This is a genomic window from Paraburkholderia sp. BR10872 (genome assembly GCF_040965835.1).
GTDB lineage: Bacteria > Pseudomonadota > Gammaproteobacteria > Burkholderiales > Burkholderiaceae > Paraburkholderia > Paraburkholderia nodosa_A.
Genome location: NZ_JBFRCN010000005.1, coordinates 112,570 through 218,733 on the forward strand (window position 1 = coordinate 112,570; position 106,164 = coordinate 218,733).

Here is a 106,164-nt window from a genome sequence, read left to right on the forward strand (position 1 = left end):
GCAATGAGACTGCCGACGAGGCTGGCGACGAGCGCGCCCGTCACGAACGAGCGCAGCCGCGTCGGACGCGCGAAGCGCGGGCCGATCAACGCGAGAATGAGCGCGCCAGCCAGGGCCGGAACGACGGCCAGCCATTGCGCGCTGTGGCCGAACTGGGAGTCCGGTGCCTTATAGTCGAAAGCAAGAGGCACGAGGCACACCCAGAGCCAGAGTGCAGCATGTTTGTTTCGCATCGGCGTTTCTCCCGGTGCGGTGCATAGGGTCGCATACGTTGCGCAAAATACATGCGCGCCGCACGCGTTGGCTCGACTCAATATAAAACGCCGCAAGTGGCTTGCGCATGCGCGTGGCGGGAACCGGCAGGGTTGTGGCGGCAGGAAAAAAATTCTGATTTCAAGTGTGGTTTCGCCCACACACCTGGCCGACAAGGAAGGGAACTTGGCGCACACTGCACGGCGCCTGTGTCCATGATGGGGCCGGCAGGAGTAAATTTTTCATCGTCTGCCTTGCGTAAGAATCCAGCATGGACGTAGCGAGGGAAGGGTCATGAAGCTGCTACACGGAGTGCGACTGTCGACGAAAGGGCGTTCCGTCGAGCTCGACTTCGTGCGTGGCATCGCGATCTTCGTCGTGATGGGCTATCACTTCCATACGGTGCACACGGGCCATCCCTGGGTGAAAGTGCTCGAGTATCCGCTGAAGAGCTTCGGCCACGAAGGCGTCAATCTATTCTTCACACTAAGCGGCTTCCTGGTGGGCGGGCTGTTGTTGCGCCAATATTCGCAAACGGGCCGCATAGGCGCGCGCCGCTTCATCGTGCGACGGATCTTCAAGATCTGGCCCGCGTATTACGCGCTGATTTTCTTTCACCTGCTTGCCGGCCGCCATCGGTCCGATACGTTCCTCTGGCAGAACCTCACCCACATGCAGAATTACTTCGGCACGTCCATCGCGCAAACGTGGAGCCTCGCTGTCGAAGAGCACTTCTATTTGTTCCTGCCCGCGCTCCTGATCCTGCTCGCGCACTTCCGGCTGCGCGCGAATGCGCTGATCGCCGTGATGGCCAGCCTCTGCGTAGTCGTCCTCAGCGCGCGTTGCATTGCGGTATCCCATGGCGACCTCGTTGGGGCGTTCAACTACACGCAGTACCGCATGGACAGCCTGCTCGTCGGCGTCATTCTCGCGACCGTCTACTGGATGAAGCCCGATCTCTGGCGCCTGCTCGTCGCGAAGAAGCGCTGGCTGTTCGGCGTGGTGGGGCTGCTGCTCGCCTGGCTCATCTTCGCGACGCCCGACGTCGCGCTGGACGAGAGCGTGGGCTACACGATACAGGCCGTGGGCTTTTGCGCGCTCATCATGCTCGTGCTCGAACATTCGGGCGGATTGCGCACGACGTGGGTGTATCGCGGGCTCGCGTGGCTCGGCGTGTACTCCTATGGCATCTACCTCTGGCACTCGCTCGCGCTCGCGCCCGGCGACTATCTGATCCACAAGGCAAGCGCGCTCGGTGTGCCGCCGCTCGCCGCCTGGCCAGTCGTGATCGTCGCGCAGTTCTTCATCGCCTCGGTGCTGGGCTATCTCACCACGCGAGCCGTCGAGTTCCCGTTCCTGCGTCTGCGCGACGCGATGTTCCCCGACATGCGCGGAGCCATCCCCGCCGAGCGGCCCGACACGAGCGCGGCCGACAACAAGGTCGAAGGCATTGCGTGACCCTTCGTGACTGGATCGGACTGATTCGGGTTGCTCAATATTTAACGGCGTTCCTGCGAGCGTTCACGCCATCGCGGCCTGAAGCGTGCGCTTGAACTGCTCGAGCGTATTGCACGAAAGGAGGTGTTCGCCGGTGGGCTGCACGGCGTTCGCACCTGCGCGCCAACGCTCGGCGAGTACATCGAGCGCGCGTGCGATCGTGGCCGGCTCGAGGTCGTCGAGCAATGGGCCGAGCGCGCCGTCGCGGCAATACCAGCCGATCAGGCCGTCAGCGCTCGCCACCACGGGCTTGCGGAAGCGGTACGCCTGCACCAGCACGCCGCTCATGCCGTAGTGCTGCTTGTAGCCGAGCCACACGGCGTCGCAGGCGGAAAAGAGTTCGCGCTCCATCTCGTCGGAGATGAACTGGTTGAAGATCACCGGCGCGCTCGCGAGCCGCGGTGCGTGAGCGTCGATGAACGCGCGCGTTTCGTCGTCCTGCTGGCCCGCGATCACGAGGCACGGCGCGTCGGGCTTGTGCTCGAGCGCGAGCATCAGTTCGCGAATGCCCTTGCGTTCGCCGATCGCGCCGTACACGAGCAGATAGCGCGTATGCGCGCCGAGCTTCAGCTGCTCGCGCGCGAACACGGGGTCCATCGCTTCGATTTCGGGAAACGGATCGGCCAGGTAGCTGAGCGGCGCCGCGCGCTGCGGCTTCGTGGTCGCGAACCAGTCGGGCAGCGTCGGGTCGATCGTGAAGAGTTCGCGCAGCCCGCGCGAGCGCATGGCACGGCGAAACAGCGCCGACTTGGCCAGGTCGACGAAGCGTCGGCGCGGCGTGCGCAGGCCGATGCGCGCCTGATGAAACGTCATGCCCATGACGATCGCGATCCACGGCGTCTCGCCGAATGGCGAGTCGAACCCCGCGAGCGTGTAGAAGAAGTAGTCGGCGTAGGGCGCGATGACGAGCCGCACGTGCATCGTTTTGCTCACCTCACGCAACGCGCGCGCATAGAAGTTGCGAAAGCGCATGTACACGCTCGCGGCGAAATGCGGGCCAGGCGGAACCGTATGCAGGTCGAGCAGCACGAGGCGCAGATCGGGCCGCGCTTCGCGCACGATGCGCTGCGCGAGCGGATGGTCCGCGTACTCGTTATCAGTCACGACGAGGCAGCGGTGCCCGGCTTCCACGCACGCCTGCGCGATCCACTCGACGTAGCGCCAGCGGTGGCCCGTGAAGTTCGGCTCGATGACGGCGATCCATTCGCCGCCAACCGACGCACGGGTATCCGCAGGCGCGGACGTCACGAGTGTGTCGGCCTCGACGTCGCACAGTGCGGCGGAGTCCGGGCTGTTAGGGGCGGCATTGCGATATCTGGCGATCGACACGTTTTCCATGCGGGCGGCCCGATGAGCATTATTACGAACAAAATAGCAGCGGTGCGCAAGCGCCATGCGCCAGATTGCGGGGCAGAGTGGCCGAAAAAACCTGGGGATATGCCGATTGCCTGAAAATTCGTGAATTGCTGTCGCGCGCATTGGCTTTCCATGAGAGGCCGCCCCGCGGTTGGCCTCCCCACGGTTGGCCGTCCCACGGTTGGCCGCCCCACGGATGGGCGCCCCGTCTGATTCCACCTGGTAGATGGCGCGTCGTCTACGCCGCCGCACGGTAAGGTCCAGAACGGGTGGCAAAAACGCGTTCCCAAACATGTTTAAAGGAACTGGGAAAAGGGGCGAAAGCTCCGACTCAGAGATCGACAACAGGAGAGGTATTTTGCGCGTAATGCGGCTGCCAGCCATACCGATCAAGGCCGGCTTCGGACCCGGCGCAGCAACCTGGGTGTTGCTGCAGCAGGTCGTCGTGCGCGGCCTCGTGGCCGTCAAGTTCCTCGTGATCGGGCGCATTCTTGGGCCGTCCGCAATCGGTCTCGCGAGCGTCGCGTTGCTCGCGGTCGCGATTGCCGAAGCGCTCTCCGATACCGGCCTCGCGCAGGCCGTCATACAGGGCCAGTCGCCGCCCACGCGCGCGGAGGCCGGCGCCGTCTGGACCACGCTTGCCACGCGGGGCCTGCTGATCGGTTTGCTGCTCGTCGCGAGCGCGCCGCTCATGGACGCGCAGTTCCACCTGGGCGGCGCGATCGGCCTCGTGCAACTCGCCGCGCTGCTCCCGCTCCTGCGCGGACTCGCCTCGCCCGCGTATTTCATCACGCAGCGCGAGCGCCACTTCCAGCATATTGCGGCGATCGAAATTTCCTCCTCGTGTCTCGACTGCGCTTTCGGCATCGGGCTCGCACTCGCGGGGGCGGGTCCGTACTCGCTCTTGCTCGGCATGATGATCGGCGAGGCCTTCAAGAGTGTCGTCACGTGGATCGCGCTCTCGCCGCGTCCGCCGATCCGGCTGCGCTGGTCGGGCATCGGCCATTACGTGGGCTTCAGCCGCTGGATCTGGGCGAGCAGCGTGATCATTCTCATCACCAACCAGTTCGACAAGGTGGTGGTGGGCAAGCTGCTCGGGCCGACGCAGCTGGGCGCCTGGCAGATGTCCTCGAAGCTCGCGCAAATGCTGCTCGCCGACGCCGCGCTCGCTCTGTCGCAGTATCTTTTCCCCACGTTCGCCGCGCATCATCGCGGCGGTCCGCAATCGGCCGCGCGGCTTTTTCGTCTCTATCTCATGGTCGCCGTGGCGGGGCTGGCGTGCGTGGTGATCGTACTGCGCTTCGCCGCCGAGCCGCTCTTTTCGCTCGTGCTCGGCGCCGCGTGGCTGTCGGCCGTGCCGCTCTTTCGCATCTTCGTCATCAACATGGCGATCAGCGCGCTGAACTCGGTGCTCGCTTCGTATCTGCGCGCGGTTGGCGACGCGCGCGCCGTCACGGTGGCGTCGCTGCTCCAGGTCGTGGCGCTTGTCCTGTCCGTGCCGCCTTCGTTGCACCTGTGGGGTGTGACGGGCGTTGCATGGTCGATGACCGTCGGGCTGACCTCGTGTGCGGCATGGATGCTGTATCGCGTCTCGCGGCAGATATAAGCCTGAGCGCAGAGGGACTCAAGCGGGATTCAGGCGCGCAGCGCCGCTTCGACGATCTCGGCGAGCTGATGTCCGAGCGTAGGCGAGTTGAGCTGGCAGTACACCGCGTGCGCGGCGGTCGCGGCTGCGCGCATTTCGTCGGGCGGCATGGACCAGATGCGCCGCAGCGTGGCGGCAAGCGCTCCTTTGCCGCCGTCGCGCGCGAAGAAAAAGCCGCTGCGGCCGTCCTCGACATAACCCGGCTCCGGGCCCATGTGCAGCGGCAGCCGGTCGTGCACGATGGGCGGCAGGCTCAACGCGAACATGTGCACGACGCTCAAGCCCGCCGAGCCGGGATAGCAGCCCACGCGGCAGCGCCGGCTGATGGTCGCGATGGCGTCGTCGTCGAACACCGCGCCATACCAGACCACGTAGCTGCGATCGCGGTACTTGCGTTTCAGGCGCTCGCCGTGTTCGCCGTCGCCGATCACGTGGAGCGTGATGTCGTTGCCATCGGCATGAAGCTGCCCGACCACGTCGATGAGCGGTTCGATCTCCGACCCTTCGCGCAGCCTGCCGATGAAGAGGACGCCGCTCTCGGCGCCCGTCTTGGTGGCAGGCTCCACGCCGCACGAGACCGTGAGGGCATTGTTCGCGACAACGAGCTTGGCGAGCGGGCAGCCGATGGCGACGAGCGAGCGCCGTGAAGCCTCGGTATAGCAGACGTAGCGCACGGCGAGCGCGACCGCGAGGCGGTAGCAGACCGTGCGCACGAGCCCTGCGCTCTCGTGCCGGTAGAGCCCCTGGCCGTGAATGAGCACAGGCACGCGCATGACGCGTCCGGCGAGGAGCGCGAACCACAGCGACAGATAGCGAACGTCTGCAAAGATCAGGACTGCATCGGGACGTTCGAAAACGATGCGGCTCAGCACGCGGCTTTGCACGCGAATCCGCCGCGAGGGCAGGCCCGCGAAACTCGCGATATGCGTTTCGACGAATTCGTCGCACTCGGGCTTCTCACGCGAAAAGCCGTTGGCCTCCACGCCCTCGGAGCACGCGAACACCTTGACGGAGAAAAGACGGTTGAGCGACTCGATGACTTCGATGCGATAGCGCGCGATCAACGGCTGCACGTAGAAGACCACGGGGCGTTTGAGCCGCGCGCCGGATTCGGTTTCGCAAACGGTTGTCCCGGAAGAGATGATCTCGTGTTCCACTGGCTGGCTCTGACGTGTCGACGCAGTCATGTTGAGAGGATCTTTCCGGTGGAGCGGGTTAGTCGGTCATATTTGCGCGGATCTCTTTTAGCAGTTGTAGGCGAGTCTTATCAAAAGAGGAATCCGAAAATTGCTATTGGACGAATTTACCGGGGGGGTGCTGCGCTATGGGTGATGCGTAATCGATAAATGCGCAGAAATAGTGCAATAAATGCGGTTTTTATTAACGGAAAAAAGAAGCGGTAAAACGTTCGCCCGTACGCGGCCATGCAGACACGGCGCACTGCGCCCCGCATGCGTGCTTGTTCACAAACAGTTGGAATCAGTCGTTGAATAGAGCGTTTCGGACAACTTGAATCCGGCCCGACTGGCGGCGCGAGGGCCTCGTGCTAACCTCGGTTCGAGTCGAAACGACCACCGGAATGCGGAGAAACCGATGACAACGCTCGCTACCGATGATCTCGCGTCTTCCGTGGCCGCGAACGGCGCGAAGGCGCGCATGCGCGTCGCGGTGGTGATCGCGACCAAGGGCCGTCCAACCGCCACCGCATGGGTCGTGCGCCTGCTCGCGCGGCAAACCCTGCGGCCGGATCAGATTATCCTTTCGGGCAGCAGCGCAGACGACATCGGACCTTACGATGCCAACGGTCTGCGCGTGGACGAAATCATCGGTACGGCGGGTTCGAGCGTGCAGCGCAATCGCGCGCTCGACGCGCTTGCGCCGGACATCGACATCGTGATTTTCCTCGACGACGACTTCGCGCCCGAGTGTCACTGGATCGAGTTGTGCGTGGAGCTGTTCGAGAGCGACGCGAATCTCGTGGGCGTCTCGGGCCGCACGCTGCGCGACGGCGCGAACACGCAACCGATCGCATGGGAAGAAGCCAGCGCGCTCGTGGATGGCGCGCAAGCCGAAGTGATGCGGCGTCCGCCGCTGCGGCCCTGCGTGGAACTGTATGGCTGCAACATGGCGTGCCGCGCGCAGGCCATCGCCGATCTGCGCTTCGACGAGCGTCTCGTGCTGTACGGCTGGCTGGAAGACAAGGACTTCTCGCGGCGCCTCGCGCGCCGTGGCGGGCTCGTGTACTGCGACTATCTGCTCGGCGTGCACCTCGGGCTGCGAGGCGGGCGCGTTTCGGGTCGCCGTTTCGGCTATTCGCAGGTGGTCAACGCGATGTACCTGTGCAACAAGGGCGTGATGTCGCGCAAGGAAGCGACCAGCAACATCCTGCGTGCGCTCAGCATGAACTGCGTGAAGTCGGTGCGCCCGGAGGCGCATCTCGACCGGCGCGGCAGGCTCATCGGCAACGTGATCGGGATTGCCGATCTGTGCATCGGCGCGGTGCGGCCCGAGCGCGCAGAGCGGCTTTGATTCACGCGCAGCGCGGCATTAAATGACCGCACCGCGCGCTCCGATGCGTGCGGCGCTCAGTTGCCCGAACCGCGCGCAATGCGACGCTGTTTCACCGCTTGCGCGAGCCCTTCGAGCACGCCCACGCTTTCGTCCCAGCCGATGCACGCATCAGTGATGCTCTGGCCATAGGTCAGCTCGCAGCCTTCCTTCAGGTCCTGGCGGCCCGCCACGAGGTGCGACTCCACCATCACGCCGACGATGCGCTCGTCACCCCCCGCCACCTGGCGGCCGATGTCGGCGCACACCGGAATCTGGTTCTCGTGCTTCTTCGAGCTGTTTGCGTGGCTCGCGTCGATCATGAGTCGCGCGGCGAGACCCGCCTTGCCGATATCGCTGCACGCGGCGTTTACGCTATCCGCGTCGTAGTTCGGCGTCTTGCCGCCGCGCAGAATCACATGGCAGTCCTCATTGCCCGCGGTCGAGACGATAGCCGAGTGGCCGCCCTTCGTCACCGAGAGGAAATGGTGCGGCTGCGAGGCGGCCTTGATCGCGTCCACGGCGATCTTCACGTTGCCGTCCGTGCCGTTCTTGAAGCCGACCGGGCACGACAGACCAGAAGCCAGCTCGCGGTGCACCTGCGATTCCGTTGTGCGCGCACCGATCGCGCCCCACGAGATGAGGTCGGCGATGTACTGCGGGCTGATCATGTCGAGGTATTCGGTGCCGGCGGGCAGGCCCAGCTCGTTGATCGAGACGAGCAATTCGCGCGCGGTGCGCAGACCGTCGTTGATCTTGAAGCTGTTGTCGAGGAACGGGTCGTTGATGAGGCCCTTCCAGCCCACCGTCGTGCGCGGCTTCTCGAAGTACACGCGCATCACGATTTCGAGCTCGTTCTTGAAGCGCTTGCGCTCTTCGACGAGCTTCTTCGCGTAGTCGACCGCGGCCTTCGTGTCGTGAATCGAGCACGGCCCGATGATGACGATCAGGCGGTCGTCCATGCCGTGCAGGATGCGGTGCATGGCGCGGCGCGATTCGAAGATCAGCGTGGAGGCCGCTTCCGAGCAGGGGAATTCGCGGATCAGGTGAGCGGGCGGCGTGAGTTCCTTGAGTTCGCGAATGCGGACATCGTCGGTGTTGTGCGGGGGCATGGTCGTTTTCTCCTGATCCTGTGCGTAGCGTGCGTCGTTCGGACGGTGCTTCAAATTCGGTTAGATGAAGGTGCGGCTCGCAACTGTTGTCGAAACTGCGGGGCGAAAAAAAACCGCCAGGCTTGGCTGGCGGTTTCTCGTGTGTTCGGGGTCCTGCGCGTACTATCAACCCTCTCGATCCGCCAGCGGTCTGAGATACCAAAAGAAGTAAAAATAAAACTTCGTGGCGAACATGGCGGTCTTGTCTGAACGTTCGTTACGTCGAAAGGGTGATTGCCTTTATAACCCGGCCTTCTCGGGGCTGGCAAGCAGGGTGAGGTGAAAAAGCGGACTATCTGCGCAAAAAATGATTCATGTGCAGAAAAACCGCACGGCGATGCGGAATTCCCGCATCACCGTGCATGGAATGCGCGCAGGCCAAGCGCTTAAACCGTGCCGCCGACCGTCATGCGGTCGATGCGCAGCGTCGGCTGACCCACGCCCACCGGCACGCTCTGACCCTCCTTGCCGCACACGCCCACGCCCGAATCGAGGCGCATGTCGTTGCCGATCATGCTCACGTACTTGAGCGATTCCGGGCCGCTGCCAATGAGCGTCGCGCCCTTCACGGGGTAGGTGATCTTGCCGTTTTCGATCATGTAGGCTTCGGAGGCCGAGAACACGAACTTGCCGTTCGTGATGTCCACCTGACCGCCGCCGAAATTCACGGCATACAGACCGTTCTTCACCGAGCCGATGATTTCCTGCGGGTCCTTGTCGCCGTTGAGCATGTACGTGTTGGTCATGCGCGGCATGGGCAGCGCGGCGTACGACTCGCGGCGAGCGTTGCCCGTCACGGGCATCTTCATGAGGCGCGCGTTCAGCGAGTCCTGAATGTAGCCCTTGAGAATGCCGTCCTCGATCAGCGTCGTGCACTGCGTGGGGTTGCCTTCGTCGTCGATATTGAGCGAGCCGCGGCGGTTGGGCAGCGTGCCGTCGTCGACCACGGTCACGCCCTTCGCGGCTACCCGCTCGCCAATGCGCCCGGCGAACGCCGACGAGCCCTTGCGGTTGAAGTCGCCTTCGAGGCCGTGGCCGATCGCCTCGTGCAGCAGCACGCCGGGCCAGCCCGGGCCGAGCACGACGGTCATCGCGCCGGCGGGTGCCGGGCGCGCTTCGAGGTTCACGAGCGCAGCATGCACGGCGTCGTCCACGTACTTCGACAGGAGGTCGTCGGTGAAATAGCCATAGTCGTAGCGGCCGCCGCCGCCGCCGTTGCCGATCTCGCGGCGGCCGTTCTGCTCGGCGATCACCGTGACCGAGACACGCACGAGCGGGCGGATGTCGGCGGCGAGCGCACCGTCGCTGCGGGCCACGAGCACCACGTCGTACTCGCCCGCGAGCGCGGCCATGACTTGCGTGATGCGCGGATCGCGCCCGCGCGCCATCTCTTCGATGCGCTCGAGCAGCTTCACTTTTTCGGTCGCGTCGAGCGAGCTCAACGGGTCGGAGGGCAGGTACAGATCGCGGCCCGCAATGCCCGTGAGCGACTTCGCCACCTGGATCTTCTGCTTGCCGCCGCCCGCCTTGGCGATCGAGCGCGTGGCGATGGCGGCCTGGCGGATCGCTTCGGGCGAGAGGTCGTCGGAGTAGGCGAAAGCGGTGCGCTCGCCGGATACGGCGCGCACCCCGACGCCCTGGTCGATGCTGAAGCTGCCCGACTTGACGATGCCTTCCTCGAGGCTCCAGGCCTCGCTGCGCGTGGTCTGGAAGTAGAGATCGGCGTAGTCGATGCGATGCGTGAAGATCTCGCCGAGCGTGCGCGTGAGCACTGCCTCGTCGAGGCCGTAGGGCGTGAGGAGCAGGTCCTTCGCGGTCGCCAGATTGCGGATGCCGGGTTCGATGATGTTCATGCGCTCTGTGGGATCAACGATAAAGTCTGTCAATGGAGATTCGGGCGCGGTGCTGCGAAATCAAGCGCCTTAAACGGAGAACTCGCGTGGAATTCGATGGGGTTCATTCGCGGGGCCAGTCGTCGCGTGCGTTGCATGCGTTACGCGCGTCATGCGCAGTCGAGCACGCGGTGACGCCACGCCGGAAGGCTCGCGCGCACGCTGGCGATGCGCTCGAGGTCGATGTCGCCGGCCACCACGCCCGGGCCTTCGTCGCGCACGTCGACGATCTCGCCCCACGGGTCGACCAGCATGCTGTGGCCCCATGTGCGGCGGCCGTTCTCGTGCGTGCCGCCTTGCGCCGCGGCGAGCACGTAGCACTGGTTCTCGATCGCGCGGGCGCGCAGCAGGAGCTGCCAGTGGGCGCGGCCGGTGGTGTAAGTGAACGCTGAAGGCACGACCATCAGTGCGCAGTCTCCCATGCGCCGGTACAGCTCGGGAAAGCGCAGATCGTAGCAGACCGACAGGCCGACACGGCCAAACGGCGCCTCGAACGTGCGCACCTCGGCGCCGGGCCGGATCGTGCGCGCTTCATCGAACGATTCGGCGCCTTTTTCGAAATTGAAGAGGTGGATCTTGTCGTAACGCGCGCGCTCCTCGCCGCTCGGGTCGAACACGAGCGTGGTATTGAGCACACGGGTTTCCTCGGGCGCATTCAGCGGCAACGTGCCGCCGATCACCCACACGTCATGGCGCCTTGCGGCATCGGCGAGAAAACGCTGAATGGGGCCGTCGCCGTGGGGCTCGCGAATCGCCAGTTTGTCGCTGTCCTTGTGACCCATGAAGCAGAAATATTCGGGCAGCAACACGAGGCGCGCGCCCGCGGCGGCGGCTTCGGCGATCAACTGGTCCGCTTCGGCGAGATTGCGATCGCGCTCGGGCGTGCTGACCATCTGCAGCGCGGCGACGCGAAACGGGTCGAGGGGGGGAGCGCTCATCGGCAGATCTTGATTGGGTTCGGGATGCATGGCGCGCATACCGCGTGCCCACGACGCGGCGCACCTGGCGGCAACTCAGTGCGCAATTCAGTGCACTGCGGCCGGCGCCTGCGCGTCCATCTTACCCTGATCGCCATGCAGCCGCTCGATGTGCGGTTTGGCCCACGGGCCCGTAATCGCGAAGTCCATCGCGAAGGCGTGCTCGAGCGTTTGCGAGAGCACGACGTCGCCGATCAGCGCGCCGAGGCCGAAGAGCGGATTGATGATGGCCGCCGCGACCACGCCCGCGCCCGCGCTGACCGTCGGCACCACGTGCACGTGCAGGTCCTGGGTTTCGTGCGCGAGGTCGACGCTGCCCGCCATCGTCGCGCGCCCGGGGGCGGTGACGAGCTTGAAATCGTGGGTGCTGCCAATGCCGTTCTGGATCTGCGCGGTGGCCGTCGCGCTCGTGAAGGGCAGGCCCTCGCCGATGACGTCGCGGAAGTCCGTCGTGAGGAAGCGCGCGAGGCTTTGCAGGCTCAGCACGCCGAGCAGCCTTGCCACGCCCGGATCGACCTTGAGGATCTGGCCGTGTCGCAGGTCAAGGGTGAGGTTGCCGTTGAGCGACGGGAAGTCGATGCGCGTGGGGCCGCCTTGCCATTCCAGGTTGCCCGCGAGCGTGCCCGAGCCGTTCTTGAGCACATGTGGCCGGCCGGCGCGTTGGAGCAGGGCGCCGGCGTCCTTGATGTCGAGATGGAAATCGAGCGCCGTGCGGCGCGCCGTTTGCATGCCGGCTGCGGCCGAATCCTCGCTGGCTGCCGTGTCGCCCACCGCGCGCCAGTTTTCCGTGGCGGTGAGGTGCGCGTCCGGGTTGCTGATGTCGAGCTGGTCGAGCTGCCAGACCGGCACGCCGTTGTCGTCGAAGTTGTGCGCGTTGACCTGGAGACGGCCGAGGTCGCGATCGCGCACGATGAGCTGGTTCACGACGAGGTCGATCGACGGCATGTTCTGCGCGGGCTGCGACATCGCCTGGCCGAGCAGGTCGTTTTCGGTGGCAGCGGGCACGGTGAGGCGCGCGAGCCGCGCTTCGAGCGTGCCCGGTGCGCCCGGCACGGCGCCCGGCTTCCACGAGACGTGGCCCGAGACCTGGTTGGAGGCGACGTTGGCCTGCCATTCGTTGCCGCGCTCGCCGGTGCGCGATGCGCCGAGCACGACGTTCTCCCAGTGGCGCTTGAGCAGCGTGAGCGTGCCGACGTGGACCGCGAAGCGCGAAGGCAGGAACTGGCCGACCGCGCCGTTGGGGGCGAGCGGTGACGAGGCGGCGGTTGGCGCGGCCGCCGTGGTGGCCGTGGTGGCCGATGCCGGGCTTTGCGGCGCGGCAGCCGCGGCGCTGGGCACGGCAGATTCGGAAGTTGCGCCCGGGGCCGCGTCTTGATTTTGAGCCATCCGCTCGGCCGCTCTTTCTGCGGCGGTTCGCGGCGGGGGAACCGCCGCCCGCGCGCCGCTTGCCGCCGCGCTCGCAGGCGTCGCGCCCTGGGCCTGGGCCGCCGCGGTCCCGCGCAACTGCTGCACCACGGCGCGCCAGGCGTCGGCGTCGAAGGTGGGCAGGTCGACGGCGGCGGCCACGCCTTCCGAGGGTAGATCGGCCGGGCGGTTCATGCCGATCGCGCCGCGCACGACTTCCGGTACGTGACCCGGATGGCGGCGCATCACGTAGCGCGCGGCAAGCGGCCCGAGTGTGAGTTCTGCGTGTTCGAAGGCGGCGTCGTCAGCCCTGGCATCGGCGCCGACGGCGGATTCGGCGGGCGTGCCCGTGCCCGGCTGCAATTCGAAGTTCAGCGGCATCGGTGTGCCGGCGGCCTTGCCGAACGGCGCGGGCAGGTCGAGCGCGAGACCGGTGAGATCGGCGTTCGCCTTCACGTCGGGCAGGCGCCCGCGCTGGCCGGCTACCGAAAGCGAGTAGGGCGCAGCGCCCGACAGGCGCCCGAGCGCCGCCGCCGCCATGCCATGCAGGTTCAGCCCGCGCGCCGCATCGACCGCGACGTCGCCGGCCACGTCCACCTTATAGTGCCCGTCGTCGCGCATACCGCCGCTCGCGCGCAGATCGCCGCCGAGAAAGCGCGCCGTGAGCCGGTCGACATTGGCGCTGTGGTTCGTGAAGCGCACCTGCCCGGTGAGTTTCGAGACCGGCGGCACGTTCTTCGCGGTGAGCGTGTTGTTCTCGAAGCCGATGGCGCCCGCGAGCAGCACCTTCGGCATCGGATGGCGCGGGATCGTGAGCTTGAGTGCGAGCGTGGACTGCCCTTGCGCACGCACCTTGGCGGTGGCGTGCTTCGACATGTAGCCGATCGAGCTGTTGTCCGCGTAGTCGAGCAGGTCCGCGAGCGGCCCGCGCCCGCTGCCCTCGATCACGATATCGGAGCCCTTGATGCCCAGTTCCTCGATGCGCCCGCTCACGTTGCGCAGCACGAAGTTGCGGTAGTGGCCGCGATCGACGTCGAAGCGCAGCTTGTTCTCATGCAGCTTGAACACGCCGTCGATGCCGTCGAACGCCGGCCAGACGTTCGGTGCGCCGTTGCGCATCGTGCGCGGCGGGAACGGCGACGGGTCGAAGCGGCCGCCCGTGAACGGCGCGACGATGCGGAACTGGCCCGCGTCGGGGTCGCGCGAGTAGGGGAATTTGGTGAGGTCGCCGTGGATCTCGATCGTCGCACCCTTCGACAGGCCTGCCTGCAGGCCGTGGCCGAGATAGATGCGCGTCTTCTCGCTGATGGCGGTGGGCAGGTAACGCGGGATGGCCTTGACCCTGGCCTCATCGAAATGCGCGACGAGGTCGAGCGAGCCGCGTCCCTTGCCGGGGTTCGTGTAGTGCGCGGTCATCTTCGCGCGCGCGTCGGCGTTCTCGATGCCCAGGTTCGCGACATCGACGGTGAATGCCTTGAGCCGGTTGCCGGGCTCGCGCTCAGCGGCCACGGTCCATCTGGCCGCGCCCGAGAGCCGGTCGAACGTGAGGCGGGGATTGTCGAACACGCCAGGCAGCGTGATGGCGACGCTGTTCGTGTCGAGGTCGATGGTGCCGTGCGATTCGTCGGCATCGATGTGCCCCCAGAGATTCTCGACCCCCGGCAGGCCCGCGCGCGGGTGGCCGCGCGGCGTGAGGCCCGGCCCCGGCTCCTGCGCATTCATGCTGATGCCCTGCAGGTCGCCCTTGAAGCGATAGTGGGTGACCGGCTCGACGCTGGTGGAGCGCTGCTCGGCAGCCGCTTCACCCGACTCGGGCTTCGCGCGCTCGAGGGATAGGTCGTAGTTCGCCACCAGCCCGCGCGGGTCGAAGCGCACGAGCGCGCCCTGCACGCGACCGGGTAGCGGCAGCGCGCGCATGAACTCGGCGAGGATGCCGAGATCGATGCGGTCGCCGCGCACGCTCATGAGCTGGCCGTGCTGGAGCGTTTGCTGGCGAAAGCGCGCATCGAGCGTCGTGAGCGCGAGCGAGCGCGTGAGCGGCGTGCCGTCGTCGAGCGGCGGCTGGCCCAGTTCCGCGTGCAAGTCGCGCAGCTTGAGCGCGTAGTCGTCGGGCTGGATGCCCAGGCTCCAGTGGAAGCTCGCGACCGGCATGTCGAGCAGCGGCTGCGTGGGCCGCGTGCGCAACGAAACGTTTGCGCCTTCCAGCGCGCCGCTCGCCTCGAGGATGCGTCCGTTCGAGAAGTGCGCCCAGATCGAGTTGTCGATGCGCCCCGCGTAGGTAGCGATCGGGAAGTTGATGTAGCGCGCGAGCGTGGGCAGATCGACGGGGCCGGTCGAGAGATAGGTGTCGCCCGTCCAGCTGATCGGCTTGCCGGCCTGTGCGTAGCGCGCGTGCGTGAAGTGCGCGCGGAAGTCGAGCGGGCCGTGCAGCACGGTGCCCTCGGCCGGCGCCTGGAGCGCGACGCGATGATCGTACCCGTCGTTGAGGATCGCGAGGCGGATGTGCGAGAACGCGAGGTCGGGCACGTCGCGCGTGGCGTCGTGCCAGCGCAGCGTGCCGCCGCGCAGCACGACGGCCTGCTGGCGCATGAGCCACGTCGTGAAGGTGGCGTTGCCCGTGTGTGCGGTGGGCACCGGCACGCCCGCCACGGTGAGCGTGCCGTCGTCCTCGCGCGCGATGTGCACGTCGGGCTGCTCGACCACGATGCTCGAGAGCAGCGGTTCGAACAGCACGACCGAGCGCCACGACACCGAGGCCGTGGCGTGCGGCACGTCGAGCGCGATGTTGCCGTGGCGGTCGCGAATCGTCAGATCAGTGACGTCGATGCCGGGCTGGAAGCCCGACCAGTGCGGCGCGAGCTTGCCGATGCGCAATTCGGCGTGAATCTTCGAGGAGACGAGCTGCTCGATGCGCGGACGCAAGTTGTCCACGTATGGCAGCACGACGTAGCGCAGACCGAGCAGCAGGACAGAGACAAGGAAATACAGGACGAGCGCGATGATCGCCAGCACGCGCAGTGTGTGGCGCAGGACCGGATGATGATGGTGCGGACCCCCTGGCTCGGTAGCCTGGCTGGCATGTCCAGATTGGGGTAGGCCGGCGTGATCGTTTCGCTCGGACATGCTGCGGCGGGTGGGGTATGGTAGCGTTGCGTTCTAACGACGAAATGTATCACAGAGGGCCGTCAGAAGGCCCATCCGGGGAAGCCGGGATGGCCGCTCGGCGCGTGACACGCATGATTTTTTGCACTGCAGTGGCGGCTATGCCGGACGCATCGGCGAGACGGACCGCGAGAGCCGGTGGGCGGTGCGCGCGTGGCGCGGGGCGAACCCTCTCGGTCGAACCGTCGAGATCGGCATCGTCGCATCGACACCGTCATCAACCCAGGCGCGCGCAGCGACACAACAGCGAACAGCGACACAACAGCGAACAGCGACACAACAGCGAACAGCGACACAACAGCGAACAGCGACACAACAGCGAACAGCGACACAACAGCGAACAGCGAGCCTTCCCGGCAAGCAGCACTTCATGACTGACATCCCTCTTCTGAGTTCCAGCTATTCCCGCTATGCAGCACGGGCTTACGCCGCGCGCCCTGGCCTCGCGGCGCAGGTCGAGGCGCTGGCCGTGGCACCGCTCTCGCGCGAACGCATCGTCGCGCGGCTCGACGCGTTGAGCGGGGAACTGCTCGCCGAAGCAAACGCCGCACCTGGCGCAGCGCTCAACGACGAGCAGTTGAAGAAGGTCCTGCGCCAGTTGCGCGTGGAAGTGATCTGCGCGGTGATGGAGCGCGATCTCGGCGGCGTGGCCGACGTCGCCGAAGTGACCGGCAGCATGACCGATCTCGCCGAAGTCACGATCCAGCGCGCGCTCGCCTGCGTGAGCGCCGACCTCGAGACGCTCTTCGGCGAGCCGCGCGGCCCGGGCGGCGAGCGCCTCACGCTCGGCGTGGTGGGGATGGGCAAGCTGGGCGGACGCGAGCTGAACGTTTCGTCCGACATCGACCTGATCTTCGTCTACGAGGACGACGGCGAAACCACGGGAGGCCAGCGCTCGCCCATCGCCACGCAGGACTTCTTCACGCGCGTGGGCAAACGCCTGATCGCCGCGCTCTCCGACGTGACGGCCGATGGCTTCGTGTTTCGCGTGGACATGCGTCTGCGCCCGAACGGCGACTCCGGGCCGCTCGTGTGCAGCCTCGGCATGCTCGAAGAGTACTTCTACGTGCAGGGCCGCGAGTGGGAGCGCTATGCGTGGATCAAGGGGCGGCTCGTTTCCGGGGACGAGAGCGACAGCGCGCTGCGTCTTGCCCGTCAGCTCGATTCGCTCGTGAAGCCATTTGTCTACCGGCGCTACCTGGATTTCGGCGTGATCAGCGCAATCCGCTCGCTGCACTTGCAGATTCGCCAGGAAGCGCAGCGGCGCGCCATGATGCGCCCCGACAAGGCCGACGACATCAAGCTCGGGCGCGGCGGGATTCGTGAGATCGAGTTCAGCGCCCAGGTGTTCCAGCTCATTCGCGGCGGCCAGGATGCGGGTTTCCGCGTGCGCCCGACGCTCGCGGTGCTCGGCTACGCCGCCGCGCGTGGACTGATCGCGCCGGAGGTGTGCGGCGAGCTCGCGCGCGCCTACAACTTTCTGCGCGACCTCGAGCATCGCCTGCAATACCGCGACGACGCGCAAACGCACGCCATGCCTGTCGACGCCGAGGAGCGCGCGGCGCTCGCGAAGTCGATGGGCTTTGCCGACTATGCCGCGCTGATGACGACGCTCGACGGCCACCGCGACAACGTCGAGCGCCAGTTCGTGCAGATTTTCTCCGACAAGATGGGCGGCGAGGGCGGCTGCGGCGCCTCGGAAGACGGCGCGGCGGCATGGGTCTGGAGCGGTGCGCTCATGGAAGAGGGCGCCGAAGACTCGTTGCTCGAACGTCTCACGGAACTGGGTATCGACGACCCGGCGCCGCTGCTCGCGCGCCTGCGCGGACTCTGGCAGTCGGCGCGTTACGCGGGGCTGCCCGAGAAGAGCCGCGAGCGCTTCGACAGCGTCGCGCAGCGCGCGCTCGAAGCTGCACGCACGCTCGAGCCGCGCGAGCGCCGCGGCGACACGCTCGCGCGCATGTTCGACCTGCTCGAAGCCGTGATCCGGCGCGGCGCGTATCTCGCGCTGCTCTGCGAATATCCGGATGCGCTCAGCCGCGTGCTCAAGGTGCTGGGCGGCTCTCGCTGGGCGGCGGGCTATCTGATCCGCCATCCGCAACTGCTCGACGAACTGCTCGACGACGAGGCAGTTGCATCGCCCTTCGACTGGCCTGAATTCTCGCGTCTGTTGCGCGCACGGCTCGCCGCTGCCGCCGACGTCGAACAGCAGATGGACCTGCTGCGTCACGCGCACCAGGCCGAGGTGTTCCGCATCCTGCTCAACGACCTGGCGGGGCGGCTATCGGTGGAGCACGTGAGCGACCGGCTCTCGGAGCTTGCCGACGCCGTGCTCGGCGTGACCATCGAGACCGTCTGGAAGCAGTTCGCCAAACGCCATCGCGAGGTGCCGCGCTTCGCGGCGATCGCCTACGGCAAGCTGGGCGGCAAGGAGCTGGGCTACGCGTCGGACCTCGACATCATCTTTCTGTACGAAGACGAGGACGAGCGCGCCTCGGAGATCTACGCGACCTTCGCGCGCCGCCTCATCACGTGGCTCACCACGGCCACCGGCGCGGGCACGTTGTTCGACGTCGATCTGCGCCTGCGGCCGAACGGCGAGTCCGGGCTGCTCGTGACCGACCTCGATGCGTTCCGCCGCTACCAGCTGCGCGAGGGCGACGCCGCGAACACGGCGTGGGTCTGGGAGCACCAGGCACTCACGCGTGCGCGCTTCTCGGCCGGGGACGTGGCGATCGGCAGCGCCTTCGAGGCGATCCGCGTGCAGGTGCTGACCACGCCGCGCGACGCCGCGCCGCTCGCGAAGGAAATCGTGGAGATGCGCCAGCGCGTGGAAGATGGCCACCCGAACCGCACCGAACTCTTCGACCTGAAGCATGACCGCGGCGGCATGGTGGACATCGAGTTTCTCGTGCAGTACTGGGTGCTGCTGCATGCGGCGCAGGACCCCGAGCTGATCCGCAACACGGGCAACATCGCGTTGCTGCGCGAGGTGTCGCGCTTCGGGCTCATGAGCGAGGAGGAGGCCGAGACGATAGGCTCCGCGTACCGGCTGTATCGCAAGCTGCAGCATCAGTTGCGGCTCGACGGTATGGAGAAGGCGCGTGTCGATCCGGCGCGTGTGGAGCGCGAGCGCGAGGCCGTGCTGGCGTTGTGGAAGCGTGTGTTCGGGAAGCGCGGGGAGGCTTAGGGCCGCAGCAAAAGCCTGGCCAGAACGTCCTTCAGGTCTCTGCGGGTGTCGACGATCAAATGGATATAGATCATCGGATCGTCAATCTCGTAGATGATGCGGTTCATGCCGCTTACTATCTGCCAATAGTTCGTAGAGCCCAGTTCCGCGAGCTCAGGAGGAACGTGCCCATTTCGGGGAAATGCCTCGAGTTGTTCAATATCGTCGCGAATCTTCGCCGATGTTTCATGCCAGGCCTTCGGGCCGAATTTGGCGATCACGTGACGTCGAATGTCTTGCATGTCGGTCCGCGCCGACTGGAGGAAGACGGCCTTCATGCAATACCGTCGTCCTTGTCCATCTGCTCCAGTTCAGTGAAAACATCGCTCGCCGGAATGTAGCGACCGGCTTCGATGTCCTTGCGCCCCAGCGTCAGAATCTTCAGAAGTGCTAACGTTTGTTGCATATCCTCGTAGGATTGTGCGTCCTGTACGACGACCCGGGCTTCACCGTTCTGGGTGATCAGCATCGGCTCGCCACTTTCCGTAATCTCGCGGACGATCTCAGCGGCGTGGCTCTTCAGGTAGCTAATGGGCTTCACCTGGCTGGGCTTCATCTCCGTTCTCGGGCTGGCATGTCATTAGGTCTAAATATAGACCTAAATTCGGACTGATTGGAGGCAATATTTAGGGTTGTATCAACGAGGCAGGGAAGCTCAAGCGGCCAGCATCTCCTTCGCATGCCGCCTGGTCGTCGCGGTAATCTCCAGGCCGCCCAGCATGCGCGCGACTTCCTCCACCCGGCCGCCCCTGTCGAGCGGCGTGACGGCCGAGACCGTGCCGCCGTTGCCGTCGCCGGACTTCGCCACCTGGAAGTGGTGATCGCCGCGCGCCGCGACCTGCGGCAAGTGCGTCACGCACAGCACCTGGCGCGCGCGACCGAGCTGGTGCAGCAAACGTCCCACCACTTCGGCGACTGCACCGCCAATGCCCGTATCCACTTCGTCGAAGATCAGCGTGGGCGTGGGGCTCGCCGCGCTCGCGATCACGGCAAGCGCGAGGCTGATGCGTGCGAGTTCGCCGCCGGAGGCGATTTTCGCGAGCGGGCGCAGCGGCACGCCGGCATGGCCCGCCACGCGGAATTCGATCTGCTCCAGACCGTGCGCGCCGCCGATCGGCTCGCCGGTCGAGCTGCTGCCGAGCGCCACGAGCGCGACTTCGAAGCTACCGCCGGCCATCGACAGTTCCTGCATACCTTGCGTGACCGCCGAGCCGAGCGCCTTCGCCGCCTTGGCGCGCGCCTTCGAGAGCTGGCGTGCCTGCACGAGATAGGCTTCCTGCGCCTTCTGCTCGGCGGCGCGCAGGCCGTCGAGATCGGATGCGGCATCGAGTGCCGCGAGCTGCTGGCGGCGCGACGCGTGTTCCTCAGGTAGCGTTTCGGCCGGCAGGCGGAACTTGCGCGCCGTCGAATGCAGCGCGTCGAGGCGCCGTTCGACCTGCGCGAGATGTTGCGGATCGAGATCGAGGCGTTGCGCGTAGTGCGAGAGCGAGTACGCCGCTTCCTGGATCTGGATCGCGGCCGGTTCGAGCGCGGCGAGGGCGTCGTTGAGTTCGGCGTCGACTTCGGCGAGGGAGCGCAGCTTCGAGACGATCGAGTTCAGCTGCGAGAGCATCGCCTCATCGGATTCCGATAACGCCGCGAGCGCGCCTTGTACGCCTTCGATCAGGTTGGCCGAGTTCGAAAGCCGCACGTGCTCCGCGTTCACGTCTTCCCATTCGCCCGGCTGCGGCGCGAGCTTGTCGAGCTCGGCGAGCTGCCACGCGAGGCGCTCGCGCTCGAGTTGCAGCTCGCGGTCGCGCGACATGGCGCTCTGCAGGGCGAGACGCGCGTCGCGTGCCTCGCGCCACGCGCGCGTGACGGTGGCGGCGAGATCCGTGAGGCCCGCGTGCGTGTCGAACAGTTCGCGCTGCGCATCGGGGCGCATGAGCAGTTGGTGAGCATGCTGGCCGTGGATGTCCACGAGCATTTCGCCCAGCTCGCGCAGTTGCGCGAGCGTGGCGGGCGTCCCGTTGATGAAGGCACGCGAGCGCCCGCCGCTGTCCACCACGCGGCGCATCATGACCGTGTGCTCGCCGTCGCCGTTCGTGAGCGCCTGCTCGTCGAGCCAAAGCGCGGCATGCGCGGGCACGTCGAACTCGGCGGTGATGTCGGCGCGGGCCTCGCCGGTGCGCACGACGCTCGCGTCGGCGCGCGTGCCGAGCGTGAGGGCGAGGGCATCGATCAGGATCGACTTGCCCGCGCCGGTTTCGCCGGAAAACACGGTGAAACCGCTATCGAATTCGAGGTCGAGCGCGGCGACGATCACGAAGTCGCGAATCGAGAGATGGCGAAGCATGGCGTCTGGTTCTGCTTTTTTGGGTTGGCTTTGATTACCGTGGGACTGCTGGCTGCATGGCAACGCACCCGCGCGCTTCACGCCAGGACGCGGGTTTAGTCCTCCGGATCGCCCTGCAGCAAGGGGTGCTCGTTCCAATGCAGCTTCTTGCGCAGCGTGCGGTAGTAGCTATAGCCGACCGGGTGCAGGAAGGGCACCGTGTGGCGCGAGCGGCGCACCTCGATCACGTCGTTCAGTTCCAGCGCCGTGAACGACTGCATGTCGAAGTTCACGTTGACGTCGCGGCCCGCCACGATCTGGATGCTCACCTTGCAGTCGTCGGGCAGCACGATCGGGCGGTTCGAGAGCGCATGCGGCGCGATCGGTACGAGCACGATGCCTTGCAGCTGCGGATGCAGGATCGGCCCCTGCGACGAGAGCGCGTAGGCGGTCGAGCCCGTGGGCGTCGCGACGATCAAGCCGTCGGAGCGCTGGTTGTACATGAAGCGGCCATCGACGTTCACGCGCAGTTCGGCCATGCCCGAAAAGCCGCTACGGTTCACGACCACGTCGTTGAAGGCGAGCGCGTGGTAGATCGGGTCGCCGTCGCGGGTGATGCGCGACTCCAGCAGCGAGCGCTCCTCGCGCTCGAACGAGCCCGCGAGCAGTTGCGGCACGACCTCCTGCATCTCGGAGAACGCGATGTCGGTAATGAAGCCGAGCCGCCCGTGGTTGATGCCGATGAGCGGCGTGCGGTAGGGTGCGAGCTGGCGGCCCATGCCGAGCATCGTGCCGTCGCCGCCGAGCACGACGGCCACGTCCGCGCGCGCGCCGATTTCGGACGGCTGCAGCGCGGGATAGCCTTGCGCGCCGATTTCCTCTGCGGTTTGCGCTTCGAACACGACCTCGAAGCCGCGCTTCGAAATGGTCTGGGCGAGCGCCGTCAGCGGCTCGGCAATGCCTGGCGTATTGCTGCGCCCAACGAGCGCAACCGTCTTGAACTGGCTCTGGATCTTCTGGATCTGCATGCCGGCATTACACCATAGTCAGGTCACGAAAAGAACCTGGCGCAAGCCGGGCGCGGCCCGCCAGGCCTTGCGCGCCGCGCCCTCCCGCCCGAAGCCGGTGACACGGCGATGACAACGCGCGATGTGCCAGACGATGTGCCATGCAACATGCCCGGCGGTAACGGCCGAAACCGGGCCGCCCCGCGCTGCGGGCCTGCCAGTCTGGCCCGACCTGGCGGCGCACTCGCGGCCAACCCGCCATTAGGCTAAAATTTTGAGTCATGCTAGATCCCCGCGCACAAACCCTCCTCAAGACGCTGATCGAGCGCTACATCGCCGAAGGTCAGCCGGTCGGCTCGCGCACGCTGTCGCGCTATTCCGGCCTGGAACTGAGCCCGGCGACGATCCGCAACGTCATGTCGGACCTCGAGGAGCTGGGTCTCGTGTCCAGCCCGCATACCTCGGCCGGGCGTGTGCCCACGCCGCGCGGCTATCGCCTGTTCGTCGACACCATGCTCACCGTCGAGCCCAGTTCGGACGACGACGCGCTCACGCGGGCGGTAAAGACCACGCTGCGCCCCGGCGAGCCGCAGAAAGTGGTGGCGGCGGCGGCCAGCGTGCTCTCGAACCTCTCGCAGTTCGCGGGCGTGGTGCTGACGCCCCGGCGCAGCCACGTGTTCAAGCAGATCGAGTTCATGCGCCTGTCCGACAAGCGCATCCTGCTCATCATCGTGACGCCCGAAGGCGACGTGCAGAACCGCATCATGGCGACGCAGCGCGACTTCACGCCTTCCGAGCTCATCGAAGCCTCGAATTACATCAACGCGCACTTCGCGGGCCTGTCGTTCGACGAGGTGCGCCGCCGCCTGCGCGAGGAAATCGACGCGCTGCGCGGCGACATGACCACGCTCATGCACGCGGCCGTGACCGCGAGCACCGAAGAGCCCGAAAGCGGCGACACCTTGCTCATTTCCGGCGAGCGCAACCTGCTCGAAGTGGCCGACCTTTCCTCGGACATGGCGCGCCTGCGCAAGCTCTTCGACGTATTCGACCAGAAAACCAGCCTGCTGCAGCTGCTCGACGTCTCGAGCCACGCGCAGGGTGTGCAGATTTTCATCGGAGGCGAGTCGCAACTCGTGCCGATCGAGGAAATGAGCGTGGTGACGGCTCCCTACGAGGTGAACGGCAAGATCGTCGGCACGCTCGGCGTGATCGGACCGACGCGCATGGCGTACAACCGCGTGATTCCGATCGTCGACATCACGGCGCGCCTGCTCTCGCTCACGCTCAGCCAGAACTGAGCGCCGCATCGGGCACCGGGCATCGGACCACCCTCTTTCCGACGATCATCCCTCGAAAGGCGTGGCGCGCGCCATCGGCCGAATCGCCAACGTGCGGTGAGTCGCCGCGTCGCGGGTCCGGTTTGGCCCGCCAGGACCGCCCGCTATAATGCTTGTTTCATGCAACCGTTGCTGCGCATTCGCGCGGCGCCACTGATCGCCTATGCGTTTCGACCTGGAGCGGCCTTCGCAGTCCGCCGCGGCGCATCGCGTCGCCGTGCTGCTCATCAACCTGGGCACGCCGGACGCGCCCACGCCGCGCGCCGTGCGCCGCTATCTCGCGCAGTTTCTGTCCGATCCGCGCGTGGTCGAGATTCCGGCGCCGATCTGGCAGGTCATCCTGCGCACGCTGATCCTGCCGTTTCGCGGCCGGTCGTCGGCGAAGAAGTACGCGGCGGTCTGGACGCCCGAGGGTTCCCCGCTGCGCGTGCATACGCAGAAGCAGACCGACGGCCTGCGCCATCTGCTGCAAATCAACGACTACACGGTCCTCGTCGATTACGCGATGCGCTACGGCACGCCCGACATCCCGGCGATGCTGAACCAGCTCAAGCTCGCGGGCGCGGAACGCATCCTGCTCATGCCGATGTATCCGCAGTACTCGGCGTCGACCACGGCCACGGCGTTCGACGCGGCCTTCGCCGCGCTGCGCCGCATGCGCAACCAGCCGGAAATTCGCACGGTGCGCGGCTATCACGACCATCCGGCGTATATCGCGGCGCTCGCGGCCCAGGTGCACCAGTACTGGCACGCGCACGGCAAACCCAATTTCGCGGCGGGCGACCGCCTCGTGCTGAGTTTTCACGGGGTGCCGAGCCGTACGCTCGATCTGGGCGACCCGTACCACGACCAGTGCCAGCAAACGGCCGCGCTCCTTATGCACGCGCTGGAGCTAACGCCGGTCGAATGCCGGGTGACCTTCCAGTCGCGTTTTGGGCGGGCGCAATGGCTCCAGCCATACACGGCGCCCACGCTGCGGGAACTGGGCGCGGGCGGCGTGCACCGTGCGGACGTGTTCTGCCCTGGTTTCACGGCGGATTGCCTGGAAACCATCGAGGAAATCGGCATGGAAGTGCGCGACGAGTTCCTGCACGGCGGCGGCAAGGAGTTTCACCGCATAGCATGCCTGAATGCCTCGCCGGCGTGGATCGCGGCGCTGGGCGAGATTGTTGCGCAGCACCTGCAGGGCTGGCCCGTGCAAGCCGCGGCGCCGGCTGGCGCAGTGGCCTGACCCAGTGAACTGAGCGTGAACTGCGCGGCGCATCCGGAAAGCTTCTGATGAACTACAAGATTTCGACCGAACCTGGCGCGCGGCTGCGCATCGACAAATGGTTATGGGCGGCGCGTTTCTTCAAGACGCGCTCGCTCGCCTCGGACGCCGTGAGCAAGGGGCGCGTGCGCATTGGCGGCGACGCCGTGAAGGCGTCGAAGGACGTGCGCGTGGGCGACCTCGTCGAAATCGAGATCGATCACGTGGTCTGGGAAGTGCAGGTATTGGGCATTTGCGAGATGCGCGGGCCCGCCAGCATCGCGCAGACGCTCTACGCGGAAACTGAAGCCGGGCGCGAGCGACGCGCGGCGGAGCAGGACCGGCGCCGGCTCTTTCGCGAACCGGCTGCCGTGTTGCAGGGCAGGCCGACCAAGCGCGACCGCCGCACTATCGACAAATTTTCGCGTGAGGGTTGAAGAGCGCTTCCATCGTAGCGTGCACGCCCCCGTATTCCGTCGTGTTTTCGTTCACGGCGCCCGACATGCAGATGGTCGTAGTCCCGGCGATGAGTACCAGCGCGACCACCGATATGGCAAAGGTCAGTTTCACGGTACTCCCCTTGGGATCGCAGCAAAACAGCCAGTCTCGAGGCCCGGATAGCGTTTTTATGTGCGGTGATGCTGCTACAAAAGGTGCTGTCCGTGGGCCCATTCGGTGCGGTGCCGGACTCAGGGTAAACGCGTCATGAGCAGCACCTGTTCCTGAGTGTAGGTCAGGGATGTCCCTTACTCAATTTCATTTTTGCGGCGCTGCAGTACTGATTGTTACGGGCGATTTCGCGGCTTGATTTTCTGTATAAAAAAGCCGCAAGCGCCTCTTGAAACAAGCGATCCGGCACCCATGTGCTCTCGCGATGTCCGAAGCCTCTGTCGCGTCGGCGCAACGGCCTAGGCGCAGTAGAGCGGCCGGCGTCATGGCGCCCGAAGCTTTGTTCCCTTTTTCACTATTCAACCACGTTCAGCGACATGGAAAACACGCAAGAGAACCCGACGAGCCAGAACCCCACGCCCGCGGACGAGGCGTCGCAGGCAGCCCAGCCCCAGGCGGCTGAAGCGGCCGAGCAGGCAGCCCAAGGCGGCGTGGACCAGAACGCAGCGGCGCTTGCCGAGGCCGCACTGGCCGAAGCCCAAGCGAAAGTCGCCGAATTGCAGGACGCCTTCGTCCGCGCCAAGGCCGAGACCGAGAACGTACGCCGCCGCGCGCAGGAAGACGTCGCCAAGGCGCACAAGTTTGCGATCGAAAACTTCGCCGAGCATCTGCTGCCGGTGATGGACAGCCTCGAAGCCGCTCTCGCCCATAACTCGGACGACCTCGCCAAGGTCAACGAAGGCGTCGAACTCACGCTCAAGCAGCTCACCGGCGCGCTCGAGAAGGGCAAGGTCCTCGCGATCAACCCCGTGGGCGAGAAGTTCGACCCGCACCGTCACCAGGCCATCTCGATGGTCCCGTCCGAGCAGGAAGCGAACACGGTGGTCAGCGTGCTGCAAAAGGGCTATGTGATCGCCGACCGCGTGCTGCGTCCGGCGCTCGTGACTGTTTCGGCACCGAAGTAAGAAAGATGTAAGTAATGCGGTGGCCTGAAGGAACCCAAAGGAACCCAGAGGCCCTGCGATTAAAAAAAATGATGGAACGCATAGCCCAAACCCCTTGAAATCGCCGTAGCGGCACTTATTTGGGCAGTAGTTCCGTATTGAAGTGGACGCCAGCCGCGCACAAGGGAAAACGCGGCTCGAGCATGTAGTTACCTGCGCAGCGCGAAAGCGGCGTCCGCACAGCGACCAAATTCTGGAGATTTGACAAAAATGGGCAAAATCATTGGTATTGACCTCGGCACCACCAACTCGTGCGTGGCGCTGATGGAAGGCAATCAGGTCAAGGTGATCGAGAACTCGGAAGGCGCCCGTACGACGCCTTCGATCATCGCCTACATGGACGACAACGAAGTGCTGGTCGGCGCACCGGCCAAGCGCCAGTCGGTCACGAACCCGAAGAACACGCTGTACGCAGTCAAGCGCCTGATCGGCCGCCGCTTCGAAGAGAAGGAAGTGCAGAAGGACATCGGCCTGATGCCCTACAAGATCGTCAAGCACGACAACGGCGACGCCTGGGTCGAAGCGCATGGCACGAAGCTCGCGCCGTCGCAGGTATCGGCTGAAGTGCTGCGCAAGATGAAGAAGACCGCTGAAGACTACCTCGGCGAGCCGGTCACCGAAGCCGTGATCACGGTTCCCGCGTACTTCAACGACAGCCAGCGTCAGGCCACCAAGGACGCCGGCCGCATCGCCGGTCTGGAAGTCAAGCGCATCATCAACGAGCCGACGGCAGCCGCACTCGCGTTCGGTCTGGACAAGGCCGAAAAGGGCGACCGCAAGATCGCCGTGTTCGACCTCGGCGGCGGCACGTTCGACATCTCGATCATCGAAATCGCGGATGTCGACGGCGAAATGCAGTTCGAAGTGCTCTCGACCAACGGCGACACGTTCCTCGGCGGTGAAGACTTCGACCAGCGCATCATCGATTACATCATCGGCGAGTTCAAGAAAGAGCAGGGCGTCGACCTCTCGAAGGACGTGCTCGCGCTGCAACGCCTGAAGGAAGCCGCTGAAAAGGCCAAGATCGAACTGTCGTCGGGCCAGCAGACCGACATCAACCTGCCGTACATCACGGCGGACGCCTCGGGTCCGAAGCACCTGAACCTCAAGTTCACGCGCGCCAAGCTGGAAGCGCTGGTCGAGGAACTGATCGAGCGCACCATCGAGCCGTGCCGCATGGCGATCAAGGACGCAGGCGTGAAGGTCGGCGACATCGACGACGTGATTCTCGTCGGCGGCCAGACGCGTATGCCGAAGGTGCAGGAGAAGGTCAAGGAGTTCTTCGGCAAGGACCCGCGCCGTGACGTGAACCCGGACGAAGCCGTGGCCGTTGGCGCCGCGATCCAGGGGCAGGTGCTCTCGGGCGACCGCAAGGACGTGCTGCTCCTCGACGTGACCCCGCTGTCGCTCGGTATCGAGACGCTCGGCGGCGTGATGACGAAGATGATCAACAAGAACACCACGATCCCGACCAAGCACGCACAGGTCTACTCGACGGCGGACGACAGCCAGTCGGCCGTGACGATCAAGGTGTTCCAGGGCGAGCGCGAAATGGCGGCGGGCAACAAGCTGCTCGGCGAGTTCAACCTCGAAGGCATTCCGCCCGCACCGCGCGGCGTGCCGCAGATCGAAGTGACCTTCGACATCGACGCGAACGGCATTCTGCACGTGGGCGCGAAGGACAAGGCCACCGGCAAGGAAAACAAGATCACCATCAAGGCGAACTCGGGTCTGTCGGAAGCCGAAATCGAGAAGATGGTGAAGGACGCCGAAGCGAACGCGGAAGAAGATCACCGTCTGCGCGAGATTGCCGACGCGCGCAACCAGGGCGACGCACTGGTTCACAGCACGAAGAAGGCCGTGGCCGAGTACGGCGACAAGATCGAAGCCAGCGAAAAGGAAACGATCGAAGCCGCGCTGAAGGACCTCGAAGAAACGCTGAAGAGCTCGTCGGCCGACAAGGCGACGATCGAGGCGAAGGTCGAGGCGCTGTCGGCAGCGTCGCAGAAGCTCGGCGAGAAGATGTACGCGGACATGCAGGCGCAGCAGGCAGGCGCGGCCGGTGCCGCCGGCGCGGGTGCCGCAGGTGCCGGTGCGGCCGAGCAGGGCGCGCAGAACGACGCCGACGACGTGGTCGACGCCGAGTTCAAGGAAGTCAAGAAGGACTAAGCCGGTTCGTGGCGGTCATGACCGTTCTGCCTGATCAGCGAACGGTCGTGATCCGATGAAAGCGACTACGAAAGCGGCCGCATCGGTTACGATGCGTGTCAGCATTGCAGCGCCTGGCGAGCCATCCGGCTCTCCGGGCACATTTGTTTTATGGAGGCCGTTCTCTTTCAGGGGCCGCCGCGGCGTGAGAAGCGCCTGTGCGGATGTTCAGGGGAACGGCAAACGGGTCACGAGATCCAGCATTCAAGAGGAGCCGGCGCGCGCCGTGAAGCGCGAGGCCGGCGTTGAACCGATATGGCGAAACGGGATTACTACGAGGTTCTGGGCGTCGCGAAGAACGCGAGCGACGACGAAATCAAGAAGGCGTATCGCAAGCTCGCGATGAAGTACCACCCCGACCGCAATCCGGACAACAAGGATGCGGAAGAGCATTTCAAGGAGGCCAAAGAGGCCTACGAAATGCTGTCGGACTCGCAAAAGCGCGCGGCTTACGACCAGTACGGCCACGCCGGCGTCGATCCCAACATGGGCGGCGCGGGCGCGCAGGGCTTCGGCGGGTTCGCGGACGCTTTCGGCGACATCTTCGGCGATATCTTCGGCCAGGCCGCTGGCGGCGGCCGCGGTGGCCAGCGCAGCGGCCCGCAGGTGTATCGCGGCGCGGACCTGCGCTACAGCATGGAAATCTCGCTGGAGCAGGCGGCGCACGGCTACGAGACGCAGATCCGCGTGCCGGGCTGGACCGGCTGTGAAGTCTGTCACGGCTCTGGCGCGAAGCCCGGCACGAAGCCCGAAACCTGCCCGACCTGCCATGGTTCGGGTTCGGTGCGCATGTCGCAAGGCTTCTTCAGCATCCAGCAGACTTGCCCTAAGTGCCACGGCACGGGCTCGTACATTCCTGAACCCTGCACGAACTGCCACGGCGCAGGCAAGGTCAAGGAAACCAAGACGCTCGAAGTGAAGATTCCGGCGGGCATCGACGACGGCATGCGCATCCGTTCGGCCGGCAACGGCGAGCCTGGCATCAACGGCGGGCCGTCGGGCGATCTGTATGTCGAGATCCACATCAAGCAGCACGCGGTGTTCGAGCGCGACGGCGACGACCTGCACTGCCAGATGCCGATTCCGTTCACCACGGCGGCGCTGGGCGGCGAGATCGAAGTGCCGACGCTGGCGGGCCGCGCCTCGTTCACGGTGCCCGAAGGCACGCAGTCGGGCAAGACGTTCCGTCTGCGTGGCAAGGGCATCAAGGGTCTGCGTTCGAGCATCGCCGGCGATCTGTATGTGCATGTTCAGGTGGAAACGCCGGTCAAGCTCACCGAACACCAGCGCGAGATGCTGCAGCAGTTCGAGAAGTCGCTCGTGGAGGGCGGTTCGCGCCACAGCCCGCAAAGCAAGAGCTGGTTCGACCGCGTGAAGAGCTTCTTCGACTGACGCGCTTTTCCGGCGTCACCATGCAGCAGGTAAGCAGCAGGTAGTGATCGCAATGGCAGTCAATGCTGGCGGCGCGACTTTCGCGCTGCTCGACGATGGCGACTCGACGGCGGTGAGCCGTTCGAGCCGCCTCTATACGGGGTTCGTGCGCGAGCTTGCGTGCCAACGCGCGGCGGATCTCGACGCGGTGTGCGCGCAGGCGAATGCCGAACTGGCCAAGGGCCTTCACGCCCTCGTGATCGGCGACTACGAGTTTGGACGCACGCTCGAATTCGCCAGGCGCGACACGACCTCATCCAACGAAACGCAGCACGGCCACGCCGCGCTGCGTTTTTTATTGTTCGAACGCTGCAAAACGCTCTCGCGCGAGGAAGCCGATGCCTGGCTCGCGGCGAAAGAGGGCGCTGAAGCGCCTGCGTCTGCAGGCGTGGCGGGCGTGACGATCGGTGTCGATCGCGAGCGTTTCGAGCATGACATCGCCGCCGTGCAGGATGCCTTGCGCGCGGGCGACTCGTATCAGATCAACTACACCTACCGGCTCGGCTTCGAGGCGTACGGTTCGCCGCTCGCGCTTTACAGGCGCTTGCGCGAGCGCCAGCGCGTGCGTTACGGCGCGCTGATCGCGTTGCCGGGCGACTGCTGGGTGCTCTCGTGCTCGCCGGAGCTGTTCGTGGAGAAGCGCGGCCAAACGTTGCGCGCGAAACCGATGAAGGGCACGGCCGCGCGCAGCGCCGATGCGCAGCAGGACGCCGCCGCCGCGCGTTTTCTCGCGAACGACCCCAAGAACCGCGCCGAGAACGTGATGATCGTCGACCTGCTGCGCAACGACCTCTCGCGCGTCGCGCAAACCGGCTCGGTGCGCGTCCCGGCGCTCTTCAGTGTCGAGCCCTACGCGTCCGTCTGGCAGATGACTTCGACCGTGGAAGCGACGCTGCGCGAAGGTACGACATTCGCCGGCGTCATGCGCGCGCTTTTCCCGTGCGGCTCGATCACGGGTGCGCCCAAGCACCGGACGATGGAACTGATCGAAGCGCTCGAGCATGCGCCGCGCGGGCTTTACACAGGCACGATAGGCTGGCTCGAAGCGCCCACGGCAGGCGAGGTTTGCGGCGACTTTTGCCTCTCGGTCGTGATCCGCACGTTGACGCTCGATGCGCCGTCCGGGGGCACGGGCGCCACGCGGCGCGGCGAAATGGGCGTCGGTGCGGGCATCGTGCTCGACAGCGTGGCCGCCGACGAATACGAGGAGTGCCGCTTGAAAGCCCGTTTTCTCACCGATGCCGACCCGGGCATCGAATGCTTCGAAACGATGTACGCGACGCGCGCTGAGGGCGTGCGCCACGTGGAGCGCCATCTCACGCGGCTCGCGGCGAGCGCGGCGTGGCTCGGCTTCCCGTGCGACGTTCAAGCGTTGCGAGCGCGCATCGACGAAACCTTGGCCAAACTTGCTGACCAAAACGCGCCACACCGTTTGCGTCTCGCACTCGGCAAGAGCGGGGCACCGACGATTACCAGCGCACCGCTTGCGCCGCTCGCGCAAGACACCGTAGGCGTGCTGCTGGCATCAGACTACTGCTTTGCGCCGGTCGAATCCGCCGACGCGCTGTTGCTGCGCAAGACTACGCGCCGTGCAGAATTCGATCGCGCGTGGCGCGAAGCCGAAGCACAGGGCGGCTTCGACATGCTGTTCTTCAACGAGCGCGGCGAGCTGACAGAAGGGGGCCGCTCGAACGTGTTCGTGAAGCGCGACGGCAAGTGGTTCACGCCACCGCTCGCCTCGGGCGTGCTGCCGGGCGTGATGCGCGGCGTGCTGCTCGACGACGATGCATTCGGCGCACAGGAGCGCGTGCTCAGCCGCGACGATGTGCTCGACGCCGAGGCCTTGATGCTCACGAACGCGCTGCGCGGCGCGGTGCCGGCGCGCTTGATTCGATGAAGCTCGCGTAGCGCACCACAGGCGCACCACAAAAACAAAGCGCGCTCCCAACGGAGCGCGCTTTGTTGATTCTGCGAAGCGAAGCTGCCCAATCAGAACACGTGCTCGGGCCCCGGGAACGTGCCTTCCTTCACGGCCTGCACATACGCGCGCACGGCCGATTCGATATCGGGCTGGCCCGTCATGAAGTCCTTCACGAAGCGCGGCCGCTTGCCGGGGAAAATGCCGAGCATGTCGTGCAGCACGAGCACCTGGCCCGAGCAGTCCACGCCCGCGCCGATGCCGATGGTCGGAATGCGCAGCTGCTTCGTCACTTCCGCGCCGAGCGCCGCGGGCACGGCTTCGATCACCACGAGCTGCGCGCCGGCATCCTGCAGCGCCAGCGCGTCGCGAATCATCTGCGTCGCGGCCGCATCGCTCTTGCCCTGCACCTTGAAGCCACCGAACGCATGCACCGATTGCGGCGTGAGGCCGATGTGCGCGCACACGGGCACGGCGCGCTCCACCAGCATCTTCACCGTGGGCGCGAGCCATTCGCCGCCCTCGATCTTCACCATCTGCGCGCCGGCGCGCATGAGCTTCACCGAGTTCGCAAACGCGTCTTCGGGCGTGCCGAAGGTGCCGAACGGCAGATCGGCGATGATCAGCGCCTTGGTCTGCGCGCGCGCCACGCAGGCCGTGTGATAGGCGATGTCGTCGATGGTGACGGGCAGCGTCGTGGTGTGCCCCTGGAGCACGTTGCCGAGCGAGTCGCCGATCAGCACCGTATCGACGCCCGCGCGCTCGCACAGCGCCGAGAAGCTCGCGTCATAGCACGTCAGCATCGCGATGCGTTCGCCTGCATCGCGCATGGCCTGGAGTTTGGGCACGGTGACCGCGCTGCGGCTCGTTTCCTGCAGGTAAGTCATGGGAAATCCGTTGGGAAAGGGAAAACGGGGAGGGGCTGCGCCGCGCGATCGCGCCGATGAGGCGGTTATAGCGACGTGCCCTTGACGAAGGATTCCTTGCGGCCGCGCATCGTCTCGATACGTTCGGCGACGAGCGCGAGGTCCGCATCGGAACCTGGCAGATCCAGATGCTCCGCGCCGACGGTGAGCACCGGCGCATGATCGTAATGATAGAAAAAATCGTTGTAGCTGTCGCAGAGCGCCCGCAGGAACGCACTCGAAATAGCCAGCTCGCGCGGCAATGCCCGCTTCTGGATGCGCGCGTACAGCGCCTCGGGGCTCGCCTGCAGATAGACGACGAGGTCGGGCGTGGGCGCCGATGAGCTCAGACGCGAGGCGAGCGCGCGGTAGAGCGGCAGTTCGTCTTCGGCGAGTGTGAGACGTGCGAACAGATCGTTGCGTTCGGCAAGGAAATTCGTCACGAGCGGCACGCCCGCTTCGCGGCGCGCGGCGACGTCGCGCGAAAGTTGCTCGCGCTGCAAGGCGATATGCAACTGCGCCGCGAGCGCGTGCGACGAGGGCGCGGTGTCGCGATACACGCGTTCCAGAAACGGATTCTCGGCGTTCGATTCGAACAGCGTCTGCATCGACCAGCGTTCGGCCAGACGCGTCGCGAGCGTCGTCTTGCCCGCGCCGATCGGCCCTTCGATCACGATGTACTGGAGCGCGGCCGGTCGCGTGGCACGCGCGCTGACGACGGGCAGGGGTGTCGTGCTCATCGGCAGTTGCCGGAGCCGGAGGGCGGCGTGTCCGGTGCTGGCGCCACACCCATGCACTGGCACAACGGCTTGACCTTCTCGATGCGCTGGGCGGCCACGGCGGCGAGGAACGCGCTGGCGGGCCCCTGGCCCGGAATCACGAGTTCGGGATCGATCTCGACGAGCGGCACGAGCGCGAATGCGCGGCCCGTCATGCGCGGATGCGGCACGACGAGGTCGGTTTCGTCGATGGTGGCGTCGCCGTAAAGCAGGATATCGATGTCGAGCGTGCGGGGCGCGTTGCGAAAGGGGCGCTCCCGGCCGAAATGATGTTCGACGCGCTGGCACAGGCCGAGCAGCGCGTGAACCTCGAGACTCGTCTCGATCTTCACGACGCAGTTGTAATAGTCGTCGCCGCCCGCGTCGATGGGCGCGGTGCGGTACAGACTCGATTTGGCGACGACGGTGAGGGTGTGCTGTTGTGCAAGGCACACCACCGCGTCTTTGAGGGTTTGGCGCGCATCCCCCAGATTCGCGCCAATTCCCAGCCAGGCAACCGTCATGGCTTCACTTCCTGCGACTTTTGTTGCGGTTCGACGCATGTGCGCCGCGGCAAGCCGCGACGCCGCACGGCGTCAGTCCTCGTGCGGACCGGCGTGGCCGTCATAGTCCGCACTGCTGGCTTCATGCACATCACCGGCAGCGCCGGCTTCCGATACAGCACCTTCGCCCGTTCTGCGGCTCTTCGCGCCGCCGCGGCGGCGGCGTTTGCGCGGCGAGCGCTCCTTGCCGCCCTGCGCGAGAAGCGTCTCGCGCTCGGCGTTGTCGCCGGAAATGAAGTCCGTCCACCATTGGCCGACTTCGGCGTCCAGCTCGCCCGATTCGCAGCGCAGCAGGAGGAAATCATACCCCGCTCTAAATCTTTGGTGTTCCAGCAGCTTGATCGCGCCGCGGCCACGTTTTTCGAGGCGCAGCTGCAGGCCCCAGATCTCGCGCATATCCGACGAAAAACGACGGTGAATCGCCAGTTTTTCCGTTTGCGCGTCGATGACGTCGTCCATCGCGCGATGCAGCGCCGGCACGGGCAATTCGCCTTCGGCCGTATATTGCTGCCAGCGTTGCTGCACGTCGTGCCACAGCAGCGTGGCGAACAGGAAGCCCGGCGAGACCGGCTTGCCTGCACGTACGCGCGCGTCGGTGTTCGACAGCGCGAGCGTGATGAAGCGCTCGCCTTGCGGCTGTTCGAGCACCACGTCGAGCAGCGGCAGCAGGCCGTGATGGAGCCCTTCCTTGCGCAACCACTTGAGGCACTCGAGCGCGTGGCCCGAGAGCAGCAGCTTGAGCATTTCGTCGAAAAGACGCGCGGCCGGTACGTTGTTGATGAGGTCTGCGAGCTTCACGATGGGGTCGCGCGTGTGCTCCTCGATCTCGAAGCCGAGCTTCGCCGCGAAACGCACTACGCGCAGCATGCGCACCGGATCTTCGCGATAACGCGTGGCCGGGTCGCCGATCATGCGCAGCAGGCGCGCGCGCATGTCGGCCATGCCGTTGTGGTAATCCAGCACGGTTTGCGTGGCCGGATCGTAGTACATCGCGTTGATCGTGAAGTCGCGGCGCGTGGCGTCTTCGTGCTGCTCGCCCCAGACGTTGTCGCGCAGCACGCGGCCGCTCGCATCGACGTGGTGTGTCTTGCGGTCGAGCTCGTCGCGGCGCATGCGCTTTGCGGGCGCCGGCGTCGGCGCGGGCGCTTCGGCGTCCGCAGGCGGCGCGTCCACGAGCGCGCGGAACGTCGAGACCTCGATGATTTCCTGGCCGAACTGCACGTGCACGATCTGGAAGCGCCGGCCGATGATGCGCGCGCGGCGGAACAGCTTCTGCACCTGGTCGGGCGTGGCGTCGGTGGCGACGTCGAAGTCCTTGGGCGCCACGCCGAGCAGCAGATCGCGCACCGCGCCGCCCACGATGAACGCGCGGAAGCCCGCCTGCTGCAGACCTTCGGTCACGCGCACGGCGTTGCGCGAGATGAGCGCGGGATTGATGCCGTGGACGTCGGCGGAAAGGATGACGGGCGTGGCCGGATCGGGCGCGCCCTCGCCGGCGCGCGGCTTCGAAGTCTTCTGCGCGCTGGCCGGCTTGCGGCGCGCGCGGGTGCTGCCGGCGAGCGCGGTTGCGCCTTCATGCGAGGCCGTGTCCGGATCTGCGGCGGGGGCTTCGGTGTCTTGCGCCGCTTCGGCGTCGTCCTGGCCGAACAGCTTGCGGATGAGTTTCTTGATCACTGGGCTTGGAACAAATCGAGAATGCGCCAGCCCGCTTGTTGCGCGTGAGCGCGCAGGGTGTCGTCGGGGTTGGTGGCGATCGGGTCGGTGACGTTTTCGAGCAGCGGAATGTCGTTGTGCGAGTCGCTATAGAAGTAGCTGTGCTCGAAGTCCGAAAGGCGCTTGCCGAGCGAGGCGAGCCATTGCTCGACGCGCACGATCTTGCCTTCGCGGTAGCTCGGCGTGCCCGTCGGGCGGCCGGTGAAGGCCGAGGCCGGATGGCCGTCCACGGTTTCGACTTCGCACGCGATCAGCTTGTCCACGCCGAACACCTCGGCGATGGGCGCCGTGATGAATTCGTTGGTGGCCGTGACCACGCAGCAGAGGTCGCCCGCTTCCTTGTGCTTTTTCACGAGCTCGACTGCGCTTGGCAGGATGGTCGGCTTGATCACCTCGTGCATGTACTGGTCGTGCCATTCCTTCAACTGCGCGCGCGAATATTTCGCGAGCGGCGTGAGCATGGCGACGAGGTAAGCGTGGATGTCGAGCTTGCCGGCCTTGTAGTCGGCGTAGAAGCGGTCGTTTTGCTCCGCAAAGCGCTCGCCGTCGACAATGCCGAGCTTCACCATGAAGCGGCCCCATTCGTGGTCGCTGTCGGTGGGGATCAGGGTGTGATCGAGATCAAAAAGTGCAAGGTTAGCCATGGGCGCTCATTTTACTTGAAGCGGGAGACGCCGTTGCCGCCGTCGGCGGGCGGCGTCGGCGCGGCGGGGTCCGCGGGGGATTCGGGGCCTGGAGGCGCGTCGTTCTGGGCGGGCGCCTTGTTCTCTTGCGATCGCGACGTCTCCGACGTCTCCGACGTATCGGGCGTCGACGGTGGCTGTCCCGGCGTCTCGCCCGGGTTTGTCTCGGGTGCAGCGGTGCCGGCGGGCGGATCGAGGTCGCCGCGCAACTCGCCGGTCATCTCGTTGCTCACGTCGGCATCGACTTCGCCCTTGAGTTCAGTGCCCAGTTCCTTGTGGACGACATGACGATATTTGGCCCCCAATTCGCCTTCGACGTTGTCAGTCGGCTTGTCGAAGGGCACGGGCGTTGGCGGGCGCGCCTGCAACGCCGGTGGTTTCGGCGCCTCGTAGGGCTGGGCGTCGTCGGGCCCGGCGGCGGGGGCTTCCGGCTCGCTGGGGAAGAGCGACGGCTCCTCGCCTTCTGCGGATGGCGTGGGGGCCACCGCGTTGCCGCTAGGCTCATCTTCGCGCGCGTCACTCGCGTCGTCCGTTTCTGCCGGCGCTTCGGCGGACAATTCTTCGTCCGTCGGCAATGCGCTCGCGACGCTCACCAGATCGCCCACGCCCTTCGCGAGCATCGCGCGCAACAGCGGCAGCGTCACCGCGCGCTTCTGTTCGAGTGAAAAGCGGTCGAGCGCGTCGAGCAAGCCCATCAGGCTCGGCATGTCGCGCCGGAAATGCGTGAGCAGGTAGGCGGGCACGTCGTCGGCGAGCGCAATGCCGCGCTCGCGCGCCGCGAGCTTGAGGATGGCCGCCTTGCCTTCGTCGGAGAGCGGCGCGAGATGGAACACGAGGCCCCAGCCGAGGCGCGTGCGCAGGTCCTCGCGCACGGCGAGACCCATGGGCGGCGCGTTGCCCGTCGCCACGAGCGCGCAGGCGGGGTAAGAGCGCACCTCGTTGAACAGGTTGAAGAGCGCGATCTGCTGCGCGCCCGAGAGCGAATCGCAGTCGTCCACCGCATAGATCGTCACGCGCGGATCGAACGTGAACGCCGCCAGCGCGCTTTGCGGGCCCAGATACCGCACATGGCCCGGCGGCGCTTCGTCGGCGAGTGCGTGCAGCAGGTGGCTGCGCCCGTTGCCGGGCTCGCCCCAGACATAGAACGTGCGATCGGCGATCGGGCCCGCCATGAGCGCCGCGTCCAGACCGCGCAGGCGCGCGACCAGCTCGGCGTTGGCGCCGATATGGAAGTTGTCGAAGGTCGATGGCGGCGGGGTGCCGAGATCGAGCGTTAACTGTCGCTGCACGGTGTGTCTGGACGGAGTCGGTTCTAGTAAAGCGTGCTCTCGTGAGAACCACGGAGGTCACTGGGCCGCGGCCGCCGCAGCACGATGCCGAAGGCGAGCGCGATCCCGGTCCCGATAACGGCCCGACGCTGGTACGGTGCGTAATACGGTGTGTTGTGCGGCAAAACTCGGTTTCCGGTTGTGGGGCACAGGCGAGGCGCGTTCCAAATCTCGCTCCACCCGCGGCGGCGGGGCGCCGTCAATCGGTTAAAATCGCATTTTACCGACCTTCTGGCGCTTCCCCATGAATCAACCGAAATCCGGCCCCGCTAATCAGGCACAGTCGCAGGACCAAGGCCTCTCCTACGCCGACGCTGGCGTCGACATGGTCGCGGGCGACGCGCTCGTCGATCGCATCAAGCCGTTTGCGAAGAAGACCCTGCGCGAGGGCGTGATGGGCGGCATCGGCGGATTCGGCGCGCTCTTCGAAGTGCCGAAGAGGTACAAGGAGCCCGTGCTCGTGTCGGGCACCGACGGCGTGGGCACCAAGCTGCGCCTCGCGTTTCATCTGAACAAACACGACACGGTCGGCCAGGATCTCGTCGCAATGAGCGTGAACGACATTCTCGTGCAGGGCGCCGAGCCGCTGTTCTTCCTCGACTACTTCGCCTGCGGCAAGCTCGACGTCGATACGGCGGCCACGGTCGTGAAGGGCATCGCGCAAGGCTGCGAGCTGTCGGGCTGCGCGCTGATCGGCGGTGAAACGGCCGAAATGCCGGGCATGTACCCCGACGGCGAATACGATCTCGCCGGCTTCGCGGTGGGCGCGGTCGAAAAGAGCAAGATCATCGACGGCAGCACAATCGCCCCGGGCGACGTGGTGCTCGGTCTCGCCTCGAGCGGCATTCACTCGAACGGCTTCTCGCTCGTGCGCAAGATCATCGAGCGCGCGCAGCCGGACCTCGCCGCCGACTTCGACGGCCGCTCGCTCGCCGACGCGCTGATGGCGCCCACGCGCATCTACGTGAAGGCGCTGCTCAAGCTGATGGAAACCATCACGGTCAAGGGCATGGCGCACATCACGGGCGGCGGCCTCGTCGAGAACATTCCGCGCGTGCTGCGCGAAGGCCTCACGGCCGAACTGAACCACGCGGCATGGCCGCTGCCGCCGCTCTTCACGTGGCTGCAAAAGCACGGCGGCGTGGCCGATGCGGAAATGCACCGCGTGTTCAACTGCGGCATCGGCATGGCCGTGGTCGTGGCGGCGGATCAAGCCGACGCCGCTGCCTCGCTGCTGGCCGCCGCGGGCGAGCAGGTGTGGAAGATCGGCGTGGTGCGCGAAAGCAGGGAAGGCGAAGCACAGACTGTGGTGGTCTAAGCCTCGCGCGTTGCCGCGCAAAAAAATGCCCGCCATCGATTGGCGGGCATTTTTGCATTTCGGCGCCGCGTTTGGCGTTACAGCACCGTGCGCACGTGCCACAGCTCGGGAAAGAGCACGACATCGAGCATCTTGCGCAGATACGGCGCGCCATTCGTGCCGCCCGTGCCCTGCTTGAAGCCGATGATGCGCTCGACCGTCGTCACGTGGCGGAAACGCCACTGACGGAACGCGTCTTCGAGATCGACGAGCTCTTCGGCCATCTCGTACAAATCCCAGTACTCCGAAGGATTACGGTACACCTCCAGCCACGCCGCCTCGACCGTCGCGTCGTGTTCGGTCGGCAGGGTCCAGTCGCGGTTCAGGCGCTCGGGCGCGATCGCGAAGCCGCGCCGCGCGAGCAGGCGAATCACTTCGTCGTAGAACGAGGGTGCTTCGAGCGTCGCTTTCACCTGCTCGAAAATCTCGCCCCGATGCTCGTGCGGCTTGAGCATCTGCACGTTCTTGTTGCCGAGCAGGAACTCGATCTGCCGGTATTGATACGACTGGAAGCCCGACGACGCACCGAGATACGGCCGCATGGCCGTGTATTCGGAGGGCGTGAGCGTCGAGAGAACGCTCCACGCCTGCACGAGCTGCTCCATGATCCGCGAGACGCGCGCGAGTTGCTTGAACGCGGGCGGCAGCGCGTCGCGGTGCACGTTGGCGAGCGCCGCGCGCAATTCGTAGAGCGCGAGCTTCATCCACAGCTCGCTCGTCTGATGCTGCACGATGAACAGCATCTCGTTGTGGTCGGGCGAGAGCGGATGCTGCGCACCCAGCACCGCGTCGAGCGCGAGGTAGTCGCCGTAGCTCATCGACTTCGAGAAGTCGAGCTGTGCGTCGTGCCAGCCTTCGCCTTCGCCTTGTGCCGCAGGCGCTTGCGCAGCGGAAGCGGGCGCGGCGGCGCCGTGTCCGAACGGGCAGCCGCCACGTGCTGCGCTGTGGGTCTCACTCGTGGTTTCACCCGCGTCGGGCATGCCCGGGATTTGCATGTGATCGTTCATCTGCCGCTCCTCAGGTCACCGCGCCGCGCTCGGCGAATTCGGGCTTGCGCCAGGACTCGGTGGCGAGCACGTCACGCAGCGTTTCCACGGCGTCCCACACATCGACGTAACGCAGATACAGTGGCGTGAAGCCGAAGCGCAGCACGCGTGGCTCGCGATAGTCGCCGATCACGCCGCGCGCGATCAACGCCTGCATCACCTCATAGCCGTGCGGATGCTCGAAGCTCACGTGCGAGCCGCGCTCCGCGTGAGCGCGCGGCGTGACGAGCGTGAGGCCGTATGCCTTGCAGCGCGTCTCGACCAGTTCGATGAAGAGATCGGTGAGCGCGAGCGACTTGCGGCGGATCGCCTGCATGTCGGTTTGCAGGAACACGTCGAGACCGCACTCGACGAGCGCCATCGAAACGATCGGCTGCGTGCCGCACAGATAGCGGCCGATGCCGTTGTCCGGACGATAGACGGGGTTCATCTCGAACGGCGACTTGTGGCCCCACCAGCCAGAAAGCGGCTGCGAGAACGCATCCTGATGACGCTTGGGCACCCACACGAAACCGGGCGAACCGGGGCCGCCATTCAGGTACTTGTACGTGCAGCCCACCGCGTAGTCGGCGTTCGCGCCGTTCAGGTCCACGGGCACGGCGCCCGCCGAATGCGCGAGATCCCACAGCGCGAGCGCGCCCTGCGCGTGAATATGCTCGGTGAGCGCGCGCATGTCGTGCATCTCCCCCGTGCGGTAGTTCACGTGCGTGATCATCGCGACGGCCACGTCTTCGCGGATCGCGGCACGCAACTCGGACGGATCGTCAACGAGGCGCAGTTCATAACCGCGGTCGAGCTGCTCGATGAGGCCTTGCGCGATGTACAGGTCGCTCGGAAAGTTCGAGCGCTCGGAAACGATCACGCGACGCTCCGGGTCGCGCGCGTTCTGCACGCGCAGCGCGGCGGAGAGCGCCTTGAAGAGGTTGATCGAGATGGTGTCGGTGACGACGACTTCGTCGTCGGCCGCGCCGATCAGCTTCGCGAGCTTGTTGCCCAGACGCTTGGGCATGGCGAACCAGCCCGCCGTGTTCCAGCTGCGGATCAGGCCTTCGCCCCATTCGCCGCCGATCACGGCCTGCGCGCGCGCAGCCGACGCCGAAGGCGGCACGCCGAGCGAGTTGCCGTCGAGATAGATGGTGCCGGCCGCGAGCGTGAATTGCTCGCGCAGGGTGGCGAGCGGATCGGCGTGATCGGCTGCCAGGGCTTCGTTGCGGTCGTTCATGTCTACGTTTCTTGGTTTGGCTAATTCAAGGGATTCAGTCGGCGGCCGAAGGCAACTCGCGTAGCACGGCGCGCACGGGGCTGGCGTCGAGCGTCGCGAACTTCAGCGGCAGTGCAATGAGTTCGTAGTCGCCGGGCGCCACGTCATCGAGCACGACGCCTTCGAGGATCGCCATGCCATGGGCGCGGATACGGTGATGCGCGTCCATCGTCTTCGATTCCTGCGGGTCGAGCGAAGGCGTGTCGATGCCGATGAGACGCACGCCGTGCGCGGCGAGTAGATCGATCGTTGCGGGCGCGACGGCGCAGAACTTGCTGTCCCAGCGGTCCTGCGGCGCGTGCGCGTAGGTGCGCAGCAGCGCGCGCGGCGGGATGCCGGGCAACGCGCCTTCCACGTGTTCGGGCAGCACGAGCGGCGCGGCGCCCACGCAATGAATGACGCGGCACGCGCCGATATACGTGTCGAGCGGCACTTCGCCGATCGGCGCGCCTTGGGCGTCGTAGTGCAGCGGGGCGTCGGTGTGCGCGCCGGTGTGTGGCGACAGCGTCACGCGCGCGACGTTGACCGGCGAGCCCGCCTCCATGCGCCACACGCGCTCGACGCCAACGGGCGTATCGCCGGGCCAGACGGGCGTTTCGGGGTGAATCGGCGGGGAAATGTCTTTGATCTTGGTCATGTCAGTGGCGTCTTGCGTTTGCTTTGTCTCCTGTCGGCCGCACTCAGTGCGGTCCCAAGCAAGGCTGATGCTTCGAATGATAGGCAACCCCGCGCGAAATGTGCTTGCGAAAAAAACGCCGCAAACTTCGGTTGTTGGCACATAATTTGTCTTAAGACGGGAATGGAGACCAAATATGAACGCAATCTCGCTTGATGCTACCGATTGCCGTATTCTCGCCGTGCTGCAGAACGAGGGGCGGATCAGTAATCTCGATCTGGCGGAGCGCATTTCGCTTTCGCCGTCGGCGTGCCTGCGCCGTTTGCGGCTGCTCGAGGAGCAAGGCGTGGTGGAGCGCTACCGCGCGAGCCTGAACCGGGAGATTCTCGGCTTCGAGATGGAGGCGTTCGTGCAGGTGTCGATGCGCAACGACCAGGAGAGCTGGCACGAGCGCTTCGTCACGGCGCTGCGCGACTGGCCGGAGGTGGTGGGGGCGTATGTGGTGACGGGCGAGACGCACTACCTGCTGCGCGTGCTCGCGCACAACCTCAAGCACTACTCGGACTTCGTGCTCAACAAGCTGTACAAGGCGCCGGGCGTGATGGACATCCGCTCGAATATCGTGCTCACGACGCTCAAGGTGGAAGTGGGCGTGCCGGTGGACCTGATCGCGCAGCGCGAGCCAAAGAGCGCGTCGGCGTAATCGGGAAAGACGGGGCGCGCGCCGCGCCGTATCAGAGCGACTGGAGCTGGTGGAACGCGCCGCCGTGGAACACGAGCGGCGAAGCGTCGGTGCCGTCCTCGCGCACGCCGCAGCGCTCCACTTCCCCGACGAAAATCACGTGGTCGCCTTCGTCGTAGCGGCTGCGGTTGTGGCACTCGAACCACGCGATCGCGCCGTCCAGCACGGGCATGCCGGTGTCGCCGGCCGCGTGCGAGACGCCCTCGAAACGGTCGCCCTTCACCGTCGCAAAGCGCTTGCACAGGTCGAGCTGCGACGCGGCGAGCACATTGATCACATAATGGCTGTTCGAGCGGAACACGGGCATGGATGCCGAGCGCGTGGCGAGGCTCCACAGCACGAGCGGCGGATTGAGCGAAACCGAGTTGAACGAGCTGGCCGTGATGCCGATAAGCGTGCCGTCGGGCGCGCGCGTCGTGATCACGGTCACGCCGGTGGCGAACTGGCCAAGCGCGCGGCGGAATGCGCCGTCGTCGAAATTGGGCGGGCTGGCGCGGCGGGTCATCGGTGCTGGCCTTCACGGGCCGCGCGCGTGGCGGCGGGAGCGGAAATCGGGATCAACGTCATGTGGAAATTCGGCGAATTGTCACAATTTTAGCGGAAGCGGCGGATGGCGGGTCGCGCGGGGCACCGGGCAGCGGTGTCCGCAATGAGGTCCGCGATGGCGTCCGCAGTCACGATCTAAGGAGCGAACAGCATGAGTCAGACAGTCGAAACGGCCACCCTGGGCGGCGGATGCTTCTGGTGCCTGGAGGCGGTGTATCTGCGCGTGGAGGGTGTGAGCGCGGTGGAGTCGGGCTACGCCGGCGGTCACGTGGCGAACCCGAGCTACGAGCAGGTCTGCGACGGCGACACCGGCCACGCCGAGGTCGTGAAGGTGGACTTCGATCCAGCGAAGATCACGTATCGCGAGATTCTCGACATCTTCTTCGCGATTCACGATCCGACGCAGCTGAACCGCCAGGGCAACGACGTGGGCACGCAGTACCGCTCGGCGATCTTCACGCACTCGGAGGCGCAGCGCGAGACGGCCGAGCAGGCGATCCGTGAGCTGGCCGCTGAGGGCGTGTACGACGGCAAGATCGTCACTCAGGTGCTGCCGCTCGACGGCAACTATTTCCCCGCCGAGGCGTATCACCAGAACTACTTCGCGCAGCACCCGAATCAGGGCTATTGCTCGTTCGTGGTGGCGCCGAAGGTCGCGAAATTCCGCCAGAAGTTCGCGCACCGGCTCAAGGCTGAATGAGCTTCAAGTGGCGCGCGGCGGTTTCATTGCCGTTGCGCGCCTCAGTCTTCCTTTTCTTCTTCTGTTTGCGCGCCGGGCGACGTTTCGTCCGGCGTCGCATCACATGCGGCGTGCGGCGCCAATTCCCCGCGCAAGCGTTCCATCTCGTCCGCAATCGCCCGCGCGAGCTTCGCGCAGGTGAGCGGCGCCGATCCCTCCGCCTTGTTGTTCGTCGCGATCAGCACGGGCTGGCCGGCCATCGCGTAGCGCGCGGCCAGTTCCGCGAGCGTGACGCGCGTGTGCGGGTCTTCGTCCACCAGCTTGTCGAACGGCTCGTAGCGCGCCTTCGCCTGCTCGTACCTGAAGCCGCTGTGCAGGCTCCAGCGCACGATCAGCGGGCCGGCCGGGGTTTCGCCGTCCATCAGCGCGAGCGCGGCGGCCTGGCGCAACGGGTCCGGCATGCGGGCGTGCAAGCCTACGCAGTAGCGCACGCCCGCCGCGCGCAGCGTGCGCACGAAGCGCGGCGTGAGCAGGATCGCGTCGCGGATCTCGATGGCGTAGCGGGGACCGTCGCCGGCTGCGGCGGGATCGGTCGGTTGGGGCAGCGGCGGCAGCGCGGCGAGGAAGGCGGTTAGCCGCTCGACGAAGGCCGCTGGCTCGGCCAGCAACTGATCGGGCAGCGGCGGGAACTGGAACACGAGCGCGCCGGCCTTGCTGCCGAGGCCCGCAAGGCAAGGCTCGACGAATTCGCGCGCGGCCAGTTCCGCGTTGAGAAAGCACGGGTTCGCGGAAACAGGTTCGCCACGCTCGCCGCGCACGCTGGCGTCGGTGACGAGCGCCGGCGCCTTCACGATGAAGCGGAAGTGGTCCGGCACCTGCTGCGCGTAGCGCAGGTAATCGGTGACGGTGAGCGGCGCATAGAACGAGCGGTCGATGCTCACCGAGCGCAGCAGCGGATGCGCGCCGTAGGCCGAGAGGCCGTCACGGGCAAGCTTCGACTGGCTATAGTCCTCGCCGTAGACGATGCCGCGCCAGCCCGGAAACGACCACGACGAGGTGCCAAGGCGCACGCTCGCAGGCAGCGCGGCGGCGACGTCGAGCGTATCTTGCGTGGCTACGGCGGGCAGCACACCGCGGCCGCGGCGTTTGGGAGCGTCGGGGTTGGGCGTCGGCTTTTTCCGCAGTTTTTCGCGCGGTACGCCATCTTCGCGCGCTTCGATTTCGCCGTCGTTCTCGCGCGTGTCGCGGGCAGGGCGCTGGGTAGCAGGCTTCGTCGCAGGCGCGCTCGCCGGCGCCGCGAAGCCGAACAAGTCAGGCTGCGGTTCGGCGGCGGCTTCGGCTTTCGGCGTGTTGCGGCGCGCAGCCGGGCGGGCGGCCTGATGCGCGCCCGCCTGGGCCGCGTTGAGGCTGGGGTCGTTGGCCGACCCGCGTGTGCTGTCGCCAAACAGGTCGTGGCCTTCGTCGCGTTCGTTCATGCAGTGGCGTCGCGCTGTGGCGTCGTGATGGCGGTCGTTGGGGCGAAGCCGCCCGGGCCGTGCGCAACTGCGGGAACAGTCGATATGCCGGCGGCGCGGCAAACCGCGCCGCCGCCTGCGTCAGAGGGGCTTCTCGTACATATACCGGCGCGACCACGGCAGCGTGCTCGCGCTGCGGCCGGCCTTGCGGCAGACGATCTGGAAGATCGACACGTCGTCGTGCTCGAACGCGTACGCGCAACCCGCCAGATAAACGCGCCAGATGCGGAACTTTTCGTCGTCGACGAGCTGTTTCGCTTCCTCGGCGCGCGCCTCGAAATTCTCCGCCCACAAATCGAGCGTGTGCGCATAGTGACGGCGCAGGCTTTCCACGTCAACCGCTTCGAGGCCGCCGTGCTGCGCCGCCTGGAGCGCAAGGCCGATGTGCGGCAGCTCGCCGTCGGGGAACACGTAGCGGTCGATGAACTCGCCGCCGCCCAGCGCCGTTTCGCCGGATTCGGCGTCCGACGAGGTGATGCCGTGGTTCATGGCGACGCCGTCGTCGGCGAGCAGGTCGTGGACCTTGCGGAAATAGCCCGGCAGATTCTTGCGCCCGACGTGCTCGAACATGCCCACGCTCGTGATGCGGTCGAATTCGCCCTGGATGTCGCGATAGTCCTGCAGGCGGATCTCGATACGGTCTTCGAGGCCGGCCGCCTTCACACGCGCCGTCGCGAGATCGAACTGGTTCTGCGAGAGCGTTACGCCCACGCAGCGCGCGCCGAACTTCTGCGCCGCGCGCAGCACGAGCGCACCCCATCCGCAGCCGATGTCGAGCAGCGTGTGACCTTCCTTCACCTGGATCTTGGTGAGGATATGGTCGATTTTCTTGAGCTGGGCGGTGGCGAGGTCTTCGTCGCCGTTTTCGAAGTACGCGCACGAATAGACCATGTTCTCGTCGAGCCAGAGCTGGTAGAACTCGTTCGAGACGTCGTAGTGGTACTGGATGGCCTGCTTGTCCGTGGACTTCGAGTGCGTGAAATAGCGGCGCACGCGTGCGAGCTTGCTGGCGCTGGTGACGGTGTTGCGCGCGAGCGAATAGCTGATGTTGATGATGTCGGCGAGCTTGCCTTCGATGTCGATCTTGCCCTTGACGTAGGCCTCGCCCAGGTTGTCGAGGCTCGGCGTGAGAAGAAGCGGCAGCGCCGACGCGCTATTGACCTTGAGCGTGACCCGAGGCGCGGCGAAGTGGCCGAAGTCGTATTGCTGGCCGCTCCAGAGCACGAGGCGGGCGGGCAAGTCGGCCTTGCTGCGCACTTCTTCTACCCACTGTGCGAGTTTTTTCTCCCAGAACATGCGTTTCTCTCCATGTCAGATGAACGATTGAAGCCCAACGACAAAAGCGAATTGCGATGCAGGTTTTTTGGCAACAGCGTTACGGCGACAGCGAAGTACTGAGCGACATACAACGAAAGCGGTGAGACGAAAACCGGATGGGCGCGGCGTAAGTGCGGTAAGCGTGTCACGCCGCGCATGCGCTCAGGGCGCGAGACGCTCGATGCGCCAGGCCACATTCGCGTTCTCACGCGTGTAGCGGATACGGTCGTGCAGGCGCGACGGGCGGCCCTGCCAGAACTCGATGGCCTCCGGGACGAGCCGGTAACCGCCCCAATGCGGCGGGCGCGGCGGTGTTTCGCCATACTGCGCGGCGATCTCGCGCTCGCGCGCTTCGAGCGTCTCGCGGTTCGCGATCACCGTGCTTTGCTCCGAGGCCCATGCGCCAATGCGCGAGCCGAGCGGGCGCGAGTTGAAGTAGGCGTCGCTTTCCTCTGCGCTCGTGAGTTCGACCTTGCCCTCGATGCGGACCTGGCGCTCCAGCTCGATCCAGTGAAAGAGCAGCGCCGCATGCGGATTCGCGCTCAGTTCGCGGCCCTTGCGGCTCTCGTAGTTCGTGAAGAATACGAAGCCGCGCTCGTCCACGCCCTTGATGAGCAGGATGCGCGCGGCGGGGCGGCCTTGTGCGTCGACTGTGGCGACCGTCATGGCGTTGGGCTCGGGCAGCTTCGCGTCGAGCGCCTGGGCGAACCAGGTCTGGAACTGGCGGATCGGATCGGGATCGACGTCGGCGGCGTCGAGCGAGCCGAGCGAGTAGGTCTTGCGGAGATCGGCGAGGGAGGTCATCTTTTAGGCAGACGCTTCAATGCGGACAAGTATATCGAAGAGACAGGAAGCAGGGGCCCGGCCAGGGGTGCCCGGCTGGGGCCTCCGGGCCTCATTCGGCGCGATCAGGCAAAATACGGGTCTTGCGAGGACCGCGACAGCAGCGTGCGACCGGTCCGCTTACGATTGCTACCGTCATGTCCAGTACCCCGATTTCCCCTGCCGCCGGCTCTGTTGATCTTACCCCGAGCCCCGCCGACGATGTTGCCGATCGCGCCCGCCGATTCGGCGGAATCGCGCGGCTTTATGGCGCACCCGCGCTCGACGCGTTCGAGCGCGCCCACGTTGCCGTGATCGGCATTGGCGGCGTGGGCTCGTGGGCCGCCGAGGCGCTCGCGCGCAGCGCGATCGGCACGCTCACGCTGATTGACCTCGACAACGTGGCCGAGAGCAACACCAACCGCCAGATCCACGCGCTCGACGGCAACTACGGCAAGCCCAAGGTCGAGGCCATGGCCGAGCGCATCAAGCTCATCGACCCGGCCTGCGACGTGCGCCTCGTCGAGGATTTCGTCGAGCCGTCGAACTTCGATGCGTTGCTGGGCGGCGGCTTCGACTACGTGATCGACGCCATCGACAGCGTGCGCACCAAGACCGCGTTGATCGCCTGGTGCGTGGAGCATAGCGTGCCGCTCATTACGGTGGGCGGCGCGGGCGGGCAGCTCGACCCCACGCGGATTCGCATCGACGACCTCGCGCTCACGATCCAGGACCCGCTGCTCTCCAAGGTGCGCGGCCAGTTGCGCAAGCAGCACGGCTTTCCGCGGGGGCCGAAGGCGAAATTCAAGGTGAGCGCGGTGTTTTCGGACGAGCCGCTCATCTATCCCGAGGCGGCTGTGTGCGATATCGACGCCGAGGCCGAGCACGTCACCACATCGCCGGGGCATCACGGTCCGGTGGGGCTGAACTGCGCGGGCTTCGGCTCGAGCGTGTGCGTGACGGCGAGTTTTGGTTTCGCGGCGGCTTCGTACGTGCTGCGAGCGTTGGCGCATCAAGCCAGCGGGCGTTGACGGCGAGCGCCTGGAACGCAAGAAAGCGTGCCTTTTAGGCACGCTTTCGTATCGAGGTGGAAAGCGAACGAACCGCGCGCGTCGGCCGCCTTATTCGACCGCTTCCGCTTCGTGCAGGCGCGGGAGCAGGCGATCGAACTCGCGGCGCACGAGACCGTAGCACTCGCATGCGCGCGCTTCGAGGCGCTTGCGATCGAGTACACGGATCTTGCCGCGGCTGTGATGGATCAGACCTTCGTCATGCAGCTTGCCGGCTGCTTCCGTGACGCCTTCGCGGCGCACGCCGAGCATGTCGGCGATCAGTTGCTGCGTCACGCTCAGATCGTTGGAGTCGACGCGATCCACTTCGATCAGCAGCCACCGGCACAGCTGCTTGCTCAGCGAGTGGTGGCGGTTGCAGGCGGCCGTCTGAGCGATCTGCGTGAGCAGCGCGTGCATGTAAAGCAGCGTAACGCGACGCAGGAGGTCCGAGCGCGCAAACTGCTGCTTGAGCGCCTGTGCGCTGATACGGTACGCGAAGCCCGAACTTTGCACCTGCACGCGGTTCGGCATCGTTTCGCCACCGGTCAGCACAGGCACGCCGGTCATGCCTTCCCGGCCCACCGCTGCAATTTCGACGGAACTGCCGTCTTCCATTGTCGTGAGCATCGAGATGACAGCGGTCGTCGGAAAGTACACGTGATGAATACGCTGGCCGCAATCGCAAAGCAGCTGTTCAGTGCGCAGTTGAACGAGTTCAAGATGCGGCGCCAACGCCTGCCACTCGTTTGACGGAAGTGCGCCAAGCAGATGATTGCCGTGCAAATCGGATTGAAGGGTCAACATGATCGGTCCTCGCGTAAAGCGGCGTGTGCCGCCTCCTGTTTTTTCTGCTTCCGGCTGCCGAATTTTTTGTTATCGCCGCTACCCGTTCGGCTATACGTTCGTTGCGCCGGCCCCATAAGCCCCACTAGCGTTTTGCGATCTCGTTTGTCGGCATCTACGCCTGTGCGGTGAACTCTACTTAGCAGGGGTTGTGCCAGCAGCCGCGAAAGTGAGGACGCTTGCGGCCTGGCGTCGCGCCAGCTATTTCCGGGGCGACGCAAAGTCGCATTATTGTTTCAGTTCTGTACTGCGCCAGCGCGGCGCCATTTGCGAAATCGCAAGAGTTTGTTGTTGCCAACGCCTTGATTTATATAGCGACTTTCGCTCGTCAGACGGATGCGCGGAAATGAGTCCTCGCTGAAACATCGTCGGGCCATCGCCGCGAACGCGTTGTGCGCCTGCCTTTGTTGCGATGCGGTGTTGATCCACTTCTGTTGGGGGGCTACCGACACTGTCGCAAAAACGTTCGGATGTGAAACATCACCTTGCGCGGCCATCTTCGCGCTTCGTGCGTTGCCGCACATAACGATGACCGCGCGATGAGCAGACCTGCACCGCAAGGAAAATATTCCTGGCGCACCGAGCGCTCAATGTGGCTGCGCGTACAGATTCGCGCGATACGTATTGTTCAAATGTCACCCGTACGCCAACCAATAACGAGACTCGGTGCATGACTTCGGGGGGAGTGACACAAATGAACAACGATGTGACATCTGCCAGCCTGATAGCCGCGATCAGCGAAGGTGACGCTGAACTCGTCGTTCAGCCCGTCGTGCTGGCGGGCGGTTCCGGCACGCGGTTATGGCCGCTTTCGCGCGAACACTGTCCCAAGCAACTGATCGATCTGCTCGATGGCGAGTCGCTGCTCGAGGCGACTGTACGGCGCCTCGACGGCATGTTCCTGCACGCCGGCGCCCCGCTGCCTGAAGCGCACACAGCGGTTCGCAAAGCTGCGCCATTCGTCGTGAGCAGCGAGGACTTGCGCCATCTGACCGCTGACCGTCTTGGTCGCAGCGGCTTGGCCGCTCGCTTCGTGCTCGAACCGCTCGCGCGCAACACGGCGCCCGCGCTGACGGCGGTGGCGCTCGCCGCGAGCCGCGACGGCGACCCCGTGCTCGTTGCCATGCCCGCTGATCATCTGATCGCCGATGGCGCCGCGTTTGCCGCCGCGCTCGAAGAAGCGGTGGCACACGCGGCGCGCGGCGCCATCGTCACACTTGGCGTGCCGCCGCAGCGCGCCGAAACGGGCTACGGCTACATCGGCGCGGGTTTGCCGCTCGGCAGCAGCGGCGCGCGCAGCATCGAGCATTTTGTCGAGAAGCCGGATGCCGAGCGCGCTGCAAGCTATGTTGCTTCGGGGAACTATCTTTGGAACAGTGGGATTTTCGTTGTGCGCGCATCGGTCTGGCTCTCGGCGATCGCGCACAGCCGGCCGCTCATCGCGGCGCAGTGCGCGGCGGCCTTCGAAAATGCCTCCGTCGACACTGACGGCACCGTCCACTTGAACCGCGATGCACTCGCCGCCTGTCCGTCCGATTCGATCGACTACGCGGTGATGGAGTCGGTCGGCGTGAACGCGCTGCTCGCGGGCGTGGTCGTACCGCTTCGTTCGGGTTGGTCGGACGTCGGCGCGTGGGATGCCCTGTGGCAAGTCTCGGAGAAGGACGAGAAGGGCAACGTCGCGCGCGGGCGCGTGCTGTTCGAGGATGCGACGGATACCTTCGTGCATTCGGACGGGCGGCTCGTTGCCTGCGTGGGCGTGCGGGGCATGGTGGTGGTCGAGACGGCGGACGCCGTGCTCGTCGTCGCGAAGGACCGCGTTCAGGACGTCAAGGCGGTGGTCACGCGGCTCAAGGCGCAACACAGTGAGGTGGCGCGGCAGCACCGGCGCGTGGAGCGCCCGTGGGGCTGGTACGACTCGGTCGATCAGGGCGAGCGCTTTCAGGTCAAGCGCATCGTTGTCAAGCCGGGCGGCCGGCTTTCGTTGCAGATGCATCACCACCGCGCGGAGCACTGGACCGTGGTGCGCGGCACGGCGCGCGTGACGCGTGGCGACGAGGTGCTCCTGCTTTCCGAAAACGAATCGACCTATATCCCGCTTGGCATGACGCACCGGCTCGAGAATCCGGGCAAGACCGCGCTCGAGATCATCGAGGTGCAGTCGGGCTGTTATCTCGGTGAGGACGACATCGTGCGCTTCGACGACCAGTATGGTCGGGTCCAGCAGGCGTAGCCGACTGAACGCAAGGCGAGGACGCCCGCGGCGTCCTCGGCCGCTCGATATCAGTTCAGCGTTGCACTGAGCTTGCGCCGCCACTCGCTCACGAGCTGCGGCTGATGCGCCGCGAGATCGAACACGGAAAGCATGGTCTTGCGGCCCACGTCGTCGCGGAAGGCGCGGTCGCGCTTGACGATCTCCAGCAGATGCTCGAGCGCCCCCGCGTACTTGCGCCGCGCGATCAGCGCGTTCGCCAGATCGAAGCGCGCTTCGAGGTCGCCGGGGTTGGCGGCGACCTGGGCTTCGAGCGCATCGGTGGGCGGCAGGTCGGCGGCGGCGTCGAGCGCGTCGAGGCGCGTCTTGAGCGCATTGAAGCGCGCGTCGATGCCCTGCGTGGTCTTGGGCGAGAGCAGCTCGACTTCCTTTTGTGCGTCGTCGGCGCGGTTGTCGGCGAGCAGCATCTCGATCAGGTCCATGCGCACTTCGTCGTTGCCCGGATCGAACGCGAGCGCGGCCTGTAGCGCTTCATAGGCTTCGTCGCGGCGGCCCTCGGCCAGCGCTTCCTGCGCGGCGCGGCGCGCAGCGTCGGCGCCGTCGGGGATCAGCCCGTCGAGGAACTGGCGCAGCTGGCCTTCGGGCAGTACACCCACGAACTGATCGACCGCCTGACGGTCCGCGAACGCCACGACGTGCGGAATGCTGCGCACGCCGAAGTGCGCGGCGAGTTCCTGATTCTCGTCGACGTTCACCTTCACGAGCTTCCATTTGCCCGCGTACTCGGCCTCGAGCTTTTCGAGCATCGGGCCGAGGCTCTTGCAAGGGCCGCACCAGGGTGCCCAGAAGTCGACCAGCACCGGCGCTAGCGCCGACGCTTCGATCACGTCTTTTTCGAAAGTGGCGAGAGTGGTGTCCATTGCGTCCTCGTTGAGATAACCGTTATGTCGCTAGTTGGGGACGAAACGCCCTGGTTTCAATCATCCTCCGAAAGCGGCGAGCCGTTAGCCTTTAGCGTGGCTTCTTTTCCGGCAGCGGAATCCATTCCGTTTCGCCGGGAACATGCCCCATTTCCTGGCGCGTCCAGGCCTCCTTCGCGGCTTCGATCTTTTCGCGCGAGCTTGCCACGAAGTTCCATTCGATGAAGCGCTCGCCTTCGAGCTTTTCCCCGCCGAGCAGCATCACGCGTGCCCCGTTCGCACTCGAGAGGGTGGCGGTTTCGCCCGGCACCAGCACGGCCATGGTGTGCTGTTCGAGCGGTGTGCCGTCGATCGCCAGATCGCCTTCCACGAGATAGACGCCGCGCTCTTCGTGCTCCGCGTCGAGCGCGAATGCGCTGCCCGGCGCGAAATCTGCGGCGACGTAGAGCGTGCCGGAAAAGGTCTCGACCGGCGAGGTCGCGCCGAACGCCGTGCCCGCGATCACGCGCATCGTGACGCCGTTGCGCTCGATTTCGGGCAGCGTGGCGGCGGTGTGATGGAAGAACGACGGTTCCGTGTCTTCATGATCGAGCGGCAGCGCCACCCAGGTCTGGATGCCGTGCATGGTGAGGCCGGTGGCGCGGTCCTCATCGGGCGTGCGCTCCGAGTGGACGATGCCGCGCCCGGCCGTCATCCAGTTCACGTCGCCGGGCACGATCTTCTGGCTGGACCCGATGCTGTCCCGATGCATCAGCGCGCCGTCGAAGAGATACGTGACCGTGGCGAGCCCGATATGCGGGTGCGGGCGCACATCCACGCCCGAGCCTGGCGCGAGCGTGGCGGGGCCCATGTGGTCGAAGAAGATGAACGGACCGACGAGGCGAGCAGCGAGCGCGGGCAGCACGCGCCGCACATAGAGATTGCCGATGTCGCGTTGATGAGGCTTGAGAACCGCTTTGATCGATGAGGACATGATGCTTCCTGGATGAGTCGTACGGCGCGGGTTATCGTCGAAGTCGGCGCGCGGGCACGCCGCGCGCGAGGCTGGCGCTCATTCTAACGCCGGCTTTCCCGGCGTGCGGCCAAGGCAACGGCCCGGCGCTGGCGGCACGGCGCGGGGCGTCACGAAGCGGCGCGAGGCGGTAAGATCGCCGCTTCGAAGAACAGGCATGACGCAAAAAGGGGGGAAAGGGATGTCGCCGAAGGACTTGTTGCTTGCGCTGGTGGTGGTGCTCGCGTGGGGCGTGAATTTCGTCGTGATCAAGGTGGGGCTGCACGGCGTGCCGCCGCTCCTGCTCGGCGCGCTGCGATTCATGCTGGCGGCTTTTCCCGCGGTGCTGTTCGTGAAGCGCCCGCAATTGCCGCTGCGCTGGCTGCTGGCCTACGGCGCGACCATCTCGCTCGGCCAGTTCGCGTTCCTCTTCACGGCCATGTATGTGGGCATGCCCGCGGGCCTCGCTTCGGTCGTGCTGCAGGCGCAGGCGTTCTTCACGCTCGGTTTTGCGGCGGTGTTTCTGCGTGAGCGCTTTCACGCGCAGAACGTCATCGGCTTGTTGATCGCTGCAGGCGGGCTCGCACTGATCGGCTTGCAGTCGATGGGCGGTGGCGCTCAGGGGATGACCATCGCCGGCTTCGTGCTCACGCTGTGTGCGGCCTGCATGTGGGCGCTCGGCAATATCGTCACGAAGAAGGTGGGCAAGGTGGATCTTGTCGGCCTCGTGGTGTGGGCGAGCCTCGTGCCGCCGCTGCCGTTTCTCGTGCTCTCGTACTCGATGGAAGGTCCGCAGCGCATTGTGGCCGCGCTCTCGGGCATCGGCATGACGTCGGTGGGCGCGATCTTTTATCTCGCGTTCGTGGCGACGCTCATCGGCTATAGCCTCTGGAGCCGCCTGCTCTCGAAGTATCCCGCCAGTCAGGTGGCGCCGTTTTCGCTGCTCGTGCCGATTGTCGGGCTCGCCTCGGCGTCGCTGCTGCTCGGCGAGCAATTGACCGCGGCCGAGATCGGCGGCGCCGTGCTCGTGATGGGCGGCCTCGCCGTCAACGTGTTCGGGGGCTGGGTCAAGCAGCGCCTCGGGGCCGTGCGCTCGTAACCATCCTGCTCCGAATGAAAAACGCCGCGCGAGCCCGAAGGCTTGCGCGGCGCTGCTGAAGCCGCCAGATGCCGCACTCGGCACTCAGGTCATGCGGCTCTTCGCAAGCGGCGGATTGGCCGCGAAATAGCGCCGGATGCCCTTGAGAATCGCGTTCGCCATCTTGTCGCGATAGGCGTCGTCGTTGAGCCTGGTCTCTTCTTCGGGATTGCTGATGAAGGCGGTCTCCACGAGGATCGACGGAATGTCGGGTGCCTTGAGCACCGCGAAGCCCGCCTGCTCGACCGAGCCCTTGTGCAGCTTGTTGATCTCGCCGACCTCGTTGAGCACGAAGCCGCCGTAACGCAGCGAGTCGCGGATCTGCGCCGTCGTCGACATGTCGAAGAGCGCGCGGTTCACCGCGGCGTCGGCCGTTTGCACGCTGATGCCGCCGATCTGGTCCGACGAGTTCTCCTTGTTCGCCATCCAGCGCGCCGCGGCGCTCGTCGCGCCGTGCTCCGACAGCGCGAACACCGACGAGCCGCGCGCTTCGGGTGTGGTGAACGCATCGGCGTGAATCGAGACGAACAGGTCCGCGCCCACGCGGCGCGCCTTCTGCACGCGCACGTTCAGCGGCACGAAGAAGTCGGCGTCGCGCGTCATCATCGCGCGCATGTTGGGCTGGGCGTCGATCTTCGCGCGCAGCTTCTTCGCGATGTCGAGCGCGACGTGCTTCTCGTAGGTGCCCGCGCTGCCGATCGCGCCCGGGTCCTCGCCGCCGTGGCCCGGATCGATCGCGACCGTCAACAGGCGCGTGGTGCCGCCCCTGGTGGACTTCGGCGCGGTGAAGCCGTAGTTGTCGTCGGCGCTGGCATTGTCGTCGTCGCTGTTGCGCTGGGCGACGACGGGCGGCTTCGGCGCAGCAGGCTTCGGCGCACGCGGCAAAACCACGGGGGGCGCGGAACGCGGCGTGCTCGGCGCGGTGCCCGCGTCGTTCTGCGCGTAACGCTCGAAGAATGCGTCGCTGTTGTCGTGCGCGGGCGGCGTATTAGGACCCGCGAGCGTGGGCGGCGTGGAAGGCGGCGCGCTGTCCTTCATCGCTTCGTGCGCGTCGAGCTGCTGCTGCTTGCGCTCGGTTTGCGCGAGCAGGTCCATGAGCGGGTCGGGCGCGACCGCCGGATAAAGGTCGAACACGAGCCGGTACTTGTACGAGCCGATAGGGGCAAGCGTGAACACCTGGGGCTTCACACCGCCCTTGAGGTCGAACACCATGCGCACCACGTGCGGCTGGTACTGGCCCACGCGCACGGCCTGGATCTGCGGATCGTTCGGCGTGATCTTGGAGACGAGGTTCTTGAGCGCGTCGTCGAGATCGAGTCCGGTGAGATCGACGACGAGACGATCGGGGCCCTGCAGCAATTGCTGCGTGTTCTGCAGCGGCTGGTCCGATTCGATCGTGACGCGGGTGTAGTCGCGCGCGGGCCACACCCGCACGCCGACGACCGACGTGGCCCACGCGAGGCGCGGCACGGCAAGACCGAGCACGAGCGTGGAGGCGCCCGCCTTCAGAATCTGCCGGCGACGCCAGTTGTGCGTGGCGGTGGCGGCCGATTCGATCGAGCGGAACGGTTTGATTAACATCTTTCTAGACATGCCTTTCCTGATGCGCTGTATGCGTATGCGGTGAGCACGCGGCCTTCGCCGCTTGCATCCGGCTCCAGCGAGAACACGAGATCGGGTATGCCAAGCAGGCCGCCCGCGCGTTGCGGCCATTCGACGAGGCACACCGCATCTTGCGCGAAATATTCGCGAAAGCCCGAGTCGGCCCATTCGGCCGGATCGCTGAAACGGTACAGATCGAAGTGATAAAGCTGGAGTTCCCCACAGGGCGTTGTAATCGTGTACGGTTCGACGAGCGTGTAGGTGGGGCTGCGCACGCGGCCCGTGTGGCCGAGCGCGCGCAACGTGGCGCGCACGAGCGAGGTCTTGCCCGCGCCGAGGTCGCCGTGCAGCTGCACGTGCAGACCGTGAAAGGGCGGTGCGTCGTGATTTTGCGCGCTCGTTTGTGCAACTTTTGCGCGCAGCGAATCGAGCGCGTGCGCAAAGCGTGCGCCGAAGGCGTCGGTGGCGTCGGCGTCTGCGAGATCGAAACGGCGTTCGAGGAGAACGGCGGCGGATGGATCAAGCGAAAGCGGCGCGTGGTCGTGACCGGGGCTGTCGGGCATTCTCGTAAAATGGCGTGATGAACCCCAAGCATTCCCCTTCCAACTCCGCGCAGGATGCGCGCGCGTCTTCGGAGGCGTTCGACCCAACGTCCGTTCAGGCGCCGCGAGATTCGACTGCGCCTGCTGCCGGGCAGGCCATGCCGCTCGATGAGGCGGCGCTCGCCGCGCTCGCGGCGCGCATCCGGACGTGGGGGCGCGAGCTGGGGTTCGGTGCGATCGGTATTAGTGACACCGACCTTTCCCATGCCGAGGCGGGCCTCGCCGCGTGGCTCGAAGCAGGCTGCCACGGCGAGATGGATTATATGGCCAAACATGGGATGAAACGCGCGCGGCCCGCCGAGCTTGTGGCCGGCACGCGACGCGTGATTACCGCACGCATGGCCTATTTGCCCATCGATACGCTCGCGCCGAATGCAGCGGGAAAGACGCACGAAAGTGCTTCGCAAGGCGGCTCGGATCGCAGCGGGAGCGCTGGCGCTGCGGTTGGCAACGAAATTGGCACGGACGTTGCCCACGAGAGCATTCACGCCGACTGGCGTCTGCGCGAGCACGCGCGTCTCGCCGACCCGCACGCCGCCGTCGTGTCGATTTACGCGCGCGGCCGCGACTATCACAAAGTGCTGCGCGCGCGGCTGCAGCAGCTTGCCGAGCGCATCGAGGCCGAGATCGGCCAGTTCAGTTTTCGCGTGTTCACCGACTCCGCGCCGGTGCTCGAAGTCGAGCTTGCGCAGAAGGCGGGCGTGGGCTGGCGCGGCAAGCACACGCTGCTCCTGCAGCGCGACGCGGGCTCGCTCTTCTTTCTCGGCGAGATCTACGTGGACGTGCCGCTGCCTGCCGACGCCGACGACCCGGCCAGGGCCGCGCCCGAAACACCTGGCGCGCATTGCGGCAGTTGCACGCGCTGCATCGACGCGTGTCCGACGGGGGCGATCACCGGCCCGTATCGCGTGGATGCGCGCCGCTGCATCTCCTATCTCACGATCGAATTGAAGGGCAGTATTCCCCTGGAACTGCGCGAGCTGATCGGCAATCGTGTGTATGGCTGCGACGACTGCCAGCTCGTGTGCCCATGGAACAAGTTCGCGAAGGCCGCACCCGTGGCCGATTTCGACGTGCGCCACGGGCTCGATCGCGCGAGTCTCGTCGAGCTGTTCGGCTGGAGCGCGGCGCAGTTCGACGAGCGCATGCGGGGCAGCGCGATACGGCGCATCGGCTACGAAAGCTGGTCGCGCAATATCGCGGTGGCGATGGGCAATGCGCTGCGCGCCACGCATGAAGGCGCGGATAGCGCCCGCGACGCCGCGCGCGCTGCGATCGTGCAGGCGTTGCGCGGGCGCGAGCATGACGAGTCGGCGCTCGTGCGCGAGCATGTGCTGTGGGCGCTCGAAGCGGCTTGATGCGGATGAAAACGGCAGAGGCTGGCATGGACCTGAAACTGAACGACGGCGCGCTGGAAATCGCGCGCACAACGCGGCACCATGGCGTGCAACGTTCGCGCACGAAGGAGACGACGATGTTCAACGCAGTGATCGACGCGCCATTCGGCAAGGTCGGCATCCGCACCGTCGGGCAAGCGCTGCGCGAGATCGTCTATCTGCCGGGACAGACGGCGAGCGTCGAGCCCGATTGTGAGCTTGCTTCCCGCGCAGCCGTTCAGATCGAGCAGTATTTCGAGGACGCCGACGCCGGCTTCGACCTGCCGCTCGCACCGCTCGGCACCGAGTTCCAGCGGCGCGTGTGGGACGGCATCTGCGCAATCGAAGCGGGCGAAGTCTTGACCTACGGCGAACTCGCGAAGCGCATCGGCGACGTGAGCCCGCGCGCCGTGGGCCAGGCGTGCGGCGACAATCCCTTTCCGCTCGTGATTCCGTGTCATCGCGTGGTGTCGGCGAGCGGCCTCGGCGGCTTCGCGCATCACGGCGGCGAAGGCTTCTTTCGCGACGTGAAGCGCTGGCTGCTTGCCCACGAATGCACGTCGAACCGATTTCAACTGCGCTGACACGATGACGATGACGACGAATCCGCCGCCGCTTGACTCAAGCGATGCCGCCGACGAAGTGGAGCAGGCGCTCGGCCCCGCCGCCGCCGAAGCGCTGGCATCGAGCCTCATCGCCATCGACACGTTCTGCGACGCCATGTGGCTCGAGCACGGCCTCTCGCGCAACACGCTCGACGCCTACCGGCGCGATTTGCGCCTCTTCGCGCAATGGCTCGCGAGCGAGCGCTCCAATTCGCTCGATACGACCCACGAAGACGATTTGCTTGCCTATAGCGCGCGTCGCAAGGACGATAAATCCACTTCAGCGAACCGGCGCCTTTCGGTGTTTCGCCGCTACTACGGCTGGGCGCTGCGCGAGCAGCGCGTGCATACGGACCCGACCGTGCGCATCCGCTCGGCAAAGCAGGCGCCGCGTTTTCCGTCGACGTTGAGCGAGGCGCAAGTCGAGGCACTGCTGGGCGCGCCCGATGTCGAGACGCCGCTCGGCCTGCGCGATCGCACGATGCTCGAACTGATGTACGCGAGCGGCCTGCGTGTGACCGAACTCGTCACGCTCAAGACGGTCGAGGTGGGCCTGAACGAAGGCGTCGTGCGGGTGCTCGGCAAGGGCTCCAAAGAGCGGCTCATTCCGTTTGGCGAGGAGGCGCACGCGTGGATCGAGCGCTACCTGCGCGAGTCGCGGCCGGCGCTGCTCGGCGCACGCACGGCCGACGCGCTGTTCGTGACCGCGCGCGCCGAAGGCATGACGCGCCAGCAGTTCTGGCACATCATCAAGCGCCACGCGGCGGCGGCCGGCGTGCATGCGCCGCTCTCGCCGCATACGATGCGCCACGCGTTCGCCACGCACCTGCTCAATCACGGCGCGGACCTACGGGTCGTGCAGCTTCTGCTCGGCCATAGCGACATTTCCACCACGCAGATCTATACGCACGTGGCCCGCGAGCGGCTGCGTCTGTTGCACGAGAAGCATCATCCGCGCGGGTGAGGTTGAAGCGATCGTTGCAGACCGTGCGATTACAATGCGCCGATGAGCAAAACGAAACACGTGTCCGAAACGCCCGCCACACAAATGCTGCGCCGCGCGGGCGTCGCGTTCGGCGAGCATCCCTACGAGTATGTCGAGCATGGCGGCACGGAAGAGTCCGCGCGCCAGCTCGGCGTGGACGAGCATCGCGTCGTCAAGACGCTGGTGATGGAGGACGAGCACGCGAAGCCGCTCATCGTCCTGATGCATGGCGACCGCAAGGTGTCGACGAAGAATCTCGCGCGGCAGATCGGCGCGAAGCGTATCGAGCCCTGCAAGCCCGACGTCGCGAACCGTCATTCGGGGTACCTGGTGGGCGGCACATCGCCCTTCGGCACCAAGAAAGCCATGCCTGTGTATGTCGAGTCGACCATACTCGAACTCGACGAGATCTGGCTCAATGGGGGCCGTCGCGGCTATCTCGTGAGCCTTGCCCCGGCGGTGCTCACGACGCTCCTGAACGCGAAGCCGGTGCAGTGCGCAAGCGTCGAATAGCGCACGGCGAACGGTGACTGGACGCTTCCGCCGGTTCCCGTTGCTTCCCTGATTTACCCTGGTTCGTGCGTGCTTATGCCGCCTGCGCGGGCAGGGCGCGCCCGCGCTTCGGTAGAATGAGCGCCGTCGCGCGTTGCCGGGCGGCGATGACCATCGCTTGCTCCCGGCGCGCATCGTTCCACTTCCTCCGGGTTTCGTGCATGTACAACCTGTTCGTCGCCGTTCTCGCCTATCTGATCGGCTCGGTTTCGTTCGCCGTGATCGTGAGCGCCTTCATGGGCCTCGACGATCCGCGCTCCTACGGTTCCGGCAATCCCGGCGCGACCAACGTGCTGCGCAGCGGCAACAAGAAGGCCGCGATCCTCACGCTGATCGGCGATGCGTTCAAGGGCTGGCTGGCCGTCTGGCTCGTCGCGCACTTCGGCCCGCGTTACGGTCTGGGCGACGCCGCCGTCGCGCTCGCCGCGATCGCCGTGTTCCTCGGCCACCTGTATCCGGTGTTCTTCCGCTTCAAGGGCGGCAAGGGCGTCGCCACCGCGGCCGGCGTCCTGCTCGCCGTGAATCCGATTCTCGGTGCCGCCACGCTCGCCACGTGGCTCATCGTCGCGTTCTTCACGCGCTACTCGTCGCTCGCGGCGCTGGCGGCTGCCGTGTTCGCGCCGCTCTACTACGTGTTCATGTTCGGCCCGCGCATCGTCGCGCTCGCCATCCTCGCCATGAGCGTGCTGCTGTTCTGGCGGCATCGCGCGAACATCTCCAAGCTCATCGCGGGCAAGGAAAGCCGCATCGGCGAGAAGAAGGCGGCCGGCGCCGGCAAGTAGATCGCAAAAAGGGCTTCGCCACTGCAATCGAATAGTCTGACAATTTCGCTTATCGTCTGCCATCTTCCGGTAAGTGGGCGATTAATGGCGCGTCTGCTACGGTGCGCCCTCAAGAACGCCGTGTGGCGTGCCGTAATCCCTGATAGTCCCAGATCAGGCTTTTGCGGCTTCCCTCCTTCTATCCCACACGGCAATCCCCCATGTTTTCCACCATCCGCGCGCGCATCGTCGCGCTATGCGTCGTCATTGTCGTGGGCGCGCTTGCCGCGAATACGGCGCTCAATTATTTCGTCGCCAACTCGCACAACAAGGATTCGATCGACAGCACGCTCACGGCGCTCGAAGAAAGCCACACGCAGGGTATTGCCGACTGGGTCGCGACGCACGTGCGGATGATCGACTCGCTCCAGGACGCCGTGCTCGCGCCGGATCCTGTGCCGGCGCTCAAGCAGATCGCGGCAGCGGGCGGTTTCACGAACGTCTACGTGGGCTATGCCGACCGCACGGCGAAGTTCTCCGACGCCACCGGCATCCCGGCCGACTACGACCCGACCGGGCGCCCCTGGTACAAGCAGGCCGTTGCGGCGGGCAAGGCGGTCGTCACGCCGCCCTATGTGGACGTGGGCACGGGCAAGCTCGTGGTGGCGTTCGCGGAGCCGGTGATTCGCGACGGCGCCGTGAAGGGCGTCATCTCCGGCGACGTGGCGATGGACGACGTGATTGCCAACGTCCGCTCGATTCATCCGACGCCGGCGAGCTTCGGCATGCTCGTCGACGCGAGCGGCGCGATCGTTGCGCACCCCGACGCACAGCTCACGCTCAAACCCGTCGCGGACCTCGCGCCCGAGCTCGCCGGCGATCGCCTGAACACGCTGTTCGCGGCGAGCGAGCCGTTGAAGGTGGACGTGAAGGGCGACATCAAGCTCATGCGTGCGCAAACGATTCCGGGTACCGACTGGCGCGTGGTCGTCGCTTTCGACCGCGCCGATGCGACGGCGGCCATGCGCTCGCTGCTCACGGCGTCGCTCATCGCGCTCGTGGTGATCGCGGTGGCGGCTGCGGCGATCGTGGCAGCCGCGACCGCCGTATCGTTCCAGCGCCTCTCGCGCGTGCGCGACGCAATGGACGCGATCAGCATCGGCGAGGGTGATCTGACGAAGCGCCTGCCCGCCGTGGGCAACGACGAAGTCGCGCAGATCGCGCGCTCGTTCAACGCGTTCATGGACAAGCTGCGCGACGTGATGCGCCACATCCGCGACGCGAGCGAGTCGGTGCGTACCGCGAGCGACGAGATCGCGGCGGGCAACGTCGACCTGTCGGGCCGCACCGAATCGGCTGCAGCGAGCCTCGAAGAGACGGCAGCTTCGATGGAGGAGATCACGGCGACGGTCGCGCAATCGGCGAACGCGGCGCAGCAGGCGGACGTGACGGCGGCCACGGCTTCGCAGGCAGCCTCGCGCGGCGGCTCGGTGATTGGCGACGTGGTGCACACGATGGGCGATATCGAGAAGGCGTCGGTCAAGATCGCGGACATCATCGGCGTGATCGACGGCATCGCGTTCCAGACCAACATTCTGGCGTTGAACGCCGCCGTGGAAGCGGCGCGCGCCGGGGAGCAGGGCCGCGGCTTCGCAGTGGTGGCGGGCGAGGTGCGCAGCCTGGCCCAGCGCAGCGCGCAGGCCGCGCGCGAAATCAAGGCGCTGATCGAATCGACCGTTTCCAGCGTGACTTCGGGCTCGCAGCTCGTGCGCCGCGCCGGCTCGACGATGGATGAGATCGTGTCGAATGTCGCGAACGTGACGACCATCATCGCCGAGGTCACCAATGCCGCCGGTGAGCAGACGCGCGGCATCCAGGAGGTGAACCGGGCGGTCAGCCAGCTCGACGAGATGGTTCAGCAGAATGCGGCGCTCGTCGAGCAGTCGACGGCTGCCGCGGCGGCGCTGCGTGGCCAGGCTGCCAATCTCGCGGATGCGGTTGGCCAGTTCAGGCTCGATTGAGGCGAAGGTACGGTTGAAACGGGAAGACGGCGCTGCGGCGCCGTTTTCTCACCTTGACATGCAACCATGTGGTTGCATAATCAATGCATGAACGACGACGCCGTATTCCGCGCGCTGGCGGACGCGAGCCGCCGTCAACTGCTTGACCGCCTCCATGCAAAAAACGGCCAGACGCTGACCGATTTATGCGAAGGGCTGGCCATCTCGCGTCAGGCGGTTACGAAGCATCTCACGGTGCTGGAAGAGGCGAACCTCGTCGCGACGCAGCGGCATGGGCGCGAGAAGCGGCATTTCATCAATCCGGTCCCCATCGGCGAGATTGTCGCACGCTGGATTGGCAAGTTCGAGCACGAGCGCGTGGGTGCGCTCGTCGACCTCAAGCGATCACTCGAAGGAGATAGCCATGAGTAGCGACAAGCACACGCAAGGCAGTGCAGCCGGCGACTCGACGTTCGTCTACGTCACGTTCATCCGCACCACGCCGGAAGCGTTGTGGACGGCGCTCACGAGCCGCGAGTTCACCGAGCGCTACTGGTTCGGCATGCATCACGAATGCGACTGGCAAACGGGCTCGCCCTGGTCGCTGCGCTTCGCCGACGGCCGCATTGCCGATTCGGGCGCGGTGGTCGAAGCCGATCCCCCGCGCCGGCTCGTGCTGCGCTGGCGCAACATGTTCCTGGCCGAACTCCATGCCGAGGGCGATTCACTTTGCACGATCGACATCGAACCCGTGGAGCACGCGGTCAAGCTCACGATTACGCACCACATGGCGCGGCCGGGATCGGTCTTCATCGAGAAGGTGTCGGGCGGCTGGCCGCGCATCCTCTCGAATCTCAAGACACTGCTGGAAACCGGCGAGGTGCTCATGCCGCTCGTGGTGACGGCGGACTGAGCGCGAGAAAGCGAGCGCGCGCGCCGACGTGTGAAACGAAACGGGGCGGCCCGAGCCGCCCCGCAATACGCTGGACTTGCCGCCTTAGTCGCGGAAGTTGTTGAAGTCGAGCGGCGTGTCGGTCACGTCCTTGCGCAGCATGGCGATCACGCTTTGCAGGTCGTCGCGCTTGGCGCCCGTCACGCGCACCGCGTCGCCCTGGATGCTCGCCTGGACCTTGATCTTGCTGTCCTTCACGAGCCTCACGATCTTCTTTGCGAGGTCGCCCGACACACCCTTCTTGACGGTAATGACCTGCTTGACCTTGTCGCCGCCGATCTTCTCGATCTTGCCGTAGTCGAGGAAGCGTACGTCCACATTGCGCTTGGCCATTTTCGACACGAGCACGTCCTTCACCTGGCCGAGCTTGAAGTCGTCGTCGGCGAACGCGGTCAGTTCGCGCTCCTTTTGCTCGACGCGCGAATCCGAGCCCTTGAAGTCGAAGCGTGTGGAGATCTCCTTGTTGGATTGCTCCACGGCGTTCTTTACTTCGATCATGTTGGCTTCGCTGACGACGTCAAACGATGGCATTGCTTTCTCCAAAAAGTACGAGGTGCGCAAACGGCGGTGCAAAAACCATGCAAGCCAAATGCCCGCGGGTCGCAGCTGTATTCCGCAGCCCACAGACGCATTTTCAGGCAGCGGTTCGCGCACTCGCTATAATCACGGACCGACGCCATTCTACCGGCGCCGTTGCGTTTGCCCAAGGCGGCTTGCCGCCGCCCGGAGGCGAGTCAGCAGTGCGCAGGTGCCTCCCGGCGGCCTTTCGGGCCATTTTTAGTCTGCTGTCCGTGTTCCGTTCTTTCTCGATGCCCGTCGTCCAAACGCCCGTTACAACGTCACCTGTGTGGTTTGCCGCCGGCTTTGCGCTGCGCGCGCACAACACATTTGGCTTCGACGTGCGTGCGCGCTACGCGTGCCGCGTCGAAAGCGAGGCCGACCTTGCGGCCGCGGTGCGCGACCCCCGCGCCCAGGGCTTGCGTATGCTCGTGCTGGGTGGTGGCAGCAACGTCGTGCTCACGCGGGACTTCGACGGTCTCGTGCTGCTCATGGCGCTGACCGGCAAGCGCGTGGCCTACGAAGACGGCCACGCCTGGTACGTGGAAGCGGCTGCGGGCGAGAACTGGCACGATTTTGTGTCCTGGACGCTCGAAGCGGGCATGCCGGGCCTCGAGAATCTGGCGCTGATTCCGGGCACGGTGGGCGCGGCGCCCATTCAGAACATCGGCGCCTACGGGCTCGAGATGGCCGAGCGCTGCGTGTCGGTGCGGGCCATCGAAATGGCGACCGGCAAAGCCGTGGAGTTCGACGCGGGCGCCTGCCGCTTTGGCTATCGCGACAGCTTCTTCAAGCGCGAAGGGCGCGATCGTTTCGTCATCACCTCGGTCACGTTCCGCCTGCCGAAGGTGTGGCAGGCCAACGCGGGCTATGCCGATCTCGCGCGCGAGCTGGCCCAGCACAACGCCGGCGAGGCGCCGCATGCGCGTGCCGTATTCAACGCTGTGGTCGCGGTGCGGCGCGCGAAGCTGCCTGACCCGCTCGAACTCGGCAATGCGGGTAGTTTCTTCAAGAACCCCGTGATCGAAGCGCAGCAGTTCGATACGCTCGTCGTGCGCGAGCCGCAGATCGTTTCGTACCACCAGGCCGACGGGCGCGTGAAGCTCGCGGCGGGCTGGATGATCGACCGGTGCGGCTGGAAGGGCCGTGCGCTGCGGGCCGCGGCGGTGCACGAGCGTCAGGCGCTCGTGCTCGTCAATCGCGGCGGTGCGACCGGCGCGGACATTCTCGAACTCGCAGAGGCGATCCAGCGCGACGTGCTCGCGCGCTTCGGCGTGGAGTTGGAGCAGGAACCCGTCAGCCTCTAAGGCCGCACAGGCTCCGCCCGGCGCCTTGCTTGCCTCACATCGTCAAATCACCTTGTCCTGGGCCGCGAACACCGGCCCCTGCACGAAGCGTACGTCGTACTGCTGCAACTGCTCGAACTGCGCCGCATCGGTCACGCGGTTGAAAATCAGCGGAATGCGCAGCCGCGCCGCATAGCTCACGAGCGGCTTGACCATCGAATCGCGCAGCGCGGACGCCGCATCCATCTTCACGAAGTCGGGCCGAGGCACGTCCGACACCGAAAGAATCTGCCCGGCATTGGGCAGATTGCCCGCCACCTTGAACCCGTACCGCTGATAGCTCTTCGTGAGATAGCCGAGGAACGTGCGGTGCGCGACCGCCGCCGGCGGCAGTTCGATCACGATGCGTCCGGGGTTCAGCCCGAACGACACCAGCACGTTCGAGAAATGCCTTCCATGGTCGTACTTCACGCTCTTCAGGAGGCGCTCGTGCACGCGCAGGAAGAGCAGCCCGTGCTGCTGGCCACCCAGAAAATTGATGGCGTGCAGCGCGCGCACCATGCGGTCGACCGCGACGAGGTCAGGATCGTCGAGCGTGTCGCTGAATGCGTCGCAGGGCGCGAGCTGGCCGTCCTGTTCGCGCAGCGTGACCGCCTGATAGCCGAGTTCGTCGCCAAAGCGCGAGGCCATCGCGAGATCGGCGGTGAGCGATTGCGCCCCGCTGTGCACGCTGATGTCGTAAATCGGCTCGTAGGCGCTCAATAGCTCCACGCCGCGCCGCCGCGCCACGGCCTCTTTAGCGTGCGCGCCAGTGCCCATCGCCAGATGCTCGCCGAGAAACGGATGGTCGGCGGCGCGGGCAACGAGCTCGGGAATGGTGGGAGCAATCATGTGATGTAGCGGGAAGCGGATGAGAAGTGCGAGCCCCACACGGGGTCGCATGACCCGATGGTAGCAGCCCGCAGCCGCCCCGGATGGACTGTTTGGTCATAACGTTATCGACCATTCGCCCACATTCTGGAGGCCACCGACTGTCCGTCAGGGTATACGCCTAATTTCACTAATCGTAATTGCTTTTACCATTCGTAAATCGCATGACGTCATGTCACGCTCGAGAACGTGGAGAGACCAAGCAATGAACGCACCTTTGCGTGACCCAACCGAAGTCCAGCACGGCTATATGAGCGGCTTCGCCAACGAATTCGCGACCGAGGCGCTGGCGGGCGCGCTGCCCGAAGGCCAGAACTCGCCGCAGCGCTGCGCCTATGGCCTGTACGCCGAGCAGCTCTCGGGCACCGCATTCACCGCGCCGCGCTCGCACAACCGCCGCACGTGGTTCTACCGGATCCGTCCGGGCGCCGTGCATCGGCCGTTTGCGCCGGTCGCCTCGCGCCTCGATGTGAATGGCGCGCCGCGACTCGTCGCCGATTTCGGCGACGTGCCGCCCACGCCGCCCAACCAGCTGCGCTGGGACGCGCTGCCCATGCCCACGGAGCCGACCGATTTCATCGACGGCTGGGTGACGATGTCGGGCAACGGCTCCGCGGCCTCGATGAGCGGCTGCGCGATCCACCTGTACGCGGCGAACCGGCCGATGGTCGACCGCTTCTTCTACAACACCGACGGCGAGCTGCTGATCGTCCCGCAGCAAGGGCGGCTTGCCATCCGCACGGAGATGGGCCGGCTCGATGTCGAGCCCTTCGAGATCGTCGTGATCCCGCGCGGCGTGCGCTTCACGGTGGATTTGCCTGACGGCGAAGCACGCGGCTATATCTGCGAGAACTTCGGCGCGCTCCTGCGTCTGCCCGATCTCGGCGTGATCGGCTCGAATGGCCTCGCGAATCCGCGCGACTTCCTCACGCCCGTCGCCGCCTATGAAGACCGCGAAGGCGAGTTCGAACTCGTCACGAAGCTGGGCGGTCAGCTCTGGCGCGCCGACATCGGCCATTCGCCGCTCGACGTGGTGGCATGGCACGGCAACTACGCGCCCTACAAGTACGACCTGCGCCGCTTCAACACCATCGGCTCGATCAGCTACGACCACCCCGATCCCTCGATCTTCCTCGTGCTGCACGCGCCCACGGACACGCCGGGGGTCGACTCGATCGACTTCGTGATCTTCCCGCCGCGCTGGCTCGCGGCCGAGAACACGTTCCGACCGCCCTGGTATCACCGCAACGTGGCGAGCGAGTTCATGGGCCTCGTGCACGGCGTGTATGACGCCAAGGCCGAAGGCTTCGTGCCGGGCGGTGCGAGCCTGCACAACTGCATGTCGGGCCATGGCCCGGATGCCGAGACCTTCGAAAAAGCCTCGAACTCCGACACGACCAAACCGCACAAGGTCGGCGACACGATGGCCTTCATGTTCGAGACCCGCACGCTGATCCGTCCGACGCGCTACGCGCTCGAAACGAGCCAGCTGCAGGCGCATTACTACGAGTGCTGGCAAGGCCTCACGAAACACTTCAATCCGGAGCAGCAATGAACAGCACCATGACGGACGAACTCAAGGCGACGCTCGACGCGAAGCGCAAGAGCTGGGTCGAGAGCGCGAACGACGCCCAGTGCGATTTCCCGATCCAGAACCTGCCGTTCGGCGTGTTCAGCGATACCGGCAACGCAACGGCGCGCGTGGGCGTCGCGATCGGCGACCTCGTGGCCGACCTCGCGGTGCTGCACGAAGCCGGGCTGCTGCGTCTGCCCGCGAATGCGCAGCAAGACGTCTTTGCGCGTGCCGCGCTGAACGACTTCATCGCGCTTGGCCGCGAGACGTGGCGCAGCGTGCGCGTGCAGCTTTCTTCGCTGCTCGCGCGCGAAACGGCCACGCTGCGCGACGACGCGGCGTTGCGCCAGCGCGCCTTCGTGAAGCTCGCCGACGCGAAACTGCATCTGCCGGTGCAGATTCCGGGCTACACCGACTTCTACTCGTCGAAGGAGCACGCGACGAACGTCGGCTCGATGTTTCGTGATCCGAAGAATGCGCTGCTGCCGAACTGGTCCGAGATGCCGATCGGCTACAACGGCCGCGCGTCGTCGGTGGTGGTGAGCGGCACGCCGGTGCGCCGCCCGAGGGGCCAGTTGAAGCAGCCCGATCAGGATCGTCCGGTGTTCGGCGCATGCCGCAAGCTCGATATCGAGCTGGAAACGGGCTTCATCGTCGGGCGCGGCAATGCGCTCGGCGAGCCGATCGCGTGCGAAGACGCCGAGGACCACATCTTCGGCATGGTGCTGCTCAACGACTGGAGCGCGCGCGACATCCAGCAATGGGAATACGTGCCGCTCGGGCCGTTCAATTCGAAAGGATTTGCCACGACGATTTCGCCGTGGGTCGTCACGCTCGACGCGCTGGAGCCGTTCCGCGTCGCGCAGCCGGTGCAGGAACCGCAGCCGCTCGAATACCTGCGTCACGAGGGCGACCACGCGTTCGACATTGCGCTCGAAGTGCGGATGCAGCCCGAAGGCGCGGCCGAGGCGACGACCATCGCGCGCACGAATTTCCGCCACATGTACTGGTCGATGGCGCAGCAGCTCGCGCATCACACCGTGGCGGGGTGCAACACGCGCGTGGGCGACCTGATGGGTTCGGGCACGATCTCGGGCCCGACGCCGGACTCGTTCGGCAGCCTGCTCGAACTCACCTGGAACGCGAAGAATCCGCTCGAACTGAAGAGCGGCGGCACGCGCGGCTTCATCGAAGACGGCGACGAACTCACGCTCGCTGGCTGGTGCCAGGGCGATGGCTATCGCGTGGGGTTGGGTGCCTGCGTCGGCAAGATCCTCCCGGCGCTGAAGTAACCACGCCTGAACTCAGCAAGCAAAACGGCCGATGCGCTTTGAAGGCGCATCGGCGGTTTTTCGTGCGTACTCGCGTTATGCGCGCGCTTGCGCCAAACCTCGCGTCCGCTCCCAGCGCAGCGCGCCGAGAAACACCAATGCGCCCGCGAACAGCACCCACAGCATCGCGTCTTGGCCCGCGTGCTCCATCAGCGCGCCGGTGACGACCGGGCCGGCGAAGCTCGCCGCGCTCCACGCCGCGCTCACGAGCGCACTCGCGGAAACGAGCGCGACGCCCGCGAAACGCTCGCCGCACGCCACGATAGCGAGCGTATAAATGGAGCCTGCCGCCGCGCCCAGCACGAAGAGGAGCGGCCAGCGCAGCCAGGGCGTATCGACGACGAAAGGCAACAGCGGCAGCAGCACCGCGACGATCACGCCCATGAGCGCATGCACGCGCTCGCGGCCGAGCCGGTCGGCGAGCCAGCCGATGGGGAATTGCATGGTCGTGTCGCCGAGCAGCACGACTGAGGCGAACAGCACGGCCACTTCGGTGTCGATGCCGTGACCCATCGCGAAGAGCGGCAACAGCGACAGCGCGAGCGTGTCGAATAGCGCGAAAAACCCGGTGGCGATGATGAGCGCTGGCATCTTCGGCATTACGTGACGCCAGCTCCCGTGCGGCTCGTGCATGTCGGTTTGCTGCGGATTCGAACGGATCGCTGCGAGCATTGGCAGCGCGATGAGAAAGATTGCGCCGCAGATCGCGAAGCGCCACGCGGTATAGCCCGCGATCTGGCTCACTAGCACCGGGCCCGACATCTGGAACAGCGTGAACGTGGTCGCGTAGATGCCCACCACGCGGCCGCGGTTCGAGTCGTCGGCGAGTTCGTTGACCCAGGCTTCGCCGATCGTGAAGAGCAACATGAGCGCCGCGCCGCAGAGCATGCGCAGGAGCGCCCAGAGCCACAGATTGGCGCTTGTCTGCATCAATGCGGTCGCGACGGCCACGGTGAGCACCGAGCCGACGATCACCTGGCGCGAGCCGAAGCGTGTGGAGATCCATGCCGTGAACGGCACGACGGCAAGGCCTCCCAGCGCCTGGGCGGCAGTGAGCAGGCCGACGATGGCGGTGCCGTAGCCGGCGTCGGTGAGGGCGAGGGCGGTGAGCGGAAGCGTCGCGCCGGAGCCGAGACCGACCACGGCCACGCTCAGGATCAGCGCGAGAAAGTCGCGGGTGAGGACGGTTTTCATCGGGCGAGATGCTACTACGTGCGCATGAAAATCGCGGCGCAGGCGTGCCTCAGGTTGAGCGCGCGCGCCTCAATGCAACACGCGCCCGCCTGTGCCCGCATCGAGCAAAGCATCAGGCGCAGGAAGTCGGCCCCGAAATCTCCACACGGCGGCGCGCGCGCCGGTCGATCTGCGCCGAAACCAGTGTGAGCGCGAGCGCTGCGAAAGCCGTGACCACGCCCACCCACGGCAGCGCCGTGAGCGGCGCGCCTGCGCTGATCGCGACGCCCCCAATCCAGGCGCCGCCTGCATTGCCGAGATTGAATGCGCCCTGGTTGAGCGTGGAGGCGAGGTTGGGCGCATCGCTCGCGCGGTTGACAATCAGTATCTGCAGCGGCGGCACGATCGCGAACGCAAGGATGCCCCACACGAAGATCGTCGCCATGGCCGCGATCGGGTCGTGCATGGTCAGCGAGAACGCGGCGAGCACCACGGCGATCATGGCGAGAAACGTGAGCAGCGAGCGCATGAGCTTCCAGTCGGCGAGCTTGCCGCCCAGCGTGCTGCCTACCGTGAGCCCCAGGCCGAACAGCAGCAGCACGAACGTGACTTCATGCGGCGAGAAGCCGGTCACGTCTTCGAGAATCGGCGTGATGTAGGTGAACACCGCGAAGAGGCTGGCCGAGGCCAGCACGCTCATGCCGAGCACCATGAGCACCTGCGGGTTCTTCAGCACGCCGAACTCATGCACGAGGCTCGCCTTCTGCATTTCGATCTTCGCGGGCAGGCACACCTGCAACGCCGCCGCCGCGAGGATGCCGATGGCCGTCACGGCCCAGAACGTCGTGCGCCAGCCGGCGATCTGGCCGAGCGCTGTGCCGAGCGGCACGCCCAGCACGTTAGCGAGCGTCAGGCCCGTGAACATCAGCGCGATGGCCTGCGCACGGCGGTTCGGCGCGACGAGCCCTGCCGCGACCACCGAGCCAATGCCGAAGAACGCGCCGTGGCAGAACGCCGTGACGATGCGCGCGGCCATCAGGATCGAGTAGTTCGGGGCGAGCGCACACAACAGGTTGCCGACGATGAAGATGCCGATCAGGCGCATGAGCGCCTGCTTGCGCGGCACATTGGCAATCGCGATGGCGACGATGGGCGCGCCGATCATCACGCCGAGCGCATAGGCCGAGACGAGCATGCCCGCCGCCGGGATCGAGACGCTCAGGTCGCGCGCGACGTCGGGCAGCAGACCCATGATGACGAATTCGGTGGTACCGATACCAAAAGCGGCAACGGCAAGGGCGAGAAGTGGCAGGGGCATGGCGTGGGGTCGGCGCAGGACGGCGACGGGCATTGAGCGCGAAGCCGTTTTATTTAAGTCAACGCGGAATTGTACTGAAACCCCACACAACGCATACGGCACGCTTTTCAAAGCTGTTGGGAAAACAACAGCTTTTCTTGCCGGACTCCGTTCACCGTTCCTTCATATTTCTTGACGATTTCTACAGGTTACGTGCATGGCGCAACGCGCTCGCGGGCAGCACGATACCCACACGATCCAACGAGCGAAACAGTCCGCCCACCGGCCCGCCCGCCGGCGGTCGCCGCCCTCGCGTCGTCCGTCCCGCGCATGACGGAACCGAATATGCGTAACCTTCCTGGAGCGATGTCATGAACACGATGACCACAGTACGCATCGCGGTGGCCGCAGCGGCCGCCTTATTCGCAGGTAGCGCGCTGGCGCAATCGCAGAGCGACGACCCGTCACAACAGGCCAGCACACCGCCGGCTGCGCAGGACGTGGGCGGCTCACCGATGTCGACAAGCGCATCGGGCGCGCCGATGGCGCTCACGCACGCGCAGGTCTATCAGGACCTGGTGCGCTCCGAGCAATCGGGCCAGCAGAAGGCGCTGAACGAAGGGCTCTATCACGGGAACTGAGTCGACAGGGAGACCCAGGCATCAGGACGGCGACCCGACGCGCTCTCGCAATCTGCGCCACGCTCAGCGTGTCGGGCCGCCGCCAATATGTTTTTCGATGAGCCGCATGCGCCCCGTCGGGCGCCAGGGCGCGAACCATGGATTCGTGCGCAACTCGCATAGCCGCGAACTGCGCTCGGCCAGCGCCGTTTCGAGCCAGCGGAACATTTCGTCGGGCTGCGCGAGCCGCGCGTGGGCCTCGGCGATGAGCAGCGGCGAGGTGTATCGCGCCCGCCGCCGCGCGAGCAGATCTTCCAGATACCAGCGCAGCACCGCGTCATAGCCGCCCGTTTCCCAGCGGGCGCGAATGGTGGTCGCACGCGCCTGCTGGTTGCAGCGTTCGAGCGCCTCCACGGTGGCGTCCACGGCCTGCGCATACAGCTTTTTCACTTCGAACGCCGTAGCGAGCAACTGATAGACGAGCGGCGGATGGTCCATGTGCCCCGGCGCGAGATATTCACTCACGACTTCCGCATGCCTGCCCGACATCACCATGCCGAACGCGCGCGAGCCCTGGAACGCCAGCGGATCGATGCGCTCGGCGCGCTCCATCGCGGCGTCGCCTTCGGCGCGGCGTCCCGCCGCCACCAGCATGCGCGCATAGAGCCGATGCGCCTCCGGGTAACTCGGGTTGCGCCGCAGGGCATCCTTGAAGCCGGCCTCGGCCTGGTCCCAGTCCCAGTCGTAGAAGTAGCGCACGGCCGCGAGCGCGTGATGCGCCTCGGGCAGATCCGGGTCGAGTTCGAGCGCGCTTTCGGCGAGCGAGCGCGCAACCGGCCAGCCGTCGTCGGGCGCGACGAAGCCATGCACAACCGTCGATCCGTAGTAGTTCGAAAGGCCTGTATAGCCGAGTGCGTAACTCGGGTCGTGCTCGAGCGCGGACTCGAAGTAGGTTCGGCTGCGCACGAAGTCTTCGCCGTCGATGCCGTGATGCGCGCAAAAGCCCGCTTCGAAATGCACGCGTCGATACCAGAAGAAACGCCCGCGCACATACGCGTCGTGCGCGGCGGGATTGACAGGCAGGCGCCGCTCGAGGCGCGTGCGCTGCTGCTCGGAAAGCGTGGTCGCCAGGTTCTCGGCGAGCGCCGCGACCGCTTCCTTGAGGATGTCGAGTGCGCCTTGCGTGGCGCTTTCGTGCGCGCGGCTCCAGATCTGCGCTTCGTCGGCGCAGCGGATCAGACGCGTGAGGATGCGGGTTTGCTGCCCCGCGCGCGTGAGCGAGCCTTCGAGCACGTAGTCGAGCTTCAGTTCGCGCGCGATCTCGCCGATGCTCTTTTGTGTCGCGCGGTAACGCGCCGCCGTGGTGCGCGCGATCGTGAGGAGGCGCTCGGGGTTGAGCGCGCCGAGCGTAACCGAGATCTCATCGGCGAGGGCGCTGCACAGGCTGTCCTGGCTCGCGTCGCCGGTGTGGTTGGTGAACGGCAGCACCAGCATGCGTACGGCGGGCGGCGCGTGCTCGCTCTCGCGCGTCGCTAGCGGGTCGCGCGCGGCAGCCGACGCACCGTGAGCCTCGGACGGCTCGGGCAGGATGCCGTCGAACCGGTAGCCCTTGCCCTTCACGGTGATGAGGTGGCGCGGTTTGGCGGGGTCGTCGGCGAGCGCGATGCGGATCTTGCGGATCGCCGTGTTCAGGCCGTTGTCGGTGTCGCGAAAGGGGCTGCCGGCCCACAGCCGGTCGACGATGTCCGCGCGCGAGATCAACTCGCCGCGGCGCGAGGCAAGCAGGATCAGAAGATCCATCGGCAACCGCTCCAGCTTGACCTCCATACCTTCTCGGCGCAACTGGTACCGCTCGACGTCGAGTTCGAAGTCCGCGAAGCGGATGATTCGATCCGTCGGCATGAGATCTCTCCCGTGATGCGGCATCAGGGAAGGGGGCGCCGGGGCGGTTCGTCTGAAGATTGCCGTTAGACGACGCAGCAGTCCTCAGCGTCATTACACATGGCGGCAGGGGCGGGGGCAGCGGCGCGGATCAATTTCAATGTAGTGGGTCGGGCGCGCGCCTTCAAGCGTCAAGCACTGCGCATTGTGGCCATCGACACGTCAATCGGCTGTCGCGACGTTCGCGTGCGATTTTGTTTAGCTCACTTCTGTTTCAGCGGATCGAGCGGTTCGCCGTGACGGCCCGCGCCGGCCGCGAAGCGCGCCGCGAGTGCGAGCCCCTCGTCGAGCACCGCGCGATAGCCGAGCGCGCCTTCGCGGCGCAACGCCTCGGCAGTGTCGGGCAGCATGCTGTGTTCGAGCGCCGAGCGGCGGTCCGCGAGCAGCGCCGCCTGGGGCAGCGCTGCGAGTTGCGCGGCCAGTTGCTCGGCGGCCTGGCGCGCGCCGCCTTTGGCGACCACACGATTGGCGAGGCCGAACGCGAGGGCTTCCTGCGCATCGACCGCGCGCCCCGTGAGGATCAGATCGAGTGCGCGCGACAGCCCGATCAGGCGCGGCAGGCGCACCGTGCCGCCGTCGATGAGCGGCACGCCCACACGGCGGCAGAACACGCCGAGCACGGCGTCTTCTTCGACCACGCGCAGGTCGCACAGCAGTGCGAGTTCGAGCCCGCCCGCAACGGCGTAGCCTGAAATCGCCGCGATTACGGGCTTGCTGAGCGACATGCGCGTGGGGCCGAGCGGGCCCGGGCCGCTGCCGTCCGCGCGAATTTCATTGCGGCGTTCGGGGTCGGCGAGCGCGGTGAGGTCCGCGCCCGCGCAGAACGTGCCGCCCGCGCCGTACAGCACACCCGCGAGCCATGCGGGATTTTCTTCGAAGCGTCCAAAGGCGGCAGCGAGTGCAGTCGCAACGGGTCTGTCGATGGCGTTGCGCTGCGCCGGGCGGTCGAGCACGACAATTGCTAGATGTTCCTGGCTTTCGATACGCACGTGCTCGCCGAAGGTTTCGATCGTCATGTGTCAGTCCTCGATGCGCCCCGCATTCGTCATAAAAATTTAATGGCTCATCCGTAGCTTAGGCCGGTTTCATTTCCTGAACTACGTTTCCACCAAAAGCACGCATGCAATCGACGTCCATGTCCAGCATCACCTCCGTTTCGGATTCCTCGCCGTATCCCGCTTGTGGACCTCTTTGGACAGTCCCGTTGCCCGACCACGACGCGTATGACCATGTGCGCTTCAAGCGCGTCTTCACGACCGACGGCACGCGCCACGTCGTCGTGATCGTCGATCTGCAAAAGCTGCTCCTCTGTGCCGACCGCGACGACACCGACTACGTGCTCAAGCCCGTCGACGACTGGCATAGCGGCAAGATTCGCGGCATACGCGAGTTTCTCGATCCGGACAACGAGCGCGTGCCGCAGATGCCCTACGTGACGATCAGCAAACGCCGCGTGGCGGGGCTGGCCGGATGGCTCGGACTTGCGCACGAGGGGGTAGTGGCGTTTCGCAACGGCCAGCATCGCGCGCGCTACCTCTCCTGGGCGGGGGCATTGTGGCTACCCGTGGAAGTGCACGAGCGCGAGGCGGCATTGCTGCGCGAACTGTGCGGCGCGGGCGACGGGGGCCTGCTGGTTCCGGTCGACGGCAGTTCGCCCCGGCTCTGATGCATTGTCGCGCGAACGGCATGTTCGCTAACGGCGCATTTGCAAGCAGCATGTTCTCAAACCATCGGGTGAGCACACTACGCCCGCCCGCTGTGTGCTCACGCCACGCTCAGCGGCCGACTCGGTGCGCCATTGGAATTCGCCGCCATGGGCGATCCATGACGCGCAAGCTCGAAATGCTCGACCGTGTAGTCGACGAAGCGACGCGTCTTCGCGGGCAAATACTGGCGGCTCGGATAGACGATGGACATGCGGGCGTCGGGATCGTCGATGTCGTAGTCGGGCAGTAGCCGCCGCAGCGTGCCCGCGGTGAAGTCGTCGGCGACGAGCGGCGCGGGCACGACCGCCACGCCCATGCCGGCCAGCGCGGCGAGCCGCACCATCAGCATGTTGTTGACGGCGTAGCCGGGCTGCAGCGTGACCTGCTGTGCACGCTCGCCGGGCTTCGCGAACTGCCACGTCGCGCTGCGCTCCTCGGGAGGCAGCGCGACCGCCGCGCATTGCGCGAGCTCCTCGGGCGTATGCGGCTCGCCGTGTTCGGCGAGCCATGCGGGCGCCGCGCAGGGGACGAATGTCGTGGTGCCGAGCGCGCGCTCCACGCACTCGCCGTTGCGTGCGGGCGTGGCGCCGACGATGCCCACGTCGAAGCCGTCTTCCATGAGATCCACGGGCCGTTCGGCGAGCGTGAGGCGCACGTTCACGCGCGGATACAGACGCCGGTAACCGTCGATGAGCGGCGTGAGCGTGGCAAGCGAGAGCGCGCCCGCGGCCACCACGCGCAGCGTGCCGCTCGGCTCGCTTTCCGTGTGCGCCAGTGAGCGCTCCAGATGATCGAGTTCCTCTAGCACGCAACGACAGCCTTCGAGGTAGCGCTGGCCTGCCTCGGTGAGCGCGAGATTGCGCGTGGTGCGATTGATGAGGCGTGTATTCAGGTGCGCCTCGAGCATCGCGACGGAGCGCGTGACGAGCGCGTTGGAGACGTCGAGCTGCTGCGCGGCGCGACGAAAGCTCCCGGTTTCCGCCACCCTGACGAAGACGCGCATGGCATGTATCTGGTTCATGTGTAGCCTCGTATGCTCGATGCATGGACCGGTTGAGGGACACCGCAACTGCTGGTGAAGTTGAGGAACGAAGCGATGTGTCGCGTTGTTCTGGTCAATGTGCCTCGAATGAACTACTGCGATGGACGACCGCGGGAATCTAACAAAAATAATATTGACAGTCCGTGAGAATTACAATATCTATCTCAACACGCGGCAGCATTTCTTACTTGTAAAAGATCCAATACGCAGTCGGCATGTATTGAGTGAGGAATGCGCTGTGCGTTTTTGTCACTATCTAAATATTGTGCATTGCGGATAACGTGTTTGCGTAATTCACGCAAGCAGCGGATGTCTGTCAGAACCGCCAGATTCCAGGCGGGACGCCCTTTGCCTCTGGCGAATTGTGAGTCATTGCGGTCGGTGAATTCCCCGTCATTTACGAGCCGGAATTACGCGCGCGTTGACGCTTTTTCTGTGTGAATGAATTGTTGTGCGTGAGGGAAAATAACGACCGGGTATTAGCGCTGCATGTTATTTAATGTGCATTACCGCTTGTTTTTTGAGCACGCTTTCGGGCTAACTAAAACGTAAATCGGCAGACCAGACATGATCGTCGAATTGCTGAAGTCGCAACCCGAGATTGCCCTGTTCGTGAGCCTCGCGCTCGGTTATCTGATTGGTTCGATCCGCTTCGGTCCGATCTCCCTCGGAGGCGTGTGTGGCACGCTGATCGTCGCGCTCGTGCTCGGGCAAACCGGCGCGCGCATCTCGCCGGACCTCAAGAACGTCGCCTTCGCACTCTTCATCTTCGCGCTCGGCTTCACGGGCGGTCCGCAGTTCTTCGCGAACGTCGGGCGCGGCTGGCGCTACGGACTGCTCTCGATCGTCGAGATCGTCTCGGTCATGGCGCTCGTCATGATCGCGGTCGTCGTGATGAAGCTCGATGCGGGCACAGCGGCGGGCCTGCTCGCGGGCGCGGCGACCGAATCGGCCGTGATCGGCACGGCTTCCGAAGCGATCACGCGGCTCGGCCTGACCGACGCCCAGGTGAGCACGCTGCAGGCGCATATCGTGACCGCATACAGCGTGAGCTACCTCTTTGGCCTCATCACCATCGTGCTCTTCACCAGCCAGATTGCCCCGCTGATCCTGCGCGTGAACCTGCGGGAAGAGGCCGCGCGCCTGTATCGCAAGCTCGGCGGCGACGGCGCGCTCGACGAAGGACAGCGGCTCGCGCTCGCGCCGCTCGAAGGTCGCGCGTTCAAGGTGGGCCCCGCAGCCGGCGCCGCAGTCGCCGCCTTCGAGGCGCGCTTTGGCAACACCGTCACGATCGAGTACGTGCTGCGCGAGGGACGCCAACTGGACGCCAATGCGCAGTCCGTGCTGCAGCCGGGTGACATCGTGCTGATCGCCGGGCGCCGCGAAGCCGTGATCGAAGCAGCAGGCAGTCTCGGCGAAGAGATGCCGGGCGAGGGCTTGTTCAAGCTGCTCGCGAAACGCGTGGACGTGATGGTCACGCAGCGAGACGTCAGCGGACTCACGCTCGCGCAAATGCGCGAGCGCGCCGCGCCGGAAGCGGGCCGCGGCATCTACGTCGGCGCGATCACGCGGCTCGACAACACGGTGCCCGCCTTGTCCGGCATGGTCGTGCATCGCGGCGACGTGCTGACGCTGGTCGGCACGCCCAGCGACGTCGCGCGCGGCGCGAAGCGTCTTGGCTACGTGATCCAGCAGACCCGGAAGACCGACTTCGTCTATCTGGGCCTCGGCGTGCTGGTCGGCATGATGATCGGGCGTTTCGGCGTGAACGTGGGCGGCGTCACGCTGGTGCTCGGCACGGGCGGCGGATGCCTGCTCTCGGGTCTGTTCTTCGGCTGGCTGCGCTCGCGTTACCCCCTTGTAGGCTCTCTGCCCTCTGCTGCCGCGCAGGTGCTCAAGGACTTTGGTCTTGCCACCTTCATCGCGGCCGTCGGGCTTTCCGCCGGCCCCGACGCCATCAAGCTCGTGCGCGAGTATGGTCTCGCGCTGCCGCTCGCCGGCATTCTGATGGTGCTCATTCCCGGGCTCCTCTCACTGTGGATCGGGCACATGTTCCTCAAGCTCGAAGCGCCGATGCTGCTCGGCGCCATTGCCGGCCAGCAGTGCAGCACGCCGGCGATCAGTGCGCTCGTCGGCGTAGCCGGCAACTCGACTCCGGTGATCGGCTACACGATCACGTACGCGCTCTCGAACATCCTCTTGCCGCTCATGGGCCCCGTGGTGGTAGGGCTCGCGGCGAAGTTTGGCTGACGCATCCTGGCTGGTGTTTTCGGCTCGATCTGGCCGGCGGTGTTTCATTGCCGGCCATCCCCAGCAGCAAGGGGGTTCTTTCTCAAAGCGAGGACACGATGGAATGGCTACATGACATCTTTCACAAATCCCCGGAAATCGCGCTATTTCTTTCTCTGGCCGTTGGCTACTGGATCGGTCAGATCAATTTCGGCAAGTTCCAGTTAGGCGGCGTGGGCGGCTCGCTGCTCGCCGCCGTCGTCGTGAGCCAGGTGGGCGTGACCGTCGACAACGGCGTGAAGGCGGTGATGTTCGCCGTCTTCATTTACGCCGTAGGCTACGACTCGGGCCCCGGCTTCTTCAACTCGCTCAACCGCAAGACGCTGCGCGAAATCGCCATGGCCGTGTTCATGGCCGTGGCGGGTCTCGCCACCGTGCTGGTTTGCGCGAAGCTCTTTCACCTCAACAAGGGCCTTGCCGCCGGTCTCGCGGCGGGCGGCATGACGCAGTCGGCCATCATCGGCACGGCCGGCGACGCGATCGCGCGCCTGGGCTTGCCGCCCGACCAGGTGAAGGCCATGCAGGCCGACGTCGCGATCGGCTACGCCGTCACCTACGTGTTCGGCTCGCTCGGCGCGATCATCGTCTGCGTGAACATCCTGCCGAAGTTCATGGGCCGCAGCCTCAAGGACGCCTCCGCGGACGCCGAGCGCGAGATGTCGGGCGGCAACGCCGCCGCGGGGCCGGGCCAGATCACGGCGCTGCCCGAGTTGTTCGGGCGCGTGTTCCGTGTCGAGAAAGCCGCGGGCAAGACCGTCAAGCAGATCGAGCTGGCCGAGAGCGATTTCGTCGCGGTCGAGAAGATTCGCCGCGCCGGCAAGGTGCTCGACGCCACCCCCGACTTCGTGCTGAGCCGCGACGATGTCGTGCTGGTCGTGGGCCGCCGCGAGCAGATGGTCGAAGTGGGCGCGCTGATCGGGCCGGAAGTGCCGGACTCGGGTGGCATGAGCCTCGTGATGCAAACGCGCCAGCTCGTCTTCACGCGCAAGGGCATGAACCACACGACGATTGCCGAAGTGCGCAAGAACGTGGACCGCGATCTGCGACATGGTGTGTACATCGAGAAGATCGAACGTGTTGGCCAGCCCGTGCCGCTCCTGCCCGAAACGAAGCTCGAGCACGGCGACGTGGTGACGATCTATGGCACCGCAACGGATACGAAACGCGCCGTGCAGGCCGCCGGCTACGAACTCGCGTACAGCAACAAGACCGACTTCATCTACATGGGCGTGGGCCTCGTGCTCGGCCTGCTGGTGGGCCTGATCGTCGTGAACGTGGCCGGCATTCCGCTCACGCTCGGCTCGGGTGGCGGCTGCCTGCTCGCGGGTCTCGTATTCGGCTGGATGCGCGGCAAGCACCCCATGTACGGCGTGATGCCGCCCGCGGCTTCGCAGTTGCTCAAGGACTTCGGGCTTGCGGCGTTCGTCGCGGTGGTCGGCCTGAACTCGGGCCTGCAGGCGGTTGTGACGGTCAAGCAGAGCGGCATCACGATCTTCCTGCTAGGCGTGGTGGTGACGCTGGTACCGCTCTTCCTCACGATGCTGTTTGGCCGCTACGTGCTCAAGTACAACAACGCGGCGATTCTCGCGGGCGCGCTGTCCGGCGCGCGCAGTGCGAACCCGGCGTTCGGCGGCATTCTCGACAAGGCGGAAAGCGCGGTCCCCACCGTGCCGTTCGCCATTACCTATGCGATCGCGAACGTGCTGCTCACGCTGCTCGGGCCGCTCGTGGTCGGCCTTGCATGACATGCATTCAACGTGTGCTGCGCGAGGAAAAAAGCGCGCGGCACACGCAACGTCTTCCAATGGAGAACACCATGGCAACGAAAGCGAAGGGTAACGGCGCGAAAGAAAAGTCGGGTCTCGATGCACTGAGCCCGTTCGAGCTGAAGGACGAACTCATCAAGGCGGCCGGCGGCGGCGCGACCGCGCGCCCGGCCAATCTCGCGATGCTCAACGCGGGCCGCGGCAACCCCAACTTCCTCGCCACGATTCCGCGTCACGGCTTCTGGCAACTCGGCCTCTTCGCCATGCGGGAGTCCGAGCGCTCGTTTGCCTACATGCCCGAGGGCGTGGGCGGCTTCCCGCAGCGCGACGGCATCGTCGAGCGCTTCGACCTGTTCGTGCGCGAGAACAAGGGGCAGCCCGGCATCAGGTTCCTCGCGGGCGCGGTGTCGTACGTGCGCGATCAGCTGGGGCTCTCGGCGGGCGACTTTCTCTATGAGATGTGCGAAGGCATTCTCGCCTGCAATTACCCGGTGCCGGACCGCATGCTCAAGCTTTCGGAGATCATCGTCGGGCAGTATCTGCGCCGCGAGATGATCGGCAAGCATCCGTTCGTCGGCGAGTTCGACGTGTTCGCCGTGGAAGGCGGCACGGCGGCCATGACGTACATCTTCAACACGATGCGCGAGAACTTCCTGATCAAGGCCGGCGACACCATCGCACTCGGCATGCCGATTTTCACGCCGTACATCGAGATTCCGGAACTCAACGACTACCAGCTCAACGTGGTGCATCTGAACGCCACGGTGGAAAACAACTGGCAGTACTCGAAGAAGGAGCTCGACAAGCTGCGCGACCCGAAGGTCAAGGCGTTCTTCCTCGTGAACCCGAGCAACCCGCCTTCGGTAAAGATCGACGACGCGAGCCTCGAGTACATCGCTGAGATCGTGAAGGAGCGTCCGGACCTCATCATCCTGACCGACGACGTGTACGGCACCTTCGCCGACAACTTCGTCTCGCTCTTCGCGCTCGCGCCGAAGAACACGATTCTCGTGTATTCGTATTCGAAGTACTTCGGCGCGACCGGCTGGCGTCTGGGTGCGATCGCCACGCACCGCGACAACGTGCTCGACCACACGCTCGCAAAGCTGCCGAAGGACGAGAAGAAGGAACTGCACAAGCGCTACGAATCGATCACGACGGAGCCCGACAAGCTCAAGTTCATCGACCGTCTGGTGGCCGACAGCCGTACTGTCGCGCTGAACCACACGGCCGGTCTTTCGACGCCGCAGCAGGTGCAGATGGTGCTGTTCTCGCTGTTCTCGCTCATGGACACGCCCGACGCGTACAAGAACGCGCTCAAGCGACTCATTCGCAACCGCAAGCGCGCGCTCTTCGAGGAAATGGGCGTGCCCTACGGCGAGGGCGATCCGAACCAGGTCGACTACTACACGATCCTCGACATGGAATACATGGGCGAGAAGCGCTTTGGGCGCGAATTCGTCGACTGGCTGCTCAAGCAGGTCAAGCCCAACGAACTGCTGTTCCGTCTCGCGGAAGAAGCGCGCGTGGTGCTGCTGCCGGGCAAGGGCTTCGGCACGCCGCATCCTTCGGGCCGAGTGTCGCTCGCGAACCTCAACGAGTCGGACTATCGCAAGATCGGCCGGGCGGTGCGCAAGCTCACCGAGGAATACGTGCAGCGCTATAACGAGGCCACCGGCAAGAACCTCGATCCGACTGCCGTGAAGAAGTAAGCGCAGGCGGCGCCTGGCCACCTCGAGTCCCCATACGTTTGCAGTCCGGGCCGCATCCGGCGTAGTTGCCGGGTGCGTTTTTTTTATGGTTCCTGGCAGATTCCCGGGATAGGTCTCTGTTCGAACCGGAAGCAGACCGCCGATTCACGGATCGGCACGTTCCTTGACGAATTCGGCGCGGATTCTCATGTGCACGTCATCCCCGACTGCCGAGGACCATTTCGTCAGCCCGAACGCTGCCCGGCTGAAATGGCCGTCGGCGGAGAAGGCCAGCGTCTCGGGAGCGCCCGGTGGATCGTCCGGGGCTGTGTCGAAGGTGACATCGAGCGTGACGGGGCGAGTCGTCGTGCGGATCGTCAGATCCCCTGTCAACAGGCCATTGAACGGACCGATCCGGACAAGGCGGGTGCTGACGAAGCGAATGGCCGGATAATGCGCCACGTCCAGCATGCCGCCGCTTTCGACGATTCGGGTGACAAACGGCGCGTTCGCTTCGAGGCTTGTCGCGTCGATCGTCACCACCACGCGGCCCGAAGCCGCGCCCTGGAATCCGTCGAGCTCGGCACCTACGCGGCTAAAGCGCATCGTGAGATTCGAGTGCCAGGCGTTCGCGACGTCGAATGTCACACCGGAACGGGCCGGATCCAGCCGATATTGTGCCAGCGGTGCGGACGTGTCGACAGGAGCGGCGCTGACCCCGACAGCTGCAATGGCAGTGCAGGCAAACATTGCGATTGCGCTTGCGTGGGGTTTGAGACAAACCATGGTCACGCCACGCCGACGGATGGGGTTGCGACCAGCACGCTCTTTTACCTCCACTTTTCCGGGCGGGAGCCGCCCGCTGCGAGCAGCAATCGCATGTGCTCGGACGCGCGCAAAAGTCGTGCCGCCACCGTACTGACAGGTGGACCACCCTCTGGTTGCCGGCATGCCCCATTCACGCGGAAAGCATCTGTCGAGATAGCACCACGGCCTTGTGACGAAATGAGGACACCGGGAAAACGTCCTGGATGCTCCCTTTATTTCACTGCGCTTGAAAGCCCGATGCGCTCAACGTGATTTCGGCGTTCGTGCCTGTCGGAAAACTGAAAGGAAAAAATTCCCGGAAGCAGTGGAATAGGGACGTGAGTAGGAGGTTTACCCACCAACAAGGAGCCGACCACGGAACGATCGGGCCAGATCCGATCGCAGACGAACAACTTCCACGAAACCTGCACATGAGCCGAACGATCATTCAGCCTCTCTGGGTCCGCGCGACACACTGGATCAACGCCGTCGCGGTCGTGCTGATGGTGACCAGCGGCTGGCAGATTTACGATGCCTCGCCTATCTTTGCCGGCCTGAAATTTCCCGCGAGCATGACCTTGGGCGGCTGGCTGGGCGGCGCATTGCAGTGGCATTTCGCGATCATGTGGGTGCTGGTCGCGAATTACCTCGTCTACGTGTGCCTCAATCTCCTTTCAAGGCGCTTGTGGAGAAAGCTTCTCCCGATCCGCTTGAGTACGCTACGCCGGGACCTTGTCGCCGCGCTGCGCGGCAAGCTGGCGCACGAAGATCTGGCGCGCTACAACGCCGTTCAGAAACTGGCGTATGTCGTGGTTATCGTCGACATTGCAGTCGTGATCCTTTCGGGCCTCGCGGTCTGGAAATCGGTTCAGTTTCCCCTGCTGCGAACGCTCATGGGGGGATACGACAACGCACGGGTCGTCCACTTCTTTGCCATGAGCGTTCTCGTAGCGTTTTTCGTGGTGCACGTCGTCATGGTCGCGCTTGTGCCGCGCTCGCTGCGCCTGATGGTTCGCGGACGGTGATCGAACATGCCCTCTCGCAAAAAACCACTCAATGCGTTTCTCGTTTCAAACGCGGATTCGATCATCAAGGACGCTCGCAGCGAATTGAAGAGTCCCGCTCGCAGGTTGCTCGGCAGACACATACTCACGCTCGGCGGCATTGCGATGCTCTCGGGCTGCGATCTCTCGAACGACAAGTCGGTGAATACCATGCTGCGCAAGATGTCGTTCTTCAATGATCGCGTGCAGGCGCTGCTGTTCGATCCGAACAAGATGGCACCGACGTATCCCGAGTCGATGATCACACGGCCTTTCCCTTTCAATGCGTTCTATGACATCGACGACGTGCCGGAAGTCGACGCTGCGACTTATCGGTTGCAAGTGGGAGGACGTGCGAACGGCAAACGCATATGGACCCTCGACGAACTACGAGCGCTGCCACAGGAAAGCCAGATCACGCGTCATATCTGCATCGAGGGCTGGAGCGCCATTGGGCACTGGGGCGGTGTGCGTTTCTCCGATTTTCTCCGCCGTGCCGGGGCCGACACGACAGCGAAGTACGTCGCGCTGCATTGTGCCGACAACTATTGGACCAGCATTGATATGCCAACAGCGTTGCACGCGCAAACGTTGCTTACGCTGACCTATGACGGGGACGTGCTGCCGCCGAAATACGGCTTTCCGATGAAGCTGCGCATGCCGACCAAACTCGGCTACAAGAATCCAAAGCATATCGTCGCCATCACGGTGACGAACGAGTATCCCGGCGGTTACTGGGAGAACCAGGGCTACAACTGGTTCGGCGGTTCCTGAAGTGCAATCGACTCTTTCCTCAACGCATATCCGCTACATGGAGCATTCATGACCATTCGACTCAAAGTTGCAGCGACCCTTGCCGCAATGGCGCTTGCCGGCAGCGCGCTGGCGCAAACGCCTGACGCGAAGCCCGTGCGTATTCGCGGCAGTATCGTTTCTCTCGATGGCGATGTTCTCAAGGTCCATCGACGCAGTGGCGATACGGTGTCGATCGATCTTGCGGCCAACGTTCCCGTCTCGTCTGTCAAGGCGATGCAGCTATCCGACATCAAGCCGGGTACGTTCGTCGGCACGGCCGCGACGACCGGTACTGATGGCAGGCTGACGGCGACCGAAGTCGTGGTCTTCCCGGAAGCCGCGCGCGGCACGGGCGAGGGACACTACGCGTGGGACCTCGGCCCGAACAGCACGATGACCAACGCGAATGTCGATACTGTCGTGCAGGGCACGGACGGCCGCAATCTGAAGCTGTCGTACAAAGGCGGCAGCAATGAGGTCACGGTACCGCCCAATGTACCGATCGTCACCTTCGTGCCGGCTGCGCGCTCCGATCTGGCGCCAGGCAAGCAAGTGTTCGTGGTCGCGAAATCCGCGTCACAGGGTGCGTATGCCGCGCAGCGCGTGGTGGTCGAAAAGAACGGCGTCGTCCCGCCGATGTAAGCGAACGCGTTCGGGTTTCCCGGAAGTTCCTGGGCAACCACACAATCCGCGCGCCGGACCGGAACGCGAACGACTTTTCAGTCCGGCGTGCCTTGTGGGCCAGGAAGTTTGCGCCCGGCGACGTACCGCGCAATGCGGCTTGCGGCGCTCAATAGCCACCGCCTGAAGAGTTGGTTGAACTGCTCGACGCGCCGTTACCGCCTTGATTCATATCGCCACTCGCGGCAACGGACCCGGAAACCGCGGCCATGCCGAGGCAGACGAGACACGCAAGAACCATCCTGAATCGCTTCATGATGATTTCCTCCTGGGAAAGCTCGCAGGAAGTCCCGCGCAGGGGCATCCCGCGAGGCATTAGCCGCGCTATTGCCAACGACGCCGACCTGCGGGTGCATTGCGGACGCGTCGCGCGGCTTGTCGCGAACGCTGGCATCGACATAGTAACTAACGCCGCGCGCCTACGACTTATTCCCCGCGGCGGGGTTTGCGTTGCTCGTGCTTTGCGTATCTTGTCCCGCGTGCGCGCGCACGCTCTTGCGATGAAGCGAAACCGAAAGCGCCACGGCGGACGCTGCGGCGATGGCGGCGAAAAGAAACACCGACCCATAGCCGAACAGATTCGCCACGTAGCCTGCGAGCGGGCCGGTAATGCCCAGCGAGAGATCGAGGAACACGGAGTAGGCCGAGAGCGCCGCGCCGCGGCTGGCGGGCGGCACGAGCCCGACCGCCTCGACGCCGAGCGCCGGGAACACGAGTGCGAAGCCGAAGCCGGTGAGCGCCGCGCCCGCGAGCGCGACTTGCGGCGTGGGCGCGAGCCACAACAGCAAGAGGCCCGCGCATTCGCACGAGAACGAGACGATGGCGACGCGGAAGCCGCCGAAGCGCTTGATGGTATTGGCGAACAACAGACGCGCGCCGATGAACATCAGACCGAACACCGTGAGCGTGAACGCGGCGTTGGGCCAGTGGCGCGCGGCGTAGAACAGCGTGATGAAGGTCGCGATGGAGCCGAAGCCCGCCGAGCCGAGCGCGAGGCCGATGCCGTGCGGCAGCACGCGCGTGAACACGCTGCGGTACGACATGCGCTCGCCGTGCACGATGGGCACCGGCGCGATGGGCCGCGCGAGCCAGAAGCCGAGCGCGGCCATTGCGATGACCGAAATACCGAGCATCCAGTAGCCGAGGGCGTGCGCCATCACGACGCCCAGCGGCGCGCCGATCGCGAGTGCGCCATAGGTGGCGATGCCGTTCCACGAGATCACCTTCGCGTTGTGCGCGGTGCCCACGCGGCCGATGCCCCAGAGGATCGCGCCGGTGCCGCACAGGCTTTCGCCGCAGCCGAGCAACAGGCGGCTCACCACCAGCAGCGCGAGCGAGAGGCCGGGCCAGTGATCGACGAGCGTGCCGAGCAGCAGCAGCACGCCGCTCGAGCCGCAGATCGTCAGGCCGATCGTCACGGTTTTCTTGGGGCCGAGCGTATCCGCCGAGCGGCCCGCGAGCGCGCGTGAGCAGAGCGTGGCGATGTACTGCACGCTGATGGCGGCGCCCGCCACCACGGTGCTGAAGCCGAGGTCGTTGTGCACGTAGCCCGGCAGCACGGCGAGCGGAATGCCGATCGTCAGGTAGCAGAGGAAGGTGAAAAAGACGACCGGAATGATCTGCAGGGTCGTCGACGCGGCTTTGCGCGGGGGCGCCAAATCAGCGGACATGGGGAAAATGCGGATGGCAAACGGCGGGAAAGGCGTGATTGTCCCATGGAACCGGTTTTTATGCAGAAACTGAAAAGCTGTTCCGGCCCGCGGAACACGCGTCTTCCGCGCTGATTGCGGCCTTTTGCAACCGGGAAGTCAGCTGCGAAGATCCCGCGATTTTGCGCGACGTTGGCGGCAATTCGCGTTGCAAGGGCGCCTTGGCCGACCGTGCGGGCGGAGAAATCAGCATCTGAACGGGTTAATAGTCAGTCAAATATGTCCGATATTCGCAAATCGGCCTTGAAATCGCGCAATCGAGACGCTTCAACATAAGCACAGCCTCACTGCAGCACACCGATTTATCGACTCAACGATATATCCCCCATGCTCCTCTCGCTATGGGTTGCCAATATTGGCAGTGATAGTTTTCGAACCGTCCACTCGAGCGGCATACGCCTTTTGCGAGCCGCATCCAACGACGAGCCAGAAACCATGAGCCAGCCGATCCGCTTTTACCACCGCAACGCGATTCGCGAAGTCAGCGACGCGGGGGTCACCCGCACCGTTCTCCAGTACCTGCGCGAAGACGCGCGCTGCACCGGCACCAAGGAAGGCTGCGCCGAAGGCGACTGTGGCGCCTGCACGGTCGTGGTGGGCGAGCGCAACGAGGCGGGCGGCGTGAGCTTCAAGGCTGTCAACGCCTGCATCCAGTTCCTGCCGACGCTCGACGGCCGCGCGCTCTTCACCGTCGAAGACCTGCGCCAGCCCGACGGCTCGCTGCACCCCGTGCAGCAGGCCATGGTCGACTGCCACGGCTCGCAATGCGGTTTTTGCACGCCGGGCTTCGTGATGTCGATGTGGGCGCTCTACGAGAAGCATGGCCACGAGCACGCGGGCCAGCCCAACCACGCCTGTGCCACGAAGGGCGCGTGCAGCGTGCCTTCGCGCGACGAGATCGCCAATGCGCTCACGGGCAACCTGTGCCGCTGCACGGGCTACCGGCCGATCCTCGACGCCGCCGAGCAGATGTTCAAGGCCGATGCGCCGAAGCAGCCCATCGACGTGAAGGCGCTCGCCCAGACCCTCGCCACGCTCGAGCGCGAGGTCACCTTCCACTACGAGAGCCGCGGCCAGCAGTACGACGCGCCGCGCAGCGTCGATGCGCTCGCCGCCATCAAGGCCGCGCGCCCCAACACGCGCATCCTCGCGGGCAGCACCGACATCGGCCTGTGGGTCACGAAGCAGATGCGCGAGCTTGGCGACATCGTCTACGTGGGCCAGGTCGACGCGATGCGCCGCATCGACGTGAGCGACGACTGGATCGAGATCGGCGCGGGCGTAACCGTCGAGCGCGGCTATGCGGCACTCGCGAAGCATTACCCGGAACTCGATGAGATGTGGCAGCGCTTCGCCTCGCTGCCGATCCGCAATGCGGGCACGATCGGCGGCAACGTCGCGAACGGCTCGCCCATCGGCGACTCGATGCCTGGGCTCATCGCGCTCGGCGCGCGCGTGGTGCTGCGTGGCGGCGAGATCGAGCGCGAAATGCCGCTCGAAGACCTCTACCTCGCCTATCAGAAGAAGGACATGGCCGAGCACGAGTTCGTGCTTGCGCTCAAGGTGCCCACGCGCACCGGCGCGCGCGCGAACCTGCGATTTCGCACCTACAAGGTCTCGAAGCGCTTCGACTCGGACATCTCGGCCGTGTGCGCCGCCTACGCCTATATCGCCGATGGCGACGTGATCCGCGAGCCGCGCATCGCGTTCGGCGGCATGGCCGCGACACCAAAGCGCGCGACCCACGCGGAAGGCGTGCTGGCCGATGCGTACTGGCACGAAGCCACGGCGCAGGCCGCGATGATCGCGCTCGGCAACGACTACGCGCCGTTGTCCGACATGCGCGCGACGAGCGACTACCGCCTCGAAGCCGCGAAGAACACGCTGTACCGTTTCTGGCTCGAAACGCGTCCGCATAACCCGCTCGCGCCGCAAGCGCTCAATGTGCGCAACGTAGCCGCAGAAACCGCTTGAGACATTCGGGAATCGGAAAAGACATACGGAGAACGAAACAATGAACCAGCAAGCCGAACCGTTCCTGGACGAACTCAAGGCACGCGAGCCCTTCGCGCAAGTGCACGTCTCGCGCCCGCACGAATCCGCGCATCTGCACGTGAGCGGCCGCGCCACCTATACCGACGACATTCCGGTCGTGGCCGGCACGCTGCACGCCGCACTCGGGCTTTCGCAGAAGCCGCACGCCCGCATCGTGTCGATGAACCTCGCGAAGGTGCGCGCGACGCCGGGTGTCGTAGCGGTGCTCACCGCCGAGGACATTCCCGGCGTGAACGACTGCGGCCCGATCATCCACGACGATCCGGTGCTCGCCGACGGCGTCGTGCAGTACGTGGGCCAGCCCATGTTCATCGTGGTGGCGGCGTCGCACGACACGGCGCGCCTCGCCGCCCGCCGCGCCGAGGTGCAGTACGAAGAGCTGCCTGCCGTGCTCACGGCGCAGCAGGCGCGCGCCGCGCAGCAGTCGGTGCTGCCGCCGATGAAGCTTGCGCGCGGCGAGGCGTCCACGCGCGCGGCACGTGCTGCGCATCGGCATGAAGGCGAGATGCTGCTGGGCGGCCAGGAGCAGTTCTACCTCGAAGGCCAGATTGCCTACGCGGTGCCTAAGGACGACGATGGCATGCACGTGTGGTGCTCCACGCAGCACCCGAGCGAGATGCAGCACCTCGTCGCGCATGTGCTGGGCGTCGCCTCGCACAACGTGCTCGTGGAATGCCGCCGTATGGGCGGCGGCTTCGGCGGCAAGGAATCGCAGTCGGGCCTCTTTGCCTGCTGCGCGGCGCTCGCCGCCTGGAAGCTCCTGTGCCCCGTGAAGCTGCGCCCTGACCGCGACGACGACATGATGGTCACGGGCAAGCGCCACGATTTCCACTACACGTACGAAGTGGGCTACGACGACGAGGGCACGATCGAAGGCGTGTCGGTCGACATGACCTCGCGCTGCGGCTTTTCCGCCGACCTGTCCGGCCCGGTGATGACGCGCGCCGTTTGCCACTTCGACAACGCCTACTGGCTGCCCGACGTGTCGATCGCCGGTTTCTGCGGCAAGACCAACACGCAGTCGAACACGGCGTTTCGCGGCTTCGGCGGCCCGCAGGGCGCGTTCGCGATCGAGTACATCATGGACGATGTGGCGCGCACGCTCGGTCTCGATTCGCTCGACGTGCGCCGCCGCAATCTCTACGGCAAGACGCAGAACAACGAAACGCCCTATGGCCAGGTCGTCGAGGACAACGTCATTCACGAGCTGATCGACGAGCTGGTGGAAACGAGCGGCTATCGCGCGCGCCGCGCCGCGATTCGCGAATTCAACGCGAACAACGATGTGCTCAAGAAGGGCATTGCGCTCACGCCGGTCAAGTTCGGCATTGCGTTCAACGTCACGCATTTCAACCAGGCGGGCGCGCTCGTTCACATCTATACCGACGGCTCGGTGCTCGTGAACCACGGCGGCACCGAAATGGGCCAGGGCCTGAACACGAAGGTCGCGCAGGTGGTGGCGCACGAACTGGGCATCGAGTTCGGCCGTGTGCGCGTGACCGCGACGGACACGAGCAAGGTCGCGAACACGTCCGCCACGGCGGCATCGACCGGCACCGACCTGAACGGCAAGGCGGCGCAGGACGCCGCACGTCAGTTGCGCCAGCGCCTCGCCGCGCTGGCGGCGACGACCTACGGCAAGGGCGAAATCAGCGCCGCGGACGTGGGCTTTGCCAACGACTCCGTGATCGTGGGCGAGACGGTCGTGCCGTTCGAGACGTTGGTGTCGAAGGCCTACCTCGCGCGCGTCCAGCTCTGGTCCGATGGTTTCTACACCACGCCCAAGCTGTACTGGGATCAGGCCACGCTGCGCGGGCGGCCGTTCTACTACTACTCGTATGGCGCGGCGGTATCGGAAGTCGTGATCGACACGCTCACGGGCGAAATGCGCGTGCTGCGCGCCGATGCGCTGCACGACGTGGGCGCGTCGCTGAACCCGGCGCTCGACGTGGGCCAGGTGGAAGGCGGTTTCATTCAGGGCATGGGCTGGCTCACCACGGAAGAACTGTGGTGGAAGCCGGACGGCAAGCTCATGACGCACGCGCCGTCCACCTACAAGATCCCGACCGTAAACGACACGCCAGCGGAATTCAACGTGCGGCTCTTCAAGAACCGCAACGCGGAGGACAGCATCCACCGCTCGAAGGCCGTGGGCGAACCGCCGCTGTTGCTGCCGTTCTCGGTGTTCTTCGCGATTCGTGACGCCGTGGCGAGCGTGGCCGATTACCGCTTCAATCCGCCTATGAATGCGCCGGCCACCGCCGAGGAAATCCTGAAGGGCGTGCGCGCGGTGCGGGCGATGGCGCGCGAGGGGGCTGCAAAATGAATCGTCATCCTCAGCATTGCGTGCGCGTCGACGAAACCGGGCGCGTGATCATTGGCCGCCGCAGCACGCCGGTGCCGCACTACGGGCCGATGCACATCGTGCTGTTCGGCGCGGGCCACGTGGGCCATGCGCTCGTCACGCTGCTCGGTATGCTGCCGTGCGTCGTGCAGTGGGTGGACGAGCGCGACGAGCTGTTCCCCGACGAGGTGCCCGCCAACGTGCAGATCGAAGCGACGGACACGCCGGCGGCCATCGTCGACGAAGCGCCGGCGGGCGCGTACTTCCTCGTGATGACGCACAATCACGCGCTCGACTTCGAGTTGAGCGAGCGCATCATGCGGCGGCGCGATTTCGCGTGGTTTGGCCTCATCGGCTCGAAAACGAAGCGCGTGAAGTTCGAGCGGCGCCTCATGGAGCGCGGCGTGGAAGCCGAGCGCATGGACGAGATGACGTGCCCGATCGGCGTGACGGGGATCGTCGACAAGGCGCCTGCGTCGATTGCGGTGGCGGTCGCCGCGCAACTCATGCAGATGCGGGTGGTGCAGCGCCCGGCGGTGGTGAGAACGGTCGCGCTCGAGCGCGCCTGATTCCACGAGCCGCACGAGCGAAACGGGCGCCTCGATGATGAGGGCGCCCGTTTGCGTTCGCTTTGCGTTATCGCTTTGCGTTATTTCAGGCAGCTTCGAGCGGCGGCGTGGGCGTCGCTTCGCTCTTCGCGCTCGCGGCCTTCTTCGTCGCGGCACGCTTCGTCCCGCGCTCGGCGGTCAACGATCCCGACACCTCTTCGATCAATCCGCGCAGCCATCCGACATCGCTCGGCCTGTCCGGCTGCGGATGCCACATCTGATAGCAGTGAATGCGCGGAAACGCGAACGGCGTCTCGACGACGGCGATGGGCAAGAGCCTCGCGTAGTGCTGCGCGAAGCGCCGTGTCGTCGTGAAGATCAGATCCGATTTCAGCAAGACCTGCGGCACGAGTCCGAAGTAGGGCAGCGTCGCGACGATGCGGCGCTCGGCTTTCGCCTTCGCAAACCCCAGATCGATCGCGCTCGCATGGGAGCCCGTATAGGGCGTGGGTGCGAGATGGGGAGCTGCGAGATAGGCGTCGCGCGTGAGTTCGCGGCGCGCGAGCGGATGGTCCGCGCGCATCATGCAGACGACCTTGTCGGAGAAGAGGTCGCTGCGCGCGAAACGCGCCTCGGGCTTCGGCCAGTTGCCGATCACGATGTCGAGTTCGCCCGCGTCCAGCGCGCCGTGATGATCGAGCGTGGGCGAGAGTGAGAGGATCTCCAGCCGCGCCGCCGGCGCCGTCTCGCGAAAGCGCGCGATCAGCGTCGGCATGAAGAAGTCGTTGAGGTAGTCGGGGGCGGCGAGGCGGAACGTGCGCTTCGAGCGTTCCGGGTCGAAGTCGCCGTGCGGCGTGGCCACGAACTCCACGTCGCGCAGTATGCGCTGCGCGTGCTGCAGCAGCGACGCGCCGTACTCGGTCGGCACCATGCCGGCCTTGCCTCGCACGAGGATCGGATCGCCCAGGATCTCGCGCAGCCGACGCAATGCCGTGCTGATGGCAGGCTGGGTCTGGTTCAGGCGCAGCGCGGCCTGTGTGACGCTGCGCTCGACCAGCAGCGTGCGCAACACGCGCACCAGCCAGATGTCGAGGGTGAGGGCGTTATCGTCGTCCATGGGGTGTGGCGGGCAAGGGCGCGTGCGCGACGACGCATAGCGTTGCGCGCACGGATTCAGCCATAACCATATGCCTGCTCGCGCGCCACCGCCATAGGGTGCGCGGCATGACCGGCATCAGAAGGGCACGCGTTGGATGGTTCCGCGGCGCGCAGCCCGTCACTCGGTAACCGGTTTCGCGAGCCCCGAAGGCAGCGTGCTGATGCGCTTGACCTCGCGCGAGTCGAGCCAGTTCGGGCTGCGTGCGCAGTAGAGCACCATCGGCAAGGCGTCTTCGCCCCAGAAGAGCTGCTTGTTCATCCAGAACGTGGGCACGCCGAATACGCCCATCGCGATCGCGTCGTTGGTGTTGCGGCGCAACTGCGCGCGCACGACTTCTTCCTCGATCAGCGACTCGCCGTGCGGAATGCCCACGCGCTCGCAAAGCTGCTCGAAGCCCTCGTCGCTCGACGGGTCGCGCCCCTCGCGCCAGATGAAGCGGAAGATCTCGCGCACGCACGCGAACTCGCCGCCCGCCGCAATGGCGAGCAGCATCGGCCTGACCGAGTCGAACGGATGAGCGGGCGGCATCTTGAACGGAATGCCGAGTTGCTCGGCGCGAAAGAGCGCGTGCCGGTACGTGAACACGCGCTTGGCCGGGACCGCGGAGCCGAACGGCTGGCCCCAGTGGCGGTATAGCTCGGAAAGCAGCACCGGCGTCGGCACGAAATCGAAGCCGGGCCACTTGTCTTGCTGCTCCAGCAACAGATACGAAAACGGCGACACGAAGTCGTAGAACCAGGCCGGCTGGCTGGCGTCGATGCCGTCGATCATGCTGTTCCTCCTCTCCAGGGCGATATCCGGGCCATTGCTTGCATGGCCCATTGTTCGGTTCAAAATTCGTGCAGCGGCGCTAATGCGTGCGCTCGCCTGTTTCATTGCCGCCGCTTTCGTTTGCATGGCTCGCCTCTGTACCCGCTGTGCCTGCGTCGTTGCTGCCGCCTTCCGGCGCCTCTGCCTCTTCTGCGCTTTCCGCTGTCTGCTCTTCTTCTGCCCCAACGCCTGCGTCCGGCGCTTCGCGCGTGCCGGACAGCCGCGCGCGCACGAAGCCGATATGCTCGCGCAGCACGTAGAACTGCTCCGCGTAGGCGAGCGGCATTTTCATGCCGTTCACCGATTCCTCGATCTTGTCGAGCTGGCGGATCAGCGCCCGGCGCTCGGTGGGCGAGTTGTCGGCCATCGCGGCGCGCTCGAGCGCGATGAGCGAGCCGTACCAGCGGTAGATGCGCGATTTTACCCGCCAGGCGTAGAGCGAAGGCACGATCCGCAGGCCCGGAATCAGCACGACGATGATCGGCACGAGCAGCACGACGAGCCGGTCGGCGAGGCTCGCCACCCAGAAGGGCAGCACGCGGTAGAGGAAGCTCTTGCCCGACTTGTAGTAGCGCGCGGCGTCGGCGCTGATCGGGAAGTCCTGGGCGCGCGGCGCGGGGAATTCGCCGGCGCGTTGCAGCAACGTGGAGCGGCCATGCACCTCCTTGGCCGCTTCGATCAGGAGGTCGGAGAGCGCGGGATGCAGTGAGTCGCGCGCGACCAGTTCTGCCGTCGGCGCGATGAAATGCAGGGGCGCTGCCGGCAGGTTGCGGCCGAAGTCGAACGCGCCCATCGGGATCGTGATGGCCGTGAGGAACGGAAAGCGCCGCGCGTAGGCGTCGGCCTGGACGAAGTCGAAGAAGCGCACGCCCGGCATGCGCATGAGGCGGCCCATGACGGGCGGCTGCGCGGAGTCGCCCGCGAGAATCGCGACGTCGATCTTGCCGGCCACGAGTTCGCGCGCGGCGTCGTCGCCGGAAAGCGGCACAAGCCTGGTCGGGCCGCCGGGCTCGATGCCGTTCGCCTTGAGGAGCGTGAGCGCGAGCTCGCGCGTGCCGCTGCCCTCGGCGCCGATGGCGATGCGCTGGCCTTCGAACTGCGAGAGCCGCGTGGCGACGGGGCCGTGATAGAACACCACGAGCGGCACGTAAGCCACGCTGCCGAGCGACACGAGGCCGCCTGGCACCTTGCTCGCGAGGCCGTCCTGTACGAACGCGACGTCGACGTTCGACTTCGGGTCGGCGAGACGCTGCAGGTTCTGCGCCGAGCCTTCCGATTCGAGCACTATCAGCGTGATGTTGTTGCGCGCGAGGATGGCCTTGTACTTTTCCGCGGCGTTCCAGAAGGTGCTGCCCTTGGGCCCGGCGCTCATGGTCAGCGTGCTGGGCGGCGCGGGCTGGATGAGGCGCACTGCGAGCCAGATGGCCGCCGCGCTCACGAGCAGGATGGGACCGAACGTGACAGCCAGGTCGCGCCACGAGATCGCCACGAAGCGCGCGACGAGACGGGGAGGAGGTTTGCGGCCGGTGCGGGACTTCATCGGGGTGGGGCGGGCCTCGGGTAGTTCGGGGGAGTGCGGGTCGGGTCCGCGTCGGGTCCGGCGCTGGCGCCGGGTCGGCTCAGGCGCGCGCGCCGCGCGGGCTCTGTGGTGCCGATGGTACATGAGATTCGGCGTTGCGGCGGCATGCCCGCGTGCCTCGCGGAACAGCTTAAGCGCATGCCACATGCGCCTGAGCTAAACTCTTTGCGCTTGCGCCACAGCCAGGCTAAATTGTGGTTCGCCTGCTGCGCTTCGCAAGGCGCGCCGGGGCCCGGGAGGGGTGGAGAAGTTGAACGAGCGGGCTCGCGCGAGCATCAATTCAAAACAACAGGAAACGGGCGCAGACCTGTTCCGGCGGGTGTAATTCGACGTCCTTTCATCCTTTTGCCTCTCGCATCGCGCCCAGACCCTGGCCGTGCACACGCGCATTGCGCGCTGTGCGCTGCCATCGGTAGTGGTAACAGCCGTCAGACCATGGCTGACGGGCGGCCTCCGAGCCGTCCTCCGGCAAGGCAGGCGGTCCTATTGCAGACAACAACCCGCAACAACGCGAAGACACAAGGAGAAAATATGAAATCGGTCGCTATTCTGAAGACGCTGGGCGTGGCGCTGTGCCTGTCGGTAGCTTGCAGCGCGTCGTACGCGCAGGACGAGTCGGCAAGTGCTCCCGCCGCCACCACGGCCGCTCCGGCCACCTCGGCCAAGAAGGCCGACCGCAAGCTGGGCTACACGGTGCGCAAGGCGCTCTCGAAGACCCAAGGCCTCGACGTTTCCAAGCTCAACGTGCGCTCGCACGGTGGCGCTGTCACGCTGACCGGCACGGTGCCGGATCAGGGCCAGATCGACAAGGCTGGAGAAGTCGCGAAGGGTGTGCCTGGCGTGACGTCGGTGTCGAACAAGCTCACGGTCAGAGTGGAGCAATAAACGCAGCGCACGCCCGGGAAACGGGGCGTCTGCGGTCATGTAGCAGCAAAAAGCCCGGCCTCGACAGGCCGGGCTTTTTTTATGCTCGGAGGTTGGGCAAGCGCACGGTTGGCGTGCGTCTGGGGCTGTTGCCGCTCGAAGCCGTCGGCTTGTACGCGTCGCGCGTGAACCCGTTGCGCGGATCGCTCCGCGCATGCGATTGCGTCATGTTGCACTGCAGCCGCCAAAGTGTAGTTTGACACACAGTCTTCCCGCCGTTGGGGGTATACCGTGGGTGTATCGCGCGTCTTTCCCGAGGTCGAGCGCGGCCTCATCGCTGGAAAGCAGGAAATCGCCATGACCATTCACACCTACACCGACTTGCCGCTCGTCGACCGGGCGGCCTTCGAGCTGGCCTGTGCGCGGCACGGCTTTGCGCCCATGCAGTTCGACATTCGCGGCGAAGCCGATCCCAACGACCCGGAACATGGCGACATGCTGATCGTGCGGCGCGGCGCCTGGGCGCAGGCTTACCGCATCGACGCCCGCGGCCAGTGGCTGCGCCAGTTCGAGGTCGATCTCAACGGGAGATTTTTCCGCCAGGCGCCCCACGCCTGAGCGTGCGCGAGGTGCGCGGCGGGCGCGACGTGTGCCGCATTCAGGAGAGCACGAGCCGCACGCCCACGAGCGAGAGCGTCGCGGCGAGCAGCACGCGCAGCAGCTTTTCGGGAGCCTTGGTGGACAGCAGGCTACCGATCGCGATGCCGGGCAGCGAGCCGCACAGGAGCGAAAGCAGCATGTGCCAGTCGATCGAACCGAGCAGCCAGTGGCCGGCGCCCGCGAGGAGCGTGAGCGGCACGGCGTGCGCGACATCGGAGCCGACGATGCGCACCGTGGGCAGCGCGGGATAGAGCAGGAGCAGTACAGTCACGCCGATGGCGCCCGCGCCCACCGAGGTGAGCGAGACGAGCGCGCCGAGCACCGCGCCCGTGAGGATCGTGAAAAAGAGCGTGCGCGCTTCGCCCGGCTCATGCCGGTGGCGCGAGGCGAACGCGGCGAGCTGCGGGCGGAAAATGAGCGCGACGGCCGTAATGAGCAGCGCCGCCCCCAGCACGGCCTGGATCAGATGCCCCGCGCGCGGCGTGTCCATGCCATAGCGGTGCAGCAGGATCAGCGTGATCGTCGCGGCGGGCACGCTGCCGGCCGCGAGCCGCAGCGTCACCCGCCAGTCCACCGAACCCTTGAGCCCGTGCACGAGCGTGCCCGCGGACTTCGTCGCGGCCGCATAGAGCAGGTCGGTGCCGACTGCCGTGGCCGGGTGCACGTTGAAGACGAGGACCAGGATCGGCGTCATCAGCGAGCCGCCACCCACGCCGGTCAGGCCGACCAGAAATCCGACGAACAGGCCGGACAGCGAATACAGCAGATCGATATGGGGGAAGGACATCGCGCGCGAAGAGGCCGGTTCAGGGGGCTACGCCGTCGCCTGCCGTGTCGGGAACAGCGCGCGCCGTAAGCGGCGCGTCAGGCTGGACAACGGCCAGGGCTGGCGGCGAAAATCCGCTATTGTCGCAAAACCGGCGGCTTGGCGCTGGGTTAAGCGAAATCGGACGCGTTGCGCCTGGCTTTCAATTACCTTGACTCCGTCCCACTGGCAGGATGCGGGCCAGATGCCGGCTCGCAACTTCACGTGCCGTGAGCGTCCTTCGCGCGCCGGCATGTACCGAACAGCGCCGCGCAGCACTGGCGCCACCATAACCAAAACCCGACATGAATCCCGGCATCCTCTACGCGTTCGCTGCATTCGTTCTCTGGGGGCTCTTCCCCATCTACTTCAAGACGCTGCACCAGATCCCCGCACTCGAAATGCTCGCGCACCGCATGGCGTGGTCGCTCGTGTTCGTGATCGCCGTGCTCGTCGTGCGCCGTCACTGGCGATGGCTTGGGCCCACGCTGCGCGACCGTCGCCTGCTCGGGCGCTTCGTGGCGAGCGCCGTGCTGCTCTCTTCCAACTGGGGCATCTATATCTGGTCCGTCAATGCCGGGCACATCGTCGAGGCGAGCCTCGGCTACTTCATCAATCCGCTCATCAACGTGTTGTTCGGCTATGCGTTCCTGCGCGAACGCCTGCGCCCACTGCAATGGGCCGCTGTAGCGCTGGCCACCGCGGGCGTCGTGTGGCTCACCTGGCAGAACGGTGCACCGCCCTGGATCAGTCTTGCGCTCGCCGTGACCTTCGGCGGCTACGGGCTTTTGCGCAAGACCGCGCAGCTCGGCGCGCTCGAAGGCCTCGCGCTCGAAACCGTGCTGCTCTTTCCCGTTGCGGTCGTTTATCTGACGATCGTGGGTCTCGCCGGCGCGAGCCACTTCACGCATGCCTCGCGCGGGCTGCAGCTGCTGCTCGCGGCCTCCGGCCCGATCACGGCGGTCCCGCTGCTTCTCTTCGGCGCGGCCGCGCGGCGCATTCCGCTGTCGATGCTCGGTCTGATCCAGTACGTCACGCCCACGCTGCAGTTGCTCACCGGCGTGCTCATTTACGGAGAGCCGTTCGGCGCGGTGCGCGCCGTGGGTTACGGCGCGATCTGGCTTGCGCTCGGCGTGTATTCGCTCGAAGGCGTGCGTAGCCTCGTGGCTGAACGGGAGCGCCGCGCGGCGTGAGGGGGCTGAGTGGTGCTGCCCTGTCGGGCATTGGCTGACCTGCCGGCGGCGCGGTAGGATGCCAGCACAATGCGCTGCGAGGTCGCGGCGAATCGCGTGCCGGTTGCGCGATCCAGTCGTGACCGGCAGTGCCTTAACCCTTGGCCAATCCTCAGTGGAGTGCCCCGCGCATGAGTATCGAAGCCGTCCGCCGGTTCGAGGAAGAATTCGCACCGCGCATTGCGGCGAAGCTGGCGAAACAGTTCGGCTCTTCGGTGCACGTCGATGTCGTGCCCAACGCCGGGCACGGCCACCCTACGCGCGTGCGCCTGCGCGGCGTCGCGAACGAGCACCGGCATCCGTATGTGTATCCGCTGAACGTCTCGCTGACCTGGGACACCGAGGAGATCGAGCGCCTCATGGAGCCCGGCGGCGAAGCGCGCTTCGAGCACTACCTTGAAGCGACCGGGCGCAAGCTTGCGTCATGGGAGTCGGCGCGCTCTGTCGATTTTGCTTCGCGCACGCAAGGCGAGCCCGAGGTGCTGCTAGGCGGGCTCGATTTCGAGGGCTAAGCGCGCCTTGGCCCTCGAGGTTCATCAGCCGCGCGCAGCCCGCGTGAGCCACTCGCGGCCCTTGAGCATGCCCCACCAGTAGAAGCTCGGCAGCACACTCGCCTTGAGCAGCCACATGAGGCGGCGGGGCCGCGTGGGGTCGAGCGGGAAGGTCGGCAAGAGACGCCCGCCATAACCGAACTCGGCCAGCACGACCTTGCCCTTCTCCACGGTGAGCGGGCACGAGCCGTAACCGTCGTAGCGATACGCCAGCGGTGCGCCCGCACGCGCGGCGAGCAGGTTCTCGGCCACGATCACGGCCTGCTTGCGCGCGGCCGCGCCGGTCTTGGCGTTCGGTGCCGAGCACACGTCGCCGAGCGAGAACACGTTCGGATAGCGCGGATGCTGGAGCGTGGCGTGATCCACCTCGCACCAGCCGGCTTCGTCGGCGAGCTGGCTGTCGCGGATGAAGTCGGGCGCGACCTGCGGCGGCACGGCGTGCAGCATATCGAAGCGCTTCTCGACACGCGTGGCATTGCCGTTCGCATCTTTGACCTCGAAGGTGGCGATACGCGCCGGGCCGTCTACGGCCACGAGATTCGACGAGAACGCGAGGTTCGCGTTGTAGCGCTTCACGTACTCCATGAGCGGCGGCACGAAGGTCGCCACGCCGAATAGCACGGCGCCCGCGAGATTGAACTCCACGTTGACCTGGCCGATTACACCCTGGCGTCGCCAGTGGTCGCACGCGAGGTACATGGCCTTTTGCGGCGCGCCCGCGCACTTGATCGGCATGCCGGGCTGACTGAAGAGCGCGGTGCCGCTCTTCATCTGCTGCACGAGCTGCCAGGTGTAGGGCGCGAGGTCGTAGCGATAGTTCGAGGTCACGCCGTTCTTGCCGAGCGTTTCCGTGAGGCCCGCAATGCGCTCCCACGCGAGCCGCAGTCCCGGCGCGACGATGAGCTGGCGGTAGGCCACGCGCACGCCGCTGTCGAGCTGCACGACGTTCGCATCCGGCTCGACGCGCGTGGCGGCCGCGCGGAACCACTTCACGCCGGCGGGGATGACGCTCGCCATGGGCCGGCGCGTTTTCGTCACGTCGTATGCACCGCCGCCGACCAGCGTCCACGCGGGCTGATAGTCGTGGTGATCGCTCGGCTCGACGATGGCGATCTTCAGGCTCGGCTCGCGGCGCAACAGGCTCGCGGTGACGGCGATGCCCGCCGTGCCGCCGCCGATCACGACGACGTCCCAGGTTTCGCCTTCCCACGCGCAGGCCGCCGTGGCGGCGCGCGCGGCATTCGCGGCTTGCGCGGCCTGAGTGGGCGCGCCTTGCTGCGCGAGCCGATAGAGACTCGTGGCGCGGTTGCCGCTGCGGCAGTACGCGAGCACGGGGCCGGGCAGGTCGATCAGCAGCTGGGCGAAGCGCGCAGCGTCTTCGGCGGTGATCTGGCCGGGCGTTACCGGCAGATACGCGAACTGCAGACCGAGCTGCGAGGCCGCGGCGCGCAGCGCCTGCGACGTGGGTTGCGAGTCGCCGCCCTCGCCATCGGGCCGGTTGCAGATGATCGAGCGATAGCCCGCCGCCTGGATGGCGGCGAGGTCGTCGGGCGTGATCTGGTCGGCGCTCCCGAAGCGCGCGTCGTGTTGCGTGATTTGCATGTAATTTTGGTCCCGAGGCTGGTGCGGCGTAGTGCTGCTTTTATTGCGGTTTGGTATGGATCGATGCGGCTTCTTGCGAGCGGCGGCGCTGCTCCAGCACGGCGAAAATTGCCATCCCCGCGAGCATGGCGGCGACGAAGAGCCAGGCGCGCGGCTGGCCGCCGCCCGCGGCGACGAGCGCGGGGCCGGGGCAGAAGCCCGCGAGCCCCCAACCCGCGCCGAACAGCAAGGCGCCGCCGACCAGTCGGCCATCAATTCGACGCGACGTGGGCAGCTGAATCGGGGCGCCAGCGAGGCTCGACGCACGCCTGCGCGCGAGCCAGAAGGCGGGCGCGGCGAGGGCGATGGCGCCCGCCATCACGAAGGCAAGCGACGGGTCCCAATTTCCGGCGAGATCGAGAAAGCCGAGCACCTTGGCCGGGTTGGCCATGCCCGAGACGAGCAAGCCGATGCCGAACAGCAGACCGCACGCGAATGCGCTGAGTTTTCGCATCTCAGCTATATGAACGCCTCCCGTTTGCGAAGGATTTCGTGTGTTCTGACGGACAGGATGGGCTGCAGTACTATATCCGGCCTTCTTGCAGCCTGATACGCTGCGGGCCACTATGAAATCCGCTGACTCGCACCTCATTCCTCCGGCGAGCTCGAAGCTCCTGCTGAGATTCAGGTTCAGCGAGTCCCGGTCCGACCTGTTCTGTCATCACATACGATTGCCAGCGCAACCTTTCGACGTGTCACCCTGTAAAAAGTTAGTCTTCCATACAGCGCTAGCGGCTTACGCCGGCTTCACGCTTACGTAATTCCTCTGGTACGACCTGTCATGGGCCAGAATCGCCCAGATCGTCCGCGCTATTTTGTTGGCCAGTGCAACAATGACCACATTCACCGGCCTCCGTTTGCTCATCTGCTCAATCCACGGACCAGGTTCCCTCGAATGGCTGAGCACGCTGCGCGCGCCATGAATGAGCAGCGTGCGCAAATACGGGTCACCTCTTTTACTGATGCCCAGCAAGGTCACCTTGCCACCTGAGCCGGTCTGCTTTGGAACAAGGCCGATCCAGGCCGCAAACTCTCGGCCCGAGCGGAACGACTTGGCATCGCCCATCGTGGCGACCGCCGCTGTCGCGGTCAGCACGCCAACGCCCGGAATTTCAATAATCGCTTTGACCGCCTGGTCTTCGCGTGTCCACTGACGCAACCGCCGCTCGATCTCGCCGATCTGCTCATCCAGCTTCGTTAACCCATTCCACTGTTCGCGCAGTGTGTCGATCAGTACTGCCGGCAGCCGATCCGATACCTTGGCAAGCACAGCTGGTATCGCCTTGTCCAAAGCCGTCCGGCTCTTACCCATAACCTCTCCGTACTCCGTCAGCAGCCCTCGCAGACCGTTGATCTGCATCGTGCGGAACTTCACCAGTTGCTGCCGCATCCGGTGCAGCGCCAGCACTGCCTGCTGCGCTTCGGTCTTCACCGCTACCGCTTTGCCCGGCTGTTGCACGGCCAACCAGATCGCCCGTGCGTCTGCCGCGTCGTTCTTGTTTCGGATATTGAACGCCTTGACGAATTCCGCTGACATTAGCTTGACGCGATGCCCCATCTTCATCAGTGCTCGGGCCCAATGCTGCGCACCGCCGCAAGCTTCCATACCAATCAGGCAAGGGGCGCGGTTCGCGAAGTACTCGAGAAACGCCGCTCGCTTGATCGGCTTGTTCACGACTTCGCCGGTTCCCTGATCCACGTAGTGCACCTGAAACACGCTTTTGGCAATATCCACGCCCACCGCCATATATTCCATGTCCGACCCTCCGGTTTGCCTGTGAAGAGCTTTATGGTCTTCCATTCGGGCACTCTGATGCCGTCGGCACGCGAGGGTCCGCCCTCACTTTTCCATCGATCCCACCACCCACGGGTGGGAGGCGTTCATTTCATTCCTCCGATCAGGTGACGCACGGCGAACACGGTGGCGAAGCCCGCCGCCATGAACGCGCCCGTGGCGACGAACGATCGGCGCGAGCCGCGCGCGATCCCGCACACGCCGTGGCCGCTCGTGCAGCCCGAGCCGTAACGCGTGCCGATGCCGACCAGCAGGCCCGCCACGACGAGCATGAACGCAGACGCATCGATCTGCATGGCCGGAAGCGCTGCGCGCAGCCGCCACAGCAAGGGGGCGGCAACGAGGCCGATGACGAACGCGGCATTCACGCCGCGCTCGCCGCCCGAGCCCGGCAGCAACCCACCGAGCAAGCCGCTGATACCGGCGATGCGGCCGTTCACGAGCACGAAGAGCGCGGCGGCCGCGCCGATCATCAGACCGCCTGCGAACGAGGTGTAGGGCGTGAAGTGAGCGAGGTCGAGATTCATGCCGGATGGACCTTGAGCCGCCCGCAATAGAGGCTCGAGAGCGTCTGCATGACCTGAATGACTTCGGGGCTCGCGAGGCGGTAGTAGATGTATTTGCCTTCGCGGCGCGTATCGACGAGGCCTTCGTCGCGCAGCTTGCCGAGGTGCTGCGAAAGGCTCGGCTGATGCACGCCCACCAGCTCCTCGAGCTCGCCGACGTTGCGCTCGCCTTCGGTGAGCTGGCAAAGCAGCAGGAGACGGTCTTCGTGGGCAAGCGCCTTGAGCAGCGCGCAGCACTTTTCGGCGGATTCGCGCAGGGCCGCGAGCGCTTCGGGAGTGAGTGGTGAGTTCATGGGTCGCCCCGTCGGACGAGGTAGCAAGTCAATGCGCCAAATTATACTTTGTCTAAAAACATTATATAAATTTATAATATGTGTTTCAATAGAGGGTCATCTTTGCGGAGTCGTTGATGTCCCACCCAGCCCAGCTGCCCACACCCGAGCCCACCGTCGAGCCCTTTTTCGACCCCGTCACGGCCACGGTCACCTACGTCGTGCACGCCGGGCGCGGCAGCGCCTGCGCGATCGTCGACCCGGTGCTCGACTACGATCCGAAATCGGGCCGCACCTCCACGGAATCGGCCGATCGCGTGATCGCGTTCGTGCGCGACTACGAGCTTCACGTCGAGTGGCTGCTGGAAACGCACGCGCATGCCGATCATCTCTCGGCGGCACCGTATCTGAA

91 protein-coding genes and 1 pseudogene (1 of these 92 only partly in view) are annotated in these 106,164 nt (G+C 65.7%); 45 read left to right on the forward strand and 47 right to left on the reverse strand.

What is annotated here, in order from left to right; genetic code table 11:
- Positions 1 to 233, reverse strand: the 5' portion of a protein-coding gene (locus AB4Y43_RS06225) for a sulfite exporter TauE/SafE family protein (RefSeq protein WP_069267801.1). 1,165 nt of this gene lie to the left of the window's left edge; 233 of the gene's 1,398 nt are visible here — the first part of the coding sequence; it begins with the start codon at positions 231 to 233; its stop codon lies beyond the left edge, outside the window.
- A gap of 313 nt (positions 234 to 546) precedes the next feature.
- On the opposite strand from AB4Y43_RS06225, the gene AB4Y43_RS06230 reads away from it, so the two are divergent.
- Positions 547 to 1,710 (forward strand): acyltransferase family protein, encoded by a 1,164-nt coding sequence (locus AB4Y43_RS06230; protein WP_368727241.1) that lies wholly within the window; start codon positions 547 to 549, stop codon positions 1,708 to 1,710.
- 63 nt (positions 1,711 to 1,773) lie between these two features.
- Here the strand turns inward: AB4Y43_RS06230 and AB4Y43_RS06235 are convergent, their stop codons facing one another.
- Positions 1,774 to 3,078 (reverse strand): glycosyltransferase, encoded by a 1,305-nt coding sequence (locus AB4Y43_RS06235; protein ID WP_368727242.1) that lies wholly within the window; start codon positions 3,076 to 3,078, stop codon positions 1,774 to 1,776.
- Between the two features lie 385 nt (positions 3,079 to 3,463).
- Between AB4Y43_RS06235 and AB4Y43_RS06240 the strand changes: the two genes are divergently transcribed.
- Entirely contained in the window at positions 3,464 to 4,711 is a 1,248-nt protein-coding gene (locus AB4Y43_RS06240; RefSeq protein ID WP_368727243.1) for an oligosaccharide flippase family protein, read from the forward strand.
- Positions 4,712 to 4,740: 29 nt separating this feature from the next.
- Here the strand turns inward: AB4Y43_RS06240 and AB4Y43_RS06245 are convergent, their stop codons facing one another.
- Positions 4,741 to 5,937, reverse strand: a complete 1,197-nt coding sequence (locus AB4Y43_RS06245; protein WP_368727244.1) for a glycosyltransferase — start codon at positions 5,935 to 5,937, stop codon at positions 4,741 to 4,743.
- Positions 5,938 to 6,343: 406 nt separating this feature from the next.
- Here AB4Y43_RS06245 and AB4Y43_RS06250 point away from each other — a divergent pair, with 406 nt between their 5' ends.
- On the forward strand, positions 6,344 to 7,279 hold the full coding sequence (locus AB4Y43_RS06250) for a glycosyltransferase family 2 protein (RefSeq protein ID WP_368727245.1): 936 nt from the start codon (positions 6,344 to 6,346) through the stop codon (positions 7,277 to 7,279).
- 56 nt (positions 7,280 to 7,335) lie between these two features.
- On the opposite strand, the gene aroG is transcribed toward AB4Y43_RS06250, so the two are convergent.
- From aroG to AB4Y43_RS06270, 4 genes are all read right to left on the reverse strand, one after another.
- Positions 7,336 to 8,409: a 3-deoxy-7-phosphoheptulonate synthase AroG gene (gene aroG, locus AB4Y43_RS06255; RefSeq protein WP_069267830.1), complete on the reverse strand. Its 1,074-nt coding sequence runs from the start codon at positions 8,407 to 8,409 to the stop codon at positions 7,336 to 7,338.
- Between the two features lie 425 nt (positions 8,410 to 8,834).
- On the reverse strand, positions 8,835 to 10,301 hold the full coding sequence (gene tldD / locus AB4Y43_RS06260) for a metalloprotease TldD (RefSeq protein WP_368616781.1): 1,467 nt from the start codon (positions 10,299 to 10,301) through the stop codon (positions 8,835 to 8,837).
- Between the two features lie 149 nt (positions 10,302 to 10,450).
- A complete protein-coding gene (locus AB4Y43_RS06265) occupies positions 10,451 to 11,278 on the reverse strand; it encodes a carbon-nitrogen hydrolase family protein (RefSeq protein WP_368727246.1) in 828 nt (275 codons plus the stop codon).
- An 87-nt stretch (positions 11,279 to 11,365) separates the two neighbouring features.
- Complete coding sequence (locus AB4Y43_RS06270; RefSeq protein WP_368727247.1) at positions 11,366 to 15,844, reverse strand: YhdP family protein; 4,479 nt, start codon at positions 15,842 to 15,844, stop codon at positions 11,366 to 11,368.
- A gap of 184 nt (positions 15,845 to 16,028) precedes the next feature.
- On the opposite strand from AB4Y43_RS06270, the gene glnE reads away from it, so the two are divergent.
- A complete protein-coding gene (glnE, locus tag AB4Y43_RS06275; protein WP_368727290.1) occupies positions 16,029 to 19,073 on the forward strand; it encodes a bifunctional [glutamate--ammonia ligase]-adenylyl-L-tyrosine phosphorylase/[glutamate--ammonia-ligase] adenylyltransferase in 3,045 nt (1,014 codons plus the stop codon).
- Here the strand turns inward: glnE and AB4Y43_RS06280 are convergent.
- From AB4Y43_RS06280 to AB4Y43_RS06295, 4 genes are all read right to left on the reverse strand, one after another.
- Complete coding sequence (locus AB4Y43_RS06280) at positions 19,070 to 19,390, reverse strand: type II toxin-antitoxin system RelE/ParE family toxin (RefSeq protein WP_368727248.1); 321 nt, start codon at positions 19,388 to 19,390, stop codon at positions 19,070 to 19,072. The genes glnE and AB4Y43_RS06280 overlap by 4 nt on opposite strands.
- Positions 19,387 to 19,668: a type II toxin-antitoxin system Phd/YefM family antitoxin gene (locus tag AB4Y43_RS06285; RefSeq protein WP_069267792.1), complete on the reverse strand. Its 282-nt coding sequence runs from the start codon at positions 19,666 to 19,668 to the stop codon at positions 19,387 to 19,389. The genes AB4Y43_RS06280 and AB4Y43_RS06285 overlap by 4 nt, the downstream gene beginning before the upstream one ends.
- Before the next feature lie 99 nt (positions 19,669 to 19,767).
- Positions 19,768 to 21,447 carry a DNA repair protein RecN gene (gene recN, locus AB4Y43_RS06290; RefSeq protein ID WP_368727249.1) on the reverse strand — a complete coding sequence of 560 codons (1,680 nt, stop codon included), beginning with the start codon at positions 21,445 to 21,447 and terminating at the stop codon, positions 19,768 to 19,770.
- Positions 21,448 to 21,542: 95 nt separating this feature from the next.
- Positions 21,543 to 22,454, reverse strand: coding sequence for an NAD kinase (locus AB4Y43_RS06295; protein ID WP_368727250.1), 912 nt, complete (start codon positions 22,452 to 22,454; stop codon positions 21,543 to 21,545).
- A 260-nt stretch (positions 22,455 to 22,714) separates the two neighbouring features.
- Between AB4Y43_RS06295 and hrcA the strand changes: the two genes are divergently transcribed.
- The 7 genes from hrcA (at position 22,715) to pabB (ending at position 32,171) form a co-directional block, all read left to right on the forward strand.
- Positions 22,715 to 23,734, forward strand: coding sequence for a heat-inducible transcriptional repressor HrcA (hrcA, locus tag AB4Y43_RS06300; RefSeq protein WP_028202023.1), 1,020 nt, complete (start codon positions 22,715 to 22,717; stop codon positions 23,732 to 23,734).
- A gap of 202 nt (positions 23,735 to 23,936) precedes the next feature.
- On the forward strand, positions 23,937 to 25,004 hold the full coding sequence (gene hemH, locus AB4Y43_RS06305; protein ID WP_069267788.1) for a ferrochelatase: 1,068 nt from the start codon (positions 23,937 to 23,939) through the stop codon (positions 25,002 to 25,004).
- Positions 25,005 to 25,051: 47 nt separating this feature from the next.
- Entirely contained in the window at positions 25,052 to 25,459 is a 408-nt protein-coding gene (locus AB4Y43_RS06310; protein ID WP_368727251.1) for an RNA-binding S4 domain-containing protein, read from the forward strand.
- Positions 25,460 to 26,008: 549 nt separating this feature from the next.
- Positions 26,009 to 26,596, forward strand: a complete 588-nt coding sequence (grpE, locus tag AB4Y43_RS06315; protein WP_368616787.1) for a nucleotide exchange factor GrpE — start codon at positions 26,009 to 26,011, stop codon at positions 26,594 to 26,596.
- A gap of 249 nt (positions 26,597 to 26,845) precedes the next feature.
- Complete coding sequence (gene dnaK, locus AB4Y43_RS06320) at positions 26,846 to 28,804, forward strand: molecular chaperone DnaK (RefSeq protein ID WP_368727252.1); 1,959 nt, start codon at positions 26,846 to 26,848, stop codon at positions 28,802 to 28,804.
- Between the two features lie 294 nt (positions 28,805 to 29,098).
- The gene (dnaJ, locus tag AB4Y43_RS06325; RefSeq protein WP_069267783.1) at positions 29,099 to 30,235 is read left to right on the forward strand and encodes a molecular chaperone DnaJ; all 1,137 of its coding nucleotides are present in this window, start codon (positions 29,099 to 29,101) and stop codon (positions 30,233 to 30,235) included.
- Between the two features lie 52 nt (positions 30,236 to 30,287).
- Positions 30,288 to 32,171, forward strand: a complete 1,884-nt coding sequence (pabB, locus tag AB4Y43_RS06330) for an aminodeoxychorismate synthase component I (RefSeq protein ID WP_368727253.1) — start codon at positions 30,288 to 30,290, stop codon at positions 32,169 to 32,171.
- 92 nt (positions 32,172 to 32,263) lie between these two features.
- Here pabB and panB read toward each other — a convergent pair whose 3' ends face one another.
- The 6 genes and pseudogenes from panB to hda all read right to left on the reverse strand — a co-directional run.
- Entirely contained in the window at positions 32,264 to 33,079 is an 816-nt protein-coding gene (gene panB, locus AB4Y43_RS06335) for a 3-methyl-2-oxobutanoate hydroxymethyltransferase (RefSeq protein ID WP_069267781.1), read from the reverse strand.
- Positions 33,080 to 33,144: 65 nt separating this feature from the next.
- Positions 33,145 to 33,837 carry a deoxynucleoside kinase gene (locus tag AB4Y43_RS06340; protein ID WP_368616790.1) on the reverse strand — a complete coding sequence of 231 codons (693 nt, stop codon included), beginning with the start codon at positions 33,835 to 33,837 and terminating at the stop codon, positions 33,145 to 33,147.
- Positions 33,834 to 34,379, reverse strand: a complete 546-nt coding sequence (folK, locus tag AB4Y43_RS06345) for a 2-amino-4-hydroxy-6-hydroxymethyldihydropteridine diphosphokinase (protein ID WP_368727254.1) — start codon at positions 34,377 to 34,379, stop codon at positions 33,834 to 33,836. The genes AB4Y43_RS06340 and folK overlap by 4 nt, the downstream gene beginning before the upstream one ends.
- Positions 34,380 to 34,451: 72 nt before the next feature.
- A complete protein-coding gene (gene pcnB / locus AB4Y43_RS06350; protein WP_368727255.1) occupies positions 34,452 to 36,092 on the reverse strand; it encodes a polynucleotide adenylyltransferase PcnB in 1,641 nt (546 codons plus the stop codon).
- Positions 36,089 to 36,775: an HAD family hydrolase gene (locus AB4Y43_RS06355; protein WP_368727256.1), complete on the reverse strand. Its 687-nt coding sequence runs from the start codon at positions 36,773 to 36,775 to the stop codon at positions 36,089 to 36,091. Before AB4Y43_RS06355 ends, pcnB begins: the two co-directional genes overlap by 4 nt.
- A 650-nt stretch (positions 36,776 to 37,425) precedes the next feature.
- Positions 37,426 to 38,103, reverse strand: a pseudogene (gene hda, locus AB4Y43_RS06360) (DnaA regulatory inactivator Hda); the annotation flags it as partial.
- A gap of 283 nt (positions 38,104 to 38,386) precedes the next feature.
- Between hda and purM the strand changes: the two are divergent.
- A complete protein-coding gene (purM, locus tag AB4Y43_RS06365) occupies positions 38,387 to 39,460 on the forward strand; it encodes a phosphoribosylformylglycinamidine cyclo-ligase (RefSeq protein WP_368727257.1) in 1,074 nt (357 codons plus the stop codon).
- A 77-nt stretch (positions 39,461 to 39,537) separates the two neighbouring features.
- On the opposite strand, the gene kynA is transcribed toward purM, so the two are convergent.
- The 3 genes from kynA to kynB are packed head-to-tail and all read right to left on the reverse strand — an operon-like array spanning position 39,538 to position 42,443.
- On the reverse strand, positions 39,538 to 40,506 hold the full coding sequence (gene kynA, locus AB4Y43_RS06370) for a tryptophan 2,3-dioxygenase (RefSeq protein ID WP_368683766.1): 969 nt from the start codon (positions 40,504 to 40,506) through the stop codon (positions 39,538 to 39,540).
- A gap of 10 nt (positions 40,507 to 40,516) precedes the next feature.
- Entirely contained in the window at positions 40,517 to 41,767 is a 1,251-nt protein-coding gene (gene kynU, locus AB4Y43_RS06375; protein ID WP_368727258.1) for a kynureninase, read from the reverse strand.
- A 34-nt stretch (positions 41,768 to 41,801) separates the two neighbouring features.
- Positions 41,802 to 42,443, reverse strand: coding sequence for an arylformamidase (gene kynB / locus AB4Y43_RS06380; protein ID WP_368727259.1), 642 nt, complete (start codon positions 42,441 to 42,443; stop codon positions 41,802 to 41,804).
- A 175-nt stretch (positions 42,444 to 42,618) separates the two neighbouring features.
- Here kynB and AB4Y43_RS06385 point away from each other — a divergent pair, with 175 nt between their 5' ends.
- Positions 42,619 to 43,125 carry an Lrp/AsnC family transcriptional regulator gene (locus AB4Y43_RS06385; RefSeq protein ID WP_069267772.1) on the forward strand — a complete coding sequence of 169 codons (507 nt, stop codon included), beginning with the start codon at positions 42,619 to 42,621 and terminating at the stop codon, positions 43,123 to 43,125.
- A 31-nt stretch (positions 43,126 to 43,156) separates the two neighbouring features.
- Here the strand turns inward: AB4Y43_RS06385 and AB4Y43_RS06390 are convergent, their stop codons facing one another.
- Positions 43,157 to 43,669 (reverse strand): flavin reductase family protein, encoded by a 513-nt coding sequence (locus AB4Y43_RS06390; protein WP_069267771.1) that lies wholly within the window; start codon positions 43,667 to 43,669, stop codon positions 43,157 to 43,159.
- A gap of 192 nt (positions 43,670 to 43,861) precedes the next feature.
- On the opposite strand from AB4Y43_RS06390, the gene msrA reads away from it, so the two are divergent.
- On the forward strand, positions 43,862 to 44,410 hold the full coding sequence (msrA, locus tag AB4Y43_RS06395; RefSeq protein WP_133182536.1) for a peptide-methionine (S)-S-oxide reductase MsrA: 549 nt from the start codon (positions 43,862 to 43,864) through the stop codon (positions 44,408 to 44,410).
- Positions 44,411 to 44,451: 41 nt separating this feature from the next.
- Here msrA and AB4Y43_RS06400 read toward each other — a convergent pair whose 3' ends face one another.
- The 3 genes from AB4Y43_RS06400 to pdxH all read right to left on the reverse strand — a co-directional run bounded on the left by AB4Y43_RS06400 (position 44,452) and on the right by pdxH (position 48,024).
- Positions 44,452 to 45,864, reverse strand: coding sequence for a DUF72 domain-containing protein (locus AB4Y43_RS06400; protein ID WP_368727260.1), 1,413 nt, complete (start codon positions 45,862 to 45,864; stop codon positions 44,452 to 44,454).
- Positions 45,865 to 45,984: 120 nt separating this feature from the next.
- Positions 45,985 to 47,199: a cyclopropane-fatty-acyl-phospholipid synthase family protein gene (locus tag AB4Y43_RS06405; protein ID WP_342947705.1), complete on the reverse strand. Its 1,215-nt coding sequence runs from the start codon at positions 47,197 to 47,199 to the stop codon at positions 45,985 to 45,987.
- Between the two features lie 183 nt (positions 47,200 to 47,382).
- Positions 47,383 to 48,024, reverse strand: coding sequence for a pyridoxamine 5'-phosphate oxidase (gene pdxH, locus AB4Y43_RS06410; RefSeq protein WP_368683770.1), 642 nt, complete (start codon positions 48,022 to 48,024; stop codon positions 47,383 to 47,385).
- Between the two features lie 176 nt (positions 48,025 to 48,200).
- Here pdxH and tcdA point away from each other — a divergent pair, with 176 nt between their 5' ends.
- Positions 48,201 to 49,073, forward strand: coding sequence for a tRNA cyclic N6-threonylcarbamoyladenosine(37) synthase TcdA (gene tcdA, locus AB4Y43_RS06415; RefSeq protein WP_368727261.1), 873 nt, complete (start codon positions 48,201 to 48,203; stop codon positions 49,071 to 49,073).
- Between the two features lie 90 nt (positions 49,074 to 49,163).
- Here the strand turns inward: tcdA and AB4Y43_RS06420 are convergent, their stop codons facing one another.
- Positions 49,164 to 49,898, reverse strand: coding sequence for a Crp/Fnr family transcriptional regulator (locus AB4Y43_RS06420; protein ID WP_324156713.1), 735 nt, complete (start codon positions 49,896 to 49,898; stop codon positions 49,164 to 49,166).
- A 733-nt stretch (positions 49,899 to 50,631) separates the two neighbouring features.
- Between AB4Y43_RS06420 and AB4Y43_RS06425 the strand changes: the two genes are divergently transcribed.
- Positions 50,632 to 52,170, forward strand: coding sequence for a mannose-1-phosphate guanylyltransferase/mannose-6-phosphate isomerase (locus AB4Y43_RS06425; protein WP_368727262.1), 1,539 nt, complete (start codon positions 50,632 to 50,634; stop codon positions 52,168 to 52,170).
- A 50-nt stretch (positions 52,171 to 52,220) separates the two neighbouring features.
- Here the strand turns inward: AB4Y43_RS06425 and trxA are convergent, their stop codons facing one another.
- Together trxA and AB4Y43_RS06435 are read right to left on the reverse strand one after the other, a co-directional pair.
- Positions 52,221 to 53,069, reverse strand: coding sequence for a thioredoxin (gene trxA, locus AB4Y43_RS06430; RefSeq protein ID WP_133182547.1), 849 nt, complete (start codon positions 53,067 to 53,069; stop codon positions 52,221 to 52,223).
- 91 nt (positions 53,070 to 53,160) lie between these two features.
- The gene (locus AB4Y43_RS06435) at positions 53,161 to 54,042 is read right to left on the reverse strand and encodes a pirin family protein (RefSeq protein WP_368603956.1); all 882 of its coding nucleotides are present in this window, start codon (positions 54,040 to 54,042) and stop codon (positions 53,161 to 53,163) included.
- Between the two features lie 220 nt (positions 54,043 to 54,262).
- Between AB4Y43_RS06435 and AB4Y43_RS06440 the strand changes: the two genes are divergently transcribed.
- On the forward strand, positions 54,263 to 55,159 hold the full coding sequence (locus AB4Y43_RS06440; RefSeq protein WP_368727263.1) for an EamA family transporter: 897 nt from the start codon (positions 54,263 to 54,265) through the stop codon (positions 55,157 to 55,159).
- A gap of 84 nt (positions 55,160 to 55,243) precedes the next feature.
- Here the strand turns inward: AB4Y43_RS06440 and AB4Y43_RS06445 are convergent, their stop codons facing one another.
- The gene (locus tag AB4Y43_RS06445; protein WP_368727264.1) at positions 55,244 to 56,791 is read right to left on the reverse strand and encodes an N-acetylmuramoyl-L-alanine amidase; all 1,548 of its coding nucleotides are present in this window, start codon (positions 56,789 to 56,791) and stop codon (positions 55,244 to 55,246) included.
- On the reverse strand, positions 56,773 to 57,363 hold the full coding sequence (gene tsaE, locus AB4Y43_RS06450; protein ID WP_368727265.1) for a tRNA (adenosine(37)-N6)-threonylcarbamoyltransferase complex ATPase subunit type 1 TsaE: 591 nt from the start codon (positions 57,361 to 57,363) through the stop codon (positions 56,773 to 56,775). The genes AB4Y43_RS06445 and tsaE overlap by 19 nt, the downstream gene beginning before the upstream one ends.
- Positions 57,364 to 57,500: 137 nt before the next feature.
- Between tsaE and queG the strand changes: the two genes are divergently transcribed.
- The 8 genes from queG (at position 57,501) to AB4Y43_RS06490 (ending at position 64,594) form a co-directional block, all read left to right on the forward strand.
- On the forward strand, positions 57,501 to 58,760 hold the full coding sequence (queG, locus tag AB4Y43_RS06455; protein ID WP_368727291.1) for a tRNA epoxyqueuosine(34) reductase QueG: 1,260 nt from the start codon (positions 57,501 to 57,503) through the stop codon (positions 58,758 to 58,760).
- 116 nt (positions 58,761 to 58,876) lie between these two features.
- Positions 58,877 to 59,362 (forward strand): methylated-DNA--[protein]-cysteine S-methyltransferase, encoded by a 486-nt coding sequence (locus tag AB4Y43_RS06460; RefSeq protein WP_368727292.1) that lies wholly within the window; start codon positions 58,877 to 58,879, stop codon positions 59,360 to 59,362.
- 10 nt (positions 59,363 to 59,372) lie between these two features.
- Entirely contained in the window at positions 59,373 to 60,347 is a 975-nt protein-coding gene (gene xerD / locus AB4Y43_RS06465; RefSeq protein ID WP_368727266.1) for a site-specific tyrosine recombinase XerD, read from the forward strand.
- A gap of 42 nt (positions 60,348 to 60,389) precedes the next feature.
- Complete coding sequence (gene ybaK / locus AB4Y43_RS06470; RefSeq protein WP_342947716.1) at positions 60,390 to 60,881, forward strand: Cys-tRNA(Pro) deacylase; 492 nt, start codon at positions 60,390 to 60,392, stop codon at positions 60,879 to 60,881.
- 200 nt (positions 60,882 to 61,081) lie between these two features.
- Positions 61,082 to 61,702: a glycerol-3-phosphate 1-O-acyltransferase PlsY gene (gene plsY / locus AB4Y43_RS06475; RefSeq protein ID WP_368727267.1), complete on the forward strand. Its 621-nt coding sequence runs from the start codon at positions 61,082 to 61,084 to the stop codon at positions 61,700 to 61,702.
- 200 nt (positions 61,703 to 61,902) lie between these two features.
- Complete coding sequence (locus AB4Y43_RS06480; protein WP_368727268.1) at positions 61,903 to 63,702, forward strand: methyl-accepting chemotaxis protein; 1,800 nt, start codon at positions 61,903 to 61,905, stop codon at positions 63,700 to 63,702.
- 87 nt (positions 63,703 to 63,789) lie between these two features.
- Complete coding sequence (locus tag AB4Y43_RS06485) at positions 63,790 to 64,113, forward strand: ArsR/SmtB family transcription factor (RefSeq protein ID WP_368727269.1); 324 nt, start codon at positions 63,790 to 63,792, stop codon at positions 64,111 to 64,113.
- A complete protein-coding gene (locus tag AB4Y43_RS06490) occupies positions 64,106 to 64,594 on the forward strand; it encodes an SRPBCC family protein (RefSeq protein WP_368616806.1) in 489 nt (162 codons plus the stop codon). Before AB4Y43_RS06485 ends, AB4Y43_RS06490 begins: the two co-directional genes overlap by 8 nt.
- Before the next feature lie 84 nt (positions 64,595 to 64,678).
- Here AB4Y43_RS06490 and AB4Y43_RS06495 read toward each other — a convergent pair whose 3' ends face one another.
- Entirely contained in the window at positions 64,679 to 65,164 is a 486-nt protein-coding gene (locus AB4Y43_RS06495; RefSeq protein ID WP_028209548.1) for a YajQ family cyclic di-GMP-binding protein, read from the reverse strand.
- A gap of 278 nt (positions 65,165 to 65,442) precedes the next feature.
- On the opposite strand from AB4Y43_RS06495, the gene murB reads away from it, so the two are divergent.
- Positions 65,443 to 66,498 carry a UDP-N-acetylmuramate dehydrogenase gene (gene murB, locus AB4Y43_RS06500; RefSeq protein ID WP_368616807.1) on the forward strand — a complete coding sequence of 352 codons (1,056 nt, stop codon included), beginning with the start codon at positions 65,443 to 65,445 and terminating at the stop codon, positions 66,496 to 66,498.
- A gap of 42 nt (positions 66,499 to 66,540) precedes the next feature.
- Here murB and AB4Y43_RS06505 read toward each other — a convergent pair whose 3' ends face one another.
- Complete coding sequence (locus AB4Y43_RS06505) at positions 66,541 to 67,368, reverse strand: EAL domain-containing protein (RefSeq protein WP_069267756.1); 828 nt, start codon at positions 67,366 to 67,368, stop codon at positions 66,541 to 66,543.
- Positions 67,369 to 67,612: 244 nt separating this feature from the next.
- Here AB4Y43_RS06505 and hmgA point away from each other — a divergent pair, with 244 nt between their 5' ends.
- Positions 67,613 to 68,962 (forward strand): homogentisate 1,2-dioxygenase, encoded by a 1,350-nt coding sequence (gene hmgA, locus AB4Y43_RS06510; protein WP_368603952.1) that lies wholly within the window; start codon positions 67,613 to 67,615, stop codon positions 68,960 to 68,962.
- A complete protein-coding gene (gene fahA, locus AB4Y43_RS06515) occupies positions 68,959 to 70,272 on the forward strand; it encodes a fumarylacetoacetase (protein ID WP_368727270.1) in 1,314 nt (437 codons plus the stop codon). Before hmgA ends, fahA begins: the two co-directional genes overlap by 4 nt.
- A 75-nt stretch (positions 70,273 to 70,347) precedes the next feature.
- Here the strand turns inward: fahA and AB4Y43_RS06520 are convergent, their stop codons facing one another.
- On the reverse strand, positions 70,348 to 71,505 hold the full coding sequence (locus tag AB4Y43_RS06520; RefSeq protein ID WP_368727271.1) for an MFS transporter: 1,158 nt from the start codon (positions 71,503 to 71,505) through the stop codon (positions 70,348 to 70,350).
- A gap of 112 nt (positions 71,506 to 71,617) precedes the next feature.
- Positions 71,618 to 72,802: an MFS transporter gene (locus AB4Y43_RS06525; RefSeq protein WP_368727272.1), complete on the reverse strand. Its 1,185-nt coding sequence runs from the start codon at positions 72,800 to 72,802 to the stop codon at positions 71,618 to 71,620.
- Between the two features lie 350 nt (positions 72,803 to 73,152).
- Here AB4Y43_RS06525 and AB4Y43_RS06530 point away from each other — a divergent pair, with 350 nt between their 5' ends.
- Positions 73,153 to 73,422: a hypothetical protein gene (locus AB4Y43_RS06530; protein WP_342947725.1), complete on the forward strand. Its 270-nt coding sequence runs from the start codon at positions 73,153 to 73,155 to the stop codon at positions 73,420 to 73,422.
- 63 nt (positions 73,423 to 73,485) lie between these two features.
- Here the strand turns inward: AB4Y43_RS06530 and AB4Y43_RS06535 are convergent, their stop codons facing one another.
- A complete protein-coding gene (locus AB4Y43_RS06535) occupies positions 73,486 to 75,303 on the reverse strand; it encodes a winged helix-turn-helix domain-containing protein (RefSeq protein ID WP_368727273.1) in 1,818 nt (605 codons plus the stop codon).
- A gap of 242 nt (positions 75,304 to 75,545) precedes the next feature.
- Positions 75,546 to 76,358: a crotonase/enoyl-CoA hydratase family protein gene (locus AB4Y43_RS06540; RefSeq protein ID WP_368727274.1), complete on the reverse strand. Its 813-nt coding sequence runs from the start codon at positions 76,356 to 76,358 to the stop codon at positions 75,546 to 75,548.
- Positions 76,359 to 76,477: 119 nt separating this feature from the next.
- Here AB4Y43_RS06540 and AB4Y43_RS06545 point away from each other — a divergent pair, with 119 nt between their 5' ends.
- Positions 76,478 to 77,008, forward strand: a complete 531-nt coding sequence (locus tag AB4Y43_RS06545; protein ID WP_141710832.1) for a hypothetical protein — start codon at positions 76,478 to 76,480, stop codon at positions 77,006 to 77,008.
- Positions 77,009 to 77,106: 98 nt separating this feature from the next.
- Here the strand turns inward: AB4Y43_RS06545 and AB4Y43_RS06550 are convergent, their stop codons facing one another.
- Positions 77,107 to 78,069 (reverse strand): LysR family transcriptional regulator, encoded by a 963-nt coding sequence (locus AB4Y43_RS06550; RefSeq protein WP_368727275.1) that lies wholly within the window; start codon positions 78,067 to 78,069, stop codon positions 77,107 to 77,109.
- Positions 78,070 to 78,657: 588 nt separating this feature from the next.
- Between AB4Y43_RS06550 and aspT (AB4Y43_RS06555) the strand changes: the two genes are divergently transcribed.
- From aspT (AB4Y43_RS06555) to AB4Y43_RS06565, 3 genes are all read left to right on the forward strand, one after another.
- Positions 78,658 to 80,340: an aspartate-alanine antiporter gene (aspT, locus tag AB4Y43_RS06555; protein ID WP_368727276.1), complete on the forward strand. Its 1,683-nt coding sequence runs from the start codon at positions 78,658 to 78,660 to the stop codon at positions 80,338 to 80,340.
- 98 nt (positions 80,341 to 80,438) lie between these two features.
- The gene (aspT, locus tag AB4Y43_RS06560; RefSeq protein WP_069267746.1) at positions 80,439 to 82,124 is read left to right on the forward strand and encodes an aspartate-alanine antiporter; all 1,686 of its coding nucleotides are present in this window, start codon (positions 80,439 to 80,441) and stop codon (positions 82,122 to 82,124) included.
- Between the two features lie 71 nt (positions 82,125 to 82,195).
- Positions 82,196 to 83,857 (forward strand): bifunctional aspartate transaminase/aspartate 4-decarboxylase, encoded by a 1,662-nt coding sequence (locus AB4Y43_RS06565; protein ID WP_069267745.1) that lies wholly within the window; start codon positions 82,196 to 82,198, stop codon positions 83,855 to 83,857.
- Between the two features lie 144 nt (positions 83,858 to 84,001).
- Here the strand turns inward: AB4Y43_RS06565 and AB4Y43_RS06570 are convergent, their stop codons facing one another.
- Complete coding sequence (locus tag AB4Y43_RS06570) at positions 84,002 to 84,586, reverse strand: YceI family protein (RefSeq protein WP_368616815.1); 585 nt, start codon at positions 84,584 to 84,586, stop codon at positions 84,002 to 84,004.
- Positions 84,587 to 85,074: 488 nt separating this feature from the next.
- Here AB4Y43_RS06570 and AB4Y43_RS06575 point away from each other — a divergent pair, with 488 nt between their 5' ends.
- Genes AB4Y43_RS06575 through AB4Y43_RS06585 form a run of 3 tightly spaced genes read left to right on the forward strand, consistent with a single transcriptional unit; the run spans position 85,075 to position 87,123 of the window.
- Entirely contained in the window at positions 85,075 to 85,668 is a 594-nt protein-coding gene (locus AB4Y43_RS06575; RefSeq protein WP_368683785.1) for a cytochrome b/b6 domain-containing protein, read from the forward strand.
- A 6-nt stretch (positions 85,669 to 85,674) separates the two neighbouring features.
- Entirely contained in the window at positions 85,675 to 86,460 is a 786-nt protein-coding gene (locus AB4Y43_RS06580; RefSeq protein WP_368727277.1) for a molybdopterin-dependent oxidoreductase, read from the forward strand.
- 48 nt (positions 86,461 to 86,508) lie between these two features.
- A complete protein-coding gene (locus AB4Y43_RS06585; RefSeq protein ID WP_069267741.1) occupies positions 86,509 to 87,123 on the forward strand; it encodes a hypothetical protein in 615 nt (204 codons plus the stop codon).
- Positions 87,124 to 87,581: 458 nt separating this feature from the next.
- On the opposite strand, the gene AB4Y43_RS06590 is transcribed toward AB4Y43_RS06585, so the two are convergent.
- A complete protein-coding gene (locus AB4Y43_RS06590; RefSeq protein WP_368616819.1) occupies positions 87,582 to 88,832 on the reverse strand; it encodes an MFS transporter in 1,251 nt (416 codons plus the stop codon).
- Between the two features lie 38 nt (positions 88,833 to 88,870).
- Here AB4Y43_RS06590 and AB4Y43_RS06595 point away from each other — a divergent pair, with 38 nt between their 5' ends.
- The 4 genes from AB4Y43_RS06595 to xdhC all read left to right on the forward strand — a co-directional run bounded on the left by AB4Y43_RS06595 (position 88,871) and on the right by xdhC (position 93,839).
- Positions 88,871 to 89,068 carry a hypothetical protein gene (locus AB4Y43_RS06595; RefSeq protein WP_368727278.1) on the forward strand — a complete coding sequence of 66 codons (198 nt, stop codon included), beginning with the start codon at positions 88,871 to 88,873 and terminating at the stop codon, positions 89,066 to 89,068.
- 238 nt (positions 89,069 to 89,306) lie between these two features.
- Complete coding sequence (gene xdhA, locus AB4Y43_RS06600; RefSeq protein ID WP_368727279.1) at positions 89,307 to 90,845, forward strand: xanthine dehydrogenase small subunit; 1,539 nt, start codon at positions 89,307 to 89,309, stop codon at positions 90,843 to 90,845.
- 40 nt (positions 90,846 to 90,885) lie between these two features.
- A complete protein-coding gene (xdhB, locus tag AB4Y43_RS06605) occupies positions 90,886 to 93,252 on the forward strand; it encodes a xanthine dehydrogenase molybdopterin binding subunit (protein WP_368727280.1) in 2,367 nt (788 codons plus the stop codon).
- Complete coding sequence (xdhC, locus tag AB4Y43_RS06610; RefSeq protein WP_069267738.1) at positions 93,249 to 93,839, forward strand: xanthine dehydrogenase accessory protein XdhC; 591 nt, start codon at positions 93,249 to 93,251, stop codon at positions 93,837 to 93,839. The genes xdhB and xdhC overlap by 4 nt, the downstream gene beginning before the upstream one ends.
- Before the next feature lie 85 nt (positions 93,840 to 93,924).
- On the opposite strand, the gene AB4Y43_RS06615 is transcribed toward xdhC, so the two are convergent.
- The 3 genes from AB4Y43_RS06615 to AB4Y43_RS06625 all read right to left on the reverse strand — a co-directional run bounded on the left by AB4Y43_RS06615 (position 93,925) and on the right by AB4Y43_RS06625 (position 97,327).
- The gene (locus tag AB4Y43_RS06615; protein WP_368727281.1) at positions 93,925 to 94,935 is read right to left on the reverse strand and encodes a LysR family transcriptional regulator; all 1,011 of its coding nucleotides are present in this window, start codon (positions 94,933 to 94,935) and stop codon (positions 93,925 to 93,927) included.
- Between the two features lie 159 nt (positions 94,936 to 95,094).
- Positions 95,095 to 95,748: a 2-hydroxychromene-2-carboxylate isomerase gene (locus AB4Y43_RS06620; protein ID WP_342947738.1), complete on the reverse strand. Its 654-nt coding sequence runs from the start codon at positions 95,746 to 95,748 to the stop codon at positions 95,095 to 95,097.
- Between the two features lie 79 nt (positions 95,749 to 95,827).
- Positions 95,828 to 97,327, reverse strand: a complete 1,500-nt coding sequence (locus AB4Y43_RS06625; protein WP_368727282.1) for a TAXI family TRAP transporter solute-binding subunit — start codon at positions 97,325 to 97,327, stop codon at positions 95,828 to 95,830.
- Positions 97,328 to 97,897: 570 nt separating this feature from the next.
- Between AB4Y43_RS06625 and AB4Y43_RS06630 the strand changes: the two genes are divergently transcribed.
- Both AB4Y43_RS06630 and AB4Y43_RS06635 read left to right on the forward strand, forming a co-directional pair.
- Complete coding sequence (locus AB4Y43_RS06630; protein ID WP_069267735.1) at positions 97,898 to 98,251, forward strand: BON domain-containing protein; 354 nt, start codon at positions 97,898 to 97,900, stop codon at positions 98,249 to 98,251.
- A 336-nt stretch (positions 98,252 to 98,587) separates the two neighbouring features.
- Positions 98,588 to 98,848: a hypothetical protein gene (locus AB4Y43_RS06635; protein WP_069267822.1), complete on the forward strand. Its 261-nt coding sequence runs from the start codon at positions 98,588 to 98,590 to the stop codon at positions 98,846 to 98,848.
- Between the two features lie 40 nt (positions 98,849 to 98,888).
- Here AB4Y43_RS06635 and AB4Y43_RS06640 read toward each other — a convergent pair whose 3' ends face one another.
- Positions 98,889 to 99,677 carry a sulfite exporter TauE/SafE family protein gene (locus AB4Y43_RS06640; RefSeq protein WP_069267734.1) on the reverse strand — a complete coding sequence of 263 codons (789 nt, stop codon included), beginning with the start codon at positions 99,675 to 99,677 and terminating at the stop codon, positions 98,889 to 98,891.
- A gap of 323 nt (positions 99,678 to 100,000) precedes the next feature.
- Between AB4Y43_RS06640 and rarD the strand changes: the two genes are divergently transcribed.
- Together rarD and AB4Y43_RS06650 are read left to right on the forward strand one after the other, a co-directional pair.
- Positions 100,001 to 100,888: an EamA family transporter RarD gene (gene rarD / locus AB4Y43_RS06645; protein WP_368727283.1), complete on the forward strand. Its 888-nt coding sequence runs from the start codon at positions 100,001 to 100,003 to the stop codon at positions 100,886 to 100,888.
- 170 nt (positions 100,889 to 101,058) lie between these two features.
- On the forward strand, positions 101,059 to 101,439 hold the full coding sequence (locus tag AB4Y43_RS06650; RefSeq protein WP_342947741.1) for a DUF5594 family protein: 381 nt from the start codon (positions 101,059 to 101,061) through the stop codon (positions 101,437 to 101,439).
- A 24-nt stretch (positions 101,440 to 101,463) separates the two neighbouring features.
- Here the strand turns inward: AB4Y43_RS06650 and AB4Y43_RS06655 are convergent, their stop codons facing one another.
- The 5 genes from AB4Y43_RS06655 to AB4Y43_RS06675 all read right to left on the reverse strand — a co-directional run bounded on the left by AB4Y43_RS06655 (position 101,464) and on the right by AB4Y43_RS06675 (position 105,773).
- A complete protein-coding gene (locus AB4Y43_RS06655; protein ID WP_368727284.1) occupies positions 101,464 to 103,080 on the reverse strand; it encodes a TIGR01244 family sulfur transferase in 1,617 nt (538 codons plus the stop codon).
- Positions 103,081 to 103,120: 40 nt separating this feature from the next.
- Positions 103,121 to 103,573 (reverse strand): YeeE/YedE family protein, encoded by a 453-nt coding sequence (locus tag AB4Y43_RS06660; RefSeq protein ID WP_069267731.1) that lies wholly within the window; start codon positions 103,571 to 103,573, stop codon positions 103,121 to 103,123.
- A gap of 282 nt (positions 103,574 to 103,855) precedes the next feature.
- Positions 103,856 to 104,875: an IS110 family transposase gene (locus AB4Y43_RS06665; protein WP_324156201.1), complete on the reverse strand. Its 1,020-nt coding sequence runs from the start codon at positions 104,873 to 104,875 to the stop codon at positions 103,856 to 103,858.
- 125 nt (positions 104,876 to 105,000) lie between these two features.
- A complete protein-coding gene (locus AB4Y43_RS06670) occupies positions 105,001 to 105,441 on the reverse strand; it encodes a YeeE/YedE family protein (RefSeq protein WP_368727285.1) in 441 nt (146 codons plus the stop codon).
- On the reverse strand, positions 105,438 to 105,773 hold the full coding sequence (locus AB4Y43_RS06675; RefSeq protein ID WP_028202089.1) for a metalloregulator ArsR/SmtB family transcription factor: 336 nt from the start codon (positions 105,771 to 105,773) through the stop codon (positions 105,438 to 105,440). The genes AB4Y43_RS06670 and AB4Y43_RS06675 overlap by 4 nt, the downstream gene beginning before the upstream one ends.
- Before the next feature lie 116 nt (positions 105,774 to 105,889).
- Between AB4Y43_RS06675 and AB4Y43_RS06680 the strand changes: the two genes are divergently transcribed.
- On the forward strand, positions 105,890 to 106,164 hold a 275-nt coding region (locus tag AB4Y43_RS06680), incomplete at its 3' end, for an MBL fold metallo-hydrolase (protein WP_368727286.1).

Bases quoted from the DNA above. Each gene is read 5' to 3' on its own strand.
- AB4Y43_RS06420 (WP_324156713.1), bottom strand. From the start codon at position 49,898: ATGTTGACCCTTCAATCCGATTTGCACGGCAATCATCTGCTTGGCGCA.
- kynB (WP_368727259.1), bottom strand. From the start codon at position 42,443: ATGACCAAGATCAAAGACATTTCCCCGCCGATTCACCCCGAAACGCCC.
- AB4Y43_RS06340 (WP_368616790.1), bottom strand. From the start codon at position 33,837: ATGAGCACGACACCCCTGCCCGTCGTCAGCGCGCGTGCCACGCGACCG.
- plsY (WP_368727267.1), top strand. From the start codon at position 61,082: ATGTACAACCTGTTCGTCGCCGTTCTCGCCTATCTGATCGGCTCGGTT.
- AB4Y43_RS06485 (WP_368727269.1), top strand. From the start codon at position 63,790: ATGAACGACGACGCCGTATTCCGCGCGCTGGCGGACGCGAGCCGCCGT.
- trxA (WP_133182547.1), bottom strand. From the start codon at position 53,069: ATGGACACCACTCTCGCCACTTTCGAAAAAGACGTGATCGAAGCGTCG.
- AB4Y43_RS06525 (WP_368727272.1), bottom strand. From the start codon at position 72,802: ATGCCCCTGCCACTTCTCGCCCTTGCCGTTGCCGCTTTTGGTATCGGT.
- AB4Y43_RS06445 (WP_368727264.1), bottom strand. From the start codon at position 56,791: ATGTCTAGAAAGATGTTAATCAAACCGTTCCGCTCGATCGAATCGGCC.
- hemH (WP_069267788.1), top strand. From the start codon at position 23,937: ATGCGTTTCGACCTGGAGCGGCCTTCGCAGTCCGCCGCGGCGCATCGC.
- AB4Y43_RS06670 (WP_368727285.1), bottom strand. From the start codon at position 105,441: ATGAATCTCGACCTCGCTCACTTCACGCCCTACACCTCGTTCGCAGGC.
- AB4Y43_RS06390 (WP_069267771.1), bottom strand. From the start codon at position 43,669: ATGACCCGCCGCGCCAGCCCGCCCAATTTCGACGACGGCGCATTCCGC.
- AB4Y43_RS06280 (WP_368727248.1), bottom strand. From the start codon at position 19,390: ATGAAGGCCGTCTTCCTCCAGTCGGCGCGGACCGACATGCAAGACATT.
- xdhC (WP_069267738.1), top strand. From the start codon at position 93,249: ATGAATCGTCATCCTCAGCATTGCGTGCGCGTCGACGAAACCGGGCGC.
- tldD (WP_368616781.1), bottom strand. From the start codon at position 10,301: ATGAACATCATCGAACCCGGCATCCGCAATCTGGCGACCGCGAAGGAC.
- AB4Y43_RS06480 (WP_368727268.1), top strand. From the start codon at position 61,903: ATGTTTTCCACCATCCGCGCGCGCATCGTCGCGCTATGCGTCGTCATT.
- queG (WP_368727291.1), top strand. From the start codon at position 57,501: ATGCCGCTCGATGAGGCGGCGCTCGCCGCGCTCGCGGCGCGCATCCGG.
- AB4Y43_RS06585 (WP_069267741.1), top strand. From the start codon at position 86,509: ATGACCATTCGACTCAAAGTTGCAGCGACCCTTGCCGCAATGGCGCTT.
- AB4Y43_RS06245 (WP_368727244.1), bottom strand. From the start codon at position 5,937: ATGACTGCGTCGACACGTCAGAGCCAGCCAGTGGAACACGAGATCATC.
- purM (WP_368727257.1), top strand. From the start codon at position 38,387: ATGAATCAACCGAAATCCGGCCCCGCTAATCAGGCACAGTCGCAGGAC.
- kynA (WP_368683766.1), bottom strand. From the start codon at position 40,506: ATGAACGATCACATGCAAATCCCGGGCATGCCCGACGCGGGTGAAACC.
- AB4Y43_RS06655 (WP_368727284.1), bottom strand. From the start codon at position 103,080: ATGCAAATCACGCAACACGACGCGCGCTTCGGGAGCGCCGACCAGATC.
- tcdA (WP_368727261.1), top strand. From the start codon at position 48,201: ATGTCCAGTACCCCGATTTCCCCTGCCGCCGGCTCTGTTGATCTTACC.
- AB4Y43_RS06310 (WP_368727251.1), top strand. From the start codon at position 25,052: ATGAACTACAAGATTTCGACCGAACCTGGCGCGCGGCTGCGCATCGAC.
- AB4Y43_RS06490 (WP_368616806.1), top strand. From the start codon at position 64,106: ATGAGTAGCGACAAGCACACGCAAGGCAGTGCAGCCGGCGACTCGACG.
- AB4Y43_RS06615 (WP_368727281.1), bottom strand. From the start codon at position 94,935: ATGGACGACGATAACGCCCTCACCCTCGACATCTGGCTGGTGCGCGTG.
- xerD (WP_368727266.1), top strand. From the start codon at position 59,373: ATGACGACGAATCCGCCGCCGCTTGACTCAAGCGATGCCGCCGACGAA.
- hrcA (WP_028202023.1), top strand. From the start codon at position 22,715: ATGCTAGATCCCCGCGCACAAACCCTCCTCAAGACGCTGATCGAGCGC.
- AB4Y43_RS06660 (WP_069267731.1), bottom strand. From the start codon at position 103,573: ATGCGAAAACTCAGCGCATTCGCGTGCGGTCTGCTGTTCGGCATCGGC.
- AB4Y43_RS06590 (WP_368616819.1), bottom strand. From the start codon at position 88,832: ATGTCCGCTGATTTGGCGCCCCCGCGCAAAGCCGCGTCGACGACCCTG.
- tsaE (WP_368727265.1), bottom strand. From the start codon at position 57,363: ATGCCCGACAGCCCCGGTCACGACCACGCGCCGCTTTCGCTTGATCCA.
- AB4Y43_RS06425 (WP_368727262.1), top strand. From the start codon at position 50,632: ATGAACAACGATGTGACATCTGCCAGCCTGATAGCCGCGATCAGCGAA.
- AB4Y43_RS06575 (WP_368683785.1), top strand. From the start codon at position 85,075: ATGAGCCGAACGATCATTCAGCCTCTCTGGGTCCGCGCGACACACTGG.
- AB4Y43_RS06570 (WP_368616815.1), bottom strand. From the start codon at position 84,586: ATGTTTGCCTGCACTGCCATTGCAGCTGTCGGGGTCAGCGCCGCTCCT.
- AB4Y43_RS06580 (WP_368727277.1), top strand. From the start codon at position 85,675: ATGCCCTCTCGCAAAAAACCACTCAATGCGTTTCTCGTTTCAAACGCG.
- panB (WP_069267781.1), bottom strand. From the start codon at position 33,079: ATGACTTACCTGCAGGAAACGAGCCGCAGCGCGGTCACCGTGCCCAAA.
- AB4Y43_RS06535 (WP_368727273.1), bottom strand. From the start codon at position 75,303: ATGCCGACGGATCGAATCATCCGCTTCGCGGACTTCGAACTCGACGTC.
- AB4Y43_RS06495 (WP_028209548.1), bottom strand. From the start codon at position 65,164: ATGCCATCGTTTGACGTCGTCAGCGAAGCCAACATGATCGAAGTAAAG.
- AB4Y43_RS06250 (WP_368727245.1), top strand. From the start codon at position 6,344: ATGACAACGCTCGCTACCGATGATCTCGCGTCTTCCGTGGCCGCGAAC.
- folK (WP_368727254.1), bottom strand. From the start codon at position 34,379: ATGACGGTTGCCTGGCTGGGAATTGGCGCGAATCTGGGGGATGCGCGC.
- AB4Y43_RS06400 (WP_368727260.1), bottom strand. From the start codon at position 45,864: ATGAACGAACGCGACGAAGGCCACGACCTGTTTGGCGACAGCACACGC.
- AB4Y43_RS06635 (WP_069267822.1), top strand. From the start codon at position 98,588: ATGACCATTCACACCTACACCGACTTGCCGCTCGTCGACCGGGCGGCC.
- AB4Y43_RS06550 (WP_368727275.1), bottom strand. From the start codon at position 78,069: ATGAACCAGATACATGCCATGCGCGTCTTCGTCAGGGTGGCGGAAACC.
- AB4Y43_RS06385 (WP_069267772.1), top strand. From the start codon at position 42,619: ATGAACGCAATCTCGCTTGATGCTACCGATTGCCGTATTCTCGCCGTG.
- AB4Y43_RS06545 (WP_141710832.1), top strand. From the start codon at position 76,478: ATGTCCAGCATCACCTCCGTTTCGGATTCCTCGCCGTATCCCGCTTGT.
- AB4Y43_RS06285 (WP_069267792.1), bottom strand. From the start codon at position 19,668: ATGAAGCCCAGCCAGGTGAAGCCCATTAGCTACCTGAAGAGCCACGCC.
- pabB (WP_368727253.1), top strand. From the start codon at position 30,288: ATGGCAGTCAATGCTGGCGGCGCGACTTTCGCGCTGCTCGACGATGGC.
- msrA (WP_133182536.1), top strand. From the start codon at position 43,862: ATGAGTCAGACAGTCGAAACGGCCACCCTGGGCGGCGGATGCTTCTGG.
- AB4Y43_RS06230 (WP_368727241.1), top strand. From the start codon at position 547: ATGAAGCTGCTACACGGAGTGCGACTGTCGACGAAAGGGCGTTCCGTC.
- AB4Y43_RS06630 (WP_069267735.1), top strand. From the start codon at position 97,898: ATGAAATCGGTCGCTATTCTGAAGACGCTGGGCGTGGCGCTGTGCCTG.
- AB4Y43_RS06270 (WP_368727247.1), bottom strand. From the start codon at position 15,844: ATGTCCGAGCGAAACGATCACGCCGGCCTACCCCAATCTGGACATGCC.
- AB4Y43_RS06295 (WP_368727250.1), bottom strand. From the start codon at position 22,454: ATGCAGATCCAGAAGATCCAGAGCCAGTTCAAGACGGTTGCGCTCGTT.
- rarD (WP_368727283.1), top strand. From the start codon at position 100,001: ATGAATCCCGGCATCCTCTACGCGTTCGCTGCATTCGTTCTCTGGGGG.
- AB4Y43_RS06675 (WP_028202089.1), bottom strand. From the start codon at position 105,773: ATGAACTCACCACTCACTCCCGAAGCGCTCGCGGCCCTGCGCGAATCC.
- AB4Y43_RS06265 (WP_368727246.1), bottom strand. From the start codon at position 11,278: ATGAGCGCTCCCCCCCTCGACCCGTTTCGCGTCGCCGCGCTGCAGATG.
- aroG (WP_069267830.1), bottom strand. From the start codon at position 8,409: ATGCCCCCGCACAACACCGACGATGTCCGCATTCGCGAACTCAAGGAA.
- fahA (WP_368727270.1), top strand. From the start codon at position 68,959: ATGAACAGCACCATGACGGACGAACTCAAGGCGACGCTCGACGCGAAG.
- AB4Y43_RS06665 (WP_324156201.1), bottom strand. From the start codon at position 104,875: ATGGAATATATGGCGGTGGGCGTGGATATTGCCAAAAGCGTGTTTCAG.
- AB4Y43_RS06440 (WP_368727263.1), top strand. From the start codon at position 54,263: ATGTCGCCGAAGGACTTGTTGCTTGCGCTGGTGGTGGTGCTCGCGTGG.
- aspT (WP_368727276.1), top strand. From the start codon at position 78,658: ATGATCGTCGAATTGCTGAAGTCGCAACCCGAGATTGCCCTGTTCGTG.
- AB4Y43_RS06520 (WP_368727271.1), bottom strand. From the start codon at position 71,505: ATGAAAACCGTCCTCACCCGCGACTTTCTCGCGCTGATCCTGAGCGTG.
- AB4Y43_RS06540 (WP_368727274.1), bottom strand. From the start codon at position 76,358: ATGACGATCGAAACCTTCGGCGAGCACGTGCGTATCGAAAGCCAGGAA.
- hmgA (WP_368603952.1), top strand. From the start codon at position 67,613: ATGAACGCACCTTTGCGTGACCCAACCGAAGTCCAGCACGGCTATATG.
- AB4Y43_RS06530 (WP_342947725.1), top strand. From the start codon at position 73,153: ATGAACACGATGACCACAGTACGCATCGCGGTGGCCGCAGCGGCCGCC.
- aspT (WP_069267746.1), top strand. From the start codon at position 80,439: ATGGAATGGCTACATGACATCTTTCACAAATCCCCGGAAATCGCGCTA.
- AB4Y43_RS06405 (WP_342947705.1), bottom strand. From the start codon at position 47,199: ATGTTCTGGGAGAAAAAACTCGCACAGTGGGTAGAAGAAGTGCGCAGC.
- pdxH (WP_368683770.1), bottom strand. From the start codon at position 48,024: ATGACCTCCCTCGCCGATCTCCGCAAGACCTACTCGCTCGGCTCGCTC.
- recN (WP_368727249.1), bottom strand. From the start codon at position 21,447: ATGCTTCGCCATCTCTCGATTCGCGACTTCGTGATCGTCGCCGCGCTC.
- dnaK (WP_368727252.1), top strand. From the start codon at position 26,846: ATGGGCAAAATCATTGGTATTGACCTCGGCACCACCAACTCGTGCGTG.
- dnaJ (WP_069267783.1), top strand. From the start codon at position 29,099: ATGGCGAAACGGGATTACTACGAGGTTCTGGGCGTCGCGAAGAACGCG.
- AB4Y43_RS06650 (WP_342947741.1), top strand. From the start codon at position 101,059: ATGAGTATCGAAGCCGTCCGCCGGTTCGAGGAAGAATTCGCACCGCGC.
- grpE (WP_368616787.1), top strand. From the start codon at position 26,009: ATGGAAAACACGCAAGAGAACCCGACGAGCCAGAACCCCACGCCCGCG.
- xdhA (WP_368727279.1), top strand. From the start codon at position 89,307: ATGAGCCAGCCGATCCGCTTTTACCACCGCAACGCGATTCGCGAAGTC.
- AB4Y43_RS06625 (WP_368727282.1), bottom strand. From the start codon at position 97,327: ATGAAGTCCCGCACCGGCCGCAAACCTCCTCCCCGTCTCGTCGCGCGC.
- AB4Y43_RS06435 (WP_368603956.1), bottom strand. From the start codon at position 54,042: ATGTCCTCATCGATCAAAGCGGTTCTCAAGCCTCATCAACGCGACATC.
- AB4Y43_RS06620 (WP_342947738.1), bottom strand. From the start codon at position 95,748: ATGATCGACGGCATCGACGCCAGCCAGCCGGCCTGGTTCTACGACTTC.
- AB4Y43_RS06505 (WP_069267756.1), bottom strand. From the start codon at position 67,368: ATGATTGCTCCCACCATTCCCGAGCTCGTTGCCCGCGCCGCCGACCAT.
- AB4Y43_RS06565 (WP_069267745.1), top strand. From the start codon at position 82,196: ATGGCAACGAAAGCGAAGGGTAACGGCGCGAAAGAAAAGTCGGGTCTC.
- murB (WP_368616807.1), top strand. From the start codon at position 65,443: ATGCCCGTCGTCCAAACGCCCGTTACAACGTCACCTGTGTGGTTTGCC.
- ybaK (WP_342947716.1), top strand. From the start codon at position 60,390: ATGAGCAAAACGAAACACGTGTCCGAAACGCCCGCCACACAAATGCTG.
- kynU (WP_368727258.1), bottom strand. From the start codon at position 41,767: ATGAACGACCGCAACGAAGCCCTGGCAGCCGATCACGCCGATCCGCTC.
- AB4Y43_RS06355 (WP_368727256.1), bottom strand. From the start codon at position 36,775: ATGGCTAACCTTGCACTTTTTGATCTCGATCACACCCTGATCCCCACC.
- xdhB (WP_368727280.1), top strand. From the start codon at position 90,886: ATGAACCAGCAAGCCGAACCGTTCCTGGACGAACTCAAGGCACGCGAG.
- AB4Y43_RS06640 (WP_069267734.1), bottom strand. From the start codon at position 99,677: ATGTCCTTCCCCCATATCGATCTGCTGTATTCGCTGTCCGGCCTGTTC.
- AB4Y43_RS06460 (WP_368727292.1), top strand. From the start codon at position 58,877: ATGTTCAACGCAGTGATCGACGCGCCATTCGGCAAGGTCGGCATCCGC.